A 115,343-nucleotide genomic window follows, 5' to 3' on the forward strand; every position below is an offset into this window, starting at 1 on the left:
TTCGTGGTGCTCTTTTATAATTACGTGTAACTAGAGTACATTTTTTCTATGATCCAAAGAACTGATGCAGATTCACCAGATTAGACTTATCACTGCCAGCAAAAATATTTCTATCAGTAATAAATACAGGTCTTTTCAGAAAACTATAATGATCCAGAATTAATCCTTTAAAGTCATCTTCTTTAAGATTTTTAACATCTATTTCTCTGGCTTTAATCTGAGTAGATTTCTTGCTGAACAATGCTTCGTATGAATTAGTAAGTTTATACATTTCCGCCAATTCAGATTCCGTAACAGGAGCTGATTTTATTTCTCTAAGTTCCCAACCATCCAGATTGAATTCAGCCATAATTTTCTTACACGTACCACATGTTTTCAGGTAGAAGACTTTTTTCATTTGTATATTTCTTATATAATATTCAAAAATACCATCTTTAAGAGAGAAATGAAAGCTGGTTGTGTAAATAATTATTTATTAAAATCCCAGAATCCATTTACTGGCAGCTTCTATATCTGCATCCACACTCGTAGACTGATCTACTAATACATCTGGATTGATAGAACCTATATGATTCTTTTTATCACGATCCGCAGCATTACTAATGGACAACATCAAAGATGAGCCATTTGATAATACATAAGTTCTGTTTCCGGTAGTATATCCAGCTGTAGGCTGTCCAAATAATATGATATTGTCCTGACCTATAAAAGAGACAACAGTAAACTCTCCACTACTTGCAGTTCTCCCTCCTACAAGTAAAGCAATTCTCTCGGGCCTTTTCTTTAGTTTGTATGCATTGGGAACATAAGCATTATTACTCCACATCTTCCCTTCTTTTTCCATAAGCTTCCATGGATTCTTTTTATTATTACTGACAAAATAACCAAGTGTTCCTTTATCTAAAAGCGGTCCCAATCCTGCAATCATTGGATACATATTACCTCCTGTATTTTTTCTGAAGTCAATTATCCAGCCTTTTATATTATTTTTAATATCCAGATCTTTGATCAGATTCTGGATATTTTGTGCATACACAGTCATTGCAGAATCATTTACAGAACCGAATTGCGGAACATTAATATAGCCGATATCACCTGGCAATAACTTACCAGTTGCTCCTTCTAATTTTTTTGTCGGGCTGGAATAATTTGTTGTGGCAGCTACAGACATAAAAAAAGAATGCTTGTCTCCTACTTTTCTAAGTTCAGATATTATATAATCTATTACTGGCTTTGTATCGTTTGTTGTTTTCATTCCAACCGAAAGTGTTTTGATATTTCTATCAATCTCATTCCAGTTGAGCTTTTCTCTAAAAAGAGAGTTTAGTTTTACAATATCTCGGATCTCTTTTATAAAAGGTTCTGCCGGTTTATCAGCAACTGCTTCAATTTTATTTACTGATTCAGTATTTTTAACTTGAGAAAAAGTTATACCTGCATAAAAGATCCCAATCAATGTAAGAAATGTAGATTTCATATGTTATTTAGTCTTTATTTGGCTTGTTATGATTTGTTTTAATATTAATCGAATGCATTTGAACTTTCTATCATCCAACATATACACAGAATAGTAAATATACCTATTTTTATTACTTTATAAATCTTATTAAATCATGCATAATACACCAACAACGTTTCAGTTTATCTCAGAACCCACAGATGTTAATTTCGGCGGCAAAGTACACGGCGGTAGTGTAATGAAATGGATAGACCAGGTTGGCTACGCCTGTGCTAGCAATTGGTGCGGAAGTTATGCTGTAACAGTATATGTCGGGGGAATACGATTTCTGAAACCTATAAAGATTGGTGAACTCATTAAGATTAATGCAAAGGTTATTTATACAGGATCTTCCAGTATGCATATTATGATCGATGTTTTTTCCAAAGCTGTTACTTCAAAAAAGTACGAAAAGAAGACACATTGTATCATTGTTTTTGTTGCTGTAGACGAAAATGGCAACAAAATAAAGGTACCACAATGGAAGCCGGAGACAGAACATGAGCTCCAATTGGAAGATTATGCAAAAAAATTGATGGCGTTACGTACTGGTATTGAGGATGAAATGAAAGCTTTTCTATAAAACATTGATTAATACTTGCCAGTTCGAAAAAAACGTTATATATTTGCAGTACAATATCGCGGGGTGGAGCAGTAGGTAGCTCGTCGGGCTCATAACCCGAAGGTCGCACGTTCGAGTCGTGTCCCCGCTACTAAACAAAAAGAGAATTCAATTGAATTCTCTTTTTTTATGCTTATACTATACCTGTAAAATTAAATTCTTTTTGATTCTTATTTAGTATACTTTATTATTCTATCTTTCTCTACCTGATTATCATTTTTCTTTATGAATTCCTGAATAGAAAGTGTAGCTTCTCTGAAATCTAACTTTTTAACCCCACCACTACCATCATCTTGAACTGCTTTATAACCTCCTGCTTTTACAAACGCATAAGGATCTGCATAGAAATCTCGCTGGATTTTTATAAATATATCCCAATTTATTTCCTTTGCACCCTGAATTGAAAAGCTAGTATCAGAATTAAATTTTCGAATTTTTGCTAACTTAAACATGTATTCGTGATTTGAATCCTCAACATGCACAATTAACCCTGGTAAACCATGAAAAATATAAGGCCCCTCTGAAAGTTGAATTTCTTGCGTAAACCAAGCAATCCAATGTCTTCCTCCATAATGTGTTTCCGCTTTCTGACATTGCAGACTACCCATTTTTTGAGTATCTGATAAAAGCTTCCAATCTAATTTTGCATCAATGTCTATGTAAAATTTATCTAAACTAACTGGAGAAACAATATACTTTGTGATTTCATTTTTCTTTAGATCCTTTTTTATATAGATTTGATCATTATAATTATTGCTATATGCTAATCCATAACTCCCTCTATAGTTTATTATCGAATCCGAATGTCTTCGAAAATCATCTCTAAAAACAGATTTATCACCTATTATATCTAAAAAAAAAGTTTTTGTTTTAGTATAATTAGTGTTTGTTGATGGCTTATATATAAGCTCATATATTATGGATGAGTTTTGTGCCGAAAAAAATGAAGACACAAAAAACATTATTACTAAGTTTGTTCTTATATACATAATACTTCAAATTTACAAACTCCCTCTAGAACTTCCTAAAGGGAGTTAGCATTAATTTAAAAAAATTAAATACATCTCCATGCAGACCAATCTCCATTAGCATTGTCTTTTCCATGGAAAATTCCACATTCTAAGCCATACTGCCCACACGTGTCATTTTTCCCTGGTACACACATACTTTCAGGAGCCTGTCCTCCTTTTAGATTTTTTAAATCAGTTCTAGATAATTGTTTTAGATTTTTCATTTTTATAAATTTAATGATTAAGTATTTCGAATTTAATTAATTTTTATAAAAACTTGTTTAACATAATATATTTTTCATCATAAAGTTTGTTAAAATGAAAAAAGCCCCGATATAATCGGAGCTTTTCTTATATTATTTAATTCTTTAATTAAGGCTTTTCATCTGTCAGATCAAATCCCCAGTCTTTACCTTTCATTGTTGCAGGAATACCTTTTGTCATCCATGCCGGAGCTTTTGCACCTTTCAGGTAATAATCAAAGAACTGCTGTTCTCTAATCTGAATATCTTTTCTGTTCTGACGCTTAATCAGATTATGATCGTCACCATTATAATTAAGCATCCATACCGGCTTACCTAATCTTCTTAATGCTGTAAACATTTCAATTCCCTGATACCATGGCACTGCTCCATCTTTATCATTGGCCATTACCACTACAGGTGTATTTACTTTATCAAAGTGAAATAAAGGGGAGTTTTCAATATATAAATCTCTTGCTTCCCATAGAGACTTCCCTATTCTACTTTGAGATTTCTCATACTGAAACTGTCTGTTCATACCAGATCCCCAACGAATTCCACCATAAGCCGATGTCATATTAGCCACAGGAGCACCAGCCCAAGCAGCAGCATACATATCGGTTTGTGTAATAAGATGAGTTACCTGATAACCACCCCAGCTTTGTCCCTGTATACCGATATGTTTTCCATCTACCCAAGGATTTTTCTTTAGATACTCTACTCCGGAATTGATATACTCTACAGCGAATCTTCCTGGATGACCATCTTCATTATAGGAAATATCCGGTGTGAAAACTAAATACCCGTTGCTTACAAAATAAGAAATATTTAGGCGAGACGGTGTTGGAGCCGGAGCCACATATCTGTTTAAATTCTCAGATAATTTCTCGTAGAAATAAACAATCATAGGATATTTCTTATTCGGATCAAAATTTTCCGGCTTGAACAGAACACCTGTAGACTGATAGCCTTTTGGAGTTGTCCAGTTAACAAGTTCATCTGTTCCCCAGTTATACTGAGCTTGTTGAGGGTTTGTATCAGAAAGCTGAATTTGCTCTTTAAAATCTGAAGTAGCAAACAAGTTAGGAGACTTTACATAAGATTCTTTAGTAAAGATATACTCGTCTGCATCTTTAGCCTTCACTAATGTTTTAAAGCCCCAGACATCCCCCATATATACTTCTTTAGGATCTTTACCAGATAATATTGAAGTTTCGTAAATACCATCTGCTTTTGTAACATTGTTAAAAGCCGAAATATACATTGACTTCTTCCTGTTCAGGCTTTTTATATCCTTATCAAGATTATAAGTATCAAAAGTAATCTTATGTGCTCTTCCATAAGAATTAGTAATATTTCTTGGCGCTTTCTTACCGTTTAAGAAGAATTCCCAAAGGTCATAGCGATCTTTGATAATAACAGATTCATCATTATCTGTCCATGAGGCTATCCCATAAGCATACGGCTTATCCGGCATATCAAATTCTTCATCTGTGAAAGAAACACTCAGGTTCTTATTTAGCTGAGTTGTAACTTTTGTCGCCACACTATAACTGTACCAATTTCCTTTCTCTCTGTCAAAGTAAACAATATATTTTCCCAGAGGAGATGCAACGGCATTACCATTCAACTCTTTTACAACTTCCGTAGTATTTCCGTTGATGTTATCAATAAGATAATAGGTTTTTCTATCCGCTCCCTCCCATTGTGATTGGATTCTGGATCCTTTATTAGAAGAACCTAAAACATAAGAAGCATTACCTTCATTAACCAATCTTATCGTATCTGTGTTATCATCACCTAAACTGCGGAATATCTCTGGCTTGTCTGTTTGGAATACTGCCCCGAAAGATTTTTTCAGATCTTTACCCATATTTTTCAACTGAGTTGTCTGTATATAATCATCTTTATAATTCCATACATCTACCACCGCATGATCATTAGCTATTAATGTCGTATCCTTTGCAACTGGCTTCGGTGCTATCCCGAAATAAAGCTGTTTTCCGTTTTTACTGAATATTGGAGCTCTGTTTTCAGAAACAACCCAGCCTTTAGGTAAATTAGTATGCTTATTATTTACAACTGTATTCTTTGCATTTTGAGAGAAATAGTACAGCTGATAATCTTTTACCAGGTCATTTTTAGCAGATAAGGTTCCGATGAAAGCCAGCTTATTTCCTAACTCATCAAACGTTAGTTGGGAGAAATTACCTTCGCCTTCTGTCAGCTTGTTAACATTCCCTTTTTCAACATCTACCCAATTTACTGTTTGCAAAGCATATTTAACAGGAGCAGACTTATCTTTCTTTTCAGGCTTCTTGTTGTCCTTTTTATCCTTGTCTTTATCTTCAGGCTTCTGAGTTACAAAGATCAACTGTTTTCCATTTTCACTAAACTGATAACGGACTACATTTTCATACGTAGTTTTCTTTCCCGTCAAAAGATTTACAAGAATAAGATCGGATGGCTTTGTATTCGCGTCATCATCTTTCTTGTCATCTGCATCATCGTCTTTAGCATCTGGTGTAGCCGTCTTATCTTTCATGTTCTCCATCAGGTAGGCCATCCAAGCTCCACCCTTTTCCGGAGATTTAAAGGATTGTACATTTGGTATTTTTTCAATCTTCTGAGTAAACAGATTAACAATACCTAATGTATCTTTTGCCAGTTTATCTTTCTTCATCTTTTTGTCCTTTACAGCCTTAATATCTTTAAAAAAAGGCTTGATAGAGAATAAAGCAAATTTAGAATCGCTGGTGAAAGATAGTTTACTGCCTCTTGGGAATTCAAGTGAATTTTTGGATTTTGGAGAAGATAAATACAATTTTGAATTTCCTTCCTGCGGATCAATATTGTACCCGACCCATTTTCCGTCATTAGAAATCTTCCGGCTGCCAACTGACTGCCAGCCATCGTATACTGAATGGTCTAATGGTTTCTTCTGCGCAAATGTACAGACCGATCCCGCCACCAATACAGATGAGAGAATGAATTTTAATTTCATATTATAACACTATTAGTTTTAACAAAGTGCTAAAATTAGGAAATTCCCCATAAAAACAGGTACTATGATTGATTAAAACACAGGAAATAATACATATTCTTAATAAAAGAGCTATCTTTTTGAGAAATAAAAATGCTTAACTTTGTTACATGGCAAAAATTTTAAGAATTTATCCGGAAAATCCACAGGAAAATCTTATTCAGGAAGTTGTAAAAACCCTGGATAATGGTGGCCTTATCATTTATCCTTCGGATACTGTCTATGCTTTGGGCTGCAATATCTTTGATATAAAAGCTATGGAGAAGCTGGCACAGATAAAAGGAGTTAAATTAGAAAAGGCTCATTTTTCCATTATCTGTAATGATCTTAGCCATCTGTCTGAATTTACCAGACCTATAGATACGGCTACATTCAGATTATTAAAGCACTATTTACCTGGTCCTTTCACATTTATTCTGGAAGCCAACAAAACCTTACCTTTAGCCTATAAAGGGCAAAAAACCATAGGAATCCGGGTTCCGGATCATCCTATTCCACAACTTATTGTTTCCAAACTGGGACATCCTATCGCTTCTACTTCTATTAAAGATGACGATGATGTGATAGAATACACCACCGATCCGGAATTAATCGCTGAAAAATATGATCATCTTGTAGACATTGTTATAGATTCAGGATACGGTGACAACAAAGCATCTACAATAGTAGACCTTACACAGGGCATCCCTGAAGTTGTAAGAGAAGGAAAAGGAAATTTTGAAGATTAAAGACAAACATGAAGATACTTATTTCTCCGGCTAAGCTTATGAATATCGATAATAAAACCGATATGCTAAAGGCCAGCACACCCAAGTTTATAGAAGAGGCAGCACACATCCAGAAATATTTAAAAGAAAAAGATCCTAAATTCATTAAGGATCTTATGCATATTTCAGATAAGCTGGCCAACGAAAACTGGGAAAGAAACCAAAACTGGACACCAAAGCCAACCTCCAAAAACTCTACTTCTGCTATGTTTGCATTTGCAGGTGAAGTATATCGCGGTTTAGATGTAAAAACGCTGGATAAAAATGCTGTTGACTTTCTGCAAAAAAATTTAAGGATGCTATCCGGACTTTACGGTTTATTGAAGCCGTCTGATAAAATAATGCTGTACAGGCTGGAAATGGGCTGCGGCTTCAGCTTTGAAAACTATAAAAACCTTTATGACTTCTGGGCAGATAAAGTTACTGATGAAATCAATCACCAGCTTAAAGCAAAAGACTTCGTTCTGAATCTTGCCAGCAATGAATATTCAAAGGTTGTAAACAAAAAGAAATTAAAAGCTCCCGTTATAGAGTTCGATTTCTATGAAGAAAGAGATGGAAAGAATAAAAACATTGTTGTTTATACCAAACACGCACGAGGACTTGTATCCAGATTCTGCGCACTGAACAATATTGAAAAACTGGACGATGTAAAGGCATTCAATCTGGAAGGTTATCTCTTCAATGATAAGCTGTCTACAGAACATCATTTTATTTTTACCCGATAAGCATTGAAGATTCAGGAATTACAACAGCTTTATTCAAAAGAGCTGACACAATCGTATTCGGAAAATGAAATCCAAAAACTGTTCACCTACTTTGTTGAAGAATATCTACAGTATAACAGTATTCAGCTAAAGATGTATGCCGATCAGGAAGTTGAGGAGGCACAGAAGTTACAGTTTACTCAGGCATTGGAAGAGCTAAAATCAGGCAAACCCTATCAGCAAATACTTGGTAAAGCTTATTTTTATGGTGAAGAGTTTTTCGTCAATGAAAATGTTCTGATTCCACGTCCGGAAACAGAAGAACTTATTGAACTTATTTTAGAAAAATTACCCTCCGATAAAGAGTTAAAAATTCTGGATATTGGAACAGGCTCAGGCTGTATTGCTATCACCATTGCCAAGCATCTGAAACACGCAAATGTTTATGCTCTGGATTATTCCGGAAAAGCACTGGAAATAGCTAAGAAAAATGCAGTATTGCACCAGACTGAGATTCAGTTTATTCAACAGGATTATCTTAATAGTCATCTACCTGAGATTTTTGATGTTATCATTAGCAATCCTCCTTATATCGGAACTGAGGAAGAAATCGACATTGAGAATAGTGTAAAAGACTTCGAGCCTATGATGGCATTGTTTGCACCAGAAAATGATGTATTGGCTTTTTACCGAAAGATTGCCAACGATACAGAAACCAGCCTTTCAAACGAAGGTTTTGTTTTTCTGGAAATAAATCAAAAACTGGGGCCAGAAACATTGGAATTATATAAACATAAATTATCTGAAGCACACCTGTTAAAAGATATTTCAGGAAATGACAGGATGATTTGGGGTAGAAAATAAATCTGTAAAATATTTAAAGTATATAAAAGAGGCCGGAAGAATTATCCGGCCTCTTTTATTTTCCAAAGTATTTTCAGATAATTACAATCTGGGCTTTACCTGAATATTCAGATTATACCTTAAACCCGGGATAATTTTAATATTCGGAATTTTTAGATTTGTTTGCGTTACTCCACCTATAGTAATTGAAGCAATCGTAAGCTCCGCAGCTGTAGTGTCAGCACTTAACTTTGATATTCCACCGCTAATTATATTGGTTCCCAGTCCCGAAAACGAAATATTCTTATTTACCTGCGTTCCCGGAGGATATTGTAAGCTGCCATTGGATAATAATATACCTGTATTAGAATAATGAGGAGAGAAGTAAGCAGAAATATCTGATATACTATTTCCAGTTAATGACGAGTCTATTATTAATGTAATCTGACTGGTTTTATGCTTTAAAACAACATTAAGATAATTTGTACCCTCACCAGAAACAGGAGTATCTTTTCTAAAATACATAAAGTCTTCAATATCCATAACCAGCAGAAAAGCTCCCGATAATCTTGAACTGGTCGATATATCCGGGACCCCAGTGGCACTATTCACCGAATAGGCTATAAAAGTATAATTTTGTCCTCCATTAAGATTAAGAGCTGGTGTAACGGAAGTATTATCTTCTTTACCCCGGACAAAATTACGATCTGTTACATATCTGCCACTGGCATCATATACTACAATCTTGTACATTATATTATCTGCCAATTGCTGAGATTTAGGTTCAGTTGCAGCCATTAAACTATTCTTCCCAGAGGAAGCCTGGAAAGAGGCAGCCTGTGTTGCAGATTCTTTTGTGAAAGTTGCCAGCAGACTGTATCTGTCACTGAAGGGTATTTCCTGTACCTGAGTATCCGGCACTACATCTTTATTTTTATGATCAGCAGAAGCATACGGCTTTACTTCAGCATCATTATCGTATATACTACCTTGGAAATTAATCTTTACAGAAGCCGTACCGCCGGTAATATTACTTTCTGTTTCGGTACTTCTACATGACATAAGCCATAGAGCAAGAACAGACATACCAATAACACGTCCCGCTCCAAATAATCGTTGTTTTATCATATTCATTTAATTTGTAATCTTCTAATCTGTAAAAAAGCATTCATATATATTTATATCATTAATATTATAACATAAAATATATTATACATAATAAAAAACGCAAAGTAAATGAAAAATAAGACTAAAACATTTATTATTTTATTGTTTTAATATTAAATTGATATTAAAAACAAAATACATTTAGAGCCTGTTTAAATTTTAATTCAAGAAAGTATTAACTATAAAATTTAAATAGATACTAAGTTAAAATGTCATTTATACCATCTTCTTAAACTGGTTTAAGAAGGTTACGAAATGTAAAACAGAACTTTGCCTTATTATAAAACAAAGAAAATAAGAACTATGAAAAATCAGTTTCAGCAATTATTTCTAAGGATAGCAATTTCAGTAACAATGTTATCCGCTGTGGCAGACAGATTCGGTTTATGGGGAGATAACTCTTCATGGGGGAACTGGAAGAATTTTGAAGTTTACACCCAAAAGCTCACTTACTTCCTCCCAGAAATCCTGAGCATATTTTCTGCATACACAGCTACTTTTCTGGAGATTTTATTTCCTGTAATGTTGATACTTGGTTACAAAACAAGAATTGCGTCTTATGGGACCGGAATCCTTCTACTCATTTTTGCTGTATCTATGACAGTTGCATTAGGGACTAAAGCACCACTGGATTATTCTGTATGGGTAGGAAGTGCCGGAGCATTTCTACTCGCAGCACAACAAGAATATCAGTATAGCATGGATTATATGATTAGAAAAAAATAATCCTGATCTGATCAGAATTTACAAAAAAAGTCTTCCGGTTTCGGAAGACTTTATAATATTTATAAAAAGTATTATTACACTTGTTCAGCTACTCCTTCACCAACTAATACTCTCCATCCGAAAGGATCTTCAAGCAAGTTAGACTGGATTCCTACTAATTCATTTTTAAGGCTTGCAGCATAACTTTCCTCTTCAGAAAGTACAGGCAACATTAGCTTTTCTCCATGGTAACCAATAGCTTCAAACTGGCTGGTTACTACAGCAGTACCTACACCCCATATTTCTTTTAATGTACCTTCTTTGTGAGCGTTGATTACAAAGTCTACAGGTACTTTATCTACAACAACTTCAATTCCTCTTTTTTTAGCTAATTGAATAAAACTGTCACGTGTTACACCATCCAGAATTCTTTCTGATGTAGGTGGCGTATAGATTGTATCTCCTACACGTACAAAAACGTTCATTGTACCACTTTCTTCAAAATAACTGTGTGTAGCATCATCAGTCCAGATAATCTGCTCATATCCTTGCTCATTCGCCAGGTCTGTAGGATAAAAAGCACCGGCATAGTTACCTGCAGCTTTTGCAGATCCTACCCCACCATTAGCAGCTCTTGAATAGAAGTCTGAAATCAATACAGATACCGGAGCTGTATAATAAGCTTTAGCAGGAGTTGCTATAATTGCGAACATATATTTTTCAGACTTACGTGCCTTTAACGCTTCTTCTGTAGCGAAAATAAGCGGTCTGATGTATAATGAAAATCCATCTCCCTGAGGAATCCATTCCCTGTCAATGTCCATAAGAGCTTCAAGCCCTTTAAGGAACATTTCCTCAGTAACCTCTGGCATTGCTAAACGCTTAGCAGATTTGTTAATTCTTTCAAAGTTTTTCTCCGGGCGGAAAAGGAAAACATCTCCGTCTTTGTCCTTGTAGGCTTTCATTCCTTCAAAGCAAGCCTGTCCATAGTTTACTCCCATCATAGCTGGAGTAAAAGGAAACGGACCATAAGGCATAACTCTTACATCTCCCCATTTTCCATCCTCGTATTCACATACAACCATATGGTCTGTGAAAGTTGTTCCGAATGAAAAATTGTCTTTATCGAAAGTATCGATTCTTGATGCTGAAGTTTTCTGAATTATCATTTTTAATTTTTTAAAGATTATTATTACAAATATAACAATTTTTTCAAATAGCCAAAATTTAATTATCTTTGGTAAAAAATATTCATGCTCAGAAGTCTAAAAACCACGCAAGACGGAAGTAAAACACTACATGTAAGCAGCTTAGACGAAACTTACCACTCTCATCACGGCGCATTACAGGAAGCTAAACACGTGTTTATTAAAAACGGAATAAATAGATTAAAAAAATATGAAATTAATATTCTAGAGCTTGGTTTTGGAACAGGACTTAACGTTTTAGTAACATTAGATGAATATTTAAAAACTGACATTTGTCATAAAATTAATTACTACTCTTTAGAAAAATATCCCCTGAAATTAGAAGAGGCTGCCAGCCTGGAGTATGATAAATTCTTTGAAAATGAATTTGTAAAGAATGCTTTTACTAAAATTCACAGCACGGATTGGGGGAAATCAGAAAATATTGAAAAAGATTTCTTTCTTCAGAAAATTGAAGAAGACTTCTATAATATTAAAGACATTGAAATGTCGCCAATAGACTTGGTGTACTTCGATTGCTTCGGTGCACGTGTACAACCCGATCTTTGGGAAGAGCCTTTGGTAAAAATGGTTGCTGAAAAAATGGCACCGGGAGGTTTATTCACCACCTATTCTTCCAAAGGAAGTCTACAACGTATTTTAAAAGGGCTTAACTTTGAAGTTGAAAAATTAGAAGGTCCAAAAGGTAAACGGGAAATGATTAACGCATGGAAAAAATAGAAAAATTCAACATACGTGTTTATGCTTTATGCATAGAAGACCAGAAAATATTAACTCTTTTCGAAAGTTATGCAGGCGAGAAACTGATAAAACTTCCCGGAGGAGGTCTGGAATTTGGAGAAGGCATAATTGATTGCCTTCACCGTGAATTTATGGAAGAATTAAATGTAAAGATAGAGGTTGTAGAACATTTTTATACTCAGGAAGGCTTTATGCAGTCACGATTCAGAGAGAACGAACAGCTTCTTACTGTTTACTACATTGTAAAAATTAAAGATCCTGAAAATTTCCGCATTATAGATACAGAAATAGAAAAAGCCGAATGGTTACCCATTTCGGCTTCTAATCCTTTTCCGCTTCCCATAGACCATTTGGTTTTTGAAAAGCTTCAGACGAAATTTTTAAAATAAGTCGTTCAGTAATTTCGCAAGTCTAAGACCTCCGTTTACCAGCTGCTGTTCTAAAAGCCCATCATATTTATAACCATATCCGTAGCTAAGATTTGATCCGGATGGTGTATTAGCATAGATATTATTGGCCAGTTTGTGTGTTTCATAAATCCAGTCAGCCAAAGTTCCGCTTTGTACTTTCTTTACTTCATCCTTAGATTTAATGTCTATAAGTTTAGCAAATTCAGTATAACTGTATTTTTGTGAATCGATCAAATCACTATCCCATACACTGTGAAGATTGGTCTTTTTACCAAAATATGTAACATCTATTTTGTTACCCCCAAGATCTCCCGCTCTTCCGGTATGCATTGGCTGTGCCATATCACCAACAATATGGATAAGGAACATTAAAGCTATTTTTCTGTCTTTCTCAGATGTATTCTTATTCTTAATCTGCTCAGAAAGCGTCTTAATCTGAGTATACATTGTAGGCCCTGCCTGTGCTTCAAGATTTTCTTTGAATGTTTTAAAGTCTGGCTGAGGATCAATATTTACATAATGCCATGTAGATGTAGATTTCCACACACCTGTAGTATCAGATTTGATAAAATCCGGCCAGTTTGCCCAGTATGCCAGTCTTTCTTTTCCAAAGATATGCTTAAGATGTCTTCTTGCTTTACCATTAAGATGATTCTCGGCAATCTCCGCAATAATACGGTGTCCTGTAAGCCCCCATGCAAAAGCCTGCATTGAACTCAGTGCAAATGCACAAAAAAGCAGCCTTGTTAAAATTCGTTTCATACAATTATCTATTATTATTTATGCTGGCAAAGATATAAAAGAAAAGCCTTTCAAAAATGAAAGGCTTGTATAAGTTTAGTCAACCGACTTCTTTACTTTAAAATCTTTATACCCCGGATAAGGAGTCAGATATCCGTAGTTCCAATTGGACTGCAACAGAGATTCAATAAATTCGTCATCCCTGTTCAAATAAGGATTGTATTCTTTTTTCAGCTCAATATCTGCAGCTTTACCTTTCAGGTTCCACCAGAAAGCACTCCATCCTCCTCTTAAATCCCTGATAATTGTAAATACAGTTTTACCCGTTGCTCTGTTCATTAATTTAGCAAAAACCTGTCCTTCAGTTGTGGTAAGGTCTCTTAACTTTGCTTCATAACGGTCTGCCAATTCATTTTGTCTTTTTCTGGCATAAGACCTTCTGTCATCTTCATTAACTTTTTCAAGATCAGTTTGGAGACTTCTATATTGCTCCAAAGCATTTACAAATAATGGGTAAACTCTGAAAAGTTTTTTATTTAGAAAATCGAAATAATTTCTGTCTAACTGGTTGTTGAAATGAGGCTTGTTAAGCAGCTTAATCTCATCCATTTCGATAAGCTTATCTCCATTATCTTCTGTATATATTTTAGCTTGTAACTTATCGTCCCAATAATATCTGCGGCCATCTTTATCGACCTGCATTTTAACGTTCCTCTCATCCTTTAACTCCCCTATGGTTGCTATAGTGTCAACTTTCTGACTAAATGTCAAAATTGTCATAAAGAGACAAATCAGACTAAAAATTCTATATTTTTTCATAATTTTACGAGTAATGACGTATAACAAAAATCATACCTTAATACATGAAATTCAATAAGACCTCTATTAAATTTTTAGAAAATTATTTAAACACTTCATCCCCAACAGGTTTCGAACACAATGGACAGAAAGCCTGGACTGAATATATCAAGCCATATGTGGACAAAATTGAAGTAGATAACTATGGTACAGCATACGGAATTATCAATCCCGAAGCCGAATTCAAAGTGGTTATAGAAGCCCATGCTGACGAAATCTCTTGGTATGTTAATTATATTACTGATGATGGTTTCATTTATGTAATCCGCAACGGAGGCTCCGATCAGGTAATTGCTCCTTCTAAAGTAGTAGATATCCATGGTGAGAAAGGCGTGGTAAAAGGTGTATTCGGATGGCCGGCTATCCACACCCGTGCAAATCAGAATGAGCCAACACCAAAACTGGACAACATCTTTATCGACTGCGGAGCTACTTCTAAGCAGGAAGTAGAAGACCTTGGAATCTTTGTAGGCTGTATGATCACCTATCCGGATACTTTCTTTGAGCTTAATGACAGATATTTTGTCTGCAGAGCACTGGACAACCGCATCGGTGGATTTATGATCGCTGAAGTGGCAAGACTTCTTCAGGAAAATAAAAAGAAATTACCATTCGGATTATACATTACCAATTCTGTACAGGAAGAAGTAGGCTTATATGGAGCAGAAATGATTGCGGATACTATAAAACCAAATATTGCTATCGTTACAGATGTAACCCATGATACCACAACGCCAATGATAGAAAAGAAAAAAGAAGGCGACCAGAAATGCGGTAATGGGCCTGTAGTTTTCTTTGCTCCTAGTGTTCATCACACCATCCGGGAATTAATTATCGACACGGCTAAAAAGAAAAAAATACCTTTCCAAAGAGCTGCGGCCAGCCGTGCAACAGGCACAGATACAGATGCTTTTGCCCATTCTAACGGAGGTGTTCCTTCTGCATTAATTTCATTACCTTTACGATACATGCATACCACTGTAGAAATGGTAAGTAAAGAAGATGTCGGGAATGTTATTCAGCTTATTTATGAAACATTACTGAAGATAAAACCTGACATGAATCTTAAGTATTACTAAATCAACCCTAAAAATAAATCTAATAATGATTAATAAAACTGTTAAAAATGTACAGGAAGCCTGCGACGGAATTCAGGATGGCATGACGATTATGCTTGGAGGTTTCGGTCTTTGTGGAATTCCTGAAAATTGTATTGCAGAATTGGTAAAAAAAGAAGTGAAAGACCTTACCTGTATTTCTAACAATGCCGGAGTCGATGATTTTGGACTTGGATTACTTCTTCATAAAAGACAAATCAAGAAGATGATATCTTCTTATGTAGGTGAAAATGCAGAATTCGAACGTCAGCTTCTTAGTGGTGAACTTGAAGTGGAACTTATCCCACAAGGGACATTAGCTACACGCTGTATGGCTGCAGGCTACGGAATGCCGGCTGTCTATACCCCTGCAGGTGTAGGTACTGAAGTTGCTGAAGGTAAAGAAGTCCGTAACTTCGATGGTAAAGATTATTTACTGGAATATGCTTTTGATGCTGACTTTGCAATTGTAAAGGCTTGGAAAGGTGATACTGCCGGAAATCTTATTTTCCGCTCTACTTCCAGAAACTTTAATCCGGTAATGGCTATGGCTGGCAAAATAACAATTGCTGAAGTTGAAGAATTGGTTGAAGTTGGTGAGCTTAATCCCGATGAAATTCATACTCCTGGAATCTATGTTCACAGAATATTCCAGGGAGACCATTATGAAAAAAGAATTGAACAGAGAACGGTAAGAAAGAAATAGTAATAATGATTTGAAAATTTGAAAATGGGCTAATGAGAAATGATAAGGAAAATATTATTGTTGCTAAATCATTCAGTTTTGCTTTGAAAATAATTGATTTTTCCAGCAAAATAAAAATAGCAAAGAAATATTCCTTAGCCAGCCAAATATTCAGAAGCGGAACATCAATAGGAGCCAATATAAGAGAGGCTCAAAATGCTGAAAGCAAACCTGACTTCATCCACAAAATGAAGATCGCAGCAAAAGAAGCAGATGAACTTGAATACTGGTTGTTACTTTGTAGAGAGTCTCCACATCTGATTAACCCTTCTCCGGATTTATTTGAAGAATTAACATCAATAATCAGTATCTTAACAAAGATTATTGCGACTTCAAAAAGATCCTGAAAACACATATTTTCAAATTTTCAAATTGCCAAATTTTCAAATTATTAAAGATGCTAACGAAAGAACAAATTGCACAACGTATTGCAAAAGAAATAAAAAATAACAGTTATGTTAATCTGGGTATTGGGATTCCTACATTGGTTGCCAACTATATTCCGGAAGGTGTAAATGTTGTATTACAATCTGAAAATGGATTGCTAGGTATGGGACCTTTCCCTTTTGAAGGTGAGGAAGACCCGGATCTTATCAATGCTGGTAAACAGACTATCACTACCCTTCCAGGATCTGCAGTTTTTGACTCTGCATTAAGTTTCGGAATGATCAGAGCGCAAAAAGTAGATTTGACAATCCTTGGAGCTATGGAAGTTTCTGAGAACGGAGATATAGCCAACTGGAAAATTCCGGGAAAGATGGTAAAAGGTATGGGTGGTGCCATGGATCTTGTCGCTTCGGCAAAGAACATAATTGTCGCTATGCAGCAGGTAAATAAAAGTGGTGAAAGCAAACTATTGCCGGAATGTACTTTACCATTAACCGGAGTAAAGTGTATTAAAAAGATTGTTACCGAACTTGGTGTTTACGAGGTACTTCCTGAAGGTGGATTCAAAGTCCTGGAAAGAGCTCCCGGAGTAAGCCTTGAAGAAATAAAAGCTGCAACAGCCGGAAAGCTTTATGCAGATGAGGATGTCCCGGAAATGGTCTTCTAAATAAAAATTAAAGTCAGCTTTTAGCTGGCTTTTTTCTTTTGCCTAACTTTTCCTGATAAATCAGCGGGAGTTGATTTAAAAATGAATATGAAGTAACCATAAATACTAAAAACCAGTATAATAACAAAAAACAAACAGATGAAGAATCCGCCCCAACTGAGATCTGAATTACCTGCCAGCTTACCCAGTAAGGCTTTTGTCATTAGCAATGCCATAAAAAGCATCATTCCCGGAATGACAAGATATCCGAAAATTATTGTTGTAAATAATACCGCCTTATCTTTCAGGTACTGATTTCGCAGACCATATCCAAGGATAAAAAGTAAACCTGAATAAAAAATGGCCAGAAAAACCAATTCTCCAAAATAAATGATATATCGATTTGGATTAAAGGCATAGGCATAATTCATTCCTTCTTTATAACCTACTTTCACATCGCTTCCTTCAGAAAAACGCTCTTCAGAGGCCATGTTCAAAGGAATATTAATAATGTGATTATTCCTATTCGCAAAACCAACTAGAGGTCTGTATTCAGAAACTCCCAGGTTCTTTTCACGTACACCAACCCTGTAAGATGGATCAATTACTTTAGCAGAGTATTTCGGAAGAGAGAATTCATGACCTATCTGCTTTACTACAGCGCCCGTCAGTATAACAGTAAACAAAATCACAATGTAGCTGACAGCCGATGCATAAGACAGTGAAAAAAAATAATTAAGTCTGGTGACCTCTTTCTGGGATTGTCTTAAAAAATTATGGGCCAGTCCAATAGAAACCAGCCCTGTAATAAGATAAAACCACCAGGAAAGCTCTATGACTTCCAGTTGCATACTAAAGCCCTTAACTGCTTTCTCCTGATAGTAAAAATCCATTTAGTCTACGCTAAAATATCTTTATATTCATCGGAACTATGCAGTACCCTGTTTGCATATGGACACAATGGTATTATTTTAATGTTATTCTCACGTGCGAAATCTACTCCTGCATTCACCAGTTGCTTGCCTATTCCTCGGCCTCCAAAAGCCTCATCTACTTCGGTATGATCAATAATAATTTTATCTTCACCAGCCACGGAATATGTCATTAGCCCTATCACTCTGTCATACTCAATAGCCTCAAATACTCCTTTTGAATCTTCTCTTTTGTGTTTTATTTCCATTCTGTAATTAATTTAAATGTTATTATTTAATTTTAATAAAAGCATCTGCCCTCTCATAAAGGTCGTTCTTCTCTTTTTCTTTTTTATCAGATATCAAAATACCTGAAAGATGGTCTATCTCATGCTGAAAAATAACCGCAGTAAAACCTTCTACTATTTCGGTATGCTTTTTACCTTTCAAATCAGAATACTCCAGTTGTATAACTTTGCTTCTATAAAACTGATCTCTGAAATCCGTGATTGATAAATCCCCTTCAGGTCCAAGGTTTTGCAATTGTGATTTCCATAGAATTACAGGATTCAGAAAATATTCGAATGGCTTCCCTTCTTTATCAAAACGCTGAACCCAAATTATCCTTCGGTTAATTCCTACCTGAGGTGCAGCGATACCAACTCCACTACCTGTTGAAAGCAGTGAAAGCTTCATCCGTTCAACCAGAATAGCTGTATTCGGATCTTTTGGATCAATATCTGCGGACATACCAAGCAATGTTTTACTCTGTTCAGGTTCACTTACGTTATAAACAGGTAATGCAGAATGAATATCTCCCTGTTTTATAATAGAGATTTCATTTGAAGTTAATTTCTGAGCATTCAGCAATCCTGCACATAAAACTAACAAAAGCGTTATTTTTTTCATTTTTTGTGATACCAAATATTAATTGTAACCTTCTAATTATCCGGGAAGAAAGTTTTTCTTTGCCAGTTCTCTACGGACACGGCTAAGACTTTCCGGTGTTATTCCCAAATATGAAGCAATCATCCACTGAGGGACTCTCATCATAAGGTTCGGATAAGTAGTAATAAAGTCCAGATATCGCTCTTCTGCAGTAGCACCTAACAACTGTGATACTCTTTTCTGAAGCTGGCGGATATGACGGTGTAATAAGAACTCAGATTTTTCAATAGCATCTTTGTACTCTTTACTCAGGTTAATAAAAAATTCCGGTTCCAGGATTACAACAACAGTATCTTCAACAGCTTCTATAGTGAAATCTGTAGGAACACTGAAGTAAGAACTGTTCCTGTCCCCCAGCAACCAGTTTTCCGGAGCAAAGTACAATACATGTTCTTTACCATTTTTATCTGTGAAATACTGGCGGAGCAATCCTTGTTCTACAAAATAAAGTTCTTTATTAATCTCTCCTGCTCTTACAAGGACTCTTCCTTTTGGAACTTTTTTAAGTTTGATCAGATTCTCGCACACCGAAACCTGCTGATCCTGAATACCAAAAAGCTGTTGAATATATTTTGAAAAATTTTCTGTTACCATTCTTCTAAGGTAATAATTCAAGGTTTATATTTTCATGTGAAGCCTTATAAGTGGCAACTCCATTTTCCAGTACAATAATCTGCGGACTTTCATGCCTTACTAAAAACTGCTCAGTAATCTGGTTAGAAATCGGTCTGAAACGCAACAGATCCAGATAATAAAACTTATATCCATCTGGAGTGTGTTTATTAAGATCTGCCTCAAAATTTTTAAGAACCATTTTACTGATAAAGCAACTCGTAGAGTGTTTAAAAATAGCTACTTTGGTATGCTTTGATTCCTCAACAGCCTTATTCAGATCTTCCATGGATTCTATCGTTAGCCACGGGCTATTTTCTTTTAACTCTTCTTTACTTTTAAATAAATCAAATATTCCCATTTTATTTTTGCAGTGTTAATTGTATATGTCCTAAATGATGGTTACAATGCCAATCATAGGTAGCGAGTGCTGTATACAGTGAAATTTCATTATTATGCTCAGGGTGCACAAATATTCTGTGATAATCCTCAGAAGTCATACTTTCCAACAAAACCGTCCAACGATGATGTAAACCTTCCAATATGGATAATGATGAATCTATAGCCAGATGTTTTGTATCGTCTAATTCTGCCCACAAATTTTCCATATAAGGTTTTATAACCGGCTTATCTTCGGTAAGTGCCAGCTTGAACCTTGTAAAGGAGTTTATATGAGAATCTGCACAATGGTGCACAACCTGCCTTACTGTCCAGCCATTTTCTCTATATGGAGTATCTAATTGTTCATCGGACATATTTTGAGTTAGTTCTTTTACTTTCTTAGGAAATTCCTTTATAACTGTAATCCAGTCTTTTATTTTACCTTCATCAAATTCCACAGGTTTCTGAAATCTTCCGATGGGATATTTTTTCTGCTCTAAATCCATGCAATTCGTTTATCTATCAAATTTACCATAAATTTGTTAATTAAATCATCAAAATGAAAAAAGCATTAATTATAGTAGATGTACAAAATGATTTCTGTGAAGGAGGATCTTTAGCTGTACCAGGAGCCAGCGAAATTATTCCGTACATCAATGGCCTTATGGACAGCGATCAGTACGATCAAATTGTATTAACACAAGACTTTCATCCAGCCAATCATAAAAGCTTTGCATCTAATAACAGCAGAAATGTAGGCGAAACAATTATATTGAACGGTATTCCTCAGTTTATGTGGCCTGATCACTGTGTACAGGGAACACCCGGCGTGGAATTCCACCCTGCATTAAACCGTGACAAAGCAACACATATTATCCAGAAAGGTAAAAACCCTGAAATTGACAGTTATAGCGCATTCCAGGACAACAATCACTTTATGAAAACAGGCCTTACTGATTTTCTAAAATATCATGATATTGAATTGGTTGAAATAGCTGGACTTGCATTAGATTATTGTGTAAGAGCTACTTGCCTGGATGCTGTAAAAGAAGGTTTCATTACCTGTCTTCATTTCAATGGTACGCGTGCAGTAAATGTGAAGCCAGACAGCGGAAAAGATACGATCTACGAACTAATCGAAAATAAAGTAAGTGTTTTGGCATAACTAGAACCATTTAAAGATTAGAAAAATCTAATGATAAAGGCAGTTTCTTTTAAAATGGAAGCTGCCTTTTTTATATACCTTTGCCTCGTTTAATCAATATAAAAACTATGAAGAAACTTTTATTATTTGTTCCTCTGATTTCTGCATCTTTATTACAGGCACAAAAGATTGAAATTTCAGCAGCATACGGAACGCCTTCTATCTTTGGGGTTAGCAGCTCACTTTACGATTTTGTAGGAAATGCTATTACAGGTAATTCAGGAGAAACATCTAGTAGTAACGGTGTTCTAAACCTTAATATTATGATGCACAATCGTGGTATGAAATGGCGCTATGGCTTGGAATTCAACATGGAATCTTTCGATGAAAAGGGAACTGGTTTTACAAGTCAATCCCTTGTTTCGGTTCAGCCTAGGGTCGACTATTTTTGGTCAGGGGCAGATAGAAAATTAAGGCTCTATTCAGGAGTCTCTGCAGGAGTTTTATTTAAAAATGCTAAATATATCGACAAAACTTCTAAAGCTGAAGAGAAAGACAATCTTACAACTTTCGGTTTTAATATTATGCCTATAGGCCTTAGATATGGAAGAGATTTTGGTGTTTTTATAGAACCTAATATTGGGACAAGAGGTTTTATAAATGCTGGTGTCTCCTATATTTTCTAAAAAGTATTGGTATCTTATCTCTTTTAAAATACAAATCTCTTTTAAAATACAAACATCACAGGTTTCAGAAACCTGTGATGTTCAAGAATAAAAAAGAGGCTGTAACAGAAGATGTGTTATCGAAACATTTACACTCTCAAAACACTTATAATAAATAATCCTTCGACAGGCTCAGGATGACAAATTGTAATAATTTTTGACTTTTGTGACAATCTCTTTTTGTTTATTTGGTTACTAAAATGCTTAATTTACTGTAAGCGGAATTTCCACAGGTGCTGTGTCATTATTAAAAATATCTGTCAGCGTAAGCTTTACAGTATAATTACCTTTTGCTAACATTGTGGCAATAGCTTCTGTACGTTGTTCAGGCTTTATTTTCTGAACAGTTTGTACAACTGCTCCGCTACTGTTTAACACCTGTATATTATAAGATAACTGTGGCGCTTTGGTATCATTAATAGCCCATGAAACTGTAACTTTATTACTTCCATACTGTGCTGTTGCAGAAGTTCTTTCCAGATTCTGAATTACCGGAGCTGCTCCCTGATTAGTCTGAGTCGGCAATTGCAAGGTTCTTCCTGTTCCAAATGCAGTATCAGGTACTGTAGTACCACCATGAACCATAAAATAAGCATCTTCACCTGAATCATATCCCGAATTGAATGCACGGTCGAAATACCCATTTCTGCCCTGATCTCCACTATTGGCACTAAAGTTTCTGCTTGTTGACTTTTGCCATACGTTATTGGCATCTAAGCTCCACGCATCTTTAAGATAAGCTTTACGCACATATCTGCCATCATACTTTGGATTATCTCCTACCCAGTTCTCAAGAAATGTATCGATATAAGTTCCAAGATTTCCTGTTGATGCATCTCTGTAAATAGTTGAAGTCAGAAACCATTTACCGGTTGCCAGGTCCTGTATAAAATTGGCAATATAAATTTTACCATTTTCTTTCCAGGAGCGCAATACTATATTATACCAATTGTTTAGTTTCCATTGATATGGATTAATCGTTTTCTGCCCGTCTCCTTCTCCTCCAAATCTGCTGGCTACAGTTTTGGAGCCAAGATAGCTATAACCGGCATAACTGCCACCGGCAGTGTTTTTATCCCATAAAGAAGCAATCAGAATATTCGGTGTTCCAAAGCTTTTGTCGGGAGTCTGCTGTAATCCTGCATAACCACCACTATAATTAATTACCGAGAAATATTCAGTCAGAGCAGATCTGGTAATCTTAACCTTATTCATTTGCAAAACAGCATCAGCAGGAAAGTAATAAGTTAAATGTTGGGAAGGAGCTGCATTGCTCCCTGTAAGTTGAATGTTGGGTAAATCCTGTTCCGTTGAATTGGCAATAATTCCTTTGCCTGAAACTTCAGCGCTGGTATTCTGAAGTGAATTTTCTGACAGTGAATCTCTGTTGCATGAAGCCAGAAGCATAATCACCGCAAGGGATGATAATGAAATTGATTTTTTCATAATAAATTAGTTTTTAAAATTATACGATTCGGTAATCAGATAAAGTTAAAAATAAATTATCAGAAAATTGATAATGCAAAAAAAAGAGTTTCATAAAGAAACTCTTTTTTTATTTGATTAAAGCATTTTTAGATTATTAACCTCCTGTTCTGTAAGGATTCTCCAATGCCCTCTTTTTACATTCTTCTTAGTAAGACCTGCAAACATTACTCTGTCCAGGCTTTCAACTTCGTAACCCAATCTTTGGAAGATACGACGTACAACTCTGTTCCATCCAATGTGGATCTCGATACCAACTTCTGTTTTAGGTTTTCCTTCAATGAAAGAAATATTATCTACTTCCGCAACACCTTCCTCAAGACGAATACCTTCACGAATTGCCTGAAGATCTTCAATAGAAAGTTTTCTGTCCAATACAACATGATAGATCTTTTTCATCCCGAATGATGGGTGTGTAAGTTTTTTAGTCATGTGCCCGTCATTGGTTAACAAGATAACACCAGTCGTCTGTCTGTCCAAACGTCCCACAGGGAATAGTCTGTATGGAGATGCATTTGCAACAAGATCCATTACTGTCTTACGTGCTTTCTCATCTTTTGTTGTAGAAAGATAACCTTTTGGCTTATTTAGCAATACGTATACTGGTTTTTCCGGAGTAATACCCTGCCCGTCGAAAACAACTCTGTCTGTTTTCTGAACCTGGTATCCCATTTCAGTAACTACTTTACCATTTACTTCTACTAAACCTTGTGTAATAAGATCATCTGCTTCACGACGGCTGCAAATTCCTGAATTTGCAATATATTTATTAAGACGTATGGTTTCTTTTTCAGGCTTATTGGCTAGCTTATCAAACTTTCTCTTCAGGATATAACCTTTAATCTTCTCATCATGCTCTGCTTTTCTGTCAAAAGGTCTTTTGAATGATTTAGGTCCGCCAAATTTGCGGTCACCTTTTTCGTATTTATCTCTGGAGTCGAAAGTTTTACCACCACCTCTCTTTGAGTCGGATGCAGAGCGGGAAGTTTTGTCAAAAGAAGTTTTTCTCTCTCCTTGTTTTCCGTTTTTCTGTCTGTCTGAAAAATTTTTACGTTCTCTGCTCATTTCTATATTCTATATTTTCGGCAAAGTTACGAAAAATAAAAGCTAGTAGTGAAGATAGGTAAGAATTCCGTCAGATAACATGCATAAAATTCCAATAAACACCCACAGACGTAATAGATTCAGGGCTGAAAAACTATGAAATTTGGTTCTGTTGAGCAACAAATACACCACAATTACCTGAACAAACATACCTACGCAGAAATAGTAAGACATCAGATAATGCACAGCATTTCCTTTTATAATAAGTGCAGAAACAATAATATTGAGAATAAGCAATATAACAGCAACAATTTTGGCCGTTTTTATACCAAACTTATTTGCAATGGTATCATATCCAAAAATGCGGTCTGCATTACTGGTTAAAAGGTCTTTAACAATATCTATAGTGAGCAGTATCAGGAACAGAAATGCAGACATCATCATAAGATGTGCCGAATAAGTCTGATAATAGATCAGCATACCAAAGAAGGGATAAAGGCTGAGCCCTACAAATGTGAGATTATTTACAATCAGAATTTTACTTAGTTTATGGCTGTAGAACCACATCAGGAACTGATAAATCAGAAAGAAAATAAATACCCTTTCGGAAATAAGTGCTGCAATCCCTAAAGAGAGTATATTAAGTGTAAGATAAACATACAAATAATACTTCTGCCCGAGGAAGCTTTGCAATTTGCTGCGGAAAGGTTTGGTTATCTTATCTTTTTCGCGGTCATAGAACTGGTTGATAATACCACCAGCCATTATACTGAGGAAACTACAAAATATAATTCCGTGGACTTTATAATCGAAAACAAAACTCTTTAAGCTTTCTTCCTGATTAAATAAAAAGAATGTTGAAACGTATAATGCGAAAATCAGCAGAAATGTGACAAAAGCTCTTGCCCCCAGCAAAAATCCTATAAATACAGATAATCTGGAGAGCAAACGATTCTTCACACTTGTTGAAATTTTAAAATTTAATTATTAGAAACGATAGATAACTTCCTTCTGGAAACCTTCTAACATTTTGTCGGCTTTATCATAATCCTTGGTAAAGCCAAGAATATAACCACCTCCTCCGCTACCGCAAAGTTTCAGGTAGTATGCATTGGTATCCAGACCTCTCTTCCATGCGTTGAAAATATTTTCCGGAATCATTGGTCTGAAATGCTCATATGCCCAGTGCGAGAGTTTTTTAAGGTTTCTGAAAAAAGGATTCATATCTTTTTTCAAAAACGCATCAATACACGCATTATTGTATCGGATAAATTCATCTTTTAATGTTTTGCGGAAACCTTCATTCTTCAGTTTCTCGAAGAAAATCTGAATCATTGGCCCAGTTTCCCCTATCTGTCCGGAATCTATTAAGAAAACAGCTCCCTTACCATGCTCACCTTCTGGTAAAGCAACTCTGTCCAGGTTTTCCTTGTTTTCAATAAGGATTGGCAGGTTCATATAGCAAATTAAGGGATCCATACCGGAACTTTTACCATGGAAGTAACTCTCCATTTCTCCGAAAACAGCTTTAAGGTTTTTCAGATTATCTTTCGATATATTTTCCGGATTATGTTTGTTCACTGAATAGCGTTCGAAAATAGCAGCTACTAAAGCTCCTGAGCTCCCTACTCCATAGCCTTGCGGAATATTAGAGTCAAAGAAAAGACCATTAGAAATATCCTTTTTAAAGCTTTCAATATCCAGCCTGAAATCATCGGAAAGATTTAAGTCTGAAAGAAAGTCTGAATATTTCTGCAAATGTTTGTTGGAGTTGATCTCGAATTCAGAATCTGCGTCAGCTTCTGAAAACTTTAAAGTTCCTTTATAGAAACTATAAGGTACAACGAGCCCCTGAGAATCTTCAATCATTCCGTATTCTCCGAACAAAATTATTTTTGCATAAAATAAAGGATTCGCCATGTGTCTTTTATATGCTACAAAATTACAAAATTTCTATTTTCCGAATGTTATTTTTATTAAAAATATATTCATTAACATTACAGAGAATCTATAAATTCGGGTAGCATTAAGCAAATTTCCGGCCAGAAAATCTTATACGGCTTCCCAATATAGGATTCTTCTCTCATTTCAATTCAGATTAAATCCTCTAAATTATCATATAGAGTGAACAAGGTGCTATAAATTATAAAGTTTATTAAAATTATTCAATGGAAAGTGATTTTTTATAAATTTGGGCTGTAATAATATTGTTACAACAGTCTATCCATACAATAACCATAGAATTTGAAAGCAATTTTCCATCATTTTATTTTCAGAATTAGTCAGTGCTTTCGAATTTTCAGCTTTCAGGGTAGGATTGCTTTACCCTTTTTAATTATAGCTGGTATTTTAATCGCACTTAAACTTCCTGACAACCGACTATATCCTCTACTCTTCTTTTTAATAGTCCTCTCATTTCATTTTAGAAGAAAAGATATTCCCTTTCTAAAAAAAGCTTTTATAAAGAACTGGCGCTTTATCATTTTCCTTGAACCGGCATTTATCTATTTGTTTTTGCTTCTTGGGAATATACACTATAAATCTGATATATTGGGTTTAGCAGGATTACTTCTGATTACAAGCTTTCCATTTTTTTATCCAAAGACAAAAATCAGTGCTAATTCTAAATGGGATTTTATTCCCAATGAACTTTTTGAGTGGAAATGTTTACTGAGAAATAATACAGTTGCCGCTGTTCTGATCTACTTGGTTATTATAGCATCTTCTTATCATATTTCTACATTAACATTCTGCGGATTGTTTGTTCTGGATCTGTTTCCAAGGCTATATTCTGATAATGAAAATAAAGAAATGCTGGAAATGTATTTTAGAAAATACACTCTGGAAGATAAGATCCGTAAGAATATGAAATTATTCAATCTCTTATTCCTTCCTGTCTATATAGGCTTTTTGATTCTGAATAGAGAAGATAGCCTGCTATTACTATGTTATATTCTGTTTATGAATTTATTTCTTATACTGGCATTAACCAGAAAGTATAAAATCTATCACTATAAAGAGAGGGCTAATTATTTTGATATGGGAATATTTTTATCTTATTTTATCTATACTATAACTATTATCCCTGCCATTGTAATTATTATCGATAACATTAAATCTGCAAAAGAAAATATCAGCCAATATGTTGGAAATTAAAAATCTGAATGTAAGTTTTAAAACGCAGAATGTCCTTAACAACCTTAACCTGAATATAGAAGAAGGTATTGTTATTGGTATTCTCGGAAAGAATGGAGCCGGAAAAACAACCTTGTTCGAATCTCTGTATCAAAATGTGAAATACAGCGGAACTATTAAATGGCACAATGAGTCTTTAAAAAGAGAAAGCATATCTTATTTGGAAACCGAGAACTATTTCTACCCATACATTACAGGGAAAGAACACCTTGGTTATTTTTCTAAAGATAAAGAATCCAAATACAATTTTTTAACCGAAAAGTTCGGACTTCCATTAGAAAAATTTGCTCAGGATTATTCCAGCGGAATGAAAAAGAAACTTGCCCTTATAGGGATGTTACTATTGGACAAACCTGTTAATATTCTGGACGAACCATTTAATGGTGTTGACTTTGAAGGTGTACATGTTTTGTACGACATTATCCGGGATCTGAAATCTGAAAACAAAGCTGTTCTGGTAAGTTCTCATATCATAGAAACCCTATTCCATACCTGTGACAAAATCGCCATACTACAAAATGGAAGTATTGACAGGGTTATTGACAAAGCCGATTATCACCAGCTACACAATTTCAAATTCTAAAAGAAAGGATTATTGGTTCTGTTCTTCTGCTTCTTCCATAAGTTTAATGTAAGTAGCATAACGGGACTCCAGAATTTCTTCATGCTCCAATGCATCTAAAACGGCACATTTCGGTTCGTTTATATGCAGGCAATTATTGAACTTACAATTCTCGGAAATACTAAATATCTCCGGGAAATAATGCTGAATTTCTTCTTTCTCAACATCTATCATCGCAAATTCACGAACTCCGGGAGTATCAATTACCTGACCGCCAAAAGGCCAGAAATGCATCTGGGCAAATGTAGTGGTGTGTTTCCCTTTCAGGTGAATATCGGATATATCTCCTGTCTTTAGATTTACTTCAGGGTTTAAAGCATTTACCAAAGTAGACTTCCCGCTTCCTGAGTGTCCGAAGAATACAGATGTTTTATCTTTTAGAATCTCTCTGAGGCTCTCCATATTCAGTTCGGATACAGAAGAAACAAAAAGAGAATCATAACCTATAGACTGGTATACAGTAGCAATATCTTCAGCATATTCCAGTTCTTCCTGGTCCAGCAAATCGGCTTTATTGAAAAGGATTAAAGGCTTTATATCATAAGCCTCACAACATACCAGAAAACGGTCTAAAAAACCTAAAGAAGTTTCCGGCATTTTCAGTGTGAAAAGAATGCAGCCAATATCAATATTGGAAGCTATAATATGAGCTTCTTTAGACAGGTTTACAGCCTTACGGATCAGATAGTTCTTTCGCGGTTCTATCTTTGTAATCCATGCAATATCGTCCTGTTCCAGCGAGAACTCAACAAAATCCCCGACTGCCAAAGGATTGGTCAGTCGGGTTTTTATTAATTTAAATTTGCCTCTGATTCGGGCTTCATAAATTTTTCCGGATTCTTGATCTAAAACCTGATACCAGCTTCCGGTAGATTTTATGATAATACCCCTCATAAGCAATAATTATTTGTTAATCATAATGTTATTCTGAACATCAATAGATTCTTCGTGGATAGCATTGAATACTTTCTCGATAAATTCTCTTGACATTCCAGTTTCATCAGCTTTTTGCGCTGCATATTCAGCAATAACTTTCCATCTGTCCGGTTGGAAGATCGCAATGTTATTTTCTTTTTTCAATGTACCGATTTTCTCAGACACCTTCATTCTTTGGTTAAGAAGGCTGATAAGCTGGAAGTCGATATCACTGATTAATGTTCTGTGTTTACCCATTTCATCTTCGTACCCGGAGATATCCTGATTTCTTGTTTTCAGGTTAGACAGTAGTTCAGCTAAAACTTCCGGAGTAATTTGCTGTGCAGCATCACTCCATGCTTCATCCGGATTCGGGTGAGTTTCGATCATAAGACCTTCATAGCCACAGTTTAGAGCTTCCTGAGAGATCGCAGCTAAACCTGTTCTGTTTCCACAGATGTGAGAAGGATCTACAATCATTGGAATATTTGGGAATTGCTTTTTAAAATCAAGTGCAATTGTCCAGTTTGGAACGTTACGGTATTTAGTTTTCTGGTAATTAGAGAAACCTCTGTGAATTACACCAAGGTTTTTAACATCTTGTCCTAATAATCTCTCCATTGCTCCGATCCACAATGCAAGATCCGGATTAACCGGGTTTTTAACAAGTACAGGTTTGTTTGTACCTCTTAGTGCCTGTGCAATTTCCTGAACTGTAAAAGGGTTTACAGTAGAACGTGCTCCGATCCATAAGATATCTACATCAGCTTCTAATGCTGCAAATACGTGATTTGCATTAGCTACCTCAGTTGCTGTTTTAAAACCGTACTCTTCTTTAACTTTTTTCAGCCAGTTAAGACCAATAACCCCTACTCCTTCAAAACCATTTGGTTTTGTACGAGGTTTCCAGATTCCCGCACGAAATACAGAAACATTGGCATTGCTCTCTTTAATTCTTCTGGCTGCTTCCAGCATTTGTGACTCGCTCTCCGCGCTACATGGTCCCGCAACTACTAGCGGTGATCCTAGTTCTGATATCCAATCAGACTTTACTTCGTTTAGATTCATATTTAATTTGAGAATTTAGGAAAAATCAAACTTCATTAAATCGTCCAGCTCCTTAAGAATTGGATTCTTTTCTGCAAATTTATCAAATAATTTTCGTTTGGTAATGATTTCTTTTTGCAAAGTTTCATCCTCCACGTATTTACTTTTAATATGAAAATTATTGACTTTCCGTTGAAATACAGATAAAAAATCTTTTCTTACGGTCTCAAACTCGGATTTAGCAGCTTCAGATGGTACTTTTATAAGAATTTTATTTTCATCCTTCTTCTGTAATTTACAGACTTTTATGGCTGAAAACTTCACCGGATCATCATCTTGAAGATTATCTAGGAATTGCTTCCATTCATGCAATAAATCTACTTCAGAAAAATGATTTGCAGGTAAATTATCTTTTACTTCTACCTTTTCCGTCTTTACTTCCTCTTTTTTATTCAGCCAACCAGTAATACTAAAAGAAGAAATATCTTCTAATGGTTTTACTTCTTTTGGCTTGTTTGGATTATCTAATAAAGAAGGTTTAGCCGTTGTTTCCGTAGAAACCGGTTTCTGATTCTGGGTAACCTGAGTTTGTTCCTGGTTCGCTTTAGCAGCTGCTTTTAAAAGCGGCGCTAAGATTCTAAACTTTTTTTTTTAGTGGCATCACTTACGGAAAGTGAAGCTAATTGCATAAGAGCGATTTCAACAGTGAGACGTTGATTTTTAGAATTCTTATAGTTAATATCTGCCTGATTGCAGATTTCCAAAGCATCGATAAGTTCCTGTGCGGTCCATTTCTGACTTTGCTCTACATATTTAGCTTTTGTTTTCTCTCCTACTTCTATAAGATTAATTGTATTAGGGTTCTGCGCCATCATCAAATCACGGAAGTGGCTTCCCAGTCCTCCGATAAAAATATGTGGATCAAATCCTTTATTTACGATCTCATTAAGTTTGGAAAGAATTCCAGGAATATCGTTAGACTTTGCGAAATCTGCAATTTGCAGATAGTAATCGTAATCTAATATATTCAGTGTTTCTGCCGCCTTGGCAAGTGTAATATTTCTTTGTGTAAAAGTTGTAAGGCGGTCGAAAATGGAAAGAGCATCTCGTAAAGCACCATCTGCCTTTTGGGCTACCAGAAACAGAGCATCGTCTTCATACTGAATACCTTCTTTCTCTGCTATCTTGCGTAAATGACTCTGGATATCTTCTATCTGAATTCTTTTAAAATCATAAATCTGACATCTTGATAAAATCGTTGGAATTATCTTATGCTTTTCGGTAGTTGCCAAGATAAAAATAGCATGCGCAGGCGGTTCTTCCAATGTTTTAAGAAAAGCATTGAATGCTGCAGTGGACAGCATGTGCACCTCGTCGATAATATATACTTTATATTTCCCAACCTGAGGAGCAAAGCGAACCTGATCAATCAGTTCCCGGATATCGTCTACAGAATTATTTGATGCTGCATCTAATTCATAAATATTAAATGCAAATCCTGTATCATCCGAAGCTCCTGATTTTTCATTAATTTTTCTGGCAAGAATACGTGCACATGTAGTTTTACCTACACCACGCGGTCCGCAGAAAAGAAGTGCCTGTGCTAACTGATTGTTATCTATAGCATGCTCCAGAGTATCTGTAATGTGGGATTGCCCAACAACGGTATCAAATTCTAATGGGCGATATTTACGTGCAGATACTATAAAGTTTTCCATACCTCAAAAATAAAAAAAAGCTAGACGAAATCAAAAGTTTTTCAGGATTCTTTGATTCTAATTTTTCCTTTGTTAATATTATTTTATACTGTTAAACAAAAAAAGCGCCTCTAAGTAAATAGAAGCGCTTTTATCTTTTTTATTATCTTAAGATTATTCTCCGTAATGTTGGTTATAATCTTTTATAGATGCTTCTATAACTTTTTTTGCGTGCTCAGCTCCATATACGTCATCGATTCTTACTACAGCTGGCTCAGTTGGTAAGTTTTTATACGAAAGGAAATAATGCTTCAAACGGTTAACTTCAGCTACCGGAAGATCGGAGATATCTCTCATGTGACCATAAACCTGGTCATCTACTAATACAGCGATGATTTTATCATCAGCCTCTCCTTTATCAATCATTTTAAAACCTCCGATTGGAATAGCTTCTAAAATCATACCTCCACCATTGATGTTATGGCTGCTTAGAACACAAATATCCAATGGATCGTGATCTCCTTCTTTAACGTCTACAGAACCATTCGCAACAGCCAAATCCTTTACAGCATCCTCACAGTAAGTCTGTGGAACGAAACCATATAAAGCAGGAATGATATTAGAAAACTTCTGTGGTCTGTCTACTTTCAGGTAACCAGTTTCTTTATCTACTTCATATTTAATAGTATCAGAAGGTACGATCTCTACGAAAACATTTACAATTTCCGGAGCTTTCTCTCCAACACTGATACCATGCCAAGGATGGGCTTTGAATTTAGGGTTCATATAATTGTTTATATTTTAAGTTTTACAATTGCTCCGTAATATGAAATTAACAATTTCGAATACGAAAACAGGGTGCAAAATTACAAATTATTTGAAATAAATGGTTTTAATTTTTCGATTTTTAAATTAATTTTATTTGCAGCCCCTTTTAAAAGCCTACTTGATAAAGTATACCTTTATAATTTTATGGTTTTTTATTTCATAAACTGCGGTGGCCTCAACTTTTGCATTACTTATCATTCCTGATACACTTTCTCTGTCTATCACTACATTTCCCTGAACAATTCTTCCTTTTAGTTCACAATGCAGGCCTGGCATCTTATTAAACATCTCGGTATAAGATTTTCTCATCCCTTCTTTTCCTTTACTTATTAGAGTATTTGGAAAAGTATAAATCTCAACATCATCAGAATATGGCTCCAGAAAGGCTTCGATATTTCTGGCATTATAAGCATTGAGCTGTTGCTGCACCAATAATTCAGGAGTTATTGGAATCAGACTTCCAGGATCCAATGCATTACCATTTTTGAAAATTTTATTTATAGCAGTAAGGTTTTCAAGAGATTTAGTAGGATCTTCATTCAAAAGGATCATATCCGCAATCTTACCTTTTATAATACTTCCGGACATCATTTCTTTATTCAATATTTTAGCTGAATTGATAGTTGCAGATTGCAGTACCTGCCAAATCGACAGCCCACTTTCCTGCATTGCTTTCAGTTCATTCTGAAAAGATGATGCATGCTGTGTTCCAATATTTCCGGCATCGGTTCCCGCAGCAATAGCAACTCCTCCATCAGCCAGCTTTTTCAGATTAACCTTACGAATCGAATCAGTACGGGATATACGAGTCTTCATCTGCGGCTGATCAAACCTTTGTTTAAGTACGGGTATTACTGCATTTGATAAATGCTTTATATCATATATTGACCCGATTGCCTCAGGGTCTGAACTCTTTAGGTCGTATGTATTATAATTAATATTCTGTCGAAATGTATTATAATAATTGTCCATAACTGTGAGCGTAGGTGACAAAATAACTTTTCCTGACTTCAATAACTGAACAAAACTATCGGAAACAACTTCATCCTCTATATTGTGAACCAGAAAATCACAACCGTTTTCTACAGCTATTTGCGCAGCAATTCTTTCTGTAGCGTGTACAGCAACTTTTAAGTTGTTTTTATGTGCTTCCTGAATAATTTCTTTAATCAACGGTTCATATTTTCTGGCTGCTGCTTCAACTCCTTCTTTTCCCAAAGAAACAATGTACCATATTTTAATAAAATCCGGACGATATGGTAATTGCTCATTGATTGCTTTTTTGGCATCTTCAATTGTTGATACCAATCTGAAAGGCTCATCATTTTTAAGCCCCATAAATACCTGAGGCTCATATGTAGTAAGCAAAGGCCCAGTCATATAAACTGATGGCAATAATCTGTTTTCGGAAAGTGAATCTCTTAATTTCAAAAAATTATATGTTGATCCTACATCTATAACACTCGTTATTCCCGTTTTTAAATATCTATTTAAAAGAGCCTTCATATTTTGATGTCCCTTCTCTATCTCCTTATTGTAAGGGACAAATTTTCTAAGATCTAAAGCATCCGGCCTTGTATAGAGTCCCCCGCTCTGAAAGAAATGTACGTGAGCATCTGTCATACCAGGCATAAGGTATTTTCCTGTGCCATCTATGACTACAGCATTAGAAGGAAATACTTTTTTTCCTGCCGGTTGTATATCAGCAATAACATCTTTGCTAATAGTAACTGTTTGGACAGGTATTAATTTCTTATTGACAACATCAACAATTGTAACATTCTTGATAAACGTTTGAGAATGCATGCTGACAGAACACAATCCGGCAGCAAAAAGTATAAACAGCAGTTTTTTCATAATTCCTGGTTTGGTGCATAAACAAAGTTAATTGAAGTAATTCAATTTCCAGGAATCTTTTTCTAGGTATAAGAAATCATTACTTACGCTTAAAGAATACCTTCGTCGCTGAAACTAAAAAAAGAATTCTGGGAAATAATAAGATGATCCAAAAGCTTTATGTTCAAAATTTCACCGGCATTTTTAATATTTTCTGTGATATGTATATCCTGTCGGCTTGGTTTCAAATTTCCAGACGGATGATTGTGTGCAATGACAATGGCTGTTGCAAGATGATTCAAAGCAATACTAAATAATATTCTGGCATCTACAATGGATTGGTCGATACCGCCATGGGTTAGTTTTTCTTTATGGATAATCATGTTACTCTGGTTGAGAAACAGGCACCAAAATTCTTCATGATGCAGATCTCCTAAATACGGGTGTAATATATTGAAAGCATCTTTACTATTGCTTATTACCGGATTTTTAGAAACTTCCTGTAAGGCTTTTCTCCTTCCTATCTCCAGTGCAGCAGCAATAGTTATTGCCTTTACCTCTCCTATCCCTTTATACTTCATCAGATCTTTTACTGTAAGCAAACTCAGCTGATGCCAATTGTTATTTACAGATCGTAATATTCTTCTTCCAAGTTCTATTACACTTTCTCCTATATTCCCCGATCCTATAATAATAGCCAGTAAATCTGCATCCGAAAGCGCCTCTTTGCCTTTCAGTAAAAATTTTTCACGGGGCCGATCATCTTCAGCAAGGGATTTTACTTTCATACTTAAGATCCTGTTGTTGTTAAAGATAAGAAATTAAATATGACAAATAAAATAAATTAATTTAATTAAAAATATACATTAATAAATATAAAAAAAGTTAATAATATATTGAATAACTTTATTGTTCCAGATAACCTACTGTATACTGTATCCAGTCTTCAACATTTTTATCCAGATAAAGATCCGGCTGAAGCCCAATATTATCTACGGGATAATCCGGTAACCTTAAAGACCTGAAAGTTGGCAGCTGTAACTGATACTCCGGGCATCCAAAATCAAAAAAACGGGCGGCTGCATAATCTAATCCTCCGGAAGTCACTGTACCAATTATTTTCACTTTCTTACTTTGTCTGGTCGCCATTACAAAGTTTTCAGCAGCACTTCCTACCCTTTTATCTACTAAAACAGCTACATGTTCAGGACTTTTATTAGAAATATCAAATTTATTTACGGAAAAAGGCTTACCGCTAAGATTCACAAACTTCCCCATATTACTCTTAAGAAGGGCAATATCCTTATTGAGCATCTCTATCTCGTCCTTTTTATCTTCTCTTCCTTTAACAGATTCTATATATCCGGACAGCCCGTTTATTAAAGTATTTGTAGCTAAATATTCAACTCCTAAACTTCTGGTTGATCCAGTCATAATATAAGGTAGCAAATTATAATAAGCAGTATCCGTTCCGCCAGAATTTCCTCTCAGGTCAACAATAAGATTTTTACTACCCTCAAGTAATGAAAGGTTCTTATCAATAAGATCTTTTATAATTTCAACATAGGGATAATCAAAGGAAGGTAATGTTATGATGGTTGTTTTATCCGTAAGCTGCTTTATCTCAAAACCACGAAGCTCTCCCACTTTAACTTTTACTTGCTCTTCCAATAATTTGGTTTTAGGATTTTCCTTTACAAGGAATACTCTCATTTCTCTGAAATATATAATGCTATTGTCATATACATCATAATTTCCGGTTTTCAAACTTTTATCTAAAGCGTAATACTCATATTTACCGTTAGGAAACAATCTGAATTTAACTTCATTAGGTTTCCAAAACTTAGAGCTTGAGGAGGTAATAAATCCTGTGTACTCAGTGCTATTTTTCTTAGTGATTCCTATGTCGTAAACAAGACCTCCAGTCTCCACAAACTTGCTTTTCCATATTCCTTCGAGACCTTTAGCTGTTGGCTTTATCGATTTCTGAAACTTAGAAATATCAATCTTCACAAAATCTGATCCTCTAATTTGTTGCTCTTTTTTACCAATTGAAGAGTTTATCCAAATATGTCCGTCCCTAAAGAAAGAAGTATATTTTTTTAGAATTTCTATACAGTTTTCTGATGTAGCATTACCTGCATTATCCTCTAGTTGCTTTTTAAAACCATCATAGAGAACTTTATCTTTTGTCTTTTGCTCAAATCCGGGATATTCATTCTCAATCTTGGTGATTAATTTTTCCAGAGCGTCACTGCATCGGCAATTATTTTGAGCGTAAAATAAATTTACAATAAGGGAAATAGTAATTGCAAGAATAATTTTCGTTTTCATTTTCATGGTTATTTCGCACTACAAATAAAATTAAAACCAAGGTTTTAAAATTGTAAAAATCATGCAATTTAGCCTTCTGTATAAATCCAGGCTAATTCTTCCTGCTGAAATTTAGTTTTCTTTTTCAGCTGCCCCGGAGTTTCGCCTGTAATTTCTTTAAAATCTTTTATAAGATGTGATTGATCTGCATAATTATGATTGTATGCAAGCTCTGAAAATTTATTTCTATTATGGTCAATCAGCTTGTCTAATACATTTCTAAATCTAATAGTTCTTAAAAATGCTTTAGGGCTTTGTCCTACCTGATCAATAAATAAACGGTACAAAGTTGATTCGTTTACAGATAACTTCTTCGCAAGATCCCCTATTCTGATTTCTTTATTATTGCTGATATGAAATAAAGTCTCTTTTATCCTGTCTGTTTTAGAATTATCAACTATACTTCTCAGCAACAAACTCTCGAGCATATATTGTCTTGCATAATCATTTTCATTTTCAAACAACTTCTCCAAAAAGCAAGGATCACAACCCTTAAATAGTAAATCAAAAACCTTATTACTACTCAGCAGCTCATTATAAGAGACTTTTGTAAACTTACGGAGTGCTGCCGGATGAAAAATAAGACAGATTTCATCGAGTTTAGCATTAATATCTACATGCAGGCTTGATTCGTAAAATCCGGAAATAAAGCTTACATACGTTTCATTACCCTCTAATGTAGATATATATCTTGTCTTATTCCTTTGCTCAAGGATTACCTTATTCTTTTTGTAGATAGATAAGCAAAGATTTGTATTAGGAAAAGTTGTATAATTAATCCTCTCTTTACCTTCAGATCTAAAGAAAATAAAATACTGTACAATATCTTCCAGTTCAGGACGGCTGGTTTTCAGAATACTTGTCCTCATAGCCTCTCAGTATTAAATTTAAAAAGAATATATTCTTCTAAAAACTTTTATATATGGAGTGAGCTTTTCAGCAGAACGAGCAAAACAACCATAACAAAAATACCTACTAATATGCTGATTTTATCTTTTCTAGAATATTCTGTTTTATTCTGAGTACCAGAAAACAGATTTTTCGCCAAGCTAATAACCCGTTGCTTATTTATATACAGTATAATAAAAATAATAAGCTGGAAAAACATAGCAGTTCCCAATGCTACTATCCCATAGAAATAATCCTGTAGAATAATATTGAAAAGAATAGCCGATAGCAGAATTGCTCCGAAGATTCTAGTCCTGTAAAATAAAAGGCAAGCTGCTCCTATTATTTCAAAAACACCAATGATAACAGGATATGCTATATTATAACCATAAAAGGCCCACATAACCTGATGTCCAGACATTTCTGAAACTTCTCCATTATAATGTTTTATAGTATCAAACTGGATATATTTTGATGCACCATATATCCCCATGTAAAAAGAGACAAATATTACAAGACTCCATTCAAAAGCCTTAAGCAGTATTTTTTTATTCATAGTAACTATACATAGATATACAAAACAATATTCTTCTCCGAAGAATCAATATATTTCTCTAAAGTACTAAAAAATGAATCTGAAACCATTGGACATCCTAAACTAAGTACAATAGGATTTATTGTTTCACTGTCAGGAACTTTTGAATATCTATGCAGTACAATAGCACGACTTAAAGCATTACTATTTGTATTATCCATACCAATAAGCCTGTATGCTTTACCAAAGTCTCCGTTATAACTGTTCTTTATCACATATTTTCCGACCGAGGAACAGTAAGAGCCATCGGTATTACTGAATTTAAGCTTTCCGTTTATTTTACCACTCTCTGATCCCGAGCCATGTGCGACCATACCTTTCTCCAGAGTTTTTCCTGAGTTTAAATCAATAACAAAAAATCTGTATTTATTGGAAGTAAGAGAGAAATCTACAAAAAATGCCAATTTTTCATTGTAGCCATTTTCCGAAGCAAATTTTCTTATTTCTTCTGTTCTGTTGTTAGAGTCACTGCCCCTAACTGTGGATTTATCAAAGCTGGTATTTGATACCAATGCGATGGCAATAACTCCAAAAAGAAAAAGATATATATATTTCTTCATTCTTAGAATCCGTCCACAATCTGGCCATCCTTCATCACCAATTTACGGTCAGTACTTTCAGCAAGCCCCTGGTTATGGGTTACAATAACGAATGTTTGGTTGTATTTATCTCTAAGATCAAAGAATAACTGATGAAGACTGTCTGCATTTTTAGAATCCAGGTTTCCTGTAGGCTCGTCTGCAAAGATAATTTTCGGATCATTAATTAACGCTCTTGCCACAGCAACACGTTGTGCTTCTCCTCCGGAAAGTTCTTTTGGTTTATGATGAATTCTGTGTGCTATTTTCAGTTCATCAAAAAGTTCATGTGCTTTTTCCAAGGCATTCGGATTTGGTTTATCCGAAATTCTTACCGGCAATAGTACATTTTCTAATGCTGTAAATTCAGGCAGAAGCTGATGAAACTGGAATACGAAACCTATATTTCTATTACGGAATCTGGATAGCTCTTTGTCCGACATTTCCAGAAAAGATTTACCATTCAGTAATATTTCAGTATCATTAACAGACGTATTAGATGGTGAATCCAATGTACCCAGAATTTGTAACAAAGTAGATTTACCTGCACCAGATTCTCCTACAATAGAGACAATTTCTGCATCCGGAATCTCGATATTCACTCCTTTTAATACATCTAATGAACCGTAAGATTTATATATATTTTTCGCTTTAATCATCATTCGTCAAAAATACTAATTAGTTGTGAGTTATAAAGTATGAATTTATATAGTTATAGATAAATTTTCAAATGATTTTAAAGATTACAAAGAACTCTTTAATCACTTCTATTTAACAGGCCCTAAAACAGCAGCATTCTGTTTTACAATACAAATGCTTACAGAAATAAAAATGACCGGAAAAATTCCGGTCATTTATTCAGATACTTATCCCTGATATTTTAAAAATTTACTGAATTCAGATCTTTGTCTACAAGGATTCCTTGCTGTGACTTTAGATTAAACTTCAGGTTCTTTTTTGCTTTGAACTTAATGATAAACAAATTATTGCTACCATTAAGGGCTTCCTGCTTTCCAAGATTAACAAAGGTAGGATACAATACCTTCTCTCTGTTGGAATGCAGTCTGTCATTTGTAAGGTTCTCCATCTTCTTGGTATCTAGCGTTTGGATTCCTACAAATTCATAATCCTGAGCATTATAAGGCAATGCAAAACTTAGTGCATTTACAGACTTTAGATTAGTTCCTTTTACAGTCACTTCAACAATCTCGTCTTTGTTATAATTCTGCTTAGGTGTTGTTATTTCCAATTTCCCGGATACCTTTTCAATCTTTGCTTCATCTACACCTCCATCTAATTGTGTCGCAACAACAGATATATCATAAGCATCGATAAGATTATTCTTATTAACATCACCGTTACTTACATAACCTTCAAAATCTGCATCTCCTTTTCTCAGTCCGGTATAATTGGTATATGAAGTAAGATCATTTCGGTCAATTAACTTATCATTGTTAATGTCCCCCGGCAAATAGCTTTCTGTTCCCGGTACTTTGAATACATATAACTCACGGCCTGTTCCATAATCTCCTATAGCTTGTTCCACAGAAATTTTCACATATCTTGCTGTCGGATGAGATGTAAAGGTAAATTCTTTAGGATCAAAATCATCTTTCCATTCAAATGTTCCCGCATCTGTCCAGGTTTGTTTATCCATACTGTAAGAAACTTTACCTTTCTTAATCAGCCCGTTTCGTCCATCGTTACGCGGTAATAACTGGAATTTATCTAACTGATTAATAGATTTAAGATCTACTACAAGATCGAAAGGAACTGCTTTCACTCTATATTTTGTATGCCACATATTGCCTTCTTCCTCATCGAACAATTTATAAACTTCAAAACCTTCCTGTGCATCTACAGATGTTGATCCGGATATTCCTTTAATGGCAAATTCTAAAGGATTTGATTTTGTTTTGGCAGCAAACGAAGTCCAGTCAGAAGCTCCGTCTTTATTTACCGCTCTTACTTTGAATGTATAATCCGTTTCGGCAGTCAGACCCTCAAACAGAAGTTCGATATCTTTTATTGTGGAATATTTCAGTCCGTTGAAGTCTATTTCGTAGTAATCTGCATTCGGAACTTTATCCCAGGTAGGCTTTACGGTGTAAGCTTCCAGGTTTTTGTCTGTAATCTGTACATTTTTCGGAGCTGTAAGTGAGCCAGATGTTATTTTCAGATGATTTTCAGGATCAAATTTGTAACCTTCAAGTTCTAAAGATACTTTTTGATTCGTGATATCTGCTTTAGCCGTTTTTACCCAAACCTGTGGATTTTTTATAATCTGAACTTTTTCAAACTCAGTTCCTTTAGTTGAGAATCTATTGAAGTTAGGCTTTTCGTTGTAATAGTATACATTTTCCTGTGCTTCAAACTCTGCTAATGAAGTAACTTCTTTAAGTTTCACCTTTTTATTTCCAACTTTAGCTATAATATTTTCAGGCTTTGCAGTAACGCTGATTCTAAATTCAGTAGCTTTCTCTTTTGTCTGTCCGTCAAAATTTCCTTTTGCAGGAAATACGGTTACAACAGCTTTATCTTTAACCAGATTAGATTCAATAATTGTTGATGCTCCTTTACCAGCTTTATACTGCTCGGATACTCCATCGTCATCATATTCTGTAAATGAAGTTTTACCCAAAGGATATACTTCATAAATACGAAGATTTCTATTGATTTCTGATACATTATTATTCGGATTAGCCAACGGAATAATTGCTCCACGTTTTACAAATACCGGAAGCTTCCAAATCGGACTATCAATGCTATTAATGATTTGCCCGCCATCATACTGCTCCCCGGTAAGGTAATCTACCCATTGTCCTTTTGGCAGGTATATTCCGTTTCTTATATCGTTGCCTTTATCATCAGTTTTAGTTTCCTGGTAAATAGGAGCAACGAGGAATGCTGGCCCATACATAAACTGGTACTGCGTCATTTTCCCCTGAGTATATGCATTTTGTTCTTCCAGGAACATTGCTCTGATCATAGGCAGACCATTTACGGCTTCTTTTGCAATACTATAAGAATATGGAAGAAGCTCTGACTTTAGTTTCAGATAATTACGGTTAATGGAAGTTGCTGTTTCTCCTAAAGCATGCGGATATTTCTCATTGGAACCCCAGCCATCCATATTCAGCTGCATTGGTGTGAATGCTTTCCACTGGAAATCTCTGGTATTAATAATAGGCTTCTTTCCTCCGAAAATACCATCCATATCGGATGTAATATTCGGCTGTCCGGATAATCCAGATCCAATATAAGTCGGAATATGGAAACGGATATATTCCCAAACACCACCTGTCTGATCCCCGGACCAGATCCCTGCATAACGCTGGGTTCCTGCCCAACCATCTAATGATATAATAAATGGTCTGGCATCATTACCATATTTAGGCATAATATTACCCACGTCTGAAACGCCATTCAGTCCAAATGAATAACCATCTCCTACCCATGCTACATCCGTCTTTAGAACACGTACTCCGGCATCCCTTACTTCTTTAATGATATCCCTTTGTAATAATGCACTTATTCCTTCTTTCGGATGAAGATCGGATTGCGTCCACAAACCTATTTCAACACCATTTTTACGGGCATAATCTCCAAACTCCTTCAGGTTTTTAATGTTACCATCCAGTGTTTCTGTCTGTCCATAGCCTGCACCGTAGCCATCATTAGGTAATACCCATCCTAATGGCATATCATTATTTTTGTAACGGTCTACAACAGCCCGTGCAGAGAACTGATAATTATTTTTTTCACCATTCAAAGATTCTTTGATACCACCGTTTTCTTTCTGGCTTTCTTTATAACGCTTTCCATCTTCGAAAAGAATTCCTTTTTCGTCCTCTTTCCAGTAATCTCTGTTATAAGCATTAAGGTGCCCTTCATAGAAACCAAACTTTGGTAATAAAACCGGATTACCTGTAAGCTGATAGAAATCGTTAAGCAAAGCAACCGGACCATCGTTTACCATAAGGAATAAGTCCAGATAATTATCATCATGAGACAGAGAAACTTTACCTTTCTCCTTTGCCCCGAAATCGTATTTCCCTTTCTTGAAGGTATACCACATCATTCCATAGCCTTTAGAAGACCAATAGAAAGGTGTTGGAGAAGCTACTCCACCATCTGTCCAACTGTTCTGGTTTTCAATAGCAATAGCCTTTCCTTTATGAGAAAAACGTCCGTTCTGAACACCGCCACCATAGAAATATTCCTGTGGATTTTCCTTTAGTGTAAGACTTGTTTTGTTTTTCTCAAAGTTTAATGGCTCTGCTTCTTCAACAACTACGGCTTTTGTCTGCAGATTGATAAGTTTAAAAAGAGAGGTATTCTTATCGAAAACTACCTGTACTTTGTCTGTTGTAATACTCAGTTGGTTATTATCCTGAGCAATATTAAGCTTGGTTACAGCTTTTCTTGGGTTGCTGACTAATATTTTAGCCTCTGGTTTGGCCTCCGGATTACGCATCCCTTTTCCACTGTTGTCCTGGAATAATCGGAAGATATTGTCCCCATAGAAATCCAGTAAAGCTTTTTGTTGGTTCGAGAATGTAATCTCGATGGTTGTAGCATTAATTTTTTTTGCATCTACTATTCTCAGTTGTTGCTGGGTAACATTCTCTACTTTAGCAGCAACAGTCTGTTGTGCCTGTACATAGTTTGTCAGAAATGTTGAGGAAGCAAATGCGAATAATACTCCGGCAGTAGGTTTAATACCCCAGAATTTTCTCTTCATAATATTTAAATTTTCCTGGTTAATAAGAATCTTACAAATTTAACAAGCATAATTGTATTTAAGGCATTATAAGTATAAAAATATTACTAAAGACACAACAATCTTAAATATAACATTATAAATTATCAGAACACTCCTCGAAAACACTCTTTTAATTATATATAATATTAATATTTCTTTACCAAAACATATATTTTTTAAACAATAACTCCTGTATTATTAAATAAGCAGTCTTTTTATTTATTTTTGTATTATTATATTAAAAACTAAAATAAAGATGGCAATTCCAAAAGTTATCTATCAAACTTATAAAGATAAAATTCCTTGGTATACTCATTTTATCATATGGAGATTCAGACGAAAAAATAAAGATTTTCAATATGAATTTTATAACGATGAACAGGTTGATTTTTTTATAAAAAATAACTTTCCTTCTGATATTTATCATGCATATTCCAGGCTTCAGATAGGAGCTGCAAAAGCAGATTTTTTCCGTTATGCAATATTATATAAAAAAGGAGGGGTATATCTGGACATCGACAGTGATATTCTGATTGATCTCAATACGTTTATACAACCCGATGATAAAGCTATTCTTACTTATGAAAAAAATAACAAAGTATATGCACAATGGGCCATGTTTTATGAGAAAGGGCACCCATTTCTGAAAGAAACTATAAGATTTATTGTACACAATATTCAGCATAATAAATACCCACATAACGTACACGCCACTACTGGGCCTTCTATTTATACAGCAGCAGTACGCAGAGTGATTTTAAAAGATCCAGATGTTTCATTTAGAATGACTACAAAAAATTATAAAGGAAAACTGAGATTTAAATATATTATGGCCCGGATATTAATGAACAAACTCATTAATCCGGAATATTGGAAAAGAAAACAATTAACAACTCCCGTAGTCAGGCCTGAGTAGAAATCATAAACACTTTTTATAAACGAAAAAAGCCCTCCTCAATGAAGAAGAAGGCTTTTTTCTATTATTTTGTTGAACTTTTATACCAATAAGCTTAATGGATTTTCAAGGTAAGTTCTTAAAGTTTGTAAGAACTGAGCACCTGTAGCACCATCAACCACTCTGTGGTCACAAGCTAATGAAAGCTTCATCGTATTACCAACTACAATCTGACCATCTTTAACAACAGGCTTCTCGATGATAGCACCTACTGAAAGAATAGCAGCATTTGGCTGATTGATAATACTTGTAAATGTTTCGATACCGAACATTCCAAGGTTAGAAATAGAGAAAGTACTTCCTTCCATTTCGTTAGCTTTAAGACCTTTGTTTTTAGCTCTTGCAGCCATATCTTTTACTGAAGCCGAAATTTCAGAGTAAGACATATGATCTGTATTCTTCAACACAGGAACTACTAACCCGTCTGGAATAGCCACAGCTACACCAATGTTGATGTTTCCACGGTGAATGATCTTATCACCTGCCCATGAGCTGTTTACTTGTGGATGCTTTCTTAAAGCAATTGCAGTAGCCTTAATAATCATATCGTTGAAAGATACTTTAGTATCTGGCAAGCTGTTGATCTCTTTTCTTGCTGCAATAGCTTTATCCATATTAATTTCCACCATCAGGTAGTAATGAGGAGCCGTGAATTTACTTTCAGAAAGTCTTTTCGCGATCACGTTACGAACCTGAGAGTTTGGAGTTTCAGTATCTTCACCAGCTACAAAGTTAACTACAGCTTTAGCAGGAGCTGCCGTTGCAGCTGTAGCAGCCTGTGTAGAAGGTTGATAATTTTCAACGTCTTTCTTCACGATTCTACCACCATCACCTGAACCTTTAACATCTGAAATATCGATTCCTTTATCTGAAGCAATTTTACGTGCTAATGGAGAAATTGCTACTCTGTCACCTGTAGATGAAGCTGCAACAACTTCTTCTTTTGGCTGAGTTGCAACTGGCTTTTCAGATGCCGCCGGAGCCGCATCGGATTTAGCCGCAGGTTTTCCTGAAGTTAATCCAGAAACATCTGTTCCTGCAGGACCAATAATTGCTAAAACAGTGTCAACTAATGCTGCACCAGATTCAGCTACCCCTTGATAAAGTAATGTTCCGTTGAATTCAGATTCGAAATCCTGTACCGCTTTATCGGTTTCAATTTCTGCTAGAATATCTCCTTCTTTTACTGCATCACCAACATTCTTGTGCCATTTAGCAACTTTACCTTCTGTCATTGTATCAGAAAGACGAGGCATTGTGATAATTTCTACACCAGCAGGTACTTCTGCTGAAGCAGTAGATTCAGCTGCTGCAGGTTTTGCTGCTGCCTGTGCAGGAGCTTCTTCTTTTGCAGGTGCGCCACCGATTAATGCTGAAATATCTTCGCCTTCTTTACCAATAATACATAAAACAGTATCTACAGGAGCTTGACCACCTTCAGCAACACCCTGATAAAGTAATGTTCCGTTGATTTCAGATTCAAAGTCCTGTACTGCTTTATCAGTTTCGATTTCAGCAAGAAGATCTCCTTCTTTAACCGTATCACCTACATTTTTATGCCATTTTGAAACCTTACCTTCCGTCATAGTATCCGAAAGACGCGGCATTGTGATTACTTCTGCCATAATTTTCTTTATTTAAAAATTTGAAATTTGAGAATTGAGATTATAAAATACTTTATACTCAAATTCTAAATTAATATCGTTATTAGTTTTCTAGTTTATCAATGAATGGATAGTCTGGCTCTGAGTATACAAAGTCATAAACCTGAGATAAATCTGGATATGCAGAGTTTTCCATGAATTCTACACACTCTTCAACAAATTCTTTAGACTTTTCGTCGATAGCTTCTAATTCAGATTCAGTAGCCCAATTGTTTTCAAGAATTCTGCTCTTCACTAACTCGATAGGGTCTTCATTCTTCATCATCCCTACTTCTTCTTTAGTTCTGTATGGCTCAGCATCAGACATAGAGTGACCTCTGTAACGGTAAGTTCTAGCTTCTAAGAATGTTGGTCCTTCTCCTCTTCTTGCTCTTTCGATAGCTTCGAAAGCAGCTTCAGCAACTTTTTCAGGATCCATAGCATCTACAGGCATACAAGGCATTTCATATCCTAAACCTAATTTGTAAATATCTTCGTGGTTTGAAGTTCTTTTTACAGAAGTACCCATTGCATACTGGTTGTTCTCCACAACAAATACTACCGGAAGTTTCCAGTTCATTGCCATGTTGAAAGTCTCGTGAAGAGATCCTTGACGTGCAGCACCATCTCCGAAGAAACAGATGTTTACACCACCAGTTTTGAAATATTTATCTCCAAAAGCGATACCTGCTCCTAATGGAATCTGGCCACCTACAATACCGTGACCTCCGTAAAAACGGTGCTCTTTGCTAAAAATGTGCATAGAACCACCCATACCATGTGAAGTACCGGTAACTTTACCACATAATTCCGCCATAATTCTTTTAGGATCAACCCCCATTGCCATTGGATGGATATGACATCTGTACGCAGTAATCATACTGTCTTTGGTTAAATCCATTGCATGTGTAAAACCTGCAGGGATTGCCTCCTGACCGTTGTAAAGGTGTAAGAAACCTCTGATTTTCTGCTTCAAATAAAGAGAACGACACTTATCTTCGAAGCGTCTCCACATCGTCATATCCTCGTACCATTTCAGGTAGACTTCTTTAGAAAATTCTTTCATGTGTAACTATTGTTATTTATTTAATAATCACAAATAACCATTAAGGTTTTATGATTATTGAATCGAGAGCACAAAAATACTAAAAAACTTCTTTATTTTCTGCATAAGATTATGAAGTCTGATTATATTTCTGTGAACAGATTCTAAAATTGTTTTATTATTAATCTCTGCTTTCCAAATGTTTTTGCCACTGCCATGTTGTTTTCAGGGCTTCTGTAAGACTTGTATCAGCCTTCCAGCCTAGCTCTGCCTCTGCTTTTGATGCATTTGCATAAGCTATTGTAATATCACCGTCACGACGTGGTTTAAACTCATATTTCACTTCTACATCATTAGCTGTTTCAAAGCTTTTAACAACTTCCAATACAGATGATCCTTTACCTGTTCCAAGGTTATAAATATCTACAACTGTATCAGTATCTGCAGCGATTAGCTTTTTAAGAGAAGCAACGTGTGCTTTTGCCAAGTCCACTACATAGATATAATCACGAACAGCTGTTCCGTCTGGTGTTGGATAATCGTTTCCGAAAATACTTAAATACTCGCGGACACCTGCTGCAGTCTGGCTAACATAAGGAATAAGATTGTTAGGAACACCAAGAGGCAGCTCTCCGATTAAAGCACTTGGATGGGCGCCAATAGGATTAAAATATCTTAGTAAACTTACTTTCTTATGATGGGCAATAGCAAAATCTTTGATAATCTCTTCTCCCATCTGCTTGGTTTTCCCATAAGAAGATTCAGGTAATTTAAGCTCTGTTTCTTCATTAATAGGCATTTCATCTGCTTGTCCGTAAACAGTACATGATGAGCTGAAAATAAAGTTAGAAATATTTTTCTCTTTAAATTCCTGAAGAATATTGATCAGAGAAAAAAGATTATTTTCGTAGTAATCAACTGGCTTTTCCTGACTCTCTCCTACTGCTTTATAAGCTGCAAAATGAATACAGCCTTCAATTTTATGAGCCTCTAAAACCTGAGTTAACAGCTCTCTTCTTTTTAAATCAAAAGGATAGAATGTTGGTCTTACGCCTGTAATTTTCTCAATACCGTCCAGAACTCTTTTCTCGGTATTGGAAAGATCATCGATAATTACAACATCAAAGTTGTTCTGGATAAGCTCTACTACTGTATGCGAACCTATATACCCCAGTCCTCCTGTTACTAATATTGCCATAGTTATAGTTTTGGTTTTTATTTCATGAACTCTAAAACAGCATCGGTAATATACTTCAACTGCTCTTCATCTAACTCAGTATGCATTGGTAAAGAGATTACCTGATCTAATAACTTATCAGTATTTACAAAGTCTGCATCATCGCTTTCCTGGAAGTAAGCCTTCTGCTTTCTTAAAGCTACCGGATAATAGATCATGGCAGGAATTTCTTTAGAAGTTAAAAACTCCTGAAGTTCATTTCTTTTACCGTTTAGGATTCTTAATGTATACTGATGGAAAACGTGTGTAGAGTCTGTTGCTCTCTCTGGGACTAAGATGTCCGGATGATTTGCGAATGCATTATCATAATAAGCTGCAGCTTCGTTTCTTGCTTTTGCATATTCATCAAGAAGTCTTAGTTTTATTCTAAGAACGGCTGCCTGCACACTGTCTAAACGGGAATTAACTCCTACCTCATCATGATAATATCTGCGGTACATTCCATGGTTTACAATACCGCGGATTTTATATTCCAACTCATCATCATTAGTAAATATCGCACCACCATCTCCATAACATCCAAGGTTTTTAGACGGGAAGAAAGATGTAGTACCTAAAGTACCCATCGTTCCGGATTTCTTTTTAGTTCCGTCGGAGAATGTATAATCGGCACCAATAGCCTGAGCATTGTCTTCTATTACATAGAGATTATGCTCTTTAGCTACTTTTAGTATTTCTTCCATATTGGAACATTGTCCGAATAAATGAACAGGAATAATAGCTTTAGTTTTTGGCGTGATTGCAGCTTTCAGCTTTTCAATATCAATTGTAAAGGTATTGTAATCTACATCTACCAAAACAGACTTTAGCTTTAATAAATGAATCACCTCTACCGTAGCGGCAAAGGTGAAATCTGCTGTTATTACTTCGTCTCCTTCCTGAAGGTCTAATGCCATTAATGCAATCTGCAAAGCATCGGTACCGTTGGCACAAGGAATAACGTGTTTTACGTCAAGGTAGTTTTGTAGTTCTGTCGTGAATTCTTTTACTTCTGGTCCGTTGATAAAGGCTGCTGACTCCATTACCTTTAACACTGCTGCATCTGCTTCGTTTTTTATTTTTTGATATTGACCTTGCAGGTCAACCATCTGTATTTTTTTCATGTAAGACTATTATCGTACAAATTTATTATTTTATTTTCAGAACCTGTTATAAAAATGAGTTATATCATTCATTAACCACAACTATTACCAGAAAAGCTTTACAGACATTTACCTCTTCAGTAAATATGTTCAAAAATGGACAACCGGTGTACGAAAATGAACACTGTCAACTTTTTTTTAAAATGCAACTTACTGATTTAAAGTAAATAATAATACCATTTATTTTTTGGTATTCTTTTAACATTAATATAGGTAAGAAAAAATAATTACCAAAAATTAGATTTTACATTTTTAAAAATTTAATTGGAAAATTTGCATAACTAATATTTTAGTGATAAAATTGTATAACTAAAACATTAGGTAAATAACTAATATGAAAAAACTAATAACACTAGCTGCAGCATTAACTGGATTACTGATTACGGCGCAGGAGACGAAAACCACAAAAGACACGTTACAACAGAGCAAGGAAATACAGGAAGTAATCCTTAAATCACAACGCAAAAAACAATTTGTGGACAAAGCAGTATATACATTCAGTGAAGAAGCTTTAAAACGAGCCCGTTATGCAAACGATCTTCTGAAAACCTTACCTGAACTTCAGTTTGATCCGATTTCCAATTCGGTTGCAAGTATAAAAGGTGGGACAATATTATTACTGATTAACGGAGTCGAAGCTACCGAGATGCAAGTGCGTACCGTAAAGCCTGAAGATGTAATTAAAGTAGAATATTATGACAATCCACCAACCCGATGGGCAACACGTGCTGATACAGTTGTCAATATCCTTACAAGAAATCCGGAAACTGGTTATGTATTCGGATTAGAAGCGACTTCAGCTCTTAACACAGGATTTGTGAATGGGTCAGCTTATGCCAATTATACCAAAGGGCGAAATAATCTGGGAATGGATTATACCTTTAACCTAAGAGATTATGATAACCGACAGTTTAGAAATACATATGATTATATGTTAAACGGTAACCATTATAGCTCGGAAGAGAAAAGAAAGGATCATTTTGGTTACACGACCCAAGGAATTACACTACGTTATAACAATATTCTAACCGGGAATTATGCTTTTCAGGCAAAACTAAACCTTGATCTTTCAACAAGCTTCTCAAAAGCTAACGGACTTAATGCCTTTACAAAAGATACATCAACTGAAGAACATGGAACTTTAAGAAATACCTCTTCAGATTATAACAAACCAACAATAGACTTATATTTCTCTAAAAATCTGGGTAAAAAAGATGAGTTAAGTATTAATCTCGTTGGCTCTAAATACACCACTAATTCTGCTGAATTATCAAAAGAATGGGTTATTGCCAATAATCAGAGTGTATTTGATAATGATATGAACCTTAAAGCAAAGCAAACAAGCCTTGTTGGAGAAATAGCACACACACATGATTTTAGTATTGGAAAGCTAAGTTCTGGTTACAGAATTTCCAATAATGCAATATCTAATAATTTACAAAATTTGCAAGGTAACTCTTATTATGAGGTGAATTACCTGGAACAATATTTCTATACGGAATTCTCGGGGAAGAAAAACAAATTAATGTACAGAGTAGGCCTGGGTTTAACTAATATTCATAACCAAAGTGCTGAAATAACGAATAATGAGTGGACCATTACTCCAAAATTAATTTTGGGCTATCAGTTAACTAAAAACCAGAGTTTAAGATTTACAAGCAGCTACGTTCCTAGAAGCCCTTCGAGTTCTGCTTTAAGCAGCAATGTAGTACAGGTAGTCCCAAACATTGTAAGAAGCGGAAATCCTTATCTGAAAACGCAACGTTCATGGGGTAATAATCTTATATATTCTATGAACAATAAGTATTTCGATATCAATGCAAATCTGTTTTTTTGGCACAGAGATCGTGCCATTAACCAGATGTATGTTGCAGATCCAACCTTTGGAGGTTATATGCTAACCTATGAAAATGCACAATATTCTCAGCAATATGGAATGCAGTTAACTGGTTCAGTAAAGCCTTTTGGAAATAATCTACTCGTAGTGAAAGTTGTTTTCTCACCAGCATCAGAACTATTCAAGACCGGTTCCGGAGCCGTTCTTAAAAATAATTACTTAGGAAACTACTTTGTGATTTCTTCAGAATATAAGTCTTTCAATATTCAGTATCAATATACTATTCCATATTACACACTGAACGGTGCGTTTTTGAGTACTAACGAGAATGCCAACCATATTTTTGCTAATTATAAACATAATAACTGGAGCTTCAGTACCGGAATGTACTGGTGGGGAATGCCTTCAGAATACAAATCTAAAACTTTACCGGAGAGCCTTGTAAGCTATACCGGGCACACACAAATTTTCAATAACAAATCTATGTTTATTCTGGGTATTGGTTATGACTTTGCAAAGGGAAGAAAAAATGAAATTCAGAAAAAACTAAATAACGATACAGCACCGCCTGCTACATTCTAAAACTAACTTAAATACATTCTGCTATGAACAAATTAATTTATATTCTCATCAGTATTTTGGCAACAGTACTTGCTTTTAAAATTTATGCTGCCGAAAGAACTGTCCAATACAGAGATATGGAGCTTGCCGGAATTGTTGTTGACTCTCAAAGTTTGTCTCCAATAGAAAAAGTTTCAATTCTGGACAACAACAATAAAAAAATCGGAGAAACCGATTCCAACGGATATTTCAAAGTAAAATTTACAGTAAATAAAACCGGGGAAGTTCTTTTTAAAATAAAACTCGAAAAAAGCGGATATCAAAGCTTTACGCAAAATGACCATTGGAGCAATTTAGCTAATCCTTCAGGGAGTTTTTGCTTTGGAATGAAAAAAAACAATACAGAAGGTGAAGCATTCTCTAAAATCCTGGGTAGAAATTTGACTTATACCTACGCAAAAGCTAGCGTGGAGCAGATAAAAGAAAACAGAAAAGCAGATGGGATTGTTAACTCTGCTAAAAAAGGTAATGACAATCTTATTTTAACCATCAACGGTGAGAAATATCTGGTAACCAATTTCAATTATTTTAAACTGGGATCTAAAGACAAATACATTATGGTCAATGATATTATCCAACCTATCAAAGGTCTGAACAACACCCTTAAACGAAGCAATATTAAAAACCTTAGCCGCCTTGGCGGCAAGGAAGCACAATTCGACCTTACTACATTTTAAACTTACATTCAATTCATACTAATTCTTTAGTAAGATACCCCTCATAATGAGGGGTATCTCCATTTAATAACCTAAAATATAATTTATGAAAAAAATTATCTTCTTCTGCCACCTTCTCCACCACCTCTCTGCATGTGAGGCTGATGCATTCCTCCTCCCATACCGGGTCCTCTGAAGTTGTTTCTGTCAGGTCGTGGCATTTGCATGTTGTGATTTTGCTGATTTCTGAAATCTTTCATCTGATCATTATGTCTGTTGAGCATATCCTGATTAATTGCTCCATTGTTTCTCTCAAAACGCATATCCGGATTATTTCTGGCTGCCTGATTATGGTTTCGTTGATCATCTGTTGGGACAGAACTACTACGTTGCTGTTTCATGTACTGCCGATCGTCATGGTTAGGAGTCATATTCACCCCTCCTCTTCCGTTATAGCTTATCCGGTTAGCGTTATTTACGTAATGGTTGTCTATATATGTATTGTGTATGTTTGTATTTACCCGTGTAACTGCTGTATTATATACATAAGTATTTCCACGCCACATACCACCTGAAAAACCTGTTCCGAAATAACCGAAGCCGTAATTAATTCCGCCATAAAAACCTACACGAGGTCCCCAATAGCCGCGATGCCATGCATACATACCGTTATTAAATCCCCAGTAGCCCGGAGTCCAAAGCATTCCTATAGAAGGTGGCAATGTCCAGTAGCCAGGTACCCAATAATATCCGGAATACTGATCGTATGCCCAATAACCTGGAATCCATATATAACCGTCTGACGGAGGCATTGGCTGTGTGTATACAGGTATTGGCGGAGGAGCAATGTTTATACTAACGGAAAGCTGTGCTTTTGCTTGTGTGCCTAGTGTCAATAATGATACGATTGACAATATATAGGCTAAACGTTTTGCTTTCATGATACTGAATTTTATATCTCATATTTTTCAAATAAAATACCATGATGTTCAATTATGTTAACTTTAAATGCATTTAACACATATTAATGACTTTATTTTTATTTTTAAGTTCTTAAAAATTATGTTAAACCCTTTTGTCAATAGCATTTTACACTTATTTCTTTATCATTAACGACATAAAAAACTTCGCTTTTAATACTGAAATCTGCTTATAAAAAAAATAAGCCTACCGAAGTAAGCTTATTTTTTATTATTTAGATTAACATCTATGCTGAATTACGACTCGCATTAATGTTCCCGAATAATGCCCTTGTGACAATCTTTTCATAGGTTTCTTTATGCGGATTCTCTTCTTTAATCTTTTGTAAAGCATATTGCTGAATGGTTAGCAATGGCAGAACTATATTTTCTCTCATTTTAATAGAACTCTTAGACAATGGTTCTTCCTCCATCAGAGATTTGTAATTGGCTATTTCCAATAGCATTTCATGAGTCAGCAGGTATTCGTTGTGCAGGATCTGCCAAAATTCACCAAACACTTTGTCATTACGCAGATAATAGGTCAGCGGAAAGTAAGTCTTACTCATAGACATCATACTATTCTGAATAAGGGTCTTGAAGAACATAGATTCTCTGTATAGCTTTTTCAGATCTTCCAGCCTTCCCTCTTCTTTTAATCTTTGTAAAGCCGTACCCACACCAAAGTATCCGGGTACATTCTGCTTCAACAGACTCCATGATCCTACAAACGGGATTGCTCTCAGATCTTCGAATACCAGCTGCCCGTCATTTCTCTTACTCGGACGGCTTCCGATATTGGTACGTCCATAATATTTCAGTGTACTAACCTCTTCCAGATAAGGCACAAAAAGAGAATGATCTTTCAGTTCTTTATATTTCTGATAGCTAATGCCGGCAAGCTCATTTAGTAAAGCTCTTTCCCAATCTTTTAGATTTATTTTGTCCTGAGGGAAAATTTCATTTTCTAATCCGGCAGTAAGCAACTGCTCAAAGTTGAAGGTTGCCTGATCTTTCGTTCCAAAGACACTGGTAATTGTTTGCCCCTGAATTGTTAATTCTATCTGGTGGTTGGCAATACTTTTCCCCTGCGCTGCATAAAACTGGTGTGTTTTACCACCACCACGTGCAGGAGGTCCGCCTCTGCCATCAAAGAATATTACCTTGATATCGTTTTCATCCGAAACCCTTGACAATACTTCTTTGGTAGTATAAATATCCCAGTTTGCTTTTATATACCCAGCATCTTTTGTTCCGTCTGAAAATCCAAGCATAATAAATTGTCTGCCATTACGGCGATTCAGATGTTCTTTATACTGAGCAAGGTTATAAAGCCTGTTCATTGTTGCCTCTGCATTTTCAAAGCCTTCTATGGTTTCGAACAGCGGAACAATATCTATTTTTATATCCTTATCGGCATAACCACAATATTTGAATAAGGCATAAACATTCAGAACGTCATAAATAGAAGAACTATCAGAAATAATATAACGGTGAATGCTTTGCTCTCCATTTAGCTTCTGAATATCTTTTACCTGATAGATGTTTTTCAGTGTATCTTTTACTATATCATCACTATAATTTTCAGGATTAACCTGTAAAGAAGTGTTGAGAAGCAGATTCAATTTTTCGTCTTCATTCAATGCATGGTAATCTTTACCAAACTCTTTTTCAAAAATCTGCTCCAGCGCTTTGTAATGGATTTTACTGTTCTGGCGAACATCCAGCGAAGCGAAATAGATCCCAAATAAATCTATACGGCCTATCAGATCGTCAATTTTATCAATAAACAATCCGTTATTATTTTCTTTTACTTCATGTCTTATATCCTGTAAAGCTCTTTTGAATTCTCCGGCAGTAAGATCATATTTATTCTCAAAAATATTCTGATACACCCTTTCACTAATTTGTCTCAACATTTCAGTGACTTTGGGGAAAGTAATTCTTTTACGGAGCTTTTTAAGGTGCTCGTAATAGCATTTAAGGATAGCCAGTCTCAACTCGGATGATACTCTCTGAGTAATTTCTGCAGTTACGAAAGGGTTACCGTCTCTGTCTCCTCCAGGCCAAAAGCCTAACTGGAATAAATGCGGATTTATGTCAGCATCATCAAAAATACGTTTGGTATCCCGGTACAACTCTCCCAGAGTATCATAATAAACATAGCGCAGATAATAGATAATACTCTGAGCCTCGTCATAAGGTGTTGGCTTTTCCTGATTGATAAATGATGTCATCCCCAACTGCTGCAGGAGCATATCGATATTGGTAACTGAATCGGATTTTATAGCCTGATTCAGATCATGGAGAATGGATTGTACGGAATTGGAATAAAATTGTGTCGGGTGTGCTGTAAACACAACTTTAACACCAAATTGTTCCATTTTCTCTTTAATAATTTGCAGTTTTCCCTGTTGGGATGCAACTTCATACAAATTACGGACAGTTCCGGGATCAGTATTGGCATTTAGTGTAGAAAATGCCGAATCCTCGATACTGTCGAATAATACTACCTGTCTTTCTACATACTGAATAATACGGAACAGAAGATCTATTCGTTCCTCTTCTGTTTTCAGGTCTGTATGGCTGTCGAAGAAATGTTTCATTACCTCCATCGGAGATTTTCCATTTTCGTAGCCTTCTTTACTCTCTTCATGGAGAAAAGGTAAGAGCATTCCGATATTGGTCATTTTATCGTATGGAAGGCTCATGAAAAGGCTATTATAGATCTGAAATTTGTTTTTTACAATTTGTCTGAATTTTTCTACTTGTTCATTGGTCTTCATTAACGTTATTAATTTTGGTGAAAAGTTAAGGCTTTTATTGGATTTTATAGTTTAAATATTTGCAAAATCTTCTTATTATAAATTTATTTATTCAAAAAATACAATTATATAAATCCTGACAAAATATTTAAGCCTATCAAATTTAGGCAACATTTAATTCTTTACAAAGAAAATAATTACCTTTGTAGCATGTCTAGCGCTAAGAAGATATCCGCATAATACATAACCTCTGACATTTCTGTCGGGGTTATGGCAATTTCTGTTTATTCAGACTTTTCAGTCTGAAGATTTCTAATTATTATATTTTAACAAACATTTAGCCCGTTAATTTTTAATTGACCAGCAAATGAAAATTTAAAAAATCAAAATGAATATCCTTTTTAGACAAGAAAATAAAGACGATTATACAGCTGTATCTAATGTAATTCAAAGAGCTTTTGAAAATGAAGAAATGAGTGATCACAGCGAGCAATATTTAGTAGAAAGACTAAGAAATTCTGAGGCCTTTATTCCGGAGCTTTCTATAGTTGCTGAGATAAACCAAAAGATCGCAGGACATATTTTGCTCACTAAAATTAAAGTCGTAAATAAAGAAAATAAAGAATTTGATTCCCTGGCATTAGCTCCGGTCTCAGTACTTCCGGAATATCAGGGTAAAGGTATTGGCGGAAAACTAATAGAAACCGCTCATAAAAAAGCTAAGGAATTAGGTTTTGGTTCTGTTATTTTATTAGGTCATGAGAATTACTATCCCCGATTCGGTTATGAAATAGCCAAAAAATATGGAATTAAATTACCTTTTGATGTACCCGATGAAAACTGTATGGCTATAGAGCTTATAAAAGGCTCTTTAAAGGGAGTTGAAGGAACGGTTGTATATCCTAACGCTTTTTTCGAATAATAAAATATATTATTTATTATACTGCCAGTGCTTTTGCACTGGCTTTTTTATGATGTAACTGTAACCAAATAAACCAATAGCTGTCTTACTAAAAAAGCTTGTATGAATATTCACACACCTCACAAAACCAATTTGGAAGACTCGAAGATTGATGTAAAGATTAAACTGGCTGCATTATGGGCTTCTGTTACATTATGCTATTTATATGGAGATTACTTTGAACTCTACATTCCGGGAAAAGTTAAAGGACTTATTGATGGACACAACCTTCTCAATGATCCTCAGAAATTATTTGGTGCAAGTTTACTATTAGCTATTCCTGCTGTTATGGTCGGGTTATCTGTTATTTTGAATCCAAAGCTCAACAGATTATTTAATCTTATTTTCGGAATACTTTTCACCTTGATTATGCTGCTTATTGCCATTACTTCTTTGGATTCATGGAGAATGTTTTATGTATTTCTGGCATTAACAGAAAGCGCTATTACGATTCTGATCGTTTTATATGCATGGAAGTGGCCTAAGCAGAAATTAAGTTAAGCAAGGAAAGGCATTTTTCCTTACTTTAGCTCATAATAGTATTTACAAGTCTATAAAGAAAATGCAACTATACGACACTCTGCAACATAAAAATAAAATTCAGGAATCAGGTTTTACAACTATTGATCAGGTTTATACAGACGAAGAGGTACAGTCTATTCTTGGAAAGATAGAACAAGCCGACAATTCTAAAGATACTTTTAGAAAGTCAAAAGATTTATTTGCAATCAGACAATTTCTGAAGGAAGTTCCGGAAACCTATGATTTAATTTTCAATGAAAAATTAAATCATATAATCCATACCATATTCGATTACGATTATTTTGTTGTAAAAAGTATTTATTTTGATAAGCCTGAGTCTTCAAACTGGTATGTAGCCTATCATCAAGATCTGACTATTTCTGTTGATAAGAAAATAGAAATGGAAAATTTCGGTCCATGGACTACAAAACAAAATCAATATGCAGTACAGCCTCCTCTCGAAATTTTACAAAATATTTTTACAATCAGAATTCATCTTGATGAAACAAATTCTGAAAACGGTGCACTAAAAGTTATTGAAAATTCTCACTCAAAAGGCATTTACAGACCGGAAACCATTGACTGGAAAACGGAAAAGGAATCTACCTGCAGTGTGAGCAAAGGTGGAATTATGATTATGAAACCTCTTTTATTACACAGCTCAGGCAGAACCGTCAATAATAAAAAAAGAAGGGTTATTCATATTGAATTCTCAAATGTAGATCTTCCAGCTCCTCTTAGATGGTCTGAAAAATTAAGCTAATCTTTCATTTTCAATGCTTTTGGCTACCAGTATGGAAAATAACAAAACATTTGATACTAATGATCTTAAAGTTGTTCTCAAGTATAAATATTTAGTAAATGCTGAATATTTAAAGAGTATTTTGTTTGAAAATGAAATCTTGGCAGTGATCAATTATGATGAATCTACGCTTCTGGTAGATGAGATTAATTATAATAAGTCTATATCAATTATCAGTAAAGAAAACATTGATGAAAGCAAAACAATAGATCAGGAAAATTTCATGGAAGAATATGATGAGTGGAACAGATATAATACTAACCCGGGACATTATTTAGGCGGAAACATTCCATTCTTTTATAAAACAAGATCAAATCATTTAAAATTTACGCTTGTTACATTAATTAGCCTTGTGATACAAATATCCATCATGTTTATAGCAACAAATATAAGTTTATGGAATATTCTATTTCTAATAGTCACTATAATTACCGGAATCAACTTTCTGATTTCATGGCTTAATTATAAATCTGAAAAAAGAAACGCGCAATAATTTGAGTTAAGGTCTTTCCTTTTTGCATTATTTGTATAATTTCATAATATAGATTTTATAAGTCTGAATATTCGCAAAATTCAACATAATCCGGCTTAATGCATTAAAATAAAGCCCTACATTTGTTAGGCAAAATCAATCCTATGCTAAATTTTAAATATAAAAATCCAACCAAAATTATTTTTGGAAAGGGTGAAATCGCTTCACTTGGAAAAGAGATTCCTTCAGATGCTAAAATTCTTCTGTTATACGGAGGTGGCAGTATTAAAAAGAATGGCGTATATCAACAGGTAAAAGATACTCTGGCAAATCATCAGGTAGAAGAATTTGGAGGTATTCCTGCTAATCCGGAATACGAAGTACTGATGGAAGCTTTACAAGTTATTAAAGAAAAGAATATTACTTACCTTCTTGCCGTTGGTGGCGGATCTGTTATCGACGGAACCAAATATCTTGCTACTGCTGCAAAATACAATGGAGAGCCCTGGGATATCCTTAGAAATTCGGTAAGAACTATGGAAGGACAGGCTTTACCTTTTGCTACGGTATTAACTTTACCTGCTACAGGTTCGGAAATGAATTCCGGCTATGTTATTTCAAGAAGAGCTACTCAGGAGAAATTATCTTCTGGTGGACCGGGATTATTCCCACAAGTTTCTGTTCTTGACCCTGAGGTTATTCGTTCTATTCCAGAAAATCAGATTGCCAATGGTATTACCGACGCATACACTCACGTAATGGAACAATACATGACCTATCCTATTGGGGCTACATTACAGGACAGATTTGCGGAAAGTATTTTGCAATCTTTACAGGAAATTGCGCCTAAGGTTATGCAGGAAGAATTTGATTATACAGCTGCTGGTGATTTTATGTGGAGCTGTACTATGGCACTTAATGGACTGATTCAACAAGGTGTTCCTTCAGATTGGGCTGTCCACGCTATAGGACACGAACTTACAGCATACTACGGTATAGATCATGCACGCACACTAGCGATTATTGCGCCTAGCCATTACCGTTATAATTTGGAATCTAAAAAAGAAAAGTTAGCTCAATATGGCGAAAGAGTATGGAATATCACGGAAGGAACAACGGAAGAGAAAGCATTAAAAGCCATTGAAAAAATGGAGCAATTCTTCCATTCTTTGGGAATACTAACTAAACTTTCAGAATATACAGAGGCATATAACGGAACTGCAGAAAAAGTTGAAAGTGCCTTTATCAGTAGAAATATGGCAGGTATTGGGGAGCATAAAAAACTAACTCCTTCCGATGCTAAGAAAATTGTTGAAATGAGCTATTAAAACCATGAAGAGATTAAGAATGATATTTGCGTTTGTAGTATTACTTTCAGTAACACTTCAAGCGCAAGAAAAAAGAATATTCTGGCACGATATTCAGGAATTTAAAAAGAGAGACAGTTTAAATGGAATTCCTCAAAATGCTATATTATTTATTGGGAGTTCAACCTTTACCAAGTGGACTGATATTGCTAAATACTTCCCTCAGAAGACCATTATTAACAGAGGTTTTGGCGGTTCAAGACTTTCTGACCTCAATTACTTTGCAGATGATTTATTGAAACCTTATCATCCTAAACAAATTGTAGTTTATTGTGGAGATAATGATTTTGTATCGGAAGACAAGCCATCTGTAGATACTGTGGTTGCAAGATTTAAAACCTTCTATGGTAAAATAAGACAGTATTATCCTAAAATTAATGTATCTTACATTTCAATTAAGCACTCACCTTCCAGAGAAGGCTACTGGCCACAAATGCAGCAGGCTAATAAGAAAATAAAAGCTTTCCTGAAAAGTCAGAAAAACACTTCATACATAGATATTACCAAAGTAATGAATGATAAAAATGGTGTTATTAGAAAGGATATATTTCTGGATGACATGCTCCATATGAAACCATCGGGTTATGCTATATGGGAAAAAGTGATAGCACCTTACTTAAAATAATTACGAAATGCTCCTGACAGGAGCATTTCGTAATTATATTTTTGCGAAAAAATTATATGACAAAAAATCTATTTTATCTTTTTCCAATCGTCATCTTATTATTTTCCTGTCGTAATAATGATAGCGAACCTAGGGAAACTCTTATTAGAGAAGCAAACTTAACTTTTAACCCACCTAAAAACGCTTCTAATTCGGACCTTTTTTATTATTACAATTTTAAATATGATACAAATAATAGATTGGTAGAACGAATAGGTGCTCCTATAATGGATCCATCTGGTAACATAATAACTTTCACCTATAAAATTTCTACAACAATTGAATATGGAAACAAATCTGCATCTATAAAAGGAAGCTCCACAGAGTTAATCGTTTCTAAAGATAAAAAAGAGAACTTGATTTTCAATGAAAGCAACCAAATTATCGAGAGAAATATCATTAATGAAACTTTTCCGAAATTGAATAAAAAAACAAAATATTTTTATAATGGAAAGCTTTTAGTGAAAACGGAAACTACTTTTCCTAACAATATATTTAATCCGGAAAGGCCATATGACTATATTGAAACAATTATTGAGAAATTTGCTTATGACCCAAATGAAAACCTTCAAAATATAATAACAACAAGACTCCTAGCAAATGGTATGGAATCCACAACTCAAGTATATGAAAAACAATTTGGTAATTATGATACAAGTAGAAATCCTTTCAAAAAATTAAATGTTTTAAATGACTACTTAGAAAGAAGTTTATCCAGAAATAATTTCAGATACATGGCAGTCATTTATTATACTTCAAACAGTAAACAACTTATCTCAGAAACAGAATGGAATTTTAATTATGATTCCAATGGTAACATTATTTCGAGTAACTCTATAACTCTGGAATAATATTTTAATGCAATAAACAGAAGCATTATAAAATCAAAGTTATGGAAGTCAACAAAAATATATCTTTAGTCCTTTCCGGTGGTGGCGCCAGAGGCTTAGCTCATATAGGTGTTATCGAAGAACTGGAGAGACAAAACTTTAAAATCAATAGCATTGTTGGAACTTCCATGGGCGCTTTAGTTGGAGGAATATATGCCATGGGCAAACTTCAGGAGTTTAAAGAATGGATAGTAAAGCTTAACCGTTACAGTTTTCTGAGGCTTATAGATTTTTCTTTCAAAAACGGTGGCTTCATTAAAGGTGAAAAAATTCTGAATATCCTAAGTCTGGCCATACCCGGAGAAAATATTGAAGACCTTAAAATTCCGTTTGCATGTCTAGCAACAGACATACAGGCACATCAGCCCGTATACATTAACTCAGGAAATATTTATGACGCTATAAGGGCTTCTATAGCTATACCCTCTGTTTTTACTCCGGTTATAAAAGATAATATGGTTTTGGTAGATGGCGGTGTTCTGAATAACATTCCGATTGATTATGCCATAAAAACGAATCCGGAAGATAAAATACTTGCGGTAAACGTTAATGCCAGAATTCCTTTTGAAGGAAAAGCGCTTCCTACACCTTCATCTAAGCTGGGAATGCTGAGACTGACTAACCGGACTATATCTTTAATGATTGAAACCATTGGTAACTTTAATCTTAAAGAACATGCTCCTGATTTTATGATTAATATTTCCCGTTATTCCTGCGAATTATATGAATTCTATAAGGCTCAGAACCAAATAGAATATGGCAGAAGATGTGCCCGGGAGCAGCTGAAAAATTATTTTACACAGCACTAAAGAAACATCAGAGATTTTTCATTTAATATATTCTTGAAGCTCCAAATATAAAAAACCGTGTAAATTCTTACACGGTTTTTATTTGATCTATTATTATCTCTTATTTCTTTTAGCTTTTTGTTTCTGCTGATTTCTGTTAGCAGGCTTTGTTTTAGGTGGTTTTCTTTTAGTAGGTCCACCAAGGTTAATTTTTTTATTTTTATCCTTCTTCTCATGAAAGGCTCCACCACCCTGCGTAATATCCGGTGCCTTTGTAGGATTCTTCATTTTGACCTCTTCTTTTTCAGATTCGATCTTTTTAGGATTAATGATTACTTCCTCAGGGAAATCAATAAACTGAAGCTCTTTGTTCATTAAAACTTCAATCTCCAACAGTAAAGCTTCTTCTTTTTTAGTAATGAAAGAAATTGCTGTACCATCTTTATCAGCACGACCTGTACGACCGATACGGTGAATATATTGTTCCGGAACCTCTGGGACTTCGAAATTGAATACATGGGTAATATCTGAAATATCTAGACCACGTGCCATTACGTCTGTTGTAATAAGACCTCGCACTTCGGCATCTTCAAATTTACGCATGGCTCTTAATCTGTAGTTTTGAGATTTGTTAGAGTGGATTACATCAAACTGATCCGGATATAACTCGTCTAATGTATTGAAAAGGTAATCTGCATGTTTCTTATTATTAGCAAAAACCAATACTTTAGACATACCTTCATCACTTTCCAAAAGATGCTTTAACAAATTGATTTTAGTATTGAAGTTTTCGACCTTATAGCCTTGCTGTGTAATTTTTTCTAGCGGAGTTCCGGATTTTGCTAAGCTTATTTCTTCAGGACCGTTAAAATACTCATCCAGCATTGTATCTACAGCTTCCGTCATCGTTGCAGAGAATAGTATATTTTGTCTCTTCTGACGCATAACTTCAAAGATATGAGTTAACTGTGGACGGAATCCTAAGTTTAGCATTTCATCAAACTCATCAATAACAAGATGACGTACATCCTTTAGGCTTATTGCATTATCTATTGCTAAGTCCAATACCCGGCCTGGTGTTCCTACCAAAATATCACAGCCATTGTCAAACAATAATTTCTGCGTATTGATATTTTTGCCACCATAGATACCTATAACACGAGCAGCCATGTTTTCAGTTAAGTTTTCAAGTATTTCCGTAACCTGTACAACAAGTTCACGGGTAGGTACTAAAACCAATACTGTAGGGTTATCGGCTTTGGAATATTTCCACATTTTGAGAACCGGTAATAAATAAGCCAGAGTTTTACCTGTACCCGTTTGTGCAATACCCATAACGTCACGTCCGGACAAAATGGGTTTAAAGCTTTTCAGCTGAATAGGAGTTGGTACAGTTATTCCGTTTTGCTCTAATGCCGAAAAAAGATTTTTCGGTAATTCGAAATCCTCAAATGTTATCATCCTGCAAAGATAGGAGATTTTTTATTTATTTTTTCGCAACATGCGTAAGCAAAGCACAATGAATAGAAATAATGAAATCACTAACCCTAATATACCAAGTAATGACACCTGTCCTACTAAAGGTTCAGCCTTACCTACCCACAAAATAGCTGTAACAATCATATTGGCACAAAGGATAAGTGCCAGGACTAGATCATGAAATCCTCTTTGTATAATATTATTGGTTTTGGAAAGATTTTTAATTTCTGTATTCAGGGTAAGTGTTCCTTCATTTGCTTTCAGTAAAACACTACTAATTTCACGGGGCAAAACATCAATATGCTCTGCAATTTCCTCAGCTCTCTTTACCCCTTTATTAAATAGATATCCCGGGCTAATACGCTTCATCATGATCTTCTTCACATATGGCTCGGCACTTTTTACAAGATCCATGTTAGGATTTATTTTTCGGCCTACACTTTCAATAAGACTTATCCCACGTACCAGAAGGTAAAAGTATTCCGGCATGTTCACTTTATTTTCCATCAGAATAGCACGCAGCTTATTCAGAATAAAGCCTGCATCAATATTTTCCAGGGATTCATTATGTACAAAATCTAATACCTCCTGAAGATCGTTTTCCAGTTTACGTTCATCTTTAATATCTATTTCAACCGCCATTTTTTTTATGACTTCAATAAGCTTCCGAGGTCTTTTCGAAATGAAATTAATAATAAAGTTTTCCAGTAATTCTTTGTCCTGAGGAAAAATAGTTCCTGCAGCTCCAAGGTCTATAAATACAACTTTACCGTCCGGTTTTACAAGAATATTTCCGGCATGTGGATCTGCATGAAAGAAGCCATAATCCAGAATCTGAGCTAAAAATAGCTGCAACCCTCTGTCAGCAATAACCTCAGGGTTCAATTCATAGCTTTTTAATCCTTCCAGATCTGTAACTTTAACCCCGTCTATAAATTCCATACAAAGTACCTCGTTGTTACTCAGTTCTTCATAAACTTTAGGAACATAAGTGTTTTTGTTATTTTTAAAATTAAAGGCAAACTTCTGGATATTTTCTTTTTCCTGCACCAGAGAAAGTTCAGTAAGCAACGATTTTTCAAATGTAGCAATAGCCTTATTCAGATCCAGATGTTGTGCAAATTCAAAATAAGTATTGAGAATCTTTGCAAGATCTTTCATGAGTAACAAGTCATCTTCAATAACTTCCTGAATCCCCTGCCTCTTTACTTTTAATACCACAGGACTTCCATCTTTTAGTATACCTTTATAAACCTGTGCAATAGAAGCAGAAGCAATAGGTTTCCTGTCTAAAGACTGAAAGGTATCTGAAATATTGATGCTAAATTGTTCCTCCAATATAGAATCCAGATCAAGATCCTGTACTTCTACCCTGTCTTGTAGGTTTTGTAGTTCAGTAATCATATCTTTAGGAAGCATATCCTCCCTATTACTGAAAGCCTGACCTATCTTAACAAAAGAAGGTCCCAATTCTTCTAATGCCATACGAATACGTTCGTATACTGTATTCTGGGTATCCGTCTCATCAGAGAAATTTGTTTTCTGATCATTCTGTCCTCCAATTCTGGACACAATATCTTTAAAACCATATTTGGCAAGAACCGAAATAAGACGGCTTGTACGCTTTAGCTTTCTCTGTTGTTTGTTTAGCATTACAATAATTTTGTTCTAGTTAATCAAAAACTATTCCTCTTAGTCAATCAAATATATTCAATATAATTTAGTTAAAAGATGTAGAAACCTCTCACAAAAAAAGCAGCCTTTTGGCTGCTTTAATAGTTTTGTTAAGACAAAGCTTGTAATATTAATTACATTTTCTCATCATGTATAATCACTTTCCCGGAGTACTCTCCTGAAATAATTCTATCTGGTCCTGTTTTAAAAGAAAAAGTAACTGTAAATCTATCTCTACCAATTCTTTTAATTGAACATTTTCCTTCGGATGAAATTTGCTCTGATTTCCCTGAGGCACCATCAAAATCCATATACCACGTAGAGGCATATTCCATCTTTCTGGTACTATTCTGATAGTTAAAATCACCATCCAAGATTTCATTATTTGGAAATTCCACCCCCATTTGAACTGTTTTAGTAGCAGTCATTCCATTACTATTAACTCTTCCTATATTGGTAAAGCTAAAAATATAAACATTCTTATTTGTAGAATTGTAATTGAGCATTTCACGTACATTGACATTATCAATATTCAGCCTTTCATTGGTACTGATTTGAAGATAGCCCGAAGAATTCACTTTGTCTTCATCCCTGTTACTACAAGAAAAGGTTATAAAAAATAAAGTAAATAAGATAATGGAAACAGTAAAGATTTTATTCATATAATAATTATTAAAATTTAGATTACAAAGAAAAGGACAGATTCTAAACCTGTCCTTTTCTTTATATTATTCCCACTCGATTGTTGCAGGTGGTTTGCTTGAAATATCATAAGCAACACGGTTAATACCTCTTACCTCATTGATAATTCTGTTGGAAACAGTTTCCAGGAATTCATAAGGAAGTTTGCTCCATGTAGCCGTCATAAAGTCTATTGTATTAGCAGAACGTACAACAGCTGTATATTCATAAGTTCTCTCATCTCCCATTACTCCAACAGATTTTACCGGAAGTAATACCACGAAAGCCTGTGATACTTTTTCGTACAGATCATTTTTGTACAATTCCTCGATGAAGATATCATCTGCTTCCTGTAAGATTCTTACTTTCTCTACATCTACTGCTCCAAGAACACGGATACCTAATCCGGGACCTGGGAACGGGTGTCTGTATACCAAGTGGTGAGGAATACCTAGTTCTTCTCCTACTTTTCTTACTTCGTCTTTGAATAGCTCTCTTAACGGTTCTAGTAATTCGAAATCCATTTCCTCAGGAAGACCACCAACATTATGGTGAGACTTGATTACTGCAGAAGGTCCTTTTACAGATTGAGATTCGATAACATCAGGATAAATAGTTCCCTGTGCTAAGAATTTTGCACCTTCAATTTTATGAGATTCTTCATCGAAAACAGCGATAAACTCGTTTCCGATAATCTTTCTTTTTTGTTCAGGATCATCAACACCAGCCAGCTTGGACAGGAATCTGTCAGCAGCATCTACCAGTTTAATGTTCATATGGAAATGCTGTCCGTAGTTTTCCATTACTTTTTTCGCCTCATCTTTTCTCAGAAGCCCAGTATCTACAAAAATACAAGTCAGCTGATCTCCGATAGCTTTATGGATAAGCACTGCTGCTACAGATGAATCTACACCTCCGGAAAGCCCAAGAATTACTTTCTGGCTCCCTACTTTCTCTTTAATCTCAGCAACTGTTCTTTCAATATAGTTAGTCAGTTTCCAGCTTCTTTCAGATTGGCAGATGTTAAGAACAAAGTTCTCCAACATTTTGCTTCCTTCCTCTGTGTGAGAAACTTCAGGGTGGAACTGAACAGTAAAGATTTTTTTATCTTCATTTGCCATTCCTGCAATAACACCGGATTTAGCAACTATATCGAATCCTTGAGGAGCAGTTTCTACTTCGTCGAAGTGGCTCATCCATGCTATAGATCTTTCTTTTACTCCATCGAATAAAGAACATGCTTTTACGATCTCCAATTCAGCTTTTCCATATTCTCCTTTTACACCTTTAGCAACTTTACCTCCTAAAAGGTGAGCTGTTAACTGCATTCCGTAGCAAATCCCTAAAACAGGAATTCCTAATTCGAAAATTTCTTTTGAAACCAAATGTGCATCTTCTGCATTTACAGAAGAAGGTCCTCCTGAAAGAATAATACCGAAAGGATTTCTTTCTTTAATTTCTTCCAATGGTGTGTAGTAAGGGATGATTTCAGAATATACTCCCATCTCTCTTACTCTTCTTCCGATCAACTGGTTGTATTGTGAACCGAAGTCTAAAATAATAATTCCTTTTTCCATAAAATTAATGTAACAATTTAGCAATGCACATCATGTAACAATAAATTATTGGTAAACTGACACATTGATAAATTCGTTGATATTTATTAAAAGCCCCTGAACTTTCGCTCAGGGGTTATGTTTGTTTTATTTCTTTTGCTCGAACAAGCCTATATCGTGTCTGTAGAAGCCGTAGTCGAAAGAAACCTTTTTAATGTTGTCATAAGCCTGCTTTCTGGCATCATCATAAGTTTCTCCAAATCCTACAACATTTACAACTCTACCGCCTGTTGTATAATAGCTGTTTCCACCTTTTCTGGCACCTGCAAGAAGACAAAGTGTATCTACTTTATCTGTTCCTTTTATTTCAAGACCAGTTTCGATGTTTCTTGGATATCCTCCGGAAACCATCACTACACATACTGCTTTTTTATCAGCAAATTTTAGTTCTACTGGTTTTCCTTCCATACAGTCATTGATAACATCCACAAGGCTGTTTTCCATTAGAGGTAAAATAACCTGAGTTTCAGGATCTCCTAAACGCATATTATATTCCAGAAGGTAGCTGCCTTCTGCAGTAACCATTAATCCAAAGAAAATAAATCCTTTGAAACTAAGGTTCTCCTGCTTAAGACCTTTCAGCGTTGGAAGCATAATATTTCTTTCGAAGTCTGCATAGTGCATCCCATTGAATTCAGGACTTGGTGCTACAGTACCCATACCACCGGTATTCATACCTTCATCACCTTCTCCTACTTTCTTATAATCTTTTACAGGAATACAAGGGAACAACTCTTCACCGTTGGAGAAACAGATAATAGAAGCTTCAAATCCTTGTAAAAACTCCTCAATAACCAGCTTAATCCCGGCATCACCGTGAATTCTTCTGATCATGAAATCATGAATAACAGCATCTGCTTCTTCAAGAGTTTCACAGATTACTACTCCTTTACCACCTGCTAAACCACTAGCCTTGATTACTAACGGGAATTTATGATCTTTAACATAATCTAAAGCATCCTGGTATACTTCAAAAACCTGAGCCTTTGCAGTTTTAATACCGTGATCCTGCATAAATCTCTTAGAGAAAGCTTTAGAACCTTCTAATGAAGCCGCTTTAGCATTTGGCCCAAAAATTTTAAGACCTGCTGCTTTAAACTCATCTACGATTCCATCCACTAAAGGTGCTTCAGGACCAACTATTGTTAAATCAACTTTTTCTCTTGTTGCAAATTCTACCAGTTCAGGGATAGAATCTTCATATATATTCTCACCATATTCTTCGGTTGAAGCATTTCCTCTTGCAAAGAATATTTTTTTAACTTTCGGATCTTGTTTAAGTTTCCATCCAATTGCAGCCTCACGACCTCCGGTACCAACGACTAATACTCGCATATTTTAGCTATATGTTTTTTTATTTAAATCTTAAAAATTTGTGCTTTACTTTGTAGCAAGTGTCAAAGATAGCATAAAAACTATTTTTTTCAAAAAAATAGAAAGTTAATTCCTGTTAATTGAATTAATGGAAAAAGTGACGCATCCCGGTAAATAACATTGGGATTTCATGCTCGTTTGCAGCCTGAATACTTTCTTCATCACGCATAGATCCACCTGGCTGAATGATAGCTTTGATCCCTTCTGCAGCACAGAAATCTACAACGTCTCTAAACGGAAAGAAAGCATCTGATGCCAGCACCAATTCACCACCGAATTTTGCTTTGGCTCTTTCTACTGCATGTTGTGTAGCCCAGATACGGTTAACCTGTCCGCCACCAATTCCTAAAGCCTGCTGGCCATTGGAAACAACTATTGCATTAGATTTTACATATTTCACAACTCTTTGTGAGAAGATCAATGCTTTTCTCTGCTCTTCTGTAGGTTGTTTTTCAGTTACAACACTGATGTCTTCAGAAAACTCATCATCAGCATTTTGTACCAGCATACCACCGTCAATTTTCACCCAAACCTGCTTATCAGAAACCGGATGTTTGATTTTGATTACACGAAGATTTTTCTTTTTGTTAAGGATTTCTAAAGCATCAGCATCAAAATCAGGTGCCATAACAATTTCTAAGAAAGTTTCGTTTAATGCAGTCGCTGTAGCAGCATCTACTTTAAAGTTCATTCCTACAATTCCACCAAAAATGGAAACAGGATCACACTCGAATGTTTTTCTGTATGTTTCTTCCGGCGTTGTACCTACAGCCACTCCACAAGGTGTAGAATGTTTCACAGCGCAACAAGCCATTTCTTCTTTGAATTCATTTACCACTTTCCAGCAAAGATCCATATCTCTCAGGTTATTGAAAGAAAGTTCTTTTCCTCCCAGCTGTTCGAAATCCTTCATCGCTCCTTTCTCTACTGTAGAAACATAGTAAGCCGCAGACTGATGTGGATTTTCACCGTAACGAAGATTCGCAACTTTTTTGAATGAAGCATTCAGATAGTTAGGATATTCTTCATCCAAAAGCATTTTGGAAATTGCAGCATCATAAGCCGCTGTAAGGTTGAATACTTTCCCTGCTAACATCTTACGCGTTTCCAGTTGGGTATTTCCTGAAGTTTCAATTTCTTCCTGAATTTTTGCATAATCACCGGCATCGGTAATTACAGTAACATCAAAGAAACCTTTAGCTGCAGAACGCAACATAGAAGGTCCGCCTATATCGATAAATTCTACTTTTTCTTCTAAAGAAATTTCTTTATCGGCATTCTCAAAGAACGGATATAGGTTAACGATTACCATATCGATTAAGCCAATTCCGTGCTCCTGAACAGTTTTCATGTGCTCTTCGTTTGAACGAATTGCTAAAATACCTCCATGTACTTTTGGGTGCAGCGTTTTTACTCTTCCATCCAGCATCTCCGGAAAGTTTGTTACTTCATCAATCTGAACAGGGCTAAGTCCCGCATCTTTCAGATGCTTAAAGGTTCCTCCTGTTGAGATCAGCTCATAATTGTTTTTTTCCAAAAATCTGGCAAAATCGATTAGACCGCTTTTGTCAGAAACACTAATTAATGCTCTTTTTTTCATTTCTTTCTTTACTTTTTGTGCCAATCTTACTTAAGGATTAGCATTTGGAAAACCTGCAACAATTATTTCCTTTCCCAAATAATTGTTGCAAACGTTCCGTTTTCACTTTTTACTTTTGGCTGCTTTCCCAGCCCGATTTTATTTCAAACTTCTATTAGTCTAAAGGATTAGCCATTCAGTACTTTCTCAATAGCTAAAGGAAAAATATCGTATTCTATCTGGTGTACTTTACCAGCAATATCTTCCGGCGTATCATTTTCTTCAACAGTAATCTTTCCCTGCAGGATAATCTCTCCTTCATCTACTCCTGTGGTTACAAAATGTACAGTGGCTCCGGATTCTTTTTCTCCTGCTTCTTTAACAGCGTTGTGCACATGCATTCCCCACATTCCTTTCCCTCCGAATTTTGGAAGCAAAGATGGATGAACATTAATCATTTTGCCTTCCCACTTTTCACAAAACTCCTGTGTAAGAACGGATAAGAATCCAGCCAGTACAATAAGTGATGTATCTTCAGGAATTACTGTATCCAGTTTCTGGCAAAAATCCTTTCCTCTTTTAATTAATTGAAAAGGGATTCCGGCATCTTCAGCTCTTTTTAGTCCGTAACAATCACGGTCAGCAACTACAAGGCTTATTTCTGCATTCTGGATTTCTTTATCAGTAATAGCTTTTATAATCCTTTGCAAATTAGTTCCTGAGCCTGATACCAGTATTACTATTTTTTTCATTTTCAAATGTAGCAATGTAGTAATGTAACAATGTCTTTATTGGTATATTGTCACATTACTATATTGGTAAATTATTTTTAGATTAATTGGATTTTCTCAGCGTTCTCAGTAATCTCTCCTACAAGGTAAGCATCAGGTAAAAGCGCTAAAGCTTTCTGTGCATCAGCTTCTGTAAGGACAACCACCATACCTACTCCCATGTTGAATGTTCCATACATTTCTTCACGTGCTATGTTTCCTCTTTTTTCAAGTTCCAACATAATAGAAGGAATTCTGATTTCTTTTGTTTCAACAGTTGCACAAAGTCCTTCAGGAATAATTCTTGGAATATTTTCGTACAATCCTCCACCTGTAATGTGAGCAATACCATGAATTTCCATTTCATTCATCAGTTTCTGAATGCTTTGGTAATATAATCTTGTAGGTACCAATAATGTTTCGTGAATTGGCTTTCCTTCGAAATCTTCATTGAAGTCAGGGAAAACTTTTCTTACCAGAGAGAAACCATTAGAGTGGAATCCTGAACTTGGTAAAGCGATAATTTTGTCTCCGGCTTTGATTTTAGAACCGTCAATAACCTGATCTTTTTCTACAATACCTACGCAGAAACCTGCTACATCATAATCTCCAGGATTATACATTCCCGGCATTTCAGCAGTTTCACCACCAATAAGGGCACATTGATTGTCTTTACAAGCTTCCACCATCCCTAGTACGATTTCAGCTGCTACATCGGCATCTAATTTTCCACAAGCTAAGTAGTCTAAGAAGAATAATGGTTTTGCACCGTGGCATACTATATCATTAGCACACATTGCAAAACAATCGATTCCTATAGAACCATATTGTTTGGTATCCAATGCAATTTTCAGTTTGGTACCAACTCCATCTGTACCACTTACCAGTACCGGGTTTTTGTAACCACCAATTTCATAAAAAGCACCAAAGCTTCCAAGATTGTTTAGCACGTTTGGGTTATGTGTTTCACTAACGGCCTTTTTTATCTTGTCCACCGTTTTGTACCCTTCTTCTTTGTCAACTCCTGCGGATTTGTAGGTATTCATTTTTAGTTTTTATTATTTAGTGAATAAAATTACAATTTAAAATTGATCTGAAGTTTTGATTCTCAATTTGTTTTATCAAAAAACGTAAATAAAAAAGCCGACAAACTTTTGGAGTCTGTCGGCCATTATTTATCTCAAATTTAAAGGGCACACCGAGTTGTCTTTTCCTATTGTCCGGGATGACTGATGCTTTTCTTTAAATTGCTTTATGATCTTCACTTCTGAATTTTGATTTGCAAATTTAATAAAATTTACTTTAAAATCCTATTAGAATTTATGCATTTACTTTTGCAGCAAATTCTTCTTTTATTTTAGCAATCTTATGCTCTAATTCTTTAGCTTTTTCAGCATCCAGAATACCTTTCTCAGCATCGAAATTATCTTTGAATTTAGGCAATGAGAAAGTCTCTACAATGTTTGCACCACTATGCGGGAAACGTGCAGTTGCTGCAGCCAATACGTTCGCACCACCTTTAGGTCCAGGTGCTGTAGCCATTAAGAAGACATCTTTATCTCCCCAATGTGGTCTTCCCGGAATACGGGATACCCAGTCGAAAACATTCTTGAAAGCTACTGAATAGCTGCTGTTATGTTCTGCCAAAGACATAATCACTAAATCTGCACTATCAATTTTTTCAGCAAAATTCTTTGCTTCCTGAGGAACTCCGGATTGCTGCTCTCTGTGAACTCCATAGATAGGCATTTCATAATCGTTAAGATCTAAAAGCTCTACATCATTACTATCAAATTGTTTTGTAACGTACTCTACCAATACCTTATTAATTGATGCCGGAGAATTAGTTCCTGCAAAAGCTACTATTTTCATTTATATCTAATATTATTTTTAGTTATTATTGAAAGCGAGCCATAATCATTGCTTTTATAACGATATGATTTCCGGCTCATTTATCTATTATCTTTACTCAGTTTAAATTAATGTGCAAAATTAGGCAAATTCATAGGAACATCTATAATCAAAAGTTCAGAATTTTCTGTTGCTTCTATATTGAATTTATCTGTATCCCAAATTCCAAATGCATCACGGGTGTTCAATACCTGATCTCCAATTTTTACCTGACCGTTTAATACAAACACATAAGCACCATTTCCTTCTCTGTGGATAGGATATTCTTTGCTGAATCCTTTATCAAACTTTGCTAAATTAAACCATGCATCCTGATGAATCCATACACCTTCATCATCTGCGTTGGGTGACAAAATCTGTTGAAAATCATTTTTCTTATAACCTTCGGAAACATCAACCTGATCATAGCGTGGTGTTACATTTTCTTTGTTAGGAAAAATCCATATCTGCAGAAATTTTACCGCTTTATCCGCATTGGCATTCATTTCACTATGCATTACACCAGTACCGGCTGACATTACCTGAATATCTCCTTTTTTAATGATTCCTGCACTTCCCATATTATCTCCATGTTTTAAGTCACCTTCTAACGGAATAGAAATAATCTCCATATTGTTATGTGGGTGCTTTCCAAAGCCCATACCACCTTCTACATAATCATCATTTAAAACTCTCAACGTTCCGAAATTTACTCTTTCAGGGTTAAAGTAACCTGCAAAACTAAAACTGTGTGCACTTTTTAACCAGCCGTGATCTGCGAATCCTCTGCTGTCTGCACTGTGATATACTGTTTTCATATGTTTATGTTTATTTTTTCTTATGCAAATTTACGCTACCACCAAGGTGAATGAATTGATGTAAGATAAGTAAATAAGTGAATCAATATATTTCATATATTCGTGAGAAATTAAGATTATATAACTAAATCGAGTGATAATATGATAAAACCTTTATTAATTACATCTTTTACTGCGAAATCAAAATGCTTAGGCGGATATAAACAAAAAATTCAGTAAAAGATGGAGAGTATTTTAGAAAACTGCAGCAGTTGCGGTACGACTGTTAACGGAAACTATTGTACTGAGTGTGGACAGAAAAAATTCAAAAGAATTGACCATACTTATGTGTTTGATGAAGTTAAAAGTTTTGCCTACTATACAGAAAAAGGATTTTTCTATTCTGTTAAAAACATCATATTAAACCCCGGAAAAACAGCCAGAAAATTTCTGGAGGGCGACAGAATACACCATTACAAGCCTTTCGCACTTACCATGGTACTCAGTGGGATTTCAATATTATTATCCAGCTTCCTTAATATAAAGGACATCATGGAGAACGCAATGAGAGCCTCTAATCAAAATGTATCCGATAAATTCATTGATGCATATTCCACCGGATTCCTCTCCTATTTCTCCTTTATTATGCTGGCTTTAATACCATTCTTTTCTCTCCTAACCAGGATAGCGTTTAGAAAATGGGGACAAAATTACTACGAGCACCTGGTCATGAATGCTTATTTTCAATGTTTTTACACCATTGCACTTATTATTATTTTTGATCCTATTTTTTATTTCTTACAGAATGACCCTGTAACAATTGGTAAAATATCTACTTTATCATATTTAATTGTTCCAATATTACTTTTTTGGTTCTATAAGGGCTTTTATTCAGAGAAAAGTACAAGAAGTATTATTGGCCGTCTATTTATTTTTTACCTGCTACAGATTGCAGCTATAATTATCATCTTTATCGGATTGCTTTTAATAGGTTTCCTTATCGGTAAATTTAACCCCGAATTAATACAAGGAATGATAAAGAAATAGAGTTCTATTACTTCTAAACACCCAATAAAATAAAGACCTATGATATTTCAAACATCATAGGTCTTTTTATTTTAATCTGAGACCGAAATAAAGTAATTTATATATTTCACCTCGTCAGTCTGAGTGATTTTTTGTTTCAAAAATCGTATCGAAAACTCAGGCTAATTTACTTTACAGCTTTCAGAGAAATAGCATATCCGCCGCTTCGTGCCAATTTCACAGGAATCTTGGTAGTGCTGGTAACAGTTTTCTTATAGATATGGTAACTCTGTGGGTTGGTATCGTAATCTGCATCTTTACCATCTTCATAAATTACAGCTTCATACTTTTTACCTTTATCCAGGAATGATAAATCTACTGTAAAATCACGCTTGTTTTCGTCAGTAATACCACCTACATACCATTCATCTTTACCTTTTGCTTTTCTGGCAACATGCAGATAATCCCCAGGCTCAGCATCCAGGATTTTGGTATCATCCCAATCTACAGCCACGTCTTTGATAAACTGGAATGCATCCATGTGTTTCGCATAGTTCTCCGGTAAATCTGCTGCCATTTGTAATGGTGAATACATGGTTACATATAATGCCAACTGTTTTGCCAATGTAGTTTTTACCATACGCTTGTCTCCAGGGAAGTAATAATCTAATTTTGTCTGGAAGATACCCGGAGTGTAATCCATTGGCCCTCCCATCTGTCTTGTAAACGGAAGAATCGTTGTATGATCTGCGTTGTTTCCGCCAAACGCATCGTACTCTGTTCCACGTGCAGCTTCTGCAGCTATCCAGTTTGGATATGTACGGTTAAGTCCTGTAGGGCGTACAGATTCATGAGAGTTTACCATAATCTTATAATCTGCTGCTTTTTTAGCAACATGCAGGTAATGGTTATTAGTCCATTGGCTATAATGATGCTCACCACGAGGAATAATATTTCCTACATAACCGGTTTTTACAGCATCATACCCATACTTATTCATCAGCTTGAAAGCAGGATCCAACCATCTTTCATAATTAACTGTTGAACCAGATGTCTCGTGGTGCATAATCAGTTTAATGCCTTTACTATGTGCATAGTCATTAAGCGCTGCAATATCGAAATCCGGATATGGCGTTACAAAATCAAAAACATCTTCTTTAGAATGTCCGAACCAATCTTCCCAACCTATATTCCAGCCTTCAATAAGAAGTCCGTCGAAACCATTTTTGGCTGCGAAGTCTATATATTCTCTTACCTTGGTATTATTGGCTGCATGTTTTCCGTTAGGTGTAAGCTTGGTGAAATCTGTTTTTCCTAAATGTACATTATCTTCTGTAGAATAAGCCCACTGAGATTTTCCAATAATCATTTCCCACCATACACCCATATATTTGGTTGGCTTTATCCAGGAAGTATCTTTATATTCTGTAGGTTCATTCAGATTGAATATCATTTTAGAATCCAGAATTCCTGCAGCTGTAGGCGATACAATAATTGTTCTCCATGGTGTATTGAAAGGTGTCTGAATATAACCTTTTGCTCCCTGTGCATCTGGGGTAAGGTGTGTTTTGAATTTATAATTCTGACTGTCTACTTCCAGATGTGATGCAGGGTAATTAATCAATGCTGCTTCACCTAAATCTACATATAAAGGTTCTTTGCCTTCTTTCTTAAGGATTAAAGGTGTCTGTACTGTATTTTTAATTGGAAACTGCGATGCATTTTGTTCTACAGCTCCAGCCCATTTTGCAGCAATCTCTGAAATTTTAGAAGTTTGGTACTGATATTCCTGTGTGTCGTAGTCTCCTACAATCCACCAGGCTTTCATATCAGATGGAAGGTCTATTTCTGAATCCTCTTCTTTAATTACAAAATAGTTAAGATTTTTCTGTTGCGGAAACTCGTAACGGAAACCTAAACCATCATTAAACAATCTGAATTTAATTGCTATTGTACGATCCTGTTTGTCCTGATGAAGATTTACGGTAAGCTCATTATAATTGTTAATATAGCTTTTTTTCTCTCCCATTACCGGCTGCCAGTTTTCATTTTTAGAATCTCTTTTTTCAGATACTTTAGTGAATCCCTGATTCAGGTCATTTTCGCTGCCTTCTGTTTTACTAATCTCGGAAGCAAACTGTATATTGTTATCTTTAAATAAACGAAGTCCCAGTTTAGATTCCTCCACCACAACTTTTCCATTGTATTTCAGCTGATAATATGGTGTTCCGTTTTTCAGACTGAAATCCATCTGAAACTTTCCATCCGGAGATTTCAACGTTTGTCCGTACAAACCTCCTAATGTCAAACCAAAAAATGCAACTGCCAAACTTACTTTCTTCAAGTTCATAATTGTTATTTTATTTGTAATATCTAAAGTTATAAAAGTGAGACGATCTCACAATCATTTATTTTGCTAAAAGCATTAAAATATGTGCAGAAGACCAGCTAAAATTAATCGCATTCAAACCTTTTCCTGTTACAGGATGATAGGTTTCATGAATGGGTTTATCTTCTAAAAGACCTTCGGCATTATTCATAAATTTATTAATCAGTTCATCAGCCTCTCGCTGATAACCATATTTTTTTAATCCGGTAATCCCGAAATAGAATTGATCTATCCATACTGGTCCTCTCCAGTAACCTTTTAACGGGTCAAATTTCGGATGGTCAGCTGTAAGCGTAGGTAAAGGTACTTTCGTATTGAACTTGTGAACATTCATCATAATCTTTGTTACAGCACCTGCCTGCTCTTGTGTAGCAATACCTGCCCACAACGGAATCCATCCCTCTGGTCCTTCTACTGCAATAGGTTCTTGTTTACCTAAAAGTTTATCATAATAATAACCTTTAGTATTGTCATAGAACCTCTGATTGATTTTATCTGCTAATCCACTAACAGAGTTATTCCAATCTAAAGCTTCTTTCTTATTTCCTACTACCGAAGCCAGCTCAGATAAATATTTTTTTTCTGCATACAGATAAGCATTCAGGTCTACACTTTCCTGATTAAGCGACCAGGCCTTGTCATTATTTTTCATTAAGACTGCTTCATCAAAACGTACCGCATTATCCATACCGCTTTCCCATGCCGCAGCAATTCTTGTCCCGTCTGTAGAACCATATTCACACAACCTGTTCTTGTCATGGTCTCTGTTTTCATACCACCACTGATGGTATTTCACCAACTTCGGGTACATCTCTTTTACAAATGCTACATCTTTAGTCTGCTCATAAACTTTCCAAACCGCCCAGGCAGCCAACGGTGGCTTGGTATCACGCCAGTTATTCTCTTTTTTATCGGTATATACACAGTCTGCAACCATTCCATACTCGTCCATGTAATCGAACATACTTCGGATATTATCTTTAGCCAGCGAAGTATTAAAGTAGCTTAGTCCCACCGCTTGCTTCCAACTGTCCCAGCTCCAGAAACCATAAAATCCCTGGTAAGAAACCGATGGGAAAACGCCATCATGTAACAGGTCTTTGGCCGCAGTTCTCCAGTTCGTCATTAAGGTAACAATAGCTTTTACAGCAAGCCTCTGTTTCTTTTCATCCAGCCTGGATGTGTGAGAAAAATATTGTTGTAAATAATGATTCCAGCGTTTTTCATTCAGCTTTAACTGAGCTGTAAAATCTGAAATGGGCTTTTTAATTTTATCTTCTTTTGACTGGAGGAAATAATACTGGGACTGTGTAAAATCCGCTTTACCACCCGCTGGTATTTTTATATTCCCCGCTAATGCAGTATAAGAATCAGTATTTACCTCCAGGTTTACAGGCTGTTCGAAAATCAGTCGGAAGGTATTTTCTTTATCCTTTAACCTTACCGTTACCTCATTATTTCCTTTGGCAAGAACAACATCGGATAACAATTTCCCATCAAAAGATACACTAAGATTTCTCAGAACTTTTGAACGATTATAGATACTCGTTTTTATTTTGGCTTCACGCCCTGATACAAAAATTAACTGCTGCTCTATATCCAGACCATCAACAGTAAATATTTGCTTTAATAATCCAGGATAATAGTGTTGAATAACTTTAGATTTTTGCAAATCTATAGCTGTCCCGTTTTCTTTAATACTGATTTTAGAGATTGTATTCGCCAACCACTGTCCATCGAGGTCCATAATAACAGGACCGATAAAAGATCCGTAATCTTCTGTTCTTTCCGGTAAAGCATAGGCGTGCCACGCTCCCATATCGCTAAAAAGATTGGTTGTAATATTTTTAGGATTTGATACCACTGTTTTCAGATCGAGAACGTCAGCATAGTTTTCACGGTGCAGTTGTTGTGCATTGGATGCCGAAAACAGAATTAAGAATAATACTGAAATTGTTTTTTTCATGGTTATAGTTCAATTTATCTTTTATTCTTAAATAAAAAAGTGTTGCTGTAAAACAACACTTTTTTACTAAACTTATCCTAATAAGTTATTGCTTTACCAAAGTATACTTCATATTGTTAGTATCCAGGGTAACATTATAAATTCCAGCAGCTGATATCTGAATATTATCACCTCCTGCTACTGCATTTCCTCCTGAACCTCCATAATTAATATCCCAGACATCATTTGCTCTAAACTTCATTTCTCCGGCAGTTAAGGCTAAGGTAGCTTCCCAAATTCCGGTAGCATTATTTAATGTCATTTTGGTATCTGGTGTTGCCCATCCATTAGGAGTTGCTGAACCAACTATTCCAAACCTAAATGGTGTCATTGCAATGATAGATTTATTCAAATCTACAACCAACTTATAAGAACCAACTCCAGGAGCTTTAATATTTCCGGCACTTGTACTCAGTGTAGATCCGTTATCTGATCCATAAGCACCATCCCAACTACGGTTTGGTGTTATCTTAAATTCCAAGCCATCGGTAGGGAAATTAATATATCCTGTGTAGATTCCATTACTATTCTCGGATACTAATGCTGTTGCTGTTGCTGGATTCCATCCCTGATAAGCACCCGGTGCATATACATATGAAATAAGTGCATATGGTGTTACAGTTAATGATATTACTGAAGAGTAAACTGGTGCTACAGCAGAACTTTCAGTAGTAGATTTCAGTCTTACTTCAACCTGAGACTGACTGCCAATGGGAGCACCTGCACCCAGTAATATTCCATTAAAATCCTGAACTTTGAAACTAACAGAAGTTGTTCCTGCACCTAAAATTACTTCTTTAGGCTTTGCAAAATTAGTTCCCTTTACAGCAAACTGTAATACATTATTAATTACAATATTGTTTCCAAAAGAAGGTGCCTGCCATGAGAACTTTACAGCATCTTTAGCAGCGTCATCTTTTAATAAGACAAAAGTAGTTGCTGAAGCTGTTAAAGCTGACGGAGAAGGATTCCCTAACACAGCTCTATCTTCATCCTTTTCACAGGAGATCAATAAAAAACCAACAATAGCTGCAAATACTATTTTAAATATATTTTTCATAATACAAATTCAAAAATTAGTAACCCGTATTTTGTTTAAGGTTTGGATTGGCAATTAAATCGCTGGAAGGAATCGGATAAAGGGTTCTGAAGTCTTCTACACCTCTCCCATCCTTAACACCACCTTTCCATGGCCACAAATAGTTACTTCCTGTAAACTTACCAAAACGGATAAGGTCTGTCCTTCTCGTTGCTTCCCAGGATAACTCACGTGCTCTTTCATCAAGGATAAAATCTAAGCTTAGAGAATTCACATTACCGGAATTATCACCATAAGCTCTTGTTCTCAGTTGGTTCACATAAGTAAGTGCTTGGGCATTGCTTCCACCACCACCTCTTAGTACTGCTTCAGCATACATCAGATAGGCATCTGCTAAACGGAACATTGGGAAGTCGGTATCCACAAAATCTCCGGAGGCATCCGAACCTTGCTTACCTGCCGATGTAATATTCTTGAACTTTACTAAAGGATATCCGTCTGTAAATGTGGTTACATTATCAATTTCAAGATTTTGGCCATTGGTATAAAACACTCCTCTTTTATCACGGGAGCCATTTGCATCCGGGAATAACTGAACCAAACTTTTGGTTGTTCTAATTCCTCCCCAACCACTATTAATTCCAAAATCTGAAGGTTTCATACTTCCACCCACTGCTGCATGGATCAAATAAGTAGTACCACCGTAAGTTTTGGTATTAAGTCCATCGTAGTTGATAGAGAAAATAACCTCGTTATTGGCAACATTATTATCGGCAAGGAAAAGGTCAGCATATTTAGGTTTAAGGCTGTAACCTCCATTAATTACTTTCTCTGCATATGTTCTGGCCTCAGTATATTTTTTAGCTCCGGTATACACTTCAGCATTCAGGTATAATTTAGCCATTACCATCCATACAGCAGCTTTATCAGCACGTCCGTATTCATTAGTACGTGGATCTTTTAGTAATCCTTCAAGATCTTTCAGCTCACTTTCTACATAAACAAAAAGCTCTTCACGTGTAATTCTCTTTGGAGGCTTTACACCTACTTCATCTTTTTCGGTCACAAACGGTACGTTCCCAAACATATCAATAGCATGATAGTAGCTTAAAGCTCTAAGAAAACGCGCTTCATTTCTGTATAATCTCGCTTCTTCAGCCTGCGCTCCGGTAATATTTCTGGATGCCAGTTTTTCATCTGTCGTTTCACGGATAAACTCATTACATAGTGCTACCTGATAGAAAATACGATAGTACAATGCTGTAATAAAGCTATTTGTAGAGCCCCAGTTCATATTATGAAGATCCGGAAGAAAAGCATCGTTCCATGCTACTACAGCCTCATCTGTCGGAAGCTCCTGTAACTGGAAATATTGTCTCAGATAACTTGAAGTTCCCGTATCTATACCGCCGATATCGGCACCATCGGTACTATCTCCGCTTTTTTGCCCCGTAAGTGCAAGCCCTGCATAACATTTAGCCAGTACACCTTTGTAATTGGAAAAATCTGCATAAACCGATGCGGAACTAATATCTGTTATAGGTAATCTGTCAAGATCTTTTTCACAAGAAGTTACACCGAGTAACATTACTACTCCTGCAACTAAAAGTTTACGATTTATAGAATTAAAAAATTTCATTGCTGTGTTTTTAGAATTGGAAGTTAAAACCTAGAGAATAAATTCTAGGTCGCTGGTAAGCATTGTTATCAATTCCTGATTTTGTTGTTCCGTTAAGTTCTGTCGTTAACGACTCAGGATCCAGTCCGCTGTATTTTGTAATTAAAAATACATTCTGCGCTGATAAGGAAACTCTTAGTTTATACTTATCATTGATAAAATGTGGGAAATTATATCCTATATTAAGATTATCCATTCTTAGGAATGAACCATTCTCTACATAATAGTCGGAAAGATATTGCGCTCTTTTAAAACCTGTATCCAGATAGCTTGTAGAGATATTGGATAAATAATCATTGTTAGAAATATTCTGTAATGATCCGGCTTTAGATGCCATATTGTTGTACACATAGTTTCCGATACTAGCTCTTAAAGAAAAGCCCAGATCCCAGTTCTTATATGTAAACCTTGAAGAGAAACCTAATAAAACATCAGGAATCGGCGATTTGTACTGGTATAAATCCTGCTCGTTAATCACACCATCACCATTACGGTCTACATAAACACCTTCGAGTGGTTTTCCGTCCTGTCCGTATACCTGCTGGTATACATAGAATGAGAATGGCGTGTAGCCTACCTGATGTACCTGAACAGTTGTCCCGGTTCCACCTTCTATTCCTCCGACCAATACTTTCTCATTAGGGTTATTTTGTGCAGATAGTTTTGTAACCTTGGAGGTGTAATGTGTTGCATTAGCACTAAATTCCCAGCTGAAATTTTCTTTCTGAATTGCTTTTACATTGATATTGGCTTCTATACCTTTATTCTGCATATCCCCTACATTTATCAGTAAGAGATTGGTCAGGTTAGCACCTGCCGGTACTGGTACAATACTCAAAAGATCTTTAGTTTTTTTCTCATATACTTCTACGGATCCGGTAATTCTGTCATTCAGAAATCCAAAATCCAAACCTATGTTTTTGGTAATCGTAGTTTCCCATTTCAGGTTCTTATCATATCCCTGTGCCCGAAGTGTATTATAGAATTGGTCACCTATCTGATACTTTGTTCCGTTATCACTAATCACATATCTTGCAAGGAATGGATAATCATTCCCAATGACTCCTTGCTGTCCTGTTTCTCCCCAGCCTGCTCTCAGCTTTAAAGAGGATACTACATTTTGGTTTTTCATGAAGTTTTCTTTATCTATTCTCCATGCTAAACCTACTGCCGGAAAAATACTACTTCTGTTCTCCTTACTAAAACGTGATGAACGGTCATTACGCACTGTGGCTGTCAATAAATATTTATCACCGAAATTATAGTTGAAACGCCCAAAGTAAGAGAGAATAGTAGACTCTGTTTCAAAAGCATTAACAATGTCAGGTTGTAAAGCCGGATCTCCTTTAATGGTCATAGCTAAAGGCTCGCTTCTGTAAAAATCCTGATAAGAATAACCTGCTGTAACATCGAATGTAGAGTTCAGTGATTCTACTTTTTTATTATAGTTTAGATAAACATCAAATAGTTTATTTTTTCTGCTCTGGGCATATCTTTTGTAAGTTCCACTACTATAAAAAGCTGAAGCTGAAGTAGGCAATACTCTGGTATTCCCTTTGGAATCCGTATAATCTATACCAGCATTAACATTTACCCGCAACTCCGGAAGGAAATGGAATTTATAATCTAACTGAATATTCCCCAAACTTCTGGTTACATACGATACATCTATCTTCTGATTCAGCATAGAAAGCGGATTCTTTGTAGCATTCGTATTAGGTAAACCTGTTGTAGCATTCAGCCATTCCCAGTAACCTCCTAAAGCTGTATTTGCAGGATTATAAACAGATTGTGTCGGATCGAAAGCCGCAGCGGCTCCTATAGCACCTACATCTGCAAATCTGTTTTCGGAGTAAATACCTTTGTAGTTAATATCTACAGATAAATGTTTATCAAAAAATTTAGGGCTTAGATTGATTCCGACATTGGAACGCTCAAAATTGCTGGTTTTAAGAATACCATCCTGTTTAAGGTAGCCTAATGATAAACGGTAAGGCAGTCCTTTAATTCCTCCGGAAATAGCCACACTATTATCAAATCCTAAAGCAGTCTGATAAATTTGCTTTTGCCAGTCTGTATTACTATTACCTAAAAGCGCTTTATATTCATCAGTTGCATACTGGCTTACTACAGAGCGGAATTGGTCACCGTTCAATACTCCGATAGTCCCCATCTTGGTGTATATGGAAGTATTACTGTTGTAACTTACTTTTAGTTTACCGGAAGTTCCTTTTTTTGTAGTAATAATTATTACACCATTGGATGCTCTGGAACCGTAAATAGCTGTAGCAGATGCATCTTTAAGGATACTGAAACTTTCAATATCATTCGGGGCAATCAGTGCTAATCCGTTAGAAGCTCCATTAATGGTACTATTATCTACAGGAACCCCGTCTATAACCAATAACGGGTCATTACTTGCATTAAGAGAAGCTCCCCCACGGATTCTGATCGTAGATCCTGATCCTGGTGCTCCGCCCGCGGTTACAATTTGTACTCCGGCTGCTTTACCCTGAATTAACTGCTCAGGTGAACCTATTGCTCCCTGATTGAAATCCTTTGCTGTAAGTGCCGTTACAGATCCTGTAAGGTCTGATTTCTTCTGTTTACCATAACCAATCAGTACGACCTGTTCTATCTCCTTTGTCTTTGTTGAATCTTTCTGTTGTGCATTCAACATTGCTCCTGCTAATAAGAATGCAGGTGCAACCTTCATAAATACAAGATTACTTTTCACAAATTATGTTTTTAAATTTCAACTTTACTTTCGCTTCAATTAAGCCTTTTAAAGTATTATTATTTTTTAATATAAATTTAACATTTGCTTAACACTTACACCACAAATCATATAACACTATGATTTTCAATAATATATTTTACGAAAATCGTGTAGTTTTTTGTATTATTTCACTATATAACACTTAGTTTTATTAATTTTTATGCTCCCGAAAACGTTTGCGAAAAACAGATTTCGCAATATTTCATAAAAAAGCACCTCATTTGAGGTGCTTTAGATTATCTTGATTAAGACTTCTTATTGGTCTACATAATCCTGAAGTCCATCTGTATTCTCTACAGGGTATTTCTCAGTAAAACATCCGAAACAATGATCGGAGCTTCCTAATATATCTTTCAGATTATCCATACTAAGGAATTCTAAAGAATCTACTCCCAGATAATCTCTCAATTCGTCTTTAGACATATTAGCTGAAATAAGATCATCTTTTACAGGTGTATCTATTCCAAGGAAACATGGCGCAACAATTGGCGGAGAAACGCTTCTGAAGTGAATCTCTTTTACTCCGGCATCTTTAAGGATCTTTACCAGGCGCTTGGAAGTTGTTCCTCTTACAATTGAGTCATCTATAATTACAACCCTTTTCCCTTTGATTTCAGAGATAATAGGGTTTAATTTTAGATTTACAATTCTCTCACGCATTTCCTGTGTCGGGATAATAAAGGATCTTCCGATGTAGCGGTTTTTAATCAAAACCGGTCTGAACGGAATACCTGATGCCTTAGAAAATCCGATTGCTGCCGGAACACCAGAGTCTGGTACACCTATTACAAGATCGGCTTCTACAGGTGCCTGCTCCCATATTTTTTCCCCGGATTTCTCACGAATCTCGTGAACATTAATATTTTCCAGAGTTGTATCAGGACGTGCAAAATAAATATATTCGAATGCACAGATTTTGTTTACACAATCATCTTTCACCATGTAAGACTGTAATCCGTCATTTTCTGTAGTGAAGACAACTTCACCAGGCAGAATATCTCTTACATACTGTGCTCCCATTGCATCCAATGCACAGGTTTCTGATGCTGCTACATAAGTCTGCTCATCTATAGCACCCAATACCAATGGTCTGATACCGTTGAAATCTCTGAAAGCAAAGAATTTGTTACGGGTCATTCCTACAACAGAATAAGCACCTTCAATACGCTCCATAGTCGCTTTTATAGCGCCACGAAGCCCAAGATCCAGGTTCTTTTGGATAAGACGAAGAATAACTTCAGAATCGGAGGTTGCTTTGAAAACAACACCTTCTTCTTCCAATTCTTTTTTCAGTATTCTGGCGTTGGTAAGATTACCGTTGTGTGCAATAGACAGAATAATCTGATCATACTCATTCTTTGCAAAGAATGGCTGATAGTTATATTTCTTTTTATCGCCGGCAGTTGTATAACGGGTATGCCCAATAACGGAATTCCCCATATAGGTTTCCGGATTTTCAATACTCTTAAAGACATCCAGTACCAAGCCTTCATCCTTATAAGAATGTATTCTACCATCCTTCAGCACCGAAATACCACAAGCCTCCTGACCTCTGTGCTGCAGTGCAAATAAACCAAACTGAGAAAGAGAAAAAGTATCTATATCATGATAGGAATACATCCCCATAATACCACATTCTTCTGTAGGCTCATCAAGCATAGAATCATCGGACTTTTTCCAGATATTTCTCTGATAAGCTCTCTTTTTAAATTGGCTTAAATAATTTTGTTTTTGAAGTTCTAAATCTTTCATTTTTAGCAGATCATTTACTGATCAATCAGAGATATTTAATTATTTATTCAAAGCTGTTTTCAGACGGTTGTAGATTTCTTCGTAAGCTTCGGTAACTTCACCCAAGTCTCTTCTGAAACGGTCTTTATCCAGTTTTTTCATAGTATCTTTATCCCAAAGTCTGCAAGTATCCGGGCTGATTTCGTCTGCCAAAACAATATTACCATCCATTGTTTTACCTAACTCAATTTTAAAGTCAACAAGGATAATATTCATTTTGTCAAACAATTCTCCAAGAAGTTCGTTAATCTGTCCTGTAAGAGCATACATTTCTTTCAGCTCGTCATAAGTAGCAGCACCTAAGCAAACAGCATGGTGATCATTGATTAACGGATCTCCTAACTCGTCTTTCTTATAACAGATATCGAAGATAGTTACCGGAGATTTCATTCCTTCTTCTAATCCTAAACGCTGTGCCATACTACCAGCAACATAATTTCTTACGATTACTTCTAACGGAATAATATCTACTTTCTTAACCAGCTGCTCACGGTCGTTAAGTTTGCTTATGAAATGGGTTGGAATACCTTTATCATTTAAATATTCGAAGATAAGAGTCGAAATCTCGTTATTCAACTCTCCTTTCTTATCCACCTGACCTTTTTTCTGGTTATTAAAAGCAGTTGCATCGTCTTTGTAACGTACTACAACTTCTGCAGGGTTTTCAGTTGCAAAAACCTGCTTTGCTTTTCCTTCATAAAGCATTTCTTTCTTCTGACTCATAGTTTTTTTCTTTTTTAAGGAATCCGAATAATGCGATTCCCATTTTTAACTTCTTATTAAACTTTATTTTTTAAAAACTCATTTTAACACCAATAGTGTTAATTCCATATGCATTCCCTCCGATAACATCAAGAGAATACTGAGGTTTCCCGTCTTCGCCACTTTTTACTTTCTTAAAGTGTCTGCGGGCAATGGACCTTCCGGAAAAGTATCCGATTAAAAGTGCCAGCGGGTAATCTGAAGCCCAATGTACCTCACTCTGCATCATCTGAAAACAAAGACCTCCTATTAGAGTATACCCTACTGGTTTTAACCATTTAACATCCGGGTAGTTTGTTGTAATTACTGTAAAACCTGCCATAATCGTAGCTAAATGTCCTGAAGGCATTGCATCGTAATGAGGGGTATTCTTTCCATAAGCACTAAAACTAGGGAAAGGATTCCACGCACCTCCGGAATTTCCGTTTTCTCTTGCAATAAACGGGCTTTCTCTACCTGTAGATCTCTTCAGCACCTGAACATAAATTCCGCTTAATGCCAAACTTTCCAATAATCCACTGGCTGTGGCATAAGCACGATAATCATTCTTCATTAATCCATAGGTAAGGAAACCTGCTCCCAGTAATAATACCGTTGTCCCGTTACCAATCATATAAAGCCCTGCTCCTACACTTTTCGGAATAGGCCCAAACTTAGCATACTTATTCTCCGGGCTCATTCCCAGATTATCTGCCAGTTTTCGGCTGCCATCTACAATCTGCTGATCGAAAGGAACCAATAATGCTGTGGCGGCTACTGCACCTCCCAGATACCATGCATTCCCATTCTCAATAAAACTACGATTAGTGGTCATAAAATCCTTCGGAAGATTTGTAATTGGTTCATGCCATTTTGGTCTTGGATATTCTCTAACCTCTCCATTTTTAAGGATTACCTGCTGTACTTTAACTGCCGGCTCCTCTTTCTTTATACTATCCTGCTCTTGTCCATAACACTGAACTCCCAAAGACATCAACGTACAAACCCCAAATAATTTTATTCTCATATAATTCTACAGCAACAATAACTTTTTATAGTTTTAAAAAGCTCCCTGAAATAAAGTTACCATTATTTCAGGGGACTTTTAATATTTAATTTTTAAAATAATCAACTCCGTTTTTAAATACATTGTGGTAATTAGCATCCGGAATATTCTTCATAAGACCGTTTGCAAAACGTTCTGTATGCCCCATTCTGCCATATATTTTTCCGGACTTACTCGTAATACCTTCAATACCGAAAAGCGAAGCATTCGGATTATGTGGCATTCCATAAGCTATATTTCCATCCAGGTCTACGTATTGCGTTGCAATCTGACCATTTTTATAAAGATTCTCTAATTCTGCTTCAGATGCATAGAATCTTCCTTCACCATGTGAAATCGGAACAGTAAAAGTCTGGCCTTTCATGCCTTTTAACCAAGGGCTATCATCATTCAATACTTTTACATTAACCATCTGGGAAATGTGTCTTCCGATGGCATTAAAAGTTAACGTTGGTGATGTTTCGTCCAAATCTCTGATCTCTCCGTAAGGCAGAAGTCCTGATTTTACCAAAGCCTGGAAACCATTACAGATTCCCAATACAAGACCATCTCTTTCCAATAATCTATGTACTGCAGATTTTATCTTTTCATTTTTCAGAACGTTTACAATAAATTTAGCAGAACCGTCTGGCTCATCACCAGCACTAAAGCCTCCGGCAAAAGTTAAGATCTGAGCAGAATCAATTTCTCTTACCCATGCATCAAGACTTTCATTCAGTTTATCATTATTCAGATTAATCAGTGGAATACTGTTTACATCTGCTCCTTCTTTTCTGAAAGCATTTAGTGTTTCATATTCACAGTTTGTTCCCGGGAATAGTGGAATAAACACTTTTGGTTTTGCAATCTTATGAGAAATAATTTCGATTGATGATTTGTTAATTCCATTCAGACTTTCATCGAAAGTAACAACTTCAGCCTTTCTTTCTTCAGTAGGGAAAAGCTTTTTGAAAGTCCCTGTCCATACTTCAAGTAAATTATCAATAGAACACTCTAAACCATTTATATTTAAAGTGTTTAAAGAATTAACCGCTCCAATTTCTTTAATCAATATATTTTCTATATTTCCTGTAGACTCTATAACAAGGCTTGCCAGATTTTTCTCTAAAAGAACTTTATCATCTGCAGAAATTTCAGCACCTAAGTGGTTACCAAAACTCATTTTTGCCAAAGCAATTGCCAGACCTCCATCTTTAATTGTCTTAACAGAAACGATATTTCCTTTCTTAATTTCCGCATAAATGAAGTCGTAAACATTCTTTAATTCTTCATAGTTTGGAAGACCATTTTCTAATGGTTTATGCTCATAGAAATAAAGTTTATTTCCGGCTTTCTTAAATTCAGGAGAAATAATGTCTTTCTTATTTCCGTTTGCACAAGCAAAAGAAATAAGAGTTGGCGGAACATTCAGATCCAGATAAGTTCCGGACATACTGTCTTTACCACCGATCGCAGCTAAACCTAAATTGATCTGGGCATCGTAGGCTCCTAAAAGGGAAGCAAATGGTTTTCCCCATTTATCTGCTTTATCTCCTAGTTTTTCAAAGTATTCCTGGAAGCTTAATCTAATGTTTTTATAATCACCACCCATTGCTACAATCTTCCCTACAGACTCTACAACAGCATAAGCTGCTCCGATAAGGGAGTTCTGTACTGAGGTTTCAGCATCAAAGCCCCATGAAGCTAAAGATACCGTTTCTACATCTCTTGCTTCCTCAATTGGTAATGTCTGTACACTACCTTCCATTGGAGTTAACTGATGCTTACCTCCCAATGGCATAGCTACAGTAGTACCACCTACCGAAGAGTCAAACATCTCCAGTAAGCCTTTTTGTGAAGCTACATTTTTATCTTTTAAAGCTGCTAAGAAGTTTTCTTCATTAAACGCCTGTGTTTTGTTTTCAACTTTTCTCAGGTGGTTAACCACAATGTTCTGAGATTTCGCACAACCATTGGTATCTAAAAACTCTCTGCTAAGGTCTACAATTTTATCTCCTTTCCAGAAAATCTGCATTCTGCCACTATCTGTTACAGTAGCAACGTGTACAGCTTTTATATTCTCCGCTTCACAAAGTCCAATAAATTTATCTTTATCTTCTGGTGAGATAACAACTGCCATTCTCTCCTGAGATTCAGAAATTGCTAATTCAGTACCGTTAAGACCGTCATATTTCAATGGTAAAACATCCAGATTTACTTCTAATGAATCTGCAATCTCTCCAATTGCTACAGAAACACCACCTGCTCCAAAGTCATTTGACTTTTTAATCAGTTTTGTAACTTCTGGTTTTCTGAACAATCTTTGAATTTTACGCTCTTCTACAGCATTACCTTTCTGTACTTCAGTACTTAGGGTATGGATACTGGTTTCGTCCTGTTCTTTAGAAGAACCTGTTGCGCCACCAACACCATCGCGTCCCGTTGCTCCGCCTAAAATAATAACGAAATCTCCATTCTGAGGTTTCTCACGGCGTACCCAATCTGTAGGAACTGCTCCAACCACAAAACCAACTTCCATTCTCTTGGCTTTATAGCCTTCATCGTATATCTCGTTAACCATAGTGGTTGCTAAACCAATCTGATTACCATAAGAAGAATATCCATTTGCTGCCTGTTTAGAAATAGTCTTTTGAGGAAGCTTCCCCGGAAGCGTTTTCTCTACAGGTTCCAAAACATCGGCTGCACCTGAAAGACGCATTGCCTGGTAAACAAATGAACGTCCGGATAAAGGATCACGTATAGCACCACCTAAACAAGTAGATGCACCACCAAATGGTTCGATCTCTGTAGGGTGATTATGTGTTTCGTTTTTGAATAATAAATACCATGGCTCTTTTTTGCCATCAAATTCTGCTTCAATTTCTATTGTACAGGCATTGATCTCATCAGAGATAACCAGGTTTTCAAGTTTCCCTGTCTTCTTGAAGTATTTAGCGCAAACCGTTCCCAGATCCATTAAAGAGATTGGCTTATGTTCGCGGTTTAGTTCCTTTCTTTTCGCTAAATAATCATTAAAGATATTCTCTAATGTCTCTTTAAACTCGTCTTCGAACTTAATATCTGTAAGTGCTGTTTCAAAAGTTGTGTGACGACAGTGATCGCTCCAATAGGTATCCAGAACTTTCAGCTCAGTTTCTGTTGGATCTCTTTGTTCAGTTTTAAAGTAATTCTGAATAAATTCCAGATCATCTAAACCAAAAGCAAATCCATGTTCTTTATAGAAAACGGCTAACTGCTCAGCATCAAAACTGATAAACCCATTGTAAACAGGAACCGCTTTTGGCTCAGCCTGTGCAGGAATTTCCAGTTTAGAAAGATCTTTCTCTCTGGATTCAACTTTATTAATTAAAAGGTCTTTAATCTTAGGCAGGTCTGCTTCAGTAACACCCTCCATCTCAATAATTTTACCACTTCTTACAGTTGCATTTTCAGCATCCGTAAGGATAGAGATACACTGCTCTGCTGAGTCTGCTCTCTGATCATACTGGCCAGGTAAAAATTCGGTTGCCAGAAAAATATTCTGTACCGGATTTTCTAAATGAAGAATATCAGTTACCGGATCTACAAACGTACTGTTGGCAACTTTATTCAGGTCTTTTTCTTCCAGTCCGAAGATGTCATAAACATTGTAGACTTTTACAGATGTTATCTGTGGAAGTATCTCTTTTATTTCGTCAAAGATTTTAGGACTTTCAACATCAAAGATTCCTTTTTTCTCAACAAAAATTCTGTAATTCATAGTTGTTCATTTTTCACGGGTCTTACTCCGTGTTATAATTAAATTGCTCTTTTAGGAGCTTGTCACTTTTTAATATTATATAAACAAAAAATTGCAGCACAGTGCCGCAATTTTATTTAAACTTTAAGTTCAGCTTCTAAACCGATAAGGTCGGAGTATTTATCCAGGATAGGCTGTGCTTCGTTCTGGATGAATTCAGAAGTCTGGATCGGAGCAAATCCGATGAAATTCTTCGGATCTAACACTTCCGCCAGTTTTGACTTATCAAGCCTTAATCTGTCGTCGTTCATTATCCTTTCTATCAGATCATTTTCCTTACCTTCCATCTTCACTTTCTTGGAGGCTTCCATGGAATGCTGACGGATAATCTCGTGGATTTCCTGTCTGTCTCCGCCGGCTTTCACTTCTTCCATAATAATGTATTCAGTAGCCATGAAAGGAAGTTCTTCCATAATATGTTTGTTGATACGGTTTTCATATACCACCATACCATTAAGAATATTATTCCAGATAAGGAGAATAGCATCAACAGCTAAAAACGCCTGTGGAATTGTTAATCTCTTATTTGCTGAGTCATCCAGAGTTCTTTCGAACCACTGAGTTGCTGCAACCATTGCAGAGCTGCTGCTTAATGACATTACATACTTCGCCAATGCTCCGATTCTTTCTGAACGCATTGGGTTTCTCTTGTAAGCCATTGCTGAAGAACCAATCTGATCTTTTTCAAATGGCTCCTCTACCTCTTTAAGGTTCTGCAATAATCTAAGGTCGTTTGTAAATTTATGTGCTGACTGAGCAATGTTAGATAATAAAGAAACTACTTTAGCATCTATTTTTCTGTCATATGTTTGTCCGGAAACTCCGAAAACTTTGTCAAAACCAAAACGCTTGGATAGTTCTTTATCCAGTGTTTTTACTTTTTCATAATCTCCGTTGAAAAGTTCCAGGAAGCTTGCCGCTGTACCTGTTGTTCCTTTTACACCACGGAAACGAAGTGTTTCTAAAAAGAATTCTAATTCTTCAAAATCAAGAATTAAACTCTGAAGCCAAAGTGTCGCTCTCTTCCCTACTGTTGTTAACTGTGCAGGCTGGAAATGTGTAAATCCTAAAGTTGGTACATCTTTGTATTTGATAGCAAAGTCCGAAAGTCCTTTTACTACGTTTACCAATTTCTGACGAAGGATGATTAAACCATCACGCATCTGAATAAGATCGGTATTATCTCCTACAAATGCCGAAGTTGCTCCTAAATGAATAATACCTTTTGCAGAAGGCGCCACATCTCCATATGCATGAACGTGAGCCATTACATCATGACGAAATTTCTTTTCGTATTCTGCTGCTTTGGTGTAATCGATATTGGTTTCATTTGCTTTTAGCTCTGCGATCTGCTCATCGGTAATTTCCAGACCAAGATTTTTTTCAATTTCTGCAAGGGCTATCCAAAGCTTTCTCCAGTTCTGAAATTTGTTATCATGGGAAAAATTAAAGAGCATTTCCGCACTAGAATAACGTTCTTCCAGCGGGTTCTTGTAGGTATTCATTCTTTACTTTTAAATTAGAGCAACAAAAATACGAATATCTTTCGCAATCTAAAAGAGCTACAGGCGTTTATTTTTTGGAAATCCGGAAAACCTTACCAGAGTCGGTTACAGCATAAATTTCGCCATTTAATCCTTGTGCTAAATCTCTGAAACGCTCATTTTTATCTCCCAAAAGTCGCTCCTCGCCAACTACTTTATTATTTTTTATATCTAATCTTACAATATGTTGTCCGCTAAGACACCCAATTAAAAGATTATTTTTCCACTCAGGAATAACATTTCCTGAATAGAAAACCATTCCACTTGGAGAAACTACGGGATCCCAATAATACACAGGTTGCTCCATTCCTTCTTTTTGAGTGATTCCATCTCCTATGGTTTTTCCATCATACTCTATTCCATAGGTAATAACCGGCCAGCCGTAATTTTTAGCAGGCTTGATCAGATTAATCTCATCCCCTCCACGCGGACCAAACTCTCCTTCCCACAGATCTCCTGTTTCAGGATGCAAAGCCAATCCCTGTACATTTCTGTGTCCGTAGGAATATATTTCAGGACGCACATTCTGCTGGCCAATGTATGGATTTCCGGGAGCAGGCTTCCCGTCTTTGGTGATTTTAAGTACTTTTCCTAAAGCTGAATTCAGTTGCTGGGCCTGCGGACGCGTTACCATATCCGAACGTTCTCCGGTACTTACAAATAAATTTCCGTCTTTATCAAATATGATTCTGCCGCCATAATGTAATATACCATCATAAGCTGGTTCCGCCCTGTAAATGACCTGTGCATTTTCAACTGTTTTCTCATCATTGGCGAGTCTTCCCTTAGCTACAACCGTAGCATTTTTACCATCTTTCCTCTCAGAAAACACCCAGTACAGGATTCTGTTCTGGTTAAATTCTGGATCAGCTACAATATCAAGCAAACCTCCCTGCCCATTGGAGTTAACCTCCGGAAGTCCGGTAATAGGCTGACTCAATTTATTATCACGGTCAATAATTCGTAATGTTCCAGTTTTTTCAGTAATTAGTAATCTGCCGTCTTTTAGCACAATTATACCCCAAGGTTTTGATAAGCCTTTTGCAATTTCTTCAACATTAAGAGGTGTAGAAGTTGTTATTCCCTGAATTCTTGTTTGTCCTTCAAAGGCAAGTTTATAGTTTGTATTAGGGGCTTCTGTTTCTACACTTTTGCCAGGAGCTGCCGTGTCGTGCAGCTTTTCCTGACATCCTGCCATAACAGATAACACTGATGCTAGAATTATTGCTTTCATAATAATATATAGGTTTGGATTCCATAAAGATACAAAATAAAAAAACCGCCAAATGGCGGTTCTTAAAAATATCTTTATTGTTAATTATTGTTTGTAAGCAACAACATTTCCTTTTTTCAAACTGTATACTTTCTGGTTTTGAGTCAATTCATAATCTCCTCTTTTCCAAACAGCTTTCTTTCCAACTTTGTTTAGAATAACTCCTGAAGCACTTTCCGGAACAAAAATCTCCGCTTTCTTCATATCTTTACTAAAGATTACAGCAGCATTAGTTGTATAAGACCCTTTAGGATTTTGTTCTTTCAACTGTACTTTCTGTTCGAATGTTCTTACGCAGTCATTTTTAATATAAGAGAAGGTATAACCTGCAGACGCTTTACAGCCATGTGCATCTTTATCACCTCCCAAAACAGGAGTATTATCTGTTTTCTGACCAAATGCCAAACCTCCCATTAACAGGGCGCCACAGAATAAAATTGTTTTTTTCATTTTTTAAAGTTTTAGTATTTCTTGTATAATAATTATCGTGCCAAAATTATATTCAATCAAGTATTATTCTCAAACTTTTTCAAAACATCCAAACTACATCGCCTTAGGCTTCCAGTCTTCAAAGAATTTCTTCACTTTATCCAGGCTATATCCCTTACCTTCTTCCAAAACAGAACTATCCTGAGTATGAATTTGTTTTCCGTCCTTGTCTAAAACAATAAATACCGGATATCCGTATTTATCACCGGGATTACCATATTTAGCAAAAATCTTTTCGTTTTTATTATCCGGAGAATAGTTCAGGTGATAATAGATATAATTATCATCTGCCAGTTTTTTTAATTCAGGTGTTGTCTGTACATAATTGTTAAAACGCAGACACCATATACACCAGTTACCACCGGCCTGTATCATTATATTTTTATTCTCTTTTTTAGCCAGTGCCGTAAGTTCTGCAATTTTAGCTTCCGCATTTTCTTCCGGATGATAAGGTTTTGGCAAAGCATTCTTTTCAGCTATAGCAGCTTTTTTAGCTTCTTCCTTTATCTTCGCACTATCAACAACTGCTGTTTGTGTATTTTTCACTTCAGTAATCTTCGTTTCTTTGCTCTTTTGACCACAGGCTACAATCGAAACCAGTACTAAAGAAACCCCTAATGTTTTTATCATTTTATTCATATTCCTAATTTGTTACTATACAAAATTATACTTTTCCGAAGATTCATAAAAGGAAAAATCGTTCCATAACAAAGGTAATGCTTAAATTTGCTGTTTAATTCTATTTTTTTGAACAAACTCTTATTTCAAATTATCTTATTATTTTCCAGATTACCACTGTGGTTTTTGTATGGACTTTCGGATATATTGTATTACGCTAACCTTTATATTTTCGGTTACAGAAAAAATGTAGTTACTGAAAACCTAAAAAACTCTTTTCCTGAAAAAAGTGATGAAGAAATTGTAATAATCCGGAGACAGTTTTTCCGTAATTTCTTCGATTATATTTTCGAGATGCTGAAAGCCTTCACCATTAGTGAGACAGAATTGAGGGTAAGAATGCAGCATCTTAATCTGGATGTATTTCAGGAGTGTTACGACGAAAAAAAAGATATTATTTTTCTTGCCGGCCATGTATTTAACTGGGAATGGATTAATGCACTGGCTACAGTTATTCCCCAAAAATCATGTCACCCTGTATACAGAAAGGTACAGAGTACATTTTGGGAAGAAAAGATAAAATTTGTAAGAAACCGTTTCGGAAATAAAGCTCTGGAAACCAAAGAAGTTATACGAAGCATCTTACAGGATAAGGATGACGGAAATTCAGCTTATATGTTTGTTGCTGATCAGACTCCTCATGTTAGTGAAATACATTACGGCCTTAAATTCCTGAATCAGGAAACACCTGCCTTCATAGGATATGATAAGCTTTCCACCAAAAAAGATCTTGCTTTTATCTACTGTGATATGAAAAAGGTAAAAAGAGGATTTTATCAGGTTAACTACTACAGAATATATCCGGATGGTGAAAAATTTGTACAATACGAGGTTGTAAACAAGTTTCATAAACTACTTGAAAACACGATAAGAAAAAGACCTGATAACTGGCTTTGGTCACATAGAAGATGGAAATACAAAGATGCACTGAAATGAAGATTGCTATAGCTATACTGAACTGGAACGGAAAATCTTGGTTAGAAAAATTCTTACCCAATGTTCTTGAAAATTCTCAATCTGCAGAAGTATATGTAATAGATAATGCTTCAACAGATGATTCCGTTGCTTATATCTCCACTTGTTTTCCGTCTGTGAAAATTGTTATCAATCAGCAAAACCATGGATTTGCAGGTGGTTACAACGAAGGCTTAAAACAAATACATGCTGATATATACTGTTTATTGAATTCCGATGTAGAAGTTACACCGGGATGGCTGGATCCTGTGGCGGCTCTTTTTGAAAAGAGCCCGGATATAGCAGCTATTCAGCCTAAAGTATTAGATTATAACAGAAAGAACTTCTTTGAATTTGCTGGTGCCGGCGGCGGACTTATTGATAACTTGGGCTACCCATATTGTCGCGGCCGTGTTTTTGAAAACATTGAAGAGGATAAAGGACAATATAATGATGAAACGGAAATTTTCTGGGCGTCCGGCTGCTGTTTGTTTATCCGCTCTGAAGATTTTTGGAAAGAAAATGGTTTTGATGCGCGATTTTTTGCACATCAGGAGGAAATAGATCTTTGCTGGAGACTTAAAAATTCCGGAAGAAAGATTTATTATACCGGAAAATCTGCCATATACCATGTAGGTGGCGGAACTCTTCAAAAACAAAACCCACGAAAGACCTATTTGAATATTAGAAATAACCTGAGCATGATGCTAAAAAATCTGCCTTCGGATAAACTATACCTTATATTTATAAGATTATGTCTGGACGGAATTGCCGGAATTTATTTTATGTTCAAGCATGGCTTTTCCCATACATGGGCTGTTATAAAAGCTCACTTCGGTTTTTATGCTCAGCTTCCGGGAACTCTAAAGCTAAGACAACAAAATCAAATAAAAGACTACTATCAGTCTAAATGGCTTATTTTTAAACATTTCCTAAAAGGAGAATAGCTATTTAATTGTTAATTGTTGATGGTTGACAACTGATAACTAATGACCAGCAACTGATAACCAATACCCTATTTATTTCTAACTTCGTAATTCATATTTTAAAAGATGGACTTTATAGCACTGGACTTTGAAACGGCTACTCATGAACGAAATTCAGCCTGCGAACTGGGTATATGTATTGTAGAAAACAGTAAAATTCAGTCTACAAAAACATGGCTTATCAAGCCGCCAAGCTTCCCGTATTTTAATAAACATAACATTGCTGTCCATGGCATACACCCTGGAGATGTTGCAGACGCTCCTACTTTTGAAGAAATATGGCATGAAGTTGAAGAACTCCTATATCATAATCTGATTATTGCACACAATGCTTCTTTTGATGCCGGTGTGCTCCGTGGCTGCCTTGATTATTACGGAATATTCAAACCTAAAGCCAATTACCTCTGCAGCATACAACTTTCTAAGAAAGCATGGCCAGGTCTGAAGAGTTATGGATTAAAAAATCTGGGAAACCAACATCAACTCCAGTTTAATCACCACCGTGCCGGCGATGATGCCGCAGTTTGTGCACAATTATCCCTTCTTGCATTCGAAAGATTATTCCTTACAGAGAATAAAGAACTTGAACAAGTCTTCGCTAAAAATATAAAAGTTCTGTAAAATAAAATTTTCACCGACTAAAATTCTGATCATTTTACAAATTCAGAATTAACAACATTTAATATTAGACTTACTTGAATTATATTCTGACTATTCGTATATTTGCACGCCGAAAAAATAGTTCATGGAATATAAGCTGGATGAAATAGATTTAAAGATTGTTAGACTCATGCAGGAAAATGCAAGAATCAACAATGCTGAATTAGCACGTATACTGGGTATGGCACCTTCTGCTGTACTGGAAAGAGTTAAAAAGTTAGAACAAAAAGAGGTTCTGATTTCTTATCATGCAAAAGTAAACCCAAGTGCGGTTAATCAGAATCTTTTATCATTCATCTTCATCAAAGCCAATGAGATTATAGGTGATGAGGAGACAGGAAAATTACTGGCTCAGATCCCTGAAGTACTGGAAGTACATGATATTGCCGGAGATGATGGCTATATTATAAAAGTAAGAACTTCTGATACTATAGGACTGATGAATCTTATGAAAAGATCTTTATCATCTATTCCCGGAATTATTTCCACACGAACTATCATTGTATTACAAACGGTTAAAGAAGACAATCAACTTATTATAACATAAAAAAAGAGGCAAAATTATGAAGCAGTCAAAAGCAACGGTTATTGCAGCCTATATTATCGTATACTTTGTATGGGGTTCTACATTCTTTTTTATACATAAAGCATTAAGTGATTTCAGTCCATTTGTTCTGGGATCGCTCAGATTCCTTACAGCCAGCCTTTTATTACTTACTTATTGTAAGATCAAAGGCTATAAATTGTTCAATTTTCAGGTTGTAAAGCAAGCCGCTGTTGTAGGTTTCCTTTTATTATTTCTGGATATGGGAGCTCTGATATGGGCAGAACAGCATGTATCCAGTGGAATTGCAGCGATTATGGCAGCAGCAGCAGCCCTTTGGTTTATTATTTTGGATAAAAAGCAATGGAAGAACAATTTCTCCAACAAAAATATTGTATTGGGATTAATTGCAGGTTTCATCGGCGTAGTTATGTTGTTTGCTGAGCAAATTAATATTGCAGGAGATGCATCTCAGCGACTATTGAACCTTGTCTGTATGATTCTTTTAATCCTTGGTGCTATTGCATGGACAGCAGGTTCATTATATTCTAAATATGCCAACAGCAAAAATATAGAACAGGAAAATGGTGAAGATCTTCATGTAATGGTAAAAACTTCATGGCAGATGATTACAGCAGGTGTAATGTTTACATTGGTTGCAATCTTCAATGGAGAATACAGTGCTTTCCGTCCTCAGGAAATTTCTACATCAGGCTGGATCTCTATCGGATATCTGATCTTCTTCGGGTCCATCATGGCATTCGGAGCTTATATATGGCTTATACAGTCACGTCCTACAACTGAGGTAAGTACTTATGCTTATGTAAATCCTGTTGTAGCTGTAGCTTTAAGTTATTTCTTTACAGATGATATTATTACAAGCTTACAAATAGGAGGTTTAGTTGTTATTCTGGTAAGCGTCCTGTTAATGAACTGGGACCTTTACAAGAACGCTAAATTCTTCAGAGTAGCACAGATTAAGTGGTACTATATGTGGCGCAGAAGACAAATTGCAGCATAACCCAAATAACAAATGATGAGAAAAAGAAAACGGAGGCTAAAATTAGCCTCCGTTTTTATTTAGTTATATACGACTTCTGTAATGAGAGAAAACTTAGGTATTTCTACTTCAAAGGTGTCTTTCGAATCGAGATTCATCAACAAATAGTTCCCCTGCATCGCACCGACTCCGGAACGAAGAGACACATTGGAAAAGTAGTTAAATTCTTCTCCCGGATAGATTTCCGGTGTCATACCGATTACACCATCTCCGGAAACTTCTCTTACCCCAAAACCAACATCATAAATCTGCCATTTCCTTTTTAGGAGTTTTATAGGGACGCTCCCGTTGTTTTTAATAGTGATATGGTACGTGAAGATATAACGTTCCTGTATTGGTGAACTGTTTTTAACATCATAAAATGGTTCAACAATAATCTGAATACTGTGGGTAATTGCTGAGTACATCACTTTTGTTTTTTCTTGTAGTTAATATAACAAAAATCCCGCCTAAATTGATTAAGCGGGAATATTTTTAATAATTATTTAATATTTTAAAGCTCTAAAGCTCTTCTTTCGTCTCCACCCATTAGGAATTCTACCGGGTTGTCGATAGCTTCTTTTACCGCTACTAAGAAACCAACAGACTCTTTACCATCAATAATTCTGTGGTCATAAGACATTGCCACATACATCATTGGTCTGATCTCTACTTGTTTGTTAACTGCTACAGGGCGCTCGATGATATTATGCATACCTAAGATTGCACTTTGCGGCGGGTTAATAATTGGTGTAGAAAGCATAGAACCAAAAGTACCACCATTAGTAATAGTAAAAGTACCTCCGGTCATTTCATCAACAGTAATTTTACCGTCTCTTACTTTAATAGCTAAATCCTTAATTCCAGCTTCAACATTTCTGAAAGACATGTTTTCTGCGTTACGAAGAACTGGTACCATTAGACCTTTTGGCCCTGATACAGCAATAGAGATATCACAGAAATCGTAGCTGATCTTCTGATCACCATCGATAGATGCGTTAACATCCGGATACATCTGAAGTGCTCTTACAACTGCTTTAGTGAAGAAAGACATAAATCCTAAACCGATTCCGTGTTTAGCAGCAAATTCTTCTTTGTATTGCTTACGGATTCTGAAGATTTCTGACATATCTACTTCATTGAAAGTAGTAAGCATTGCTGTTTCATTCTTTACAGAAACTAATCTTGCAGCAATCTTTCTACGAAGCATACTCAATTTAGTAATCTTTACAGCTCTGGATCCGCTTTCGTTAGAACCTCCTAATGCAGGTGTTCCTTTAGCCTGAACAGCGTCTTCTTTTGTAATTCTTCCTCCAACTCCTGTACCGTTTACCTGAGCAGGCTCAATACCTTTCTCATCAAGGATTTTTTTAGCAGCAGGTGAAGGTGTATTTGTAGCATAAGTAGCAGGTGCAGCTTTCGGAGCTTCAGCAACTACTTCTTTTTTAGGTTCTTCTTTTGGAGCCTCAGCTTTAACTTCCTCTTTAGCAGGTGCAGCACCTTCTGGTTTTGCAGCAGCAGTATCGATTAATACAACTACCTGTCCTACTTGTACAGTATCTCCTTCTTCAGCTTTTAATGTGATGATACCACTTGCTTCAGCCGGTAATTCAAGAGTTGCTTTATCTGAATCAACTTCGGCAATAGCCTGATCTTTTTCTACGTAGTCACCATCCTTTACCAACCACGTTGCGATTTCTACTTCGGTTATAGATTCCCCTGGCGAAGGGACTTTCATTTCTAATATTGACATAGGAATAATTTTTTTTGTTGTGCAGTTCTTCTATACTGCTTTTGTAGTTAGTTTATTATTAAGCTGTTACTGGTCTTTTTGCAGGAGTCCCTTCACATTGGAATACCTGATTGATAATTGCATTCTGGTTGATCTCGAATTTCTTATGAGATCCCGGTGCTGGAGCTCCACTTGCTACCGGAGAAATTACCTGAGGATTTCTGTCTCTTAGATTTCTCAGTATATAGCTCCATGCGCCCATGTTTTCAGGCTCTTCCTGTGCCCAGATGAATTCTTTAGCATTAGAATACTTTTCAAATATAGCATCCAACTGATTCATTTGAAGAGGATACAACTGCTCTAGTCTTACTAAAGCAACTTTCTCATCATTCAGTTCTTCTTTTTTAGCTAATAGTTCATAATACAATTTACCTGAACATAATACTAATCTTTCTACTTTATCTGCTTTAGCAGTAGCATCATCAATTATTGGCTGGAATGCTCCGTTTGCCAATTCTTCAACTTTCGAAACAGCTCTTGGATGACGCAATAATGATTTTGGAGTCATTACTACTAAAGGCTTTCTGAAATCGGCTTTCATTTGTCTTCTCAACAAATGGAAGTAGTTAGCTGGTGTTGTAGCATTAGCCACAATAATATTCTGGTTTGCACAAAGTGTAAGGAAACGCTCTAATCTTGCAGAAGAGTGCTCAGCACCCTGTCCTTCAGAACCATGAGGCAATAACATTACCAGTCCGTTTTGCAGTTTCCATTTTTCTTCAGCAGCTACAAGATATTGATCGATAATAATCTGCGCTCCGTTAGCGAAATCACCAAACTGAGCTTCCCAGATTGTAAGAGTATCCGGAGACACCATTGCATATCCGTAATCGAATCCTAAAACTGCATACTCAGAAAGTAATGAGTTATAGATCTGGAACTGATTATCTTTAGTAGTAACAGATTTTAATGGTACATATTCTTCTTCAGTATCCTCAGTCTTTACAACTGCATGACGGTGAGAGAAAGTACCTCTTTCTACATCTTCACCAGAAATTCTGATACCAAATTCTTCACTTAGCAATGTAGCATAAGCTAAAAGTTCTCCCATTGCCCAGTCAAGATTATCATTCTCAACCATATTAAGTCTCTGCTCGAATAATCTTGTGATTTTTTTGATAAATTTCTTGTCTGTAGGCAGTGTAGAAATCTGTCTTGCTAAATCTTTTAGTTTATCTAAAGGGAATTTAGTATCTACTGGATTAAGAACTGATCCTCTGGAGCCGAACGGGAATTTTTTCCAATCGTCTGCCATGAAGATGTCCATTGTATTTTTCTTAATTTCTTTAGATTCGTCGAAGTTTTCATCCAATAATTTTTTGAACTCAACTTCCATTTGCTTCATCACTTCGTCAGAAACAATACCCTCCTTGATCAATTTATCTTTATAAATCTCTCTAGGGTTAGGATGTTTTGCAATGATGTTGTATAATTTAGGCTGTGTAAACTTAGGCTCATCACCTTCGTTGTGGCCATATTTTCTGTACCCTAAAAGGTCAATATATACATCTTTACCAAATCTGTTACGGAAATCTGCAGCAAAATGCATTGCGTGAACAACTGCTTCTACATCGTCTGCATTAATATGCATTACCGGAGAGTCAGTTACTTTCGCTACGTCTGTACAGTAAGTAGATGAACGTGCATCTAAATAATTGGTTGTAAATCCTACCTGGTTATTTGTAACGATGTGGATTGTACCTCCTGTTTTATATCCGTCCAACGTCATCATTTGTGCAATTTCGTATACAATTCCCTGTCCGGCAATTGCAGCATCACCATGAATAACGATTGGTAAAATCTTATTATAATCTCCGTTGTAGCTGTTGTCTACTTTAGCACGGCTGATACCTTCTACTAATGAAGCGACAGTTTCCAGGTGAGACGGGTTCGGTGTAAGATTAATTTTTACAGTTTCTCCGGCAGTTGTCTGAATAACTTTAGATGCTCCTAAGTGATATTTAACGTCACCAGAGAATACATCTTCTTCAAATTCTTTACCTTCGAATTCACTGAAAATCTGCTTATAAGGCTTTTGGAAAATGTTTGTTAGTACATTCAGTCTTCCTCTGTGCGCCATACCCAATACTACTTCATCAACACCTAATTGTGAAGACTTGGTAATAACCTGGTCCAACGCAGGGATTAAAGATTCCAGACCTTCTAATGAAAAACGCTTCTGTCCTACGAATTTTGTATGCAGGTAGTTCTCGAAAGCTACTGCCTGATTAAGCCTTTGTAAAACATGCTTTTTCTCTTCAGGAGAAAGTTTTGCATGGTTTTCATTTGCCTGAAGCCACTGACGAATGAAATCTCTTTCCTCAACATTTTTAATGTACATGTATTCTACTCCGATGGAATCGCAGTAGATGTTCTGAAGATGTCTTATGATTTCACTAAGCGTTGCAGGTCCTGGCATTCCGGTTTCTGTAGCGCTGTTGAATTTTCTATTTAAATCAGCAGAAGTAAGTCCAAAATTTTCAATATCCAAGGTTGGTTCGAAGTGTCTTCTCTCTCTAACCGGATTGGTTTTAGTGAAAAGGTGACCACGAACACGGTATGCCTCGATAAGATTAATTACTTTGAATTCTCTGCGAATGTCTTCTGAAATTTCTGAAATATTGACATTGCTGTTCTCTGCCTGTGATGCAAAAGATTTAATTTCTTGTACTGCTTCTTCATCACTGTAGTTTTCCAAAGCGAAATCAAACCCCTGAAAAAAAGCTTTCCATGATGGTTCGAGACTGTCAGGATATTTCAAATACTGCTGGTACATGTCCTCTATAAACTGAGAATGTACCGCATTTAAGAATGAAAATCTGTCCATTATTACCTTCTATCTATTAAAATTTTATATAATTCAACAAAATTACAAATAATAGCCAATCTGCCCAAGGATTTGATAAAATATAACCGATTGATTTTGTATATCCGTCAATTTAATAAATCTGAAGAGCAATTTTCAGGATTACGTCCTGATTTTCTATAGGAGGCTCCACAAATACCTCAGTGAGCTCACCTACAGACATTTCTCTCCTCTTGGCTTCTGCAACTAAGTTGGCTATTACCCTCTTTCTACCCTCATAATTCCCCTTGTAATAGGCAACGAGAGTCTTTGAAGCTTTAACGTCACGGAAGTTAAAATTATTATCGGTGACATCAAATTTCTTACTAACCGTAGCTCCATAGAAGTACGAAATCTCTTTATCGTTGACATTATTGGAACGCATTACCAGTTGTGGTTCTCCAAATTCGTCGTTTTTCTTCCCAAGATCTTTCGTCATAAAACTATAGAGTTTATTATAATTCATCACCACAGAATTGAAGAAATCTCCCTTTTTGCGGTTAGATGCACTTACATTTAGCCCTAAAAGAACGGCTTCTTCGTGGTTTTCCTCTACAATAGTATCATACTTTATGGTATTCAGTTTGGCTTCACGATCTACTTTATTACCTAAATGATTTGCCAATGCTACAATACTCTTATCTATACCCGAAACGAAATTCTCTTCATAGATTAAATTAAGGGAGCGTTTTAAAAATGGTCTGGCCGGTGTCCGTACATACCAGGTGACTTCGGTTTTTTCTGCACCAAGTTTTTTGAAACTAACATCTATGAGATAAGGATTACTGTCACTGTTTTTGAACAACTGATACTTAATTCCTCTGTTCGGTATAACATAACGGATAAATACATCACCATTTTCAGCAGAGTCTCTTTTATTTACAAAATGCATGGAACTTCCAACTCCGTCATAAGGTGTATAATAAGAGAAACCTAGATGATCATTCTCCTGTATGAATTCATTCCATTGCGAAAAATTGTACAGATTATTAAACTGAGGGAAAATTTTTTCCAACGGAAAATTGATTTCCTTTTTTACAGAAAAACTCTTTGTCTTCTCCACGAAGATCATGGAAACCGCATAAATACCAAATATTAGTACCAGAAAAGTAATAATTAACTTAACCCACTTCATTCACTGAAATTAAGCAACAAAGATAATACTCTTCCTCATACTAGCCTATTGTATTATGGTTCCGTTAGGAATTATAGCTTCTTTTTTTATCACAATAATACCATCGCGTACAGAATAAGATTCATAGTCGGCATCCGGCATATGTTTTCCACCTATAATCCGGACATTATTCCCGATCATACAGTTCTTGTCTATAATGGCATTTTCGATATAACAATTTTCTCCTACACCGAAAAGAGGTACTAAATCATTGATCTCATCATTTTGATAGAAATCAGCTCCCATCATATAGGTATTTTTAATAACACTTCCTCTGCCAATTCTTGCACGGTTACCGATAACACATTTTTCCAGGCGATCCCCCATAATAATAGCACCGTCACCTACTACTACTTTTTCCATATAGCTTCCGTTGATTTTTGTCGGTGGCAGCATTCTGGATCTTGTAAAGATTGGTGAAGAACTGAACATATTGAACTGAGGCAAATCCTGTGTTAGATCCATATTGGCTTCAAAGAAGGATTCTATAGTTCCGATATCTGTCCAATAACCATTGTATTGATAGCTTAATGTATTGTAATTACCGATTGATGCAGGGATTACTTCTTTACCAAAGTCGTCCCCTTTATTTTCATCAAATATCTTGGCTAAAATGCTTTTTGTAAAAATGTATATCCCCATGGAAGCAAGATAATTCTTCCCTTGTGCTTTACTTACCTCATCAACATCCGAGCTCCACTGCGGCAATATGTCTTTTCCTGGCTTTTCTATAAAAGCGGTAATATTATTCTGTTCATCAGATTTCAAAATCCCAAATCCGGGAGCATCTTTTTCATTAACCGGTATCGTTGCAATTGTGATATCACCTTCGTTTTCAATATGGAAATTCAGCATTTCTCTGAAATCCATTTGGTATAACTGATCTCCGGAAAGGATCAGTATGTAATCGTAATCATACTTTCGTAAATGTGGCATAGATTGCCTTACAGCATCAGCTGTCCCCTGAAACCATTTATCATTATCTACACTTTGCTCTGCGGCAATAATATCTACAAAGCCTCGGCTAAAGACATCGAAGTTGTACGTATTCTTTATATGCTGATTAAGAGATGCCGAATTAAACTGAGTTAAAACCATAATCTGATTGAATCCGGAGTTTACACAGTTGGAGATTGGAATATCAACCAGTCTGTATTTTCCTGCAATCGGCACAGCCGGTTTAGACCTTTGATCTGTTAAAGGAAATAATCTGGAGCCTCTTCCCCCTCCTAAAACAATTGAGATTACTTTTTTTCCCATGGTTAATATTTTATTTATTTAGTGTGTTTAAAGTAGGTATATTTTTTATTATACCATATATAAATTTAAATATTTTTCTGCTGATTTTTCCCACGAAAAATCGATCTTCATCATTTTCTTCTGGTAATCCTTCATATCAGAAGGAAGGTTATAGTATAAATATAGTGATCTATTAACCGCGTGAAGCATATCTTCCATATTGAAATTACGGAAAGTTATCCCATAACCGTCATCTCCAATATCTTTTACGGTATCTTTTAATCCGCCTGTTAATCTTACAATAGGCATTGTACCGTAGCGCATGGAATACATCTGATTAAGCCCGCAAGGTTCTACTCTGGAAGGCATTAACAAAAAATCTGCGGAAGAATAAATCTGATGCGACAATTGTTCTTTATACCCCAAATCTACTGCCAGGTTTACGTAAAACACATTTTTCAGATATCTGAATCTATCTTCCAGTCCTTTATCTCCGGAACCTAAAACAATAAAATTAAGTTTTCCTTCATTCTCCCATATACATCTGCTGATTAAATCCGGGAGAACATCTGCACCTTTTTCTTTTGCAAACCTTCCGATAAATGCATAAAGCGGAAGTTCAGGATTCAGCTCATAAGTCTCACACAACTTGGCCTTATTCAACTCCCTTTTCTTTGCAAAAGTTTTTAAGGTATAATTATTATCCATCATCGGATCTGATTTCGGATCCCAGACTTCAGTATCGATACCATTTATAATTCCGTATGCTTTGGCTCTTTCCTGTCGGATTAACTCTTCCAGACCGTTAGCTTCAGCAAGTAATTCTTCCAGATAACCTTCGGAAACAGCATTAAAAGCATGTGCGTTTTTAATCATTACTGCAAGAGGATTGATACATTTATCCCAATCCAGAAGCCCCCACTTCCATTGATCGAACTCCGGAAAGAAACGAGCCATTTCCCAGGACATATGTCCCTGGTATTGTCCGTTGTGTATAGTTCCAATAGTTTTCACTCCTTTAAGGAATGAATATTCATGGCAGTATTCAGTAAAAAAGGGAATTAACCCTGCATGGTAGTCGTGGCAATGCAAAATATCCGGTCTCCGTTGTTCCCAGCATAACCATTGTAATACAGCCCGCTGAAAGGCAATAAACTGCATACTTTCATCTCTATAGCCATACACCTCATCCCGATCCGTAAGCCCATGTATTTTTACAAGATATAGTTCAAATCCTAAAGTATCACTTTCTTCCTGTAGTATTTCAAAATAAAAAGGATTTCCGTCAAGATACACCGTATTCTCAAAAATAACTTCAAATTTATTCTGATGTACAAACGGTTTATTGTACCATGGCATCACAACTTTAGCCTTCGCCCCCATCATATTTTGATACTTAGGCAAAGCACCAACAACATCTGCCAGTCCGCCAACTTTGGCTACCGGATAACACTCCATACTGATGTGATAAATATCTAACTGATCGTACATAATGGTTATTATTTTTTTCTTCTGAATATTAATCCACATAATGGCGGCAGGTCTATATCTGCCGAATAATCCTTACCATAATGCGGTACATTTTTAGTTTTAAAGTTCTTTATGGCACTCCCACTACCCCAGTATTCTTTATCATCCGAGTTAATAACGGGCTCCCAATCTGACATTTCCGGTAAAGCTATCCTGAAATTTTTATAAGGAACTGAGGACAGATTTAAAATGACCAATATCTGATCTTCTTTATTCTTCCCTTTTCTAAGGTAAACATATACTGAGTTTTTACTATCATCTGCATGAAGCCATTCCGTACCAGCACTCTCATAGCTCATTTCGTATAATGCCTTTTCTTCCCGATATGCTTTATTGAGCCTTGCTACAAAATTCTTCATTCTACGATGAGCTTCATAATCTAATAAATGCCAGTCCAGAGATGCACTGAAGTCCCATTCCGAAGTCTGTGCAAATTCATCACCCATAAAAAGCAATTTTGCTCCGGGATGGGTGTACATCCATAAATATAAAGCTCTTAAGTTGGCATGTTTCTGCCATTCATCCCCAAACATCTTATACAGCATAGGAGATTTACCATGTACAACTTCGTCATGTGAAAGTGGAAGTACATATCTTTCATCAAATGCATAAGTAGTACTAAAGGTTATATCATGATGAGACTTATGCCTTACCAAAAAGTCTTGTTTAAAGTATCTTAACGTATCATGCATCCAGCCCATCATCCATTTCATACCAAAACCAACTCCACCATCTTTTACTGGATGTGTAAGTTTTGGATAGGAAGTAGATTCTTCTGCAATAGTTTTTACATTCGGATAATGCTTATTTACAGCTGTATTAAATTCTCTCAGAAATTCCAATGCTTCCAGATTGATATTACCACCATCTTTATTGGCAATCCATTCACCGTCTTTTCTGGCGTAATCCAGGTATAGCATAGAAGTAACTGCATCTACACGCAAAGCGTCTATATGAAAACGCTCCAGCCAGAAGAATGCATTACTGATCAGGAAAGACTTTACTTCGTTTCTGCCATAATTAAAAATCCGGGTATTCCATTCCGGATGATATCCCTGTCTTTCATCTTCATGTTCGTATAAAAAACTCCCGTCAAAACGATATAATCCATGAGCATCTGAAGGAAAATGAGCCGGAACCCAATCCATAATAACACCTATATCATTGCGATGGAGTTCCTCAATAAGAAACATCAGATCCTGTGGACTTCCCAGCCTGCTGTCTACAGCATAATACCCTGTAACCTGATATCCCCATGAAGGTTCATAAGGGTATGATGTAACCGGCATAAATTCAACATGGGTGAATCCCATTTCCTTTACATACGCAGCCAAATCAGAAGCTATGTCTCTGAAGTTTACATTTCCGTTTTTATCCTTCCGCCACGATGGCAGATGAACTTCATAAATGGACATGGGAACCTGAAATGAATTTTTGTGGTGCTGATCATGCATCCACGTTTTGTCTTGCCACTCGTACCAGGTTGTAGAAACTACAGACGCAGTCTGTGGTGGTATTTCTGCAATATTACCAAAAGGATCAGCTTTAAAAAAAACATCATCATTATGGGTTTTTATTTCATATTTATAAACATTGCCTAAAGTGACATTGGGAATAAAACCCTCCCATATTCCGGAGTTATCCCACCTGTATTTTAACTGATGAATAACCCCTTTCCAGTTATTAAAATCACCAACAACCGATACCTGTTCTGCATTTGGTGCCCATACAGCAAAATAAACACCTTTGTAGCCGTTAATTTCAACCACATGCGCACCCATCTTTTCATAAAGACGGTAGTGTTTTCCTTTTCTAAACAGATCAATATCATAATCTGTAAATAAAGAAAACGACAATGTAGGTGGTGTAGACATCATACGGTGTTTTATTCTTCCAATTTACAATCTTTCTTTGATACAAAATACAATTTTAATAAATAATAACGAAGAATTTTCTTTATTTAACACTCCTGATAAAATGTAAACCTATAAATCTATAATCTTTATACAGCTCCCTTTATGTGGGAGTTTTCTTTTTATACTGCTATTAGTACAACTGCATTATATTAAAAGAGAATTATTCTTAATAAAATCAGTATATTTGAAGTTATTCAGAATAAAAAAAACTATATACTAAATGGATAGAAGAGATTTTATTAAAAATGCATCATTGGCTGGTATCGGTTTATTAACCCCTAAAACAGTACTTGCAGCTGACTTTTTTTACGATTTTCCTGTAGTGAGAACTCCACAAGCCAGCAGAAAGTTTACAAGCCCTGCAATTGAGAAGGCGATTGATGCTTTTGGTAAAAAGGTGAAGAATAAAGAACTCGCATGGATGTTCAACAATTGTTTCCCTAATACATTAGACACAACAGTATTCCCTTATCAGGAAAACGGACAAAACCTTACTTATGTTATTACCGGAGATATCGACGCTATGTGGCTTCGTGATAGCAGCGCACAGGTATGGCCATATCTGAAGCTGATGAAAGGTGATAAAAAGCTTCAGGAACTTATCCAGGGACTTATCCGTAAACAAAGTAAATGTATTAATATAGATCCATATGCTAATGCCTTCTATAATGATCCAACTAAAAAAGGAGAATGGTTTAGTGATCATACTGATATGAAGCCCGGTATCCACGAGCGTAAATGGGAGATAGATTCTCTTTGTTATCCAATACGACTTTCTTATCACTACTGGAAAATATCCGGTGACACTACTCCATTTAATGATGAATGGGTACAGGCACAAAAAAATATTTATAAAACGTTTACAGAGCAACAACGTAAAAATGATCTTGGGCCATATAAATTTATGAGAACCACACCGAGAGGATCCGATACTTTACAGGTAGACGGTTATGGTTATCCTGTAAAGCCAGTAGGACTTATCTGCTCAAGCTTCCGTCCTTCTGATGATTCTACTATTTTCTCATTCCTTATCCCTGCAAACCTTTTTGCTGTAGTAAGTCTTAGACACTCTGCAGAAATCCTGAGAGAGGTAAAAAAAGAAAATGATCTGGCTCAGAAATTTTTAGCTTTAGCTGATGAAGTAGAGCAAGCTGTTAAAGAACACGGAATTGTAAATCACCCTAAGTTTGGTAAAGTATATGCTTATGAAGTAGACGGTTTCGGAAGTTATCTGATGATGGATGATGCTAATGTACCAAGCTTACTCGCTCTTCCATATCTTGAAGCTGTAGATGTAAATGATGAAGTCTACCAAAGAACCAGAAAATATATACTTTCTGCAGACAATCCATTCTTCTTCAAAGGTAAAGCCGGAGAAGGCATTGGCGGTCCACACATCGGACGCGACTATATCTGGCCAATTGCTATTACTATGAGAGGATTAACTTCCAATAACGATGCTGAGATCAGAGAATGCGTTCAGATGCTTGTAAAAACACATGGAGGAACGGGATTCATGCATGAATCTTTCCATAAAGATGATCCTACTAACTTCACACGTAAATGGTTTGCCTGGGCAAATACATTATTTGGTGAGTTCATCTGGAAAACATATAATGAGAAACCTCATTTGTTAAGCTAAAATCAGATTAATATAATAAAAGGAGGTTTTTACACCTCCTTTTTAAATTTGTATTATGCAATTTCTTCCGGATCAATATCTGCGACCTTTTATCCGACACTATCTATTTTTGGAGAGTACGCAACAGTTAACGGGAATACTGCGTCTGTTTACCGACGGCAGTACAGGAGTTGTATTTTCACTTCGGGGAAGTCTGGCGACTGATCTCAGTCATAAAACTCAGCTTCCAAACTCTTTTTTATACGGTCAGATTAGTGATTTCCAGGATCTGTATACTAACTCCGGATTTTCTTTTATTATCGTTGTATTTAGCCCTTTAGGCATGAAACAGCTGACAGGTATTCCGGCATATGAAATGAAAAATCAAATTACTGATGCAAATCATCTGTTTCCGAATATTAGCTTTCTTACCGAAGAGCTATTTGAATCTAATAATTACGAGAAGCAAATACAACTTCTGAATTTATTTTTCCTAAAAACTTATACTATTGGTATAACAAAGGATATTAGTGTCCCCATAAGTCTTATGGACATTCTGTACAAAGACAAGGACTCCGGAACTATTGGCAATCTTGTAAAGCGCTCCGGTTATTCGGAGCGACATATTGAAAGAATATTTAAAGAACATATTGGCATTTCCCCAAAGGCTTTTTCTAATATTATAAGATTACACCGCTTTTTAAGACTTCTAAGCCATGCAAATGAGTCAGATTTATCCATGACCTCCCTGGGATATGCTGCCAATTATTTCGATCAGTCGCATCTGATTCGTGAATTTAAAAAATACACTGGAATAACTCCTAAACAATATATGGATAAAACGCAGAAACTAGCAACCAATTTTCTGAATATCAATAAACCCTAATGTCGGTTTTATACAATTTCTGAATTTCAGAGGCTTATAATTTTGTTCCCGTTAAATCAAAATAAAATGGACAAAATAAAAGTATCTACAGCTCAGTTTGAGCATAAAAGTGGTGATAAAGAGTATAACCTCTCGGTTATTGAAAAACTAGCCAAAGAAGCAGCTAAAGAAGGATCGGATGTCATTGCATTTCACGAATGCTCTATTACGGGTTATACCTTTGCCCGAAAGCTCACTAAAGAACAAATGCTGGAACTTGCAGAAAAAATTCCTCAGGGAGAAAGCATACATAGATTACAACAGATAGCAGCAGAAAATAATATTGTAATCCTGGCAGGTCTTTTTGAAAAAGATGAGCATGACAATCTTCACAAAGCTTATGTATGCGTAGACAACAACGGCCTCGTAGCGAAGTACAGAAAACTGCATCCGTTTATTAATCCTTATCTGACTCCAGGAAATGAATATTGTATTTTTGAAATAAAAGGATGGAAATGCGGTATACTGATTTGTTATGATAATAATATTATTGAGAATGTAAGGGCTACTGCCCTGCTGGGTGCTGAAATTATCTTTATGCCACATGTAACCATGTGTACACCTTCATCCCGACCAGGCGCCGGGTTTGTTGATTCTGAACTATGGAAAAACAGGGAGAGCGATCCAACA

The 115,343-nt window shown here is 35.8% G+C and carries 103 protein-coding genes and 1 tRNA gene (1 of these 104 running past the window's edge); 36 read left to right on the forward strand and 68 right to left on the reverse strand.

Features of this window, described 5'->3' with window-relative positions:
• Positions 1-46: 46 nt before the first annotated feature.
• Both ATE49_RS05970 and ATE49_RS05975 read right to left on the reverse strand, forming a co-directional pair.
• Positions 47-397: an arsenate reductase family protein gene (locus tag ATE49_RS05970; protein ID WP_065081437.1), complete on the reverse strand. Its 351-nt coding sequence runs from the start codon at positions 395-397 to the stop codon at positions 47-49.
• Between the two features lie 78 nt (positions 398-475).
• The gene (locus tag ATE49_RS05975) at positions 476-1,477 is read right to left on the reverse strand and encodes a S41 family peptidase (RefSeq protein ID WP_065081438.1); all 1,002 of its coding nucleotides are present in this window, start codon (positions 1,475-1,477) and stop codon (positions 476-478) included.
• Positions 1,478-1,613: 136 nt separating this feature from the next.
• Between ATE49_RS05975 and ATE49_RS05980 the strand changes: the two genes are divergently transcribed.
• Both ATE49_RS05980 and ATE49_RS05985 read left to right on the forward strand, forming a co-directional pair.
• Positions 1,614-2,081: an acyl-CoA thioesterase gene (locus ATE49_RS05980; RefSeq protein WP_021346919.1), complete on the forward strand. Its 468-nt coding sequence runs from the start codon at positions 1,614-1,616 to the stop codon at positions 2,079-2,081.
• A 57-nt stretch (positions 2,082-2,138) separates the two neighbouring features.
• Positions 2,139-2,211: transfer RNA gene (locus tag ATE49_RS05985), tRNA-Met, on the forward strand.
• A gap of 79 nt (positions 2,212-2,290) precedes the next feature.
• Here ATE49_RS05985 and ATE49_RS05990 read toward each other — a convergent pair.
• The 3 genes from ATE49_RS05990 to ATE49_RS06000 form a co-directional block, all read right to left on the reverse strand.
• Positions 2,291-3,109 carry a GLPGLI family protein gene (locus ATE49_RS05990; protein WP_065081439.1) on the reverse strand — a complete coding sequence of 273 codons (819 nt, stop codon included), beginning with the start codon at positions 3,107-3,109 and terminating at the stop codon, positions 2,291-2,293.
• Positions 3,110-3,174: 65 nt separating this feature from the next.
• On the reverse strand, positions 3,175-3,354 hold the full coding sequence (locus ATE49_RS05995) for a bacteriocin-like protein (RefSeq protein ID WP_065081440.1): 180 nt from the start codon (positions 3,352-3,354) through the stop codon (positions 3,175-3,177).
• 148 nt (positions 3,355-3,502) lie between these two features.
• The gene (locus tag ATE49_RS06000) at positions 3,503-6,376 is read right to left on the reverse strand and encodes an alpha/beta hydrolase family protein (RefSeq protein WP_065081441.1); all 2,874 of its coding nucleotides are present in this window, start codon (positions 6,374-6,376) and stop codon (positions 3,503-3,505) included.
• Positions 6,377-6,525: 149 nt separating this feature from the next.
• Between ATE49_RS06000 and ATE49_RS06005 the strand changes: the two genes are divergently transcribed.
• Genes ATE49_RS06005 through prmC form a run of 3 tightly spaced genes read left to right on the forward strand, consistent with a single transcriptional unit; the run spans position 6,526 to position 8,753 of the window.
• Entirely contained in the window at positions 6,526-7,143 is a 618-nt protein-coding gene (locus ATE49_RS06005) for an L-threonylcarbamoyladenylate synthase (protein ID WP_058879036.1), read from the forward strand.
• Between the two features lie 8 nt (positions 7,144-7,151).
• Positions 7,152-7,910, forward strand: a complete 759-nt coding sequence (gene yaaA, locus ATE49_RS06010; protein ID WP_058879037.1) for a peroxide stress protein YaaA — start codon at positions 7,152-7,154, stop codon at positions 7,908-7,910.
• 3 nt (positions 7,911-7,913) lie between these two features.
• A complete protein-coding gene (gene prmC / locus ATE49_RS06015; RefSeq protein WP_065081442.1) occupies positions 7,914-8,753 on the forward strand; it encodes a peptide chain release factor N(5)-glutamine methyltransferase in 840 nt (279 codons plus the stop codon).
• Positions 8,754-8,834: 81 nt separating this feature from the next.
• On the opposite strand, the gene ATE49_RS06020 is transcribed toward prmC, so the two are convergent.
• A complete protein-coding gene (locus ATE49_RS06020) occupies positions 8,835-9,860 on the reverse strand; it encodes a hypothetical protein (protein ID WP_065081597.1) in 1,026 nt (341 codons plus the stop codon).
• Between the two features lie 342 nt (positions 9,861-10,202).
• Here ATE49_RS06020 and ATE49_RS06025 point away from each other — a divergent pair, with 342 nt between their 5' ends.
• The gene (locus tag ATE49_RS06025) at positions 10,203-10,625 is read left to right on the forward strand and encodes a DoxX family protein (RefSeq protein WP_065081443.1); all 423 of its coding nucleotides are present in this window, start codon (positions 10,203-10,205) and stop codon (positions 10,623-10,625) included.
• A 74-nt stretch (positions 10,626-10,699) separates the two neighbouring features.
• Here ATE49_RS06025 and ATE49_RS06030 read toward each other — a convergent pair whose 3' ends face one another.
• Entirely contained in the window at positions 10,700-11,773 is a 1,074-nt protein-coding gene (locus ATE49_RS06030) for a branched-chain amino acid aminotransferase (protein WP_065081444.1), read from the reverse strand.
• Positions 11,774-11,857: 84 nt separating this feature from the next.
• On the opposite strand from ATE49_RS06030, the gene mnmD reads away from it, so the two are divergent.
• Both mnmD and ATE49_RS06040 read left to right on the forward strand, forming a co-directional pair.
• A complete protein-coding gene (mnmD, locus tag ATE49_RS06035; protein WP_059155745.1) occupies positions 11,858-12,532 on the forward strand; it encodes a tRNA (5-methylaminomethyl-2-thiouridine)(34)-methyltransferase MnmD in 675 nt (224 codons plus the stop codon).
• Complete coding sequence (locus ATE49_RS06040) at positions 12,520-12,942, forward strand: NUDIX domain-containing protein (protein ID WP_065081445.1); 423 nt, start codon at positions 12,520-12,522, stop codon at positions 12,940-12,942. Before mnmD ends, ATE49_RS06040 begins: the two co-directional genes overlap by 13 nt.
• Here ATE49_RS06040 and ATE49_RS06045 read toward each other — a convergent pair.
• Both ATE49_RS06045 and ATE49_RS06050 read right to left on the reverse strand, forming a co-directional pair.
• On the reverse strand, positions 12,934-13,725 hold the full coding sequence (locus ATE49_RS06045; RefSeq protein WP_065081446.1) for a S1/P1 nuclease: 792 nt from the start codon (positions 13,723-13,725) through the stop codon (positions 12,934-12,936). The genes ATE49_RS06040 and ATE49_RS06045 overlap by 9 nt on opposite strands.
• A gap of 75 nt (positions 13,726-13,800) precedes the next feature.
• Positions 13,801-14,523, reverse strand: a complete 723-nt coding sequence (locus ATE49_RS06050) for a DUF4294 domain-containing protein (protein WP_059155742.1) — start codon at positions 14,521-14,523, stop codon at positions 13,801-13,803.
• 44 nt (positions 14,524-14,567) lie between these two features.
• On the opposite strand from ATE49_RS06050, the gene ATE49_RS06055 reads away from it, so the two are divergent.
• The 4 genes from ATE49_RS06055 to ATE49_RS06070 are packed head-to-tail and all read left to right on the forward strand — an operon-like array spanning position 14,568 to position 17,458.
• Positions 14,568-15,641 (forward strand): M28 family peptidase, encoded by a 1,074-nt coding sequence (locus ATE49_RS06055; RefSeq protein WP_009084616.1) that lies wholly within the window; start codon positions 14,568-14,570, stop codon positions 15,639-15,641.
• 25 nt (positions 15,642-15,666) lie between these two features.
• Complete coding sequence (locus tag ATE49_RS06060; RefSeq protein WP_034867286.1) at positions 15,667-16,365, forward strand: CoA transferase subunit A; 699 nt, start codon at positions 15,667-15,669, stop codon at positions 16,363-16,365.
• A 32-nt stretch (positions 16,366-16,397) separates the two neighbouring features.
• Entirely contained in the window at positions 16,398-16,751 is a 354-nt protein-coding gene (locus ATE49_RS06065; RefSeq protein WP_065081447.1) for a four helix bundle protein, read from the forward strand.
• Between the two features lie 50 nt (positions 16,752-16,801).
• Complete coding sequence (locus tag ATE49_RS06070) at positions 16,802-17,458, forward strand: CoA transferase subunit B (protein WP_065081448.1); 657 nt, start codon at positions 16,802-16,804, stop codon at positions 17,456-17,458.
• Between the two features lie 20 nt (positions 17,459-17,478).
• Here the strand turns inward: ATE49_RS06070 and ATE49_RS06075 are convergent, their stop codons facing one another.
• Genes ATE49_RS06075 through ATE49_RS06100 form a run of 6 tightly spaced genes read right to left on the reverse strand, consistent with a single transcriptional unit; the run spans position 17,479 to position 20,795 of the window.
• On the reverse strand, positions 17,479-18,330 hold the full coding sequence (locus ATE49_RS06075) for a hypothetical protein (RefSeq protein ID WP_065081449.1): 852 nt from the start codon (positions 18,328-18,330) through the stop codon (positions 17,479-17,481).
• Between the two features lie 5 nt (positions 18,331-18,335).
• Entirely contained in the window at positions 18,336-18,617 is a 282-nt protein-coding gene (locus ATE49_RS06080; protein ID WP_065081450.1) for a GNAT family N-acetyltransferase, read from the reverse strand.
• Between the two features lie 22 nt (positions 18,618-18,639).
• Positions 18,640-19,257, reverse strand: a complete 618-nt coding sequence (locus tag ATE49_RS06085; protein WP_059344435.1) for a peptide deformylase — start codon at positions 19,255-19,257, stop codon at positions 18,640-18,642.
• 36 nt (positions 19,258-19,293) lie between these two features.
• On the reverse strand, positions 19,294-19,890 hold the full coding sequence (locus ATE49_RS06090; protein WP_009084603.1) for a Crp/Fnr family transcriptional regulator: 597 nt from the start codon (positions 19,888-19,890) through the stop codon (positions 19,294-19,296).
• Between the two features lie 4 nt (positions 19,891-19,894).
• Positions 19,895-20,269: a bacillithiol system redox-active protein YtxJ gene (gene ytxJ, locus ATE49_RS06095; protein WP_065081451.1), complete on the reverse strand. Its 375-nt coding sequence runs from the start codon at positions 20,267-20,269 to the stop codon at positions 19,895-19,897.
• Between the two features lies 1 nt (position 20,270).
• A complete protein-coding gene (locus tag ATE49_RS06100) occupies positions 20,271-20,795 on the reverse strand; it encodes a YfiT family bacillithiol transferase (protein WP_065081452.1) in 525 nt (174 codons plus the stop codon).
• Positions 20,796-20,848: 53 nt separating this feature from the next.
• Between ATE49_RS06100 and pncA the strand changes: the two genes are divergently transcribed.
• A complete protein-coding gene (gene pncA, locus ATE49_RS06105; RefSeq protein WP_059155733.1) occupies positions 20,849-21,454 on the forward strand; it encodes a bifunctional nicotinamidase/pyrazinamidase in 606 nt (201 codons plus the stop codon).
• A 107-nt stretch (positions 21,455-21,561) separates the two neighbouring features.
• Positions 21,562-22,119, forward strand: a complete 558-nt coding sequence (locus ATE49_RS06110; protein ID WP_065081453.1) for a hypothetical protein — start codon at positions 21,562-21,564, stop codon at positions 22,117-22,119.
• A gap of 243 nt (positions 22,120-22,362) precedes the next feature.
• Here the strand turns inward: ATE49_RS06110 and ATE49_RS06115 are convergent, their stop codons facing one another.
• The 4 genes from ATE49_RS06115 to ATE49_RS06130 all read right to left on the reverse strand — a co-directional run bounded on the left by ATE49_RS06115 (position 22,363) and on the right by ATE49_RS06130 (position 26,607).
• Positions 22,363-23,604 (reverse strand): DUF3472 domain-containing protein, encoded by a 1,242-nt coding sequence (locus ATE49_RS06115; protein WP_065081454.1) that lies wholly within the window; start codon positions 23,602-23,604, stop codon positions 22,363-22,365.
• A gap of 117 nt (positions 23,605-23,721) precedes the next feature.
• On the reverse strand, positions 23,722-24,708 hold the full coding sequence (locus tag ATE49_RS06120; protein ID WP_059155730.1) for a pseudouridine synthase: 987 nt from the start codon (positions 24,706-24,708) through the stop codon (positions 23,722-23,724).
• 42 nt (positions 24,709-24,750) lie between these two features.
• Positions 24,751-25,647: a UbiA family prenyltransferase gene (locus tag ATE49_RS06125; RefSeq protein WP_065081455.1), complete on the reverse strand. Its 897-nt coding sequence runs from the start codon at positions 25,645-25,647 to the stop codon at positions 24,751-24,753.
• 27 nt (positions 25,648-25,674) lie between these two features.
• On the reverse strand, positions 25,675-26,607 hold the full coding sequence (locus ATE49_RS06130) for a mevalonate kinase family protein (RefSeq protein ID WP_065081456.1): 933 nt from the start codon (positions 26,605-26,607) through the stop codon (positions 25,675-25,677).
• Between the two features lie 630 nt (positions 26,608-27,237).
• Between ATE49_RS06130 and ATE49_RS06135 the strand changes: the two genes are divergently transcribed.
• Entirely contained in the window at positions 27,238-27,843 is a 606-nt protein-coding gene (locus ATE49_RS06135; RefSeq protein ID WP_260255706.1) for a hypothetical protein, read from the forward strand.
• A complete protein-coding gene (locus tag ATE49_RS06140; protein ID WP_065081458.1) occupies positions 27,830-28,465 on the forward strand; it encodes an ATP-binding cassette domain-containing protein in 636 nt (211 codons plus the stop codon). Before ATE49_RS06135 ends, ATE49_RS06140 begins: the two co-directional genes overlap by 14 nt.
• 9 nt (positions 28,466-28,474) lie before the next feature.
• On the opposite strand, the gene rsgA is transcribed toward ATE49_RS06140, so the two are convergent.
• From rsgA to ATE49_RS06205, 13 genes are all read right to left on the reverse strand, one after another.
• A complete protein-coding gene (gene rsgA, locus ATE49_RS06145) occupies positions 28,475-29,398 on the reverse strand; it encodes a ribosome small subunit-dependent GTPase A (RefSeq protein WP_024564352.1) in 924 nt (307 codons plus the stop codon).
• Between the two features lie 9 nt (positions 29,399-29,407).
• Positions 29,408-30,487 carry a chorismate mutase gene (locus tag ATE49_RS06150; protein WP_034867312.1) on the reverse strand — a complete coding sequence of 360 codons (1,080 nt, stop codon included), beginning with the start codon at positions 30,485-30,487 and terminating at the stop codon, positions 29,408-29,410.
• Between the two features lie 15 nt (positions 30,488-30,502).
• Positions 30,503-30,838: a hypothetical protein gene (locus ATE49_RS06155; protein WP_034867313.1), complete on the reverse strand. Its 336-nt coding sequence runs from the start codon at positions 30,836-30,838 to the stop codon at positions 30,503-30,505.
• Between the two features lie 257 nt (positions 30,839-31,095).
• Entirely contained in the window at positions 31,096-32,184 is a 1,089-nt protein-coding gene (gene dnaX, locus ATE49_RS06160) for a DNA polymerase III subunit gamma/tau (RefSeq protein WP_065081459.1), read from the reverse strand.
• A gap of 153 nt (positions 32,185-32,337) precedes the next feature.
• Positions 32,338-32,949, reverse strand: coding sequence for an inorganic pyrophosphatase (locus tag ATE49_RS06165; RefSeq protein ID WP_009084574.1), 612 nt, complete (start codon positions 32,947-32,949; stop codon positions 32,338-32,340).
• A 156-nt stretch (positions 32,950-33,105) separates the two neighbouring features.
• Positions 33,106-34,848, reverse strand: a complete 1,743-nt coding sequence (locus ATE49_RS06170) for an amidohydrolase family protein (protein WP_065081460.1) — start codon at positions 34,846-34,848, stop codon at positions 33,106-33,108.
• Positions 34,849-34,937: 89 nt separating this feature from the next.
• Positions 34,938-35,615: a RadC family protein gene (radC, locus tag ATE49_RS06175; RefSeq protein WP_065081461.1), complete on the reverse strand. Its 678-nt coding sequence runs from the start codon at positions 35,613-35,615 to the stop codon at positions 34,938-34,940.
• Between the two features lie 118 nt (positions 35,616-35,733).
• Entirely contained in the window at positions 35,734-37,161 is a 1,428-nt protein-coding gene (locus tag ATE49_RS20530; protein ID WP_260255722.1) for a S41 family peptidase, read from the reverse strand.
• 68 nt (positions 37,162-37,229) lie between these two features.
• On the reverse strand, positions 37,230-38,069 hold the full coding sequence (locus ATE49_RS06185; RefSeq protein WP_065081462.1) for a helix-turn-helix domain-containing protein: 840 nt from the start codon (positions 38,067-38,069) through the stop codon (positions 37,230-37,232).
• A 47-nt stretch (positions 38,070-38,116) separates the two neighbouring features.
• Positions 38,117-38,644, reverse strand: coding sequence for a hypothetical protein (locus ATE49_RS06190; RefSeq protein ID WP_065081463.1), 528 nt, complete (start codon positions 38,642-38,644; stop codon positions 38,117-38,119).
• A 5-nt stretch (positions 38,645-38,649) separates the two neighbouring features.
• Positions 38,650-39,243 carry a murein L,D-transpeptidase catalytic domain-containing protein gene (locus ATE49_RS06195; protein WP_065081464.1) on the reverse strand — a complete coding sequence of 198 codons (594 nt, stop codon included), beginning with the start codon at positions 39,241-39,243 and terminating at the stop codon, positions 38,650-38,652.
• Positions 39,244-39,245: 2 nt separating this feature from the next.
• The gene (locus tag ATE49_RS06200; RefSeq protein ID WP_034867548.1) at positions 39,246-39,920 is read right to left on the reverse strand and encodes an ABC transporter ATP-binding protein; all 675 of its coding nucleotides are present in this window, start codon (positions 39,918-39,920) and stop codon (positions 39,246-39,248) included.
• A gap of 221 nt (positions 39,921-40,141) precedes the next feature.
• Positions 40,142-44,005 (reverse strand): TIM-barrel domain-containing protein, encoded by a 3,864-nt coding sequence (locus ATE49_RS06205; RefSeq protein WP_065081465.1) that lies wholly within the window; start codon positions 44,003-44,005, stop codon positions 40,142-40,144.
• Between the two features lie 277 nt (positions 44,006-44,282).
• On the opposite strand from ATE49_RS06205, the gene ATE49_RS06210 reads away from it, so the two are divergent.
• The gene (locus ATE49_RS06210) at positions 44,283-44,942 is read left to right on the forward strand and encodes a glycosyltransferase family 32 protein (RefSeq protein ID WP_065081466.1); all 660 of its coding nucleotides are present in this window, start codon (positions 44,283-44,285) and stop codon (positions 44,940-44,942) included.
• An 80-nt stretch (positions 44,943-45,022) separates the two neighbouring features.
• Here ATE49_RS06210 and ATE49_RS06215 read toward each other — a convergent pair whose 3' ends face one another.
• The 4 genes from ATE49_RS06215 to ATE49_RS06230 form a co-directional block, all read right to left on the reverse strand.
• On the reverse strand, positions 45,023-46,606 hold the full coding sequence (locus ATE49_RS06215) for a 2-oxo acid dehydrogenase subunit E2 (protein ID WP_065081467.1): 1,584 nt from the start codon (positions 46,604-46,606) through the stop codon (positions 45,023-45,025).
• An 82-nt stretch (positions 46,607-46,688) separates the two neighbouring features.
• Positions 46,689-47,690: a pyruvate dehydrogenase (acetyl-transferring) E1 component subunit alpha gene (gene pdhA / locus ATE49_RS06220; protein ID WP_034867329.1), complete on the reverse strand. Its 1,002-nt coding sequence runs from the start codon at positions 47,688-47,690 to the stop codon at positions 46,689-46,691.
• 160 nt (positions 47,691-47,850) lie between these two features.
• Positions 47,851-48,867, reverse strand: a complete 1,017-nt coding sequence (gene galE, locus ATE49_RS06225; protein ID WP_045179646.1) for a UDP-glucose 4-epimerase GalE — start codon at positions 48,865-48,867, stop codon at positions 47,851-47,853.
• Positions 48,868-48,884: 17 nt separating this feature from the next.
• Entirely contained in the window at positions 48,885-50,009 is a 1,125-nt protein-coding gene (locus ATE49_RS06230) for a DegT/DnrJ/EryC1/StrS family aminotransferase (RefSeq protein ID WP_065081468.1), read from the reverse strand.
• 373 nt (positions 50,010-50,382) lie between these two features.
• Between ATE49_RS06230 and ATE49_RS06235 the strand changes: the two genes are divergently transcribed.
• Together ATE49_RS06235 and ATE49_RS06240 are read left to right on the forward strand one after the other, a co-directional pair.
• Positions 50,383-52,467, forward strand: a complete 2,085-nt coding sequence (locus ATE49_RS06235; RefSeq protein ID WP_065081469.1) for a TonB-dependent receptor domain-containing protein — start codon at positions 50,383-50,385, stop codon at positions 52,465-52,467.
• A 23-nt stretch (positions 52,468-52,490) separates the two neighbouring features.
• The gene (locus tag ATE49_RS06240; protein ID WP_065081470.1) at positions 52,491-53,183 is read left to right on the forward strand and encodes a hypothetical protein; all 693 of its coding nucleotides are present in this window, start codon (positions 52,491-52,493) and stop codon (positions 53,181-53,183) included.
• A 95-nt stretch (positions 53,184-53,278) separates the two neighbouring features.
• Here the strand turns inward: ATE49_RS06240 and ATE49_RS06245 are convergent, their stop codons facing one another.
• Both ATE49_RS06245 and ATE49_RS06250 read right to left on the reverse strand, forming a co-directional pair.
• On the reverse strand, positions 53,279-54,103 hold the full coding sequence (locus ATE49_RS06245) for a YXWGXW repeat-containing protein (RefSeq protein WP_065081471.1): 825 nt from the start codon (positions 54,101-54,103) through the stop codon (positions 53,279-53,281).
• 266 nt (positions 54,104-54,369) lie between these two features.
• The gene (locus ATE49_RS06250; protein WP_065081472.1) at positions 54,370-56,907 is read right to left on the reverse strand and encodes a phosphoenolpyruvate carboxylase; all 2,538 of its coding nucleotides are present in this window, start codon (positions 56,905-56,907) and stop codon (positions 54,370-54,372) included.
• 367 nt (positions 56,908-57,274) lie between these two features.
• Here ATE49_RS06250 and ATE49_RS06255 point away from each other — a divergent pair, with 367 nt between their 5' ends.
• The 8 genes from ATE49_RS06255 to ATE49_RS06290 all read left to right on the forward strand — a co-directional run bounded on the left by ATE49_RS06255 (position 57,275) and on the right by ATE49_RS06290 (position 63,373).
• Positions 57,275-57,808: a GNAT family N-acetyltransferase gene (locus ATE49_RS06255; RefSeq protein ID WP_065081473.1), complete on the forward strand. Its 534-nt coding sequence runs from the start codon at positions 57,275-57,277 to the stop codon at positions 57,806-57,808.
• 102 nt (positions 57,809-57,910) lie between these two features.
• A complete protein-coding gene (locus ATE49_RS06260) occupies positions 57,911-58,348 on the forward strand; it encodes a DUF6326 family protein (RefSeq protein ID WP_065081474.1) in 438 nt (145 codons plus the stop codon).
• A 61-nt stretch (positions 58,349-58,409) separates the two neighbouring features.
• Complete coding sequence (locus ATE49_RS06265; protein ID WP_179195566.1) at positions 58,410-59,132, forward strand: phytanoyl-CoA dioxygenase family protein; 723 nt, start codon at positions 58,410-58,412, stop codon at positions 59,130-59,132.
• Between the two features lie 31 nt (positions 59,133-59,163).
• On the forward strand, positions 59,164-59,664 hold the full coding sequence (locus ATE49_RS06270; protein ID WP_179195567.1) for a hypothetical protein: 501 nt from the start codon (positions 59,164-59,166) through the stop codon (positions 59,662-59,664).
• A gap of 143 nt (positions 59,665-59,807) precedes the next feature.
• A complete protein-coding gene (locus ATE49_RS06275) occupies positions 59,808-60,971 on the forward strand; it encodes an iron-containing alcohol dehydrogenase (protein WP_065081477.1) in 1,164 nt (387 codons plus the stop codon).
• Between the two features lie 4 nt (positions 60,972-60,975).
• Entirely contained in the window at positions 60,976-61,635 is a 660-nt protein-coding gene (locus ATE49_RS06280; RefSeq protein WP_065081478.1) for a GDSL-type esterase/lipase family protein, read from the forward strand.
• A 56-nt stretch (positions 61,636-61,691) separates the two neighbouring features.
• The gene (locus tag ATE49_RS06285) at positions 61,692-62,525 is read left to right on the forward strand and encodes an HAD family hydrolase (RefSeq protein ID WP_065081479.1); all 834 of its coding nucleotides are present in this window, start codon (positions 61,692-61,694) and stop codon (positions 62,523-62,525) included.
• Positions 62,526-62,566: 41 nt separating this feature from the next.
• Positions 62,567-63,373, forward strand: coding sequence for a patatin-like phospholipase family protein (locus ATE49_RS06290; protein ID WP_065081480.1), 807 nt, complete (start codon positions 62,567-62,569; stop codon positions 63,371-63,373).
• A 93-nt stretch (positions 63,374-63,466) separates the two neighbouring features.
• Here ATE49_RS06290 and ATE49_RS06295 read toward each other — a convergent pair whose 3' ends face one another.
• From ATE49_RS06295 to ATE49_RS06340, 10 genes are all read right to left on the reverse strand, one after another.
• On the reverse strand, positions 63,467-64,813 hold the full coding sequence (locus ATE49_RS06295; protein ID WP_065081481.1) for a DEAD/DEAH box helicase: 1,347 nt from the start codon (positions 64,811-64,813) through the stop codon (positions 63,467-63,469).
• 21 nt (positions 64,814-64,834) lie between these two features.
• On the reverse strand, positions 64,835-66,484 hold the full coding sequence (locus ATE49_RS06300) for an ABC1 kinase family protein (RefSeq protein ID WP_065081482.1): 1,650 nt from the start codon (positions 66,482-66,484) through the stop codon (positions 64,835-64,837).
• Positions 66,485-66,639: 155 nt separating this feature from the next.
• A complete protein-coding gene (locus ATE49_RS06305; protein ID WP_065081483.1) occupies positions 66,640-67,167 on the reverse strand; it encodes a hypothetical protein in 528 nt (175 codons plus the stop codon).
• A 66-nt stretch (positions 67,168-67,233) separates the two neighbouring features.
• Entirely contained in the window at positions 67,234-68,763 is a 1,530-nt protein-coding gene (gene guaA, locus ATE49_RS06310; RefSeq protein WP_065081484.1) for a glutamine-hydrolyzing GMP synthase, read from the reverse strand.
• Positions 68,764-68,889: 126 nt separating this feature from the next.
• Entirely contained in the window at positions 68,890-70,137 is a 1,248-nt protein-coding gene (gene purD / locus ATE49_RS06315) for a phosphoribosylamine--glycine ligase (RefSeq protein ID WP_009084526.1), read from the reverse strand.
• A 124-nt stretch (positions 70,138-70,261) separates the two neighbouring features.
• Entirely contained in the window at positions 70,262-71,776 is a 1,515-nt protein-coding gene (gene purH, locus ATE49_RS06320) for a bifunctional phosphoribosylaminoimidazolecarboxamide formyltransferase/IMP cyclohydrolase (RefSeq protein WP_065081599.1), read from the reverse strand.
• A 167-nt stretch (positions 71,777-71,943) separates the two neighbouring features.
• Positions 71,944-72,507 (reverse strand): phosphoribosylglycinamide formyltransferase, encoded by a 564-nt coding sequence (purN, locus tag ATE49_RS06325; protein WP_065081485.1) that lies wholly within the window; start codon positions 72,505-72,507, stop codon positions 71,944-71,946.
• 77 nt (positions 72,508-72,584) lie between these two features.
• Entirely contained in the window at positions 72,585-73,571 is a 987-nt protein-coding gene (gene purM, locus ATE49_RS06330) for a phosphoribosylformylglycinamidine cyclo-ligase (protein ID WP_021346871.1), read from the reverse strand.
• A gap of 274 nt (positions 73,572-73,845) precedes the next feature.
• Positions 73,846-74,397, reverse strand: a complete 552-nt coding sequence (locus ATE49_RS06335; RefSeq protein WP_034867365.1) for an NADPH-dependent FMN reductase — start codon at positions 74,395-74,397, stop codon at positions 73,846-73,848.
• A 107-nt stretch (positions 74,398-74,504) separates the two neighbouring features.
• On the reverse strand, positions 74,505-75,233 hold the full coding sequence (locus ATE49_RS06340; protein ID WP_065081486.1) for a pirin family protein: 729 nt from the start codon (positions 75,231-75,233) through the stop codon (positions 74,505-74,507).
• A 222-nt stretch (positions 75,234-75,455) separates the two neighbouring features.
• On the opposite strand from ATE49_RS06340, the gene ATE49_RS06345 reads away from it, so the two are divergent.
• Complete coding sequence (locus ATE49_RS06345) at positions 75,456-76,259, forward strand: DUF3667 domain-containing protein (RefSeq protein ID WP_065081487.1); 804 nt, start codon at positions 75,456-75,458, stop codon at positions 76,257-76,259.
• A 166-nt stretch (positions 76,260-76,425) separates the two neighbouring features.
• On the opposite strand, the gene ATE49_RS06350 is transcribed toward ATE49_RS06345, so the two are convergent.
• The 13 genes from ATE49_RS06350 to ATE49_RS06410 form a co-directional block, all read right to left on the reverse strand.
• Positions 76,426-78,588 (reverse strand): glycoside hydrolase family 97 protein, encoded by a 2,163-nt coding sequence (locus tag ATE49_RS06350; RefSeq protein WP_065081488.1) that lies wholly within the window; start codon positions 78,586-78,588, stop codon positions 76,426-76,428.
• A gap of 58 nt (positions 78,589-78,646) precedes the next feature.
• Positions 78,647-80,593, reverse strand: coding sequence for an MGH1-like glycoside hydrolase domain-containing protein (locus tag ATE49_RS06355; protein WP_065081489.1), 1,947 nt, complete (start codon positions 80,591-80,593; stop codon positions 78,647-78,649).
• Positions 80,594-80,678: 85 nt separating this feature from the next.
• Positions 80,679-81,692 carry a SusE domain-containing protein gene (locus tag ATE49_RS06360; protein WP_065081490.1) on the reverse strand — a complete coding sequence of 338 codons (1,014 nt, stop codon included), beginning with the start codon at positions 81,690-81,692 and terminating at the stop codon, positions 80,679-80,681.
• Positions 81,693-81,708: 16 nt separating this feature from the next.
• Positions 81,709-83,310 carry a RagB/SusD family nutrient uptake outer membrane protein gene (locus ATE49_RS06365; protein ID WP_081278416.1) on the reverse strand — a complete coding sequence of 534 codons (1,602 nt, stop codon included), beginning with the start codon at positions 83,308-83,310 and terminating at the stop codon, positions 81,709-81,711.
• Between the two features lie 10 nt (positions 83,311-83,320).
• Complete coding sequence (locus tag ATE49_RS06370) at positions 83,321-86,065, reverse strand: SusC/RagA family TonB-linked outer membrane protein (protein WP_065081491.1); 2,745 nt, start codon at positions 86,063-86,065, stop codon at positions 83,321-83,323.
• Positions 86,066-86,383: 318 nt separating this feature from the next.
• Positions 86,384-87,880 carry an amidophosphoribosyltransferase gene (purF, locus tag ATE49_RS06375; protein ID WP_045179679.1) on the reverse strand — a complete coding sequence of 499 codons (1,497 nt, stop codon included), beginning with the start codon at positions 87,878-87,880 and terminating at the stop codon, positions 86,384-86,386.
• A 39-nt stretch (positions 87,881-87,919) separates the two neighbouring features.
• On the reverse strand, positions 87,920-88,642 hold the full coding sequence (gene purC, locus ATE49_RS06380; protein ID WP_065081492.1) for a phosphoribosylaminoimidazolesuccinocarboxamide synthase: 723 nt from the start codon (positions 88,640-88,642) through the stop codon (positions 87,920-87,922).
• A gap of 70 nt (positions 88,643-88,712) precedes the next feature.
• On the reverse strand, positions 88,713-89,687 hold the full coding sequence (locus ATE49_RS06385) for a phosphatase PAP2 family protein (RefSeq protein WP_024564381.1): 975 nt from the start codon (positions 89,685-89,687) through the stop codon (positions 88,713-88,715).
• A gap of 85 nt (positions 89,688-89,772) precedes the next feature.
• The gene (locus ATE49_RS06390; protein ID WP_065081493.1) at positions 89,773-93,465 is read right to left on the reverse strand and encodes a phosphoribosylformylglycinamidine synthase; all 3,693 of its coding nucleotides are present in this window, start codon (positions 93,463-93,465) and stop codon (positions 89,773-89,775) included.
• 116 nt (positions 93,466-93,581) lie between these two features.
• Complete coding sequence (gene purB / locus ATE49_RS06395; RefSeq protein WP_059155689.1) at positions 93,582-95,009, reverse strand: adenylosuccinate lyase; 1,428 nt, start codon at positions 95,007-95,009, stop codon at positions 93,582-93,584.
• A gap of 67 nt (positions 95,010-95,076) precedes the next feature.
• A complete protein-coding gene (locus ATE49_RS06400; RefSeq protein ID WP_065081494.1) occupies positions 95,077-96,282 on the reverse strand; it encodes a PQQ-dependent sugar dehydrogenase in 1,206 nt (401 codons plus the stop codon).
• Between the two features lie 84 nt (positions 96,283-96,366).
• Positions 96,367-96,771, reverse strand: coding sequence for a hypothetical protein (locus ATE49_RS06405; RefSeq protein WP_065081495.1), 405 nt, complete (start codon positions 96,769-96,771; stop codon positions 96,367-96,369).
• A gap of 93 nt (positions 96,772-96,864) precedes the next feature.
• Positions 96,865-97,449 carry a thioredoxin family protein gene (locus ATE49_RS06410; RefSeq protein WP_065081496.1) on the reverse strand — a complete coding sequence of 195 codons (585 nt, stop codon included), beginning with the start codon at positions 97,447-97,449 and terminating at the stop codon, positions 96,865-96,867.
• A 90-nt stretch (positions 97,450-97,539) separates the two neighbouring features.
• Between ATE49_RS06410 and ATE49_RS06415 the strand changes: the two genes are divergently transcribed.
• The 5 genes from ATE49_RS06415 (at position 97,540) to ATE49_RS06435 (ending at position 101,653) form a co-directional block, all read left to right on the forward strand.
• Positions 97,540-98,424: a lysophospholipid acyltransferase family protein gene (locus ATE49_RS06415; RefSeq protein WP_065081602.1), complete on the forward strand. Its 885-nt coding sequence runs from the start codon at positions 97,540-97,542 to the stop codon at positions 98,422-98,424.
• Positions 98,421-99,389: a glycosyltransferase family 2 protein gene (locus ATE49_RS06420; RefSeq protein WP_065081601.1), complete on the forward strand. Its 969-nt coding sequence runs from the start codon at positions 98,421-98,423 to the stop codon at positions 99,387-99,389. Before ATE49_RS06415 ends, ATE49_RS06420 begins: the two co-directional genes overlap by 4 nt.
• Positions 99,390-99,494: 105 nt before the next feature.
• Positions 99,495-100,049: a 3'-5' exonuclease gene (locus tag ATE49_RS06425; protein ID WP_059155685.1), complete on the forward strand. Its 555-nt coding sequence runs from the start codon at positions 99,495-99,497 to the stop codon at positions 100,047-100,049.
• 124 nt (positions 100,050-100,173) lie between these two features.
• Positions 100,174-100,635, forward strand: coding sequence for an Lrp/AsnC family transcriptional regulator (locus tag ATE49_RS06430; RefSeq protein ID WP_065081497.1), 462 nt, complete (start codon positions 100,174-100,176; stop codon positions 100,633-100,635).
• 16 nt (positions 100,636-100,651) lie between these two features.
• Positions 100,652-101,653: an EamA family transporter gene (locus ATE49_RS06435; protein WP_065081498.1), complete on the forward strand. Its 1,002-nt coding sequence runs from the start codon at positions 100,652-100,654 to the stop codon at positions 101,651-101,653.
• A 59-nt stretch (positions 101,654-101,712) separates the two neighbouring features.
• Here ATE49_RS06435 and apaG read toward each other — a convergent pair whose 3' ends face one another.
• The 7 genes from apaG to glgB form a co-directional block, all read right to left on the reverse strand.
• Positions 101,713-102,099: a Co2+/Mg2+ efflux protein ApaG gene (apaG, locus tag ATE49_RS06440; RefSeq protein WP_009084476.1), complete on the reverse strand. Its 387-nt coding sequence runs from the start codon at positions 102,097-102,099 to the stop codon at positions 101,713-101,715.
• Positions 102,100-102,185: 86 nt separating this feature from the next.
• On the reverse strand, positions 102,186-103,424 hold the full coding sequence (gene odhB, locus ATE49_RS06445) for a 2-oxoglutarate dehydrogenase complex dihydrolipoyllysine-residue succinyltransferase (protein ID WP_059155683.1): 1,239 nt from the start codon (positions 103,422-103,424) through the stop codon (positions 102,186-102,188).
• 58 nt (positions 103,425-103,482) lie between these two features.
• Positions 103,483-106,290, reverse strand: a complete 2,808-nt coding sequence (locus ATE49_RS06450; protein ID WP_065081499.1) for a 2-oxoglutarate dehydrogenase E1 component — start codon at positions 106,288-106,290, stop codon at positions 103,483-103,485.
• 112 nt (positions 106,291-106,402) lie between these two features.
• Positions 106,403-107,443, reverse strand: a complete 1,041-nt coding sequence (locus ATE49_RS06455) for an SRPBCC family protein (protein WP_065081500.1) — start codon at positions 107,441-107,443, stop codon at positions 106,403-106,405.
• A 45-nt stretch (positions 107,444-107,488) separates the two neighbouring features.
• Positions 107,489-108,742, reverse strand: coding sequence for a glucose-1-phosphate adenylyltransferase (locus tag ATE49_RS06460; protein ID WP_059155680.1), 1,254 nt, complete (start codon positions 108,740-108,742; stop codon positions 107,489-107,491).
• Between the two features lie 48 nt (positions 108,743-108,790).
• The gene (locus tag ATE49_RS06465) at positions 108,791-110,212 is read right to left on the reverse strand and encodes a glycogen synthase (RefSeq protein ID WP_260255765.1); all 1,422 of its coding nucleotides are present in this window, start codon (positions 110,210-110,212) and stop codon (positions 108,791-108,793) included.
• Between the two features lie 8 nt (positions 110,213-110,220).
• A complete protein-coding gene (glgB, locus tag ATE49_RS06470) occupies positions 110,221-112,125 on the reverse strand; it encodes a 1,4-alpha-glucan branching protein GlgB (protein ID WP_065081502.1) in 1,905 nt (634 codons plus the stop codon).
• Positions 112,126-112,387: 262 nt separating this feature from the next.
• Between glgB and ATE49_RS06475 the strand changes: the two genes are divergently transcribed.
• From ATE49_RS06475 to ATE49_RS06485, 3 genes are all read left to right on the forward strand, one after another.
• Entirely contained in the window at positions 112,388-113,809 is a 1,422-nt protein-coding gene (locus ATE49_RS06475) for a glycoside hydrolase family 125 protein (RefSeq protein WP_065081503.1), read from the forward strand.
• A 55-nt stretch (positions 113,810-113,864) separates the two neighbouring features.
• Positions 113,865-114,674, forward strand: a complete 810-nt coding sequence (locus tag ATE49_RS06480; RefSeq protein ID WP_065081504.1) for an AraC family transcriptional regulator — start codon at positions 113,865-113,867, stop codon at positions 114,672-114,674.
• A gap of 66 nt (positions 114,675-114,740) precedes the next feature.
• Positions 114,741-115,343 carry the 5' portion of a nitrilase family protein gene (locus ATE49_RS06485; RefSeq protein ID WP_065081505.1) on the forward strand. It continues 354 nt past the right edge of the window, so the window shows 603 of its 957 coding nt (coding positions 1-603); it begins with the start codon at positions 114,741-114,743; the stop codon falls past the right edge of the window.

Origin of the sequence: Elizabethkingia miricola (assembly GCF_001675285.1) — a bacterium.
Lineage (GTDB): Bacteria > Bacteroidota > Bacteroidia > Flavobacteriales > Weeksellaceae > Elizabethkingia > Elizabethkingia miricola.

Bases quoted from the DNA above. Each gene is read 5' to 3' on its own strand.
- ATE49_RS05970 (WP_065081437.1), bottom strand. From the start codon at position 397: ATGAAAAAAGTCTTCTACCTGAAAACATGTGGTACGTGTAAGAAAATT.
- ATE49_RS05975 (WP_065081438.1), bottom strand. From the start codon at position 1,477: ATGAAATCTACATTTCTTACATTGATTGGGATCTTTTATGCAGGTATA.
- ATE49_RS05980 (WP_021346919.1), top strand. From the start codon at position 1,614: ATGCATAATACACCAACAACGTTTCAGTTTATCTCAGAACCCACAGAT.
- ATE49_RS05990 (WP_065081439.1), bottom strand. From the start codon at position 3,109: ATGTATATAAGAACAAACTTAGTAATAATGTTTTTTGTGTCTTCATTT.
- ATE49_RS05995 (WP_065081440.1), bottom strand. From the start codon at position 3,354: ATGAAAAATCTAAAACAATTATCTAGAACTGATTTAAAAAATCTAAAA.
- ATE49_RS06000 (WP_065081441.1), bottom strand. From the start codon at position 6,376: ATGAAATTAAAATTCATTCTCTCATCTGTATTGGTGGCGGGATCGGTC.
- ATE49_RS06005 (WP_058879036.1), top strand. From the start codon at position 6,526: ATGGCAAAAATTTTAAGAATTTATCCGGAAAATCCACAGGAAAATCTT.
- yaaA (WP_058879037.1), top strand. From the start codon at position 7,152: ATGAAGATACTTATTTCTCCGGCTAAGCTTATGAATATCGATAATAAA.
- ATE49_RS06020 (WP_065081597.1), bottom strand. From the start codon at position 9,860: ATGATAAAACAACGATTATTTGGAGCGGGACGTGTTATTGGTATGTCT.
- ATE49_RS06025 (WP_065081443.1), top strand. From the start codon at position 10,203: ATGAAAAATCAGTTTCAGCAATTATTTCTAAGGATAGCAATTTCAGTA.
- ATE49_RS06030 (WP_065081444.1), bottom strand. From the start codon at position 11,773: ATGATAATTCAGAAAACTTCAGCATCAAGAATCGATACTTTCGATAAA.
- mnmD (WP_059155745.1), top strand. From the start codon at position 11,858: ATGCTCAGAAGTCTAAAAACCACGCAAGACGGAAGTAAAACACTACAT.
- ATE49_RS06040 (WP_065081445.1), top strand. From the start codon at position 12,520: ATGGAAAAAATAGAAAAATTCAACATACGTGTTTATGCTTTATGCATA.
- ATE49_RS06045 (WP_065081446.1), bottom strand. From the start codon at position 13,725: ATGAAACGAATTTTAACAAGGCTGCTTTTTTGTGCATTTGCACTGAGT.
- ATE49_RS06050 (WP_059155742.1), bottom strand. From the start codon at position 14,523: ATGAAAAAATATAGAATTTTTAGTCTGATTTGTCTCTTTATGACAATT.
- ATE49_RS06055 (WP_009084616.1), top strand. From the start codon at position 14,568: ATGAAATTCAATAAGACCTCTATTAAATTTTTAGAAAATTATTTAAAC.
- ATE49_RS06060 (WP_034867286.1), top strand. From the start codon at position 15,667: ATGATTAATAAAACTGTTAAAAATGTACAGGAAGCCTGCGACGGAATT.
- ATE49_RS06065 (WP_065081447.1), top strand. From the start codon at position 16,398: ATGAGAAATGATAAGGAAAATATTATTGTTGCTAAATCATTCAGTTTT.
- ATE49_RS06070 (WP_065081448.1), top strand. From the start codon at position 16,802: ATGCTAACGAAAGAACAAATTGCACAACGTATTGCAAAAGAAATAAAA.
- ATE49_RS06075 (WP_065081449.1), bottom strand. From the start codon at position 18,330: ATGGATTTTTACTATCAGGAGAAAGCAGTTAAGGGCTTTAGTATGCAA.
- ATE49_RS06080 (WP_065081450.1), bottom strand. From the start codon at position 18,617: ATGGAAATAAAACACAAAAGAGAAGATTCAAAAGGAGTATTTGAGGCT.
- ATE49_RS06085 (WP_059344435.1), bottom strand. From the start codon at position 19,257: ATGAAAAAAATAACGCTTTTGTTAGTTTTATGTGCAGGATTGCTGAAT.
- ATE49_RS06090 (WP_009084603.1), bottom strand. From the start codon at position 19,890: ATGGTAACAGAAAATTTTTCAAAATATATTCAACAGCTTTTTGGTATT.
- ytxJ (WP_065081451.1), bottom strand. From the start codon at position 20,269: ATGGGAATATTTGATTTATTTAAAAGTAAAGAAGAGTTAAAAGAAAAT.
- ATE49_RS06100 (WP_065081452.1), bottom strand. From the start codon at position 20,795: ATGGATTTAGAGCAGAAAAAATATCCCATCGGAAGATTTCAGAAACCT.
- pncA (WP_059155733.1), top strand. From the start codon at position 20,849: ATGAAAAAAGCATTAATTATAGTAGATGTACAAAATGATTTCTGTGAA.
- ATE49_RS06110 (WP_065081453.1), top strand. From the start codon at position 21,562: ATGAAGAAACTTTTATTATTTGTTCCTCTGATTTCTGCATCTTTATTA.
- ATE49_RS06115 (WP_065081454.1), bottom strand. From the start codon at position 23,604: ATGAAAAAATCAATTTCATTATCATCCCTTGCGGTGATTATGCTTCTG.
- ATE49_RS06120 (WP_059155730.1), bottom strand. From the start codon at position 24,708: ATGAGCAGAGAACGTAAAAATTTTTCAGACAGACAGAAAAACGGAAAA.
- ATE49_RS06130 (WP_065081456.1), bottom strand. From the start codon at position 26,607: ATGGCGAATCCTTTATTTTATGCAAAAATAATTTTGTTCGGAGAATAC.
- ATE49_RS06140 (WP_065081458.1), top strand. From the start codon at position 27,830: ATGTTGGAAATTAAAAATCTGAATGTAAGTTTTAAAACGCAGAATGTC.
- rsgA (WP_024564352.1), bottom strand. From the start codon at position 29,398: ATGAGGGGTATTATCATAAAATCTACCGGAAGCTGGTATCAGGTTTTA.
- ATE49_RS06150 (WP_034867312.1), bottom strand. From the start codon at position 30,487: ATGAATCTAAACGAAGTAAAGTCTGATTGGATATCAGAACTAGGATCA.
- dnaX (WP_065081459.1), bottom strand. From the start codon at position 32,184: ATGGAAAACTTTATAGTATCTGCACGTAAATATCGCCCATTAGAATTT.
- ATE49_RS06165 (WP_009084574.1), bottom strand. From the start codon at position 32,949: ATGAACCCTAAATTCAAAGCCCATCCTTGGCATGGTATCAGTGTTGGA.
- ATE49_RS06170 (WP_065081460.1), bottom strand. From the start codon at position 34,848: ATGAAAAAACTGCTGTTTATACTTTTTGCTGCCGGATTGTGTTCTGTC.
- radC (WP_065081461.1), bottom strand. From the start codon at position 35,615: ATGAAAGTAAAATCCCTTGCTGAAGATGATCGGCCCCGTGAAAAATTT.
- ATE49_RS20530 (WP_260255722.1), bottom strand. From the start codon at position 37,161: ATGAAAACGAAAATTATTCTTGCAATTACTATTTCCCTTATTGTAAAT.
- ATE49_RS06185 (WP_065081462.1), bottom strand. From the start codon at position 38,069: ATGAGGACAAGTATTCTGAAAACCAGCCGTCCTGAACTGGAAGATATT.
- ATE49_RS06190 (WP_065081463.1), bottom strand. From the start codon at position 38,644: ATGAATAAAAAAATACTGCTTAAGGCTTTTGAATGGAGTCTTGTAATA.
- ATE49_RS06195 (WP_065081464.1), bottom strand. From the start codon at position 39,243: ATGAAGAAATATATATATCTTTTTCTTTTTGGAGTTATTGCCATCGCA.
- ATE49_RS06200 (WP_034867548.1), bottom strand. From the start codon at position 39,920: ATGATTAAAGCGAAAAATATATATAAATCTTACGGTTCATTAGATGTA.
- ATE49_RS06205 (WP_065081465.1), bottom strand. From the start codon at position 44,005: ATGAAGAGAAAATTCTGGGGTATTAAACCTACTGCCGGAGTATTATTC.
- ATE49_RS06210 (WP_065081466.1), top strand. From the start codon at position 44,283: ATGGCAATTCCAAAAGTTATCTATCAAACTTATAAAGATAAAATTCCT.
- ATE49_RS06215 (WP_065081467.1), bottom strand. From the start codon at position 46,606: ATGGCAGAAGTAATCACAATGCCGCGTCTTTCGGATACTATGACGGAA.
- pdhA (WP_034867329.1), bottom strand. From the start codon at position 47,690: ATGAAAGAATTTTCTAAAGAAGTCTACCTGAAATGGTACGAGGATATG.
- galE (WP_045179646.1), bottom strand. From the start codon at position 48,867: ATGGCAATATTAGTAACAGGAGGACTGGGGTATATAGGTTCGCATACA.
- ATE49_RS06230 (WP_065081468.1), bottom strand. From the start codon at position 50,009: ATGAAAAAAATACAGATGGTTGACCTGCAAGGTCAATATCAAAAAATA.
- ATE49_RS06235 (WP_065081469.1), top strand. From the start codon at position 50,383: ATGAAAAAACTAATAACACTAGCTGCAGCATTAACTGGATTACTGATT.
- ATE49_RS06240 (WP_065081470.1), top strand. From the start codon at position 52,491: ATGAACAAATTAATTTATATTCTCATCAGTATTTTGGCAACAGTACTT.
- ATE49_RS06245 (WP_065081471.1), bottom strand. From the start codon at position 54,103: ATGAAAGCAAAACGTTTAGCCTATATATTGTCAATCGTATCATTATTG.
- ATE49_RS06250 (WP_065081472.1), bottom strand. From the start codon at position 56,907: ATGAAGACCAATGAACAAGTAGAAAAATTCAGACAAATTGTAAAAAAC.
- ATE49_RS06255 (WP_065081473.1), top strand. From the start codon at position 57,275: ATGAATATCCTTTTTAGACAAGAAAATAAAGACGATTATACAGCTGTA.
- ATE49_RS06260 (WP_065081474.1), top strand. From the start codon at position 57,911: ATGAATATTCACACACCTCACAAAACCAATTTGGAAGACTCGAAGATT.
- ATE49_RS06265 (WP_179195566.1), top strand. From the start codon at position 58,410: ATGCAACTATACGACACTCTGCAACATAAAAATAAAATTCAGGAATCA.
- ATE49_RS06270 (WP_179195567.1), top strand. From the start codon at position 59,164: ATGGAAAATAACAAAACATTTGATACTAATGATCTTAAAGTTGTTCTC.
- ATE49_RS06275 (WP_065081477.1), top strand. From the start codon at position 59,808: ATGCTAAATTTTAAATATAAAAATCCAACCAAAATTATTTTTGGAAAG.
- ATE49_RS06280 (WP_065081478.1), top strand. From the start codon at position 60,976: ATGAAGAGATTAAGAATGATATTTGCGTTTGTAGTATTACTTTCAGTA.
- ATE49_RS06285 (WP_065081479.1), top strand. From the start codon at position 61,692: ATGACAAAAAATCTATTTTATCTTTTTCCAATCGTCATCTTATTATTT.
- ATE49_RS06290 (WP_065081480.1), top strand. From the start codon at position 62,567: ATGGAAGTCAACAAAAATATATCTTTAGTCCTTTCCGGTGGTGGCGCC.
- ATE49_RS06295 (WP_065081481.1), bottom strand. From the start codon at position 64,813: ATGATAACATTTGAGGATTTCGAATTACCGAAAAATCTTTTTTCGGCA.
- ATE49_RS06300 (WP_065081482.1), bottom strand. From the start codon at position 66,484: ATGCTAAACAAACAACAGAGAAAGCTAAAGCGTACAAGCCGTCTTATT.
- ATE49_RS06305 (WP_065081483.1), bottom strand. From the start codon at position 67,167: ATGAATAAAATCTTTACTGTTTCCATTATCTTATTTACTTTATTTTTT.
- guaA (WP_065081484.1), bottom strand. From the start codon at position 68,763: ATGGAAAAAGGAATTATTATTTTAGACTTCGGTTCACAATACAACCAG.
- purD (WP_009084526.1), bottom strand. From the start codon at position 70,137: ATGCGAGTATTAGTCGTTGGTACCGGAGGTCGTGAGGCTGCAATTGGA.
- purH (WP_065081599.1), bottom strand. From the start codon at position 71,776: ATGAAAAAAAGAGCATTAATTAGTGTTTCTGACAAAAGCGGTCTAATC.
- purN (WP_065081485.1), bottom strand. From the start codon at position 72,507: ATGAAAAAAATAGTAATACTGGTATCAGGCTCAGGAACTAATTTGCAA.
- purM (WP_021346871.1), bottom strand. From the start codon at position 73,571: ATGAATACCTACAAATCCGCAGGAGTTGACAAAGAAGAAGGGTACAAA.
- ATE49_RS06335 (WP_034867365.1), bottom strand. From the start codon at position 74,397: ATGAAAATAGTAGCTTTTGCAGGAACTAATTCTCCGGCATCAATTAAT.
- ATE49_RS06340 (WP_065081486.1), bottom strand. From the start codon at position 75,233: ATGAAAACAGTATATCACAGTGCAGACAGCAGAGGATTCGCAGATCAC.
- ATE49_RS06345 (WP_065081487.1), top strand. From the start codon at position 75,456: ATGGAGAGTATTTTAGAAAACTGCAGCAGTTGCGGTACGACTGTTAAC.
- ATE49_RS06350 (WP_065081488.1), bottom strand. From the start codon at position 78,588: ATGAACTTGAAGAAAGTAAGTTTGGCAGTTGCATTTTTTGGTTTGACA.
- ATE49_RS06355 (WP_065081489.1), bottom strand. From the start codon at position 80,593: ATGAAAAAAACAATTTCAGTATTATTCTTAATTCTGTTTTCGGCATCC.
- ATE49_RS06360 (WP_065081490.1), bottom strand. From the start codon at position 81,692: ATGAAAAATATATTTAAAATAGTATTTGCAGCTATTGTTGGTTTTTTA.
- ATE49_RS06365 (WP_081278416.1), bottom strand. From the start codon at position 83,310: ATGAAATTTTTTAATTCTATAAATCGTAAACTTTTAGTTGCAGGAGTA.
- ATE49_RS06370 (WP_065081491.1), bottom strand. From the start codon at position 86,065: ATGAAGGTTGCACCTGCATTCTTATTAGCAGGAGCAATGTTGAATGCA.
- purF (WP_045179679.1), bottom strand. From the start codon at position 87,880: ATGAAAGATTTAGAACTTCAAAAACAAAATTATTTAAGCCAATTTAAA.
- purC (WP_065081492.1), bottom strand. From the start codon at position 88,642: ATGAGTCAGAAGAAAGAAATGCTTTATGAAGGAAAAGCAAAGCAGGTT.
- ATE49_RS06385 (WP_024564381.1), bottom strand. From the start codon at position 89,687: ATGAGAATAAAATTATTTGGGGTTTGTACGTTGATGTCTTTGGGAGTT.
- ATE49_RS06390 (WP_065081493.1), bottom strand. From the start codon at position 93,465: ATGAATTACAGAATTTTTGTTGAGAAAAAAGGAATCTTTGATGTTGAA.
- purB (WP_059155689.1), bottom strand. From the start codon at position 95,009: ATGAATACCTACAAGAACCCGCTGGAAGAACGTTATTCTAGTGCGGAA.
- ATE49_RS06400 (WP_065081494.1), bottom strand. From the start codon at position 96,282: ATGAAAGCAATAATTCTAGCATCAGTGTTATCTGTTATGGCAGGATGT.
- ATE49_RS06405 (WP_065081495.1), bottom strand. From the start codon at position 96,771: ATGAAAAAAACAATTTTATTCTGTGGCGCCCTGTTAATGGGAGGTTTG.
- ATE49_RS06410 (WP_065081496.1), bottom strand. From the start codon at position 97,449: ATGAATAAAATGATAAAAACATTAGGGGTTTCTTTAGTACTGGTTTCG.
- ATE49_RS06420 (WP_065081601.1), top strand. From the start codon at position 98,421: ATGAAGATTGCTATAGCTATACTGAACTGGAACGGAAAATCTTGGTTA.
- ATE49_RS06425 (WP_059155685.1), top strand. From the start codon at position 99,495: ATGGACTTTATAGCACTGGACTTTGAAACGGCTACTCATGAACGAAAT.
- ATE49_RS06430 (WP_065081497.1), top strand. From the start codon at position 100,174: ATGGAATATAAGCTGGATGAAATAGATTTAAAGATTGTTAGACTCATG.
- ATE49_RS06435 (WP_065081498.1), top strand. From the start codon at position 100,652: ATGAAGCAGTCAAAAGCAACGGTTATTGCAGCCTATATTATCGTATAC.
- apaG (WP_009084476.1), bottom strand. From the start codon at position 102,099: ATGTACTCAGCAATTACCCACAGTATTCAGATTATTGTTGAACCATTT.
- odhB (WP_059155683.1), bottom strand. From the start codon at position 103,424: ATGTCAATATTAGAAATGAAAGTCCCTTCGCCAGGGGAATCTATAACC.
- ATE49_RS06450 (WP_065081499.1), bottom strand. From the start codon at position 106,290: ATGGACAGATTTTCATTCTTAAATGCGGTACATTCTCAGTTTATAGAG.
- ATE49_RS06455 (WP_065081500.1), bottom strand. From the start codon at position 107,443: ATGAAGTGGGTTAAGTTAATTATTACTTTTCTGGTACTAATATTTGGT.
- ATE49_RS06460 (WP_059155680.1), bottom strand. From the start codon at position 108,742: ATGGGAAAAAAAGTAATCTCAATTGTTTTAGGAGGGGGAAGAGGCTCC.
- ATE49_RS06465 (WP_260255765.1), bottom strand. From the start codon at position 110,212: ATGTACGATCAGTTAGATATTTATCACATCAGTATGGAGTGTTATCCG.
- glgB (WP_065081502.1), bottom strand. From the start codon at position 112,125: ATGTCTACACCACCTACATTGTCGTTTTCTTTATTTACAGATTATGAT.
- ATE49_RS06475 (WP_065081503.1), top strand. From the start codon at position 112,388: ATGGATAGAAGAGATTTTATTAAAAATGCATCATTGGCTGGTATCGGT.
- ATE49_RS06480 (WP_065081504.1), top strand. From the start codon at position 113,865: ATGCAATTTCTTCCGGATCAATATCTGCGACCTTTTATCCGACACTAT.